General features: G+C 73.5%; 92 protein-coding genes and 1 pseudogene (1 of these 93 only partly in view). 58 read left to right on the top strand and 35 right to left on the bottom strand.

From position 1 onward, the window contains the following. Nucleotides 1–18: 18 nt before the first annotated feature. The 3 genes and pseudogenes from AVL62_RS10805 to AVL62_RS10795 all read left to right on the top strand — a co-directional run bounded on the left by AVL62_RS10805 (nt 19) and on the right by AVL62_RS10795 (nt 2677). A complete protein-coding gene (locus AVL62_RS10805) occupies nt 19–729 on the top strand; it encodes a hypothetical protein (RefSeq protein ID WP_058891625.1) in 711 nt (236 codons plus the stop codon). 160 nt (nt 730–889) lie between these two features. Continuing rightward, the gene (locus AVL62_RS10800) at nt 890–1279 is read left to right on the top strand and encodes a hypothetical protein (RefSeq protein ID WP_058891624.1); all 390 of its coding nucleotides are present in this window, start codon (nt 890–892) and stop codon (nt 1277–1279) included. A 92-nt stretch (nt 1280–1371) separates the two neighbouring features. Next, a pseudogene (locus AVL62_RS10795) lies at nt 1372–2677 on the top strand (ISL3 family transposase). Between the two features lie 106 nt (nt 2678–2783). Here the strand turns inward: AVL62_RS10795 and AVL62_RS10790 are convergent. After that, nucleotides 2784–3983: an ROK family protein gene (locus AVL62_RS10790; protein WP_235585662.1), complete on the bottom strand. Its 1200-nt coding sequence runs from the start codon at nt 3981–3983 to the stop codon at nt 2784–2786. 51 nt (nt 3984–4034) lie between these two features. Here AVL62_RS10790 and AVL62_RS10785 point away from each other — a divergent pair, with 51 nt between their 5' ends. The 7 genes from AVL62_RS10785 to AVL62_RS10755 are packed head-to-tail and all read left to right on the top strand — an operon-like array spanning nt 4035 to nt 12004. Beyond that, on the top strand, nt 4035–5573 hold the full coding sequence (locus AVL62_RS10785; RefSeq protein WP_058891622.1) for a sugar ABC transporter ATP-binding protein: 1539 nt from the start codon (nt 4035–4037) through the stop codon (nt 5571–5573). Then, nucleotides 5570–6610: an ABC transporter permease gene (locus tag AVL62_RS10780; RefSeq protein ID WP_058891621.1), complete on the top strand. Its 1041-nt coding sequence runs from the start codon at nt 5570–5572 to the stop codon at nt 6608–6610. Before AVL62_RS10785 ends, AVL62_RS10780 begins: the two co-directional genes overlap by 4 nt. Further along, a complete protein-coding gene (locus AVL62_RS10775) occupies nt 6607–7716 on the top strand; it encodes an ABC transporter permease (protein ID WP_235585661.1) in 1110 nt (369 codons plus the stop codon). Before AVL62_RS10780 ends, AVL62_RS10775 begins: the two co-directional genes overlap by 4 nt. Before the next feature lie 12 nt (nt 7717–7728). Further along, on the top strand, nt 7729–8985 hold the full coding sequence (locus tag AVL62_RS10770) for a substrate-binding domain-containing protein (protein WP_058891620.1): 1257 nt from the start codon (nt 7729–7731) through the stop codon (nt 8983–8985). Next, nucleotides 8985–9854 carry a sugar phosphate isomerase/epimerase family protein gene (locus AVL62_RS10765; protein WP_058891619.1) on the top strand — a complete coding sequence of 290 codons (870 nt, stop codon included), beginning with the start codon at nt 8985–8987 and terminating at the stop codon, nt 9852–9854. Before AVL62_RS10770 ends, AVL62_RS10765 begins: the two co-directional genes overlap by 1 nt. Beyond that, nucleotides 9851–10972 (top strand): Gfo/Idh/MocA family protein, encoded by a 1122-nt coding sequence (locus tag AVL62_RS10760; RefSeq protein WP_058891618.1) that lies wholly within the window; start codon nt 9851–9853, stop codon nt 10970–10972. Before AVL62_RS10765 ends, AVL62_RS10760 begins: the two co-directional genes overlap by 4 nt. A gap of 30 nt (nt 10973–11002) precedes the next feature. Continuing rightward, a complete protein-coding gene (locus AVL62_RS10755) occupies nt 11003–12004 on the top strand; it encodes a sugar phosphate isomerase/epimerase family protein (protein WP_058891617.1) in 1002 nt (333 codons plus the stop codon). 45 nt (nt 12005–12049) lie between these two features. On the opposite strand, the gene AVL62_RS10750 is transcribed toward AVL62_RS10755, so the two are convergent. Next, nucleotides 12050–13468 carry an APC family permease gene (locus tag AVL62_RS10750; protein WP_058891616.1) on the bottom strand — a complete coding sequence of 473 codons (1419 nt, stop codon included), beginning with the start codon at nt 13466–13468 and terminating at the stop codon, nt 12050–12052. A 207-nt stretch (nt 13469–13675) separates the two neighbouring features. On the opposite strand from AVL62_RS10750, the gene AVL62_RS10745 reads away from it, so the two are divergent. Continuing rightward, complete coding sequence (locus AVL62_RS10745) at nt 13676–14734, top strand: NAD(P)-dependent alcohol dehydrogenase (RefSeq protein ID WP_058891615.1); 1059 nt, start codon at nt 13676–13678, stop codon at nt 14732–14734. A gap of 73 nt (nt 14735–14807) precedes the next feature. Here AVL62_RS10745 and AVL62_RS10740 read toward each other — a convergent pair whose 3' ends face one another. Further along, complete coding sequence (locus tag AVL62_RS10740; protein ID WP_058891614.1) at nt 14808–16337, bottom strand: plasmid pRiA4b ORF-3 family protein; 1530 nt, start codon at nt 16335–16337, stop codon at nt 14808–14810. Between the two features lie 215 nt (nt 16338–16552). Continuing rightward, nucleotides 16553–18025, bottom strand: coding sequence for a DUF5129 domain-containing protein (locus AVL62_RS10735; protein WP_058891613.1), 1473 nt, complete (start codon nt 18023–18025; stop codon nt 16553–16555). 188 nt (nt 18026–18213) lie between these two features. Between AVL62_RS10735 and AVL62_RS10730 the strand changes: the two genes are divergently transcribed. Beyond that, nucleotides 18214–18687 (top strand): cupin domain-containing protein, encoded by a 474-nt coding sequence (locus AVL62_RS10730; protein ID WP_058891612.1) that lies wholly within the window; start codon nt 18214–18216, stop codon nt 18685–18687. A 112-nt stretch (nt 18688–18799) separates the two neighbouring features. After that, a complete protein-coding gene (locus AVL62_RS10725; RefSeq protein WP_058891611.1) occupies nt 18800–19702 on the top strand; it encodes an SDR family oxidoreductase in 903 nt (300 codons plus the stop codon). A 12-nt stretch (nt 19703–19714) separates the two neighbouring features. Here AVL62_RS10725 and AVL62_RS10720 read toward each other — a convergent pair whose 3' ends face one another. The 13 genes from AVL62_RS10720 to AVL62_RS10660 form a co-directional block, all read right to left on the bottom strand. Next, a complete protein-coding gene (locus AVL62_RS10720) occupies nt 19715–20440 on the bottom strand; it encodes a hypothetical protein (protein WP_058891610.1) in 726 nt (241 codons plus the stop codon). A gap of 88 nt (nt 20441–20528) precedes the next feature. Then, on the bottom strand, nt 20529–21422 hold the full coding sequence (locus AVL62_RS10715; RefSeq protein ID WP_058891609.1) for a hypothetical protein: 894 nt from the start codon (nt 21420–21422) through the stop codon (nt 20529–20531). A 63-nt stretch (nt 21423–21485) separates the two neighbouring features. Next, nucleotides 21486–22523 carry an FHA domain-containing protein gene (locus AVL62_RS16660; protein WP_083518874.1) on the bottom strand — a complete coding sequence of 346 codons (1038 nt, stop codon included), beginning with the start codon at nt 22521–22523 and terminating at the stop codon, nt 21486–21488. After that, a complete protein-coding gene (locus AVL62_RS10705; protein ID WP_058891608.1) occupies nt 22523–23845 on the bottom strand; it encodes a VWA domain-containing protein in 1323 nt (440 codons plus the stop codon). The genes AVL62_RS16660 and AVL62_RS10705 overlap by 1 nt, the downstream gene beginning before the upstream one ends. After that, nucleotides 23838–24998, bottom strand: coding sequence for a PP2C family protein-serine/threonine phosphatase (locus AVL62_RS10700; protein ID WP_058891607.1), 1161 nt, complete (start codon nt 24996–24998; stop codon nt 23838–23840). Before AVL62_RS10700 ends, AVL62_RS10705 begins: the two co-directional genes overlap by 8 nt. Then, the gene (locus AVL62_RS10695; protein WP_058891606.1) at nt 24995–27289 is read right to left on the bottom strand and encodes a serine/threonine-protein kinase; all 2295 of its coding nucleotides are present in this window, start codon (nt 27287–27289) and stop codon (nt 24995–24997) included. Before AVL62_RS10695 ends, AVL62_RS10700 begins: the two co-directional genes overlap by 4 nt. Next, nucleotides 27286–28422 carry a hypothetical protein gene (locus AVL62_RS10690; protein ID WP_058891605.1) on the bottom strand — a complete coding sequence of 379 codons (1137 nt, stop codon included), beginning with the start codon at nt 28420–28422 and terminating at the stop codon, nt 27286–27288. Before AVL62_RS10690 ends, AVL62_RS10695 begins: the two co-directional genes overlap by 4 nt. After that, the gene (locus AVL62_RS10685; protein WP_153011757.1) at nt 28419–29876 is read right to left on the bottom strand and encodes a hypothetical protein; all 1458 of its coding nucleotides are present in this window, start codon (nt 29874–29876) and stop codon (nt 28419–28421) included. The genes AVL62_RS10690 and AVL62_RS10685 overlap by 4 nt, the downstream gene beginning before the upstream one ends. Further along, nucleotides 29873–31093 carry a hypothetical protein gene (locus tag AVL62_RS10680; RefSeq protein ID WP_058891603.1) on the bottom strand — a complete coding sequence of 407 codons (1221 nt, stop codon included), beginning with the start codon at nt 31091–31093 and terminating at the stop codon, nt 29873–29875. The genes AVL62_RS10685 and AVL62_RS10680 overlap by 4 nt, the downstream gene beginning before the upstream one ends. Further along, nucleotides 31090–32865 carry an AAA family ATPase gene (locus AVL62_RS10675; RefSeq protein WP_058891602.1) on the bottom strand — a complete coding sequence of 592 codons (1776 nt, stop codon included), beginning with the start codon at nt 32863–32865 and terminating at the stop codon, nt 31090–31092. Before AVL62_RS10675 ends, AVL62_RS10680 begins: the two co-directional genes overlap by 4 nt. Beyond that, nucleotides 32862–33485 (bottom strand): hypothetical protein, encoded by a 624-nt coding sequence (locus AVL62_RS10670; RefSeq protein WP_201023251.1) that lies wholly within the window; start codon nt 33483–33485, stop codon nt 32862–32864. Before AVL62_RS10670 ends, AVL62_RS10675 begins: the two co-directional genes overlap by 4 nt. Before the next feature lies 1 nt (nt 33486). Next, nucleotides 33487–34740 carry a toxic anion resistance protein gene (locus AVL62_RS10665; RefSeq protein ID WP_058891601.1) on the bottom strand — a complete coding sequence of 418 codons (1254 nt, stop codon included), beginning with the start codon at nt 34738–34740 and terminating at the stop codon, nt 33487–33489. Nucleotides 34741–34860: 120 nt separating this feature from the next. Next, on the bottom strand, nt 34861–35160 hold the full coding sequence (locus AVL62_RS10660) for a DUF1905 domain-containing protein (protein ID WP_058891600.1): 300 nt from the start codon (nt 35158–35160) through the stop codon (nt 34861–34863). Between the two features lie 93 nt (nt 35161–35253). Here AVL62_RS10660 and AVL62_RS17870 point away from each other — a divergent pair, with 93 nt between their 5' ends. From AVL62_RS17870 to AVL62_RS10640, 4 genes are read left to right on the top strand one after another with little or no spacing between them, the layout of a single operon-like run. Then, a complete protein-coding gene (locus AVL62_RS17870) occupies nt 35254–35817 on the top strand; it encodes an FAD-dependent oxidoreductase (protein WP_235585660.1) in 564 nt (187 codons plus the stop codon). Beyond that, nucleotides 35709–36317, top strand: a complete 609-nt coding sequence (locus tag AVL62_RS17865) for a hypothetical protein (protein ID WP_235585659.1) — start codon at nt 35709–35711, stop codon at nt 36315–36317. Before AVL62_RS17870 ends, AVL62_RS17865 begins: the two co-directional genes overlap by 109 nt. Nucleotides 36318–36320: 3 nt before the next feature. Then, nucleotides 36321–36635 (top strand): TusE/DsrC/DsvC family sulfur relay protein, encoded by a 315-nt coding sequence (locus AVL62_RS10645; protein ID WP_058891597.1) that lies wholly within the window; start codon nt 36321–36323, stop codon nt 36633–36635. 12 nt (nt 36636–36647) lie between these two features. Then, complete coding sequence (locus AVL62_RS10640; RefSeq protein WP_235585658.1) at nt 36648–37277, top strand: DsrE/DsrF/DrsH-like family protein; 630 nt, start codon at nt 36648–36650, stop codon at nt 37275–37277. Between the two features lie 341 nt (nt 37278–37618). On the opposite strand, the gene AVL62_RS10635 is transcribed toward AVL62_RS10640, so the two are convergent. Further along, entirely contained in the window at nt 37619–39346 is a 1728-nt protein-coding gene (locus tag AVL62_RS10635) for an aminotransferase class V-fold PLP-dependent enzyme (RefSeq protein ID WP_058891596.1), read from the bottom strand. 217 nt (nt 39347–39563) lie between these two features. On the opposite strand from AVL62_RS10635, the gene AVL62_RS10630 reads away from it, so the two are divergent. From AVL62_RS10630 to coaE, 5 genes are all read left to right on the top strand, one after another. After that, the gene (locus AVL62_RS10630; RefSeq protein ID WP_235585657.1) at nt 39564–40811 is read left to right on the top strand and encodes a DUF445 domain-containing protein; all 1248 of its coding nucleotides are present in this window, start codon (nt 39564–39566) and stop codon (nt 40809–40811) included. Between the two features lie 145 nt (nt 40812–40956). Continuing rightward, nucleotides 40957–41391 (top strand): hypothetical protein, encoded by a 435-nt coding sequence (locus tag AVL62_RS10625; RefSeq protein ID WP_153011756.1) that lies wholly within the window; start codon nt 40957–40959, stop codon nt 41389–41391. 74 nt (nt 41392–41465) lie between these two features. Continuing rightward, nucleotides 41466–45725, top strand: a complete 4260-nt coding sequence (gene hrpA / locus AVL62_RS10620) for an ATP-dependent RNA helicase HrpA (protein ID WP_058891594.1) — start codon at nt 41466–41468, stop codon at nt 45723–45725. A gap of 203 nt (nt 45726–45928) precedes the next feature. Beyond that, the gene (locus AVL62_RS10615; RefSeq protein ID WP_058891593.1) at nt 45929–46603 is read left to right on the top strand and encodes a VOC family protein; all 675 of its coding nucleotides are present in this window, start codon (nt 45929–45931) and stop codon (nt 46601–46603) included. Continuing rightward, nucleotides 46600–47493 carry a dephospho-CoA kinase gene (gene coaE, locus AVL62_RS10610; RefSeq protein WP_058891592.1) on the top strand — a complete coding sequence of 298 codons (894 nt, stop codon included), beginning with the start codon at nt 46600–46602 and terminating at the stop codon, nt 47491–47493. Before AVL62_RS10615 ends, coaE begins: the two co-directional genes overlap by 4 nt. A gap of 231 nt (nt 47494–47724) precedes the next feature. Here coaE and AVL62_RS10605 read toward each other — a convergent pair whose 3' ends face one another. Further along, on the bottom strand, nt 47725–49878 hold the full coding sequence (locus AVL62_RS10605) for a S9 family peptidase (protein WP_058891591.1): 2154 nt from the start codon (nt 49876–49878) through the stop codon (nt 47725–47727). A gap of 113 nt (nt 49879–49991) precedes the next feature. On the opposite strand from AVL62_RS10605, the gene AVL62_RS10600 reads away from it, so the two are divergent. Beyond that, complete coding sequence (locus AVL62_RS10600) at nt 49992–50975, top strand: PAC2 family protein (protein ID WP_058891590.1); 984 nt, start codon at nt 49992–49994, stop codon at nt 50973–50975. Here AVL62_RS10600 and AVL62_RS10595 read toward each other — a convergent pair. Beyond that, entirely contained in the window at nt 50948–51592 is a 645-nt protein-coding gene (locus AVL62_RS10595; protein ID WP_058891589.1) for a hypothetical protein, read from the bottom strand. The genes AVL62_RS10600 and AVL62_RS10595 overlap by 28 nt on opposite strands. A 69-nt stretch (nt 51593–51661) precedes the next feature. Between AVL62_RS10595 and AVL62_RS10590 the strand changes: the two genes are divergently transcribed. The 4 genes from AVL62_RS10590 to AVL62_RS10575 all read left to right on the top strand — a co-directional run bounded on the left by AVL62_RS10590 (nt 51662) and on the right by AVL62_RS10575 (nt 56043). Then, a complete protein-coding gene (locus AVL62_RS10590; protein ID WP_058891588.1) occupies nt 51662–52378 on the top strand; it encodes an EcsC family protein in 717 nt (238 codons plus the stop codon). Nucleotides 52379–52440: 62 nt separating this feature from the next. Further along, a complete protein-coding gene (locus tag AVL62_RS10585; protein ID WP_058891587.1) occupies nt 52441–53709 on the top strand; it encodes a DUF4192 domain-containing protein in 1269 nt (422 codons plus the stop codon). A gap of 45 nt (nt 53710–53754) precedes the next feature. Next, nucleotides 53755–54162 (top strand): universal stress protein, encoded by a 408-nt coding sequence (locus AVL62_RS10580; RefSeq protein ID WP_058891586.1) that lies wholly within the window; start codon nt 53755–53757, stop codon nt 54160–54162. Between the two features lie 210 nt (nt 54163–54372). After that, nucleotides 54373–56043 (top strand): RNA polymerase sigma factor, encoded by a 1671-nt coding sequence (locus AVL62_RS10575; protein WP_058891585.1) that lies wholly within the window; start codon nt 54373–54375, stop codon nt 56041–56043. 67 nt (nt 56044–56110) lie between these two features. Here the strand turns inward: AVL62_RS10575 and zwf are convergent, their stop codons facing one another. From zwf to AVL62_RS10555, 4 genes are all read right to left on the bottom strand, one after another. Then, entirely contained in the window at nt 56111–57544 is a 1434-nt protein-coding gene (gene zwf, locus AVL62_RS10570; RefSeq protein WP_058891584.1) for a glucose-6-phosphate dehydrogenase, read from the bottom strand. Nucleotides 57545–57612: 68 nt separating this feature from the next. Next, entirely contained in the window at nt 57613–59934 is a 2322-nt protein-coding gene (locus AVL62_RS17105) for a transglutaminaseTgpA domain-containing protein (RefSeq protein WP_153011755.1), read from the bottom strand. Beyond that, nucleotides 59931–61175, bottom strand: a complete 1245-nt coding sequence (locus AVL62_RS10560) for a DUF58 domain-containing protein (RefSeq protein WP_058891582.1) — start codon at nt 61173–61175, stop codon at nt 59931–59933. The genes AVL62_RS17105 and AVL62_RS10560 overlap by 4 nt, the downstream gene beginning before the upstream one ends. Before the next feature lie 16 nt (nt 61176–61191). After that, nucleotides 61192–62169, bottom strand: a complete 978-nt coding sequence (locus AVL62_RS10555) for an AAA family ATPase (RefSeq protein ID WP_058891581.1) — start codon at nt 62167–62169, stop codon at nt 61192–61194. Nucleotides 62170–62543: 374 nt separating this feature from the next. On the opposite strand from AVL62_RS10555, the gene mraZ reads away from it, so the two are divergent. The 21 genes from mraZ (at nt 62544) to dnaE (ending at nt 87581) form a co-directional block, all read left to right on the top strand. Next, nucleotides 62544–62978 carry a division/cell wall cluster transcriptional repressor MraZ gene (gene mraZ, locus AVL62_RS10550; protein WP_083518871.1) on the top strand — a complete coding sequence of 145 codons (435 nt, stop codon included), beginning with the start codon at nt 62544–62546 and terminating at the stop codon, nt 62976–62978. Between the two features lie 171 nt (nt 62979–63149). Beyond that, the gene (rsmH, locus tag AVL62_RS10545) at nt 63150–64163 is read left to right on the top strand and encodes a 16S rRNA (cytosine(1402)-N(4))-methyltransferase RsmH (protein WP_058891580.1); all 1014 of its coding nucleotides are present in this window, start codon (nt 63150–63152) and stop codon (nt 64161–64163) included. Beyond that, the gene (locus tag AVL62_RS10540; RefSeq protein ID WP_058891579.1) at nt 64160–64612 is read left to right on the top strand and encodes a hypothetical protein; all 453 of its coding nucleotides are present in this window, start codon (nt 64160–64162) and stop codon (nt 64610–64612) included. The genes rsmH and AVL62_RS10540 overlap by 4 nt, the downstream gene beginning before the upstream one ends. A 15-nt stretch (nt 64613–64627) precedes the next feature. Continuing rightward, a complete protein-coding gene (locus AVL62_RS10535; protein ID WP_153011754.1) occupies nt 64628–66541 on the top strand; it encodes a peptidoglycan D,D-transpeptidase FtsI family protein in 1914 nt (637 codons plus the stop codon). After that, nucleotides 66538–67992: a UDP-N-acetylmuramoyl-tripeptide--D-alanyl-D-alanine ligase gene (locus tag AVL62_RS10530; RefSeq protein WP_058891577.1), complete on the top strand. Its 1455-nt coding sequence runs from the start codon at nt 66538–66540 to the stop codon at nt 67990–67992. The genes AVL62_RS10535 and AVL62_RS10530 overlap by 4 nt, the downstream gene beginning before the upstream one ends. Beyond that, the gene (mraY, locus tag AVL62_RS10525; protein ID WP_058891576.1) at nt 67992–69107 is read left to right on the top strand and encodes a phospho-N-acetylmuramoyl-pentapeptide-transferase; all 1116 of its coding nucleotides are present in this window, start codon (nt 67992–67994) and stop codon (nt 69105–69107) included. Before AVL62_RS10530 ends, mraY begins: the two co-directional genes overlap by 1 nt. Then, nucleotides 69104–70657: a UDP-N-acetylmuramoyl-L-alanine--D-glutamate ligase gene (gene murD / locus AVL62_RS10520; protein ID WP_058891575.1), complete on the top strand. Its 1554-nt coding sequence runs from the start codon at nt 69104–69106 to the stop codon at nt 70655–70657. The genes mraY and murD overlap by 4 nt, the downstream gene beginning before the upstream one ends. Then, complete coding sequence (gene ftsW / locus AVL62_RS10515) at nt 70654–71985, top strand: putative lipid II flippase FtsW (protein ID WP_083518870.1); 1332 nt, start codon at nt 70654–70656, stop codon at nt 71983–71985. Before murD ends, ftsW begins: the two co-directional genes overlap by 4 nt. Beyond that, nucleotides 71982–73097 carry an undecaprenyldiphospho-muramoylpentapeptide beta-N-acetylglucosaminyltransferase gene (murG, locus tag AVL62_RS10510; RefSeq protein ID WP_235585656.1) on the top strand — a complete coding sequence of 372 codons (1116 nt, stop codon included), beginning with the start codon at nt 71982–71984 and terminating at the stop codon, nt 73095–73097. The genes ftsW and murG overlap by 4 nt, the downstream gene beginning before the upstream one ends. Then, nucleotides 73094–74599: a UDP-N-acetylmuramate--L-alanine ligase gene (murC, locus tag AVL62_RS10505; protein WP_058891574.1), complete on the top strand. Its 1506-nt coding sequence runs from the start codon at nt 73094–73096 to the stop codon at nt 74597–74599. The genes murG and murC overlap by 4 nt, the downstream gene beginning before the upstream one ends. Next, on the top strand, nt 74596–75390 hold the full coding sequence (locus tag AVL62_RS10500; protein ID WP_083518869.1) for a cell division protein FtsQ/DivIB: 795 nt from the start codon (nt 74596–74598) through the stop codon (nt 75388–75390). Before murC ends, AVL62_RS10500 begins: the two co-directional genes overlap by 4 nt. Before the next feature lie 126 nt (nt 75391–75516). After that, on the top strand, nt 75517–76818 hold the full coding sequence (gene ftsZ / locus AVL62_RS10495; protein WP_058891572.1) for a cell division protein FtsZ: 1302 nt from the start codon (nt 75517–75519) through the stop codon (nt 76816–76818). A gap of 65 nt (nt 76819–76883) precedes the next feature. Then, nucleotides 76884–77693 (top strand): polyphenol oxidase family protein, encoded by an 810-nt coding sequence (locus AVL62_RS10490; protein ID WP_058891571.1) that lies wholly within the window; start codon nt 76884–76886, stop codon nt 77691–77693. Then, entirely contained in the window at nt 77690–78436 is a 747-nt protein-coding gene (locus AVL62_RS10485) for a YggS family pyridoxal phosphate-dependent enzyme (RefSeq protein WP_058891570.1), read from the top strand. The genes AVL62_RS10490 and AVL62_RS10485 overlap by 4 nt, the downstream gene beginning before the upstream one ends. A 64-nt stretch (nt 78437–78500) precedes the next feature. Continuing rightward, nucleotides 78501–79016 carry a cell division protein SepF gene (locus tag AVL62_RS10480; RefSeq protein WP_058891569.1) on the top strand — a complete coding sequence of 172 codons (516 nt, stop codon included), beginning with the start codon at nt 78501–78503 and terminating at the stop codon, nt 79014–79016. Nucleotides 79017–79081: 65 nt separating this feature from the next. After that, on the top strand, nt 79082–79366 hold the full coding sequence (locus AVL62_RS10475; protein ID WP_058891568.1) for a YggT family protein: 285 nt from the start codon (nt 79082–79084) through the stop codon (nt 79364–79366). A 162-nt stretch (nt 79367–79528) separates the two neighbouring features. Further along, nucleotides 79529–80491, top strand: a complete 963-nt coding sequence (locus AVL62_RS10470) for a DivIVA domain-containing protein (RefSeq protein WP_058891567.1) — start codon at nt 79529–79531, stop codon at nt 80489–80491. A gap of 173 nt (nt 80492–80664) precedes the next feature. Beyond that, nucleotides 80665–81135, top strand: coding sequence for a TraR/DksA family transcriptional regulator (locus tag AVL62_RS10465; RefSeq protein ID WP_058891566.1), 471 nt, complete (start codon nt 80665–80667; stop codon nt 81133–81135). A gap of 26 nt (nt 81136–81161) precedes the next feature. Continuing rightward, on the top strand, nt 81162–81656 hold the full coding sequence (gene lspA, locus AVL62_RS10460) for a signal peptidase II (RefSeq protein ID WP_083518868.1): 495 nt from the start codon (nt 81162–81164) through the stop codon (nt 81654–81656). A gap of 11 nt (nt 81657–81667) precedes the next feature. Continuing rightward, a complete protein-coding gene (locus tag AVL62_RS10455) occupies nt 81668–82582 on the top strand; it encodes an RluA family pseudouridine synthase (protein ID WP_419177490.1) in 915 nt (304 codons plus the stop codon). 52 nt (nt 82583–82634) lie between these two features. Continuing rightward, nucleotides 82635–87581 (top strand): DNA polymerase III subunit alpha, encoded by a 4947-nt coding sequence (gene dnaE, locus AVL62_RS16640; RefSeq protein ID WP_083518867.1) that lies wholly within the window; start codon nt 82635–82637, stop codon nt 87579–87581. A gap of 507 nt (nt 87582–88088) precedes the next feature. Here the strand turns inward: dnaE and AVL62_RS10440 are convergent. Further along, entirely contained in the window at nt 88089–90332 is a 2244-nt protein-coding gene (locus tag AVL62_RS10440; RefSeq protein WP_058891563.1) for a hypothetical protein, read from the bottom strand. 85 nt (nt 90333–90417) lie between these two features. Between AVL62_RS10440 and AVL62_RS10435 the strand changes: the two genes are divergently transcribed. The 5 genes from AVL62_RS10435 (at nt 90418) to AVL62_RS10415 (ending at nt 97409) form a co-directional block, all read left to right on the top strand. Beyond that, a complete protein-coding gene (locus AVL62_RS10435; RefSeq protein WP_058891805.1) occupies nt 90418–92544 on the top strand; it encodes a S9 family peptidase in 2127 nt (708 codons plus the stop codon). Nucleotides 92545–92651: 107 nt separating this feature from the next. Continuing rightward, on the top strand, nt 92652–94211 hold the full coding sequence (locus AVL62_RS10430; RefSeq protein ID WP_058891562.1) for an aldehyde dehydrogenase family protein: 1560 nt from the start codon (nt 92652–92654) through the stop codon (nt 94209–94211). Between the two features lie 67 nt (nt 94212–94278). Continuing rightward, a complete protein-coding gene (locus AVL62_RS10425; protein WP_058891561.1) occupies nt 94279–95649 on the top strand; it encodes an aminotransferase class III-fold pyridoxal phosphate-dependent enzyme in 1371 nt (456 codons plus the stop codon). A 4-nt stretch (nt 95650–95653) separates the two neighbouring features. After that, nucleotides 95654–96982 carry an aspartate aminotransferase family protein gene (locus tag AVL62_RS10420; protein WP_058891560.1) on the top strand — a complete coding sequence of 443 codons (1329 nt, stop codon included), beginning with the start codon at nt 95654–95656 and terminating at the stop codon, nt 96980–96982. A gap of 10 nt (nt 96983–96992) precedes the next feature. Continuing rightward, entirely contained in the window at nt 96993–97409 is a 417-nt protein-coding gene (locus tag AVL62_RS10415; protein WP_058891804.1) for an HIT family protein, read from the top strand. On the opposite strand, the gene AVL62_RS10410 is transcribed toward AVL62_RS10415, so the two are convergent. Continuing rightward, nucleotides 97406–98125, bottom strand: coding sequence for a potassium channel family protein (locus tag AVL62_RS10410; RefSeq protein ID WP_201023250.1), 720 nt, complete (start codon nt 98123–98125; stop codon nt 97406–97408). The genes AVL62_RS10415 and AVL62_RS10410 overlap by 4 nt on opposite strands. Nucleotides 98126–98222: 97 nt before the next feature. Between AVL62_RS10410 and AVL62_RS10405 the strand changes: the two genes are divergently transcribed. The 3 genes from AVL62_RS10405 to AVL62_RS10395 all read left to right on the top strand — a co-directional run bounded on the left by AVL62_RS10405 (nt 98223) and on the right by AVL62_RS10395 (nt 103287). After that, on the top strand, nt 98223–101708 hold the full coding sequence (locus AVL62_RS10405) for a TM0106 family RecB-like putative nuclease (protein ID WP_058891558.1): 3486 nt from the start codon (nt 98223–98225) through the stop codon (nt 101706–101708). After that, the gene (locus AVL62_RS10400) at nt 101705–102334 is read left to right on the top strand and encodes a class I SAM-dependent methyltransferase (protein WP_201023249.1); all 630 of its coding nucleotides are present in this window, start codon (nt 101705–101707) and stop codon (nt 102332–102334) included. Before AVL62_RS10405 ends, AVL62_RS10400 begins: the two co-directional genes overlap by 4 nt. A gap of 107 nt (nt 102335–102441) precedes the next feature. Further along, nucleotides 102442–103287 (top strand): UbiA family prenyltransferase, encoded by an 846-nt coding sequence (locus AVL62_RS10395; RefSeq protein WP_153011752.1) that lies wholly within the window; start codon nt 102442–102444, stop codon nt 103285–103287. Between the two features lie 388 nt (nt 103288–103675). On the opposite strand, the gene glnA is transcribed toward AVL62_RS10395, so the two are convergent. The 6 genes from glnA to lipB all read right to left on the bottom strand — a co-directional run bounded on the left by glnA (nt 103676) and on the right by lipB (nt 110021). Then, entirely contained in the window at nt 103676–105100 is a 1425-nt protein-coding gene (gene glnA / locus AVL62_RS10390) for a type I glutamate--ammonia ligase (protein WP_058891555.1), read from the bottom strand. Between the two features lie 158 nt (nt 105101–105258). Continuing rightward, entirely contained in the window at nt 105259–106047 is a 789-nt protein-coding gene (locus AVL62_RS10385) for a DUF4191 domain-containing protein (RefSeq protein ID WP_058891554.1), read from the bottom strand. A gap of 5 nt (nt 106048–106052) precedes the next feature. Beyond that, nucleotides 106053–107102 carry a lipoyl synthase gene (gene lipA, locus AVL62_RS10380; protein ID WP_058891553.1) on the bottom strand — a complete coding sequence of 350 codons (1050 nt, stop codon included), beginning with the start codon at nt 107100–107102 and terminating at the stop codon, nt 106053–106055. Nucleotides 107103–107211: 109 nt separating this feature from the next. After that, nucleotides 107212–108201, bottom strand: coding sequence for a hypothetical protein (locus AVL62_RS10375; RefSeq protein ID WP_058891552.1), 990 nt, complete (start codon nt 108199–108201; stop codon nt 107212–107214). Next, a complete protein-coding gene (locus AVL62_RS10370) occupies nt 108198–109226 on the bottom strand; it encodes an ABC transporter ATP-binding protein (RefSeq protein ID WP_058891551.1) in 1029 nt (342 codons plus the stop codon). The genes AVL62_RS10375 and AVL62_RS10370 overlap by 4 nt, the downstream gene beginning before the upstream one ends. Before the next feature lie 117 nt (nt 109227–109343). Further along, nucleotides 109344–110021, bottom strand: a complete 678-nt coding sequence (gene lipB / locus AVL62_RS10365; protein WP_058891550.1) for a lipoyl(octanoyl) transferase LipB — start codon at nt 110019–110021, stop codon at nt 109344–109346. Nucleotides 110022–110101: 80 nt separating this feature from the next. Here lipB and AVL62_RS10360 point away from each other — a divergent pair, with 80 nt between their 5' ends. Then, the gene (locus AVL62_RS10360) at nt 110102–111784 is read left to right on the top strand and encodes a serine/threonine-protein kinase (protein WP_058891549.1); all 1683 of its coding nucleotides are present in this window, start codon (nt 110102–110104) and stop codon (nt 111782–111784) included. Here AVL62_RS10360 and AVL62_RS10355 read toward each other — a convergent pair. Both AVL62_RS10355 and sucB read right to left on the bottom strand, forming a co-directional pair. Beyond that, nucleotides 111750–112709: a TIGR01777 family oxidoreductase gene (locus tag AVL62_RS10355; RefSeq protein ID WP_083518865.1), complete on the bottom strand. Its 960-nt coding sequence runs from the start codon at nt 112707–112709 to the stop codon at nt 111750–111752. The two genes, AVL62_RS10360 and AVL62_RS10355, sit on opposite strands and share 35 nt — an antisense overlap. Nucleotides 112710–112714: 5 nt before the next feature. Next, complete coding sequence (gene sucB / locus AVL62_RS10350; RefSeq protein WP_058891548.1) at nt 112715–114721, bottom strand: 2-oxoglutarate dehydrogenase, E2 component, dihydrolipoamide succinyltransferase; 2007 nt, start codon at nt 114719–114721, stop codon at nt 112715–112717. 187 nt (nt 114722–114908) lie between these two features. Here sucB and AVL62_RS17300 point away from each other — a divergent pair, with 187 nt between their 5' ends. Continuing rightward, nucleotides 114909–115085, top strand: a complete 177-nt coding sequence (locus AVL62_RS17300; protein ID WP_161937878.1) for a DUF5302 domain-containing protein — start codon at nt 114909–114911, stop codon at nt 115083–115085. Nucleotides 115086–115160: 75 nt separating this feature from the next. On the opposite strand, the gene AVL62_RS10345 is transcribed toward AVL62_RS17300, so the two are convergent. After that, nucleotides 115161–115343, bottom strand: the final stretch of a protein-coding gene (locus AVL62_RS10345) for a leucyl aminopeptidase (protein WP_058891547.1). It continues 1338 nt past the right edge of the window; 183 of the gene's 1521 nt are visible here — the last part of the coding sequence; the start codon falls outside the window, past its right edge; its stop codon occupies nt 115161–115163.

Raw genomic sequence — 115343 nt, 5'->3', positions numbered from 1 at the left:
ACGACAGAAGGAACCGCGATGACCACCATCACCACCACCAACCCCGTCCGTTCGGACGTCGTCGAGGAGCAGGCGCCGGCACGGACGCGGCAGAGCCGCCTGTGGGCCGTCATCGGCATCGGCGCCGCCCTGGCGGGCGTCGGCACGATCATCACCAGCAGCGCGGTCAGCGCCGTCTACGACCCCAGCCTCACCACCCCCGAGCAGATCATGGCCAAGCTCGAGACCCAGGCCGGCTGGATGTTCGCCCTCCACTCGGTCACCGTCGTCGGCGCGCTGCTGATGCTCGTCTTCGGCGCCGGCCTGCACCGCCGCCTCCGGGCGGCGCTCCCGGCAGACAGCTCGCTGCCGCTGCTCGCCTTTGCCGGCATGCTCGGCACGGCGGTCGTCTCCATCCTGGGCTCGGGCCTGGACACCGAGTTCATGCTGGCGCTCGCCGCGGGCGACGGCACCGTCGAGGCGTCCAGCGCGATCATGTACAACCACTGGATCGGCACGATCCCCTGGCTGTGGACCCTCGCCGGTGTCACCGGGGTCAGCGTCTTCCTGGCCGCACGTGCCCGCGCGGTGCCCCGCTGGCTCGGCATCGTCGGGCTGGTCATGGGCGGCCTGACGCTGCTGGCGGGCATCTCGCCCTTCGAGTACATGGCCGGCCCCGTCGCCGTCCTGTGGCTGCTCGTCACCGCCGTCGGCTTCACCGCCGGCGACAAGGCATTCCGCAACGCCTGATCGCCTGACAGAGTAAGCACCGTGCTGCTCTTCCGCTCGCCGGAGCCGGCCGTCGCCCGTGGGCAGGGGGCTGGCTTCGTGCTGGTCACCGGGGCGGTCCTCGTCGCCAGCGTGGTACTCGACCTGCGCACTGACCCGACCGGCCCGGGCTCGGCCCGGGGTGGCCTATGCGCTCCTCGGCCCGATCCTCGCGGGCTGCGCGACGGTCATCCTCGTCCGCGACCCGCGCCAGGGCTTCGGCTGGGGGCTCACCTGGCTCGGCTGCTTCGGGGCCCTCGGCGGGCTCGCCAAGTCCTGGGTCCGCTTCGCCATCAGGGATGACGAGGTGCTGGCGGGCGCCAACCTGGCCCTCTGGGTCCCCAACCGGGCCGCAGCCGTCCTGCCGGCCACCGTTGCGCTGCTCCGCGTGCTCTTCCCGACCGGACGGTTCCTGCCCGGGCGCTGGCGGGTCGCGTCGTGGGCTGCGGCGCTAGCCATGCTGCTCTCCGCACTGGTGGTCGTCGCGCCCGTTCGGGCAACGTCCCCGGCGCCAACCGGCTCTTCGCAGTAAGGGTGTAGAAGGCGCTGGCGCGTTGGTCCGGAGGTAGGTGTTGAGATCTTCCGATGATGGAGGTTCCTACGCCAGCCATCCGAGACCTCGACGTGCCCGAAGCTACCTTCACGCGCCCCGACCTGATCGCCTTCACCCGCCTGGATGACCTTAACCCGGAAGTCACCGACGAGAGGATCGAACCTCACCGTGCGGTGCTCGCTTGCCGGGTCGTCGAACCGGACGACTGGTGCAAGCGGTGCCGCTGCCAGGGTGTACCGCGGGACACGGTGACTCGGGAGCTGGAGCACGAGCTGTTTGGGTGGGGGCCCCACCACGCTGCTGCTCACCGTCCATCGGTACCGGTGCGTCGAGTGCTCGCGGGTGTGGCGTCGGGACGCCACCGCCGCAGCGTCGCCGCGGGCCAAGGTCTCCCGTTCCGGCCTGCGGTGGGGCCTGGTCGGGATCGTGGTCGGCCACCTGTCGATGGCCCGGGTCGCCGAAGGGCTCGGGGTCTCCTGGAACACCGCCAACGATGCGGTCCTGGCCGACGGGCAGCGCGTCTTCATCGCTGACCCGACCCAACTCGACGGGTCCGGGTCGTCCGTGTGCATCAGCGCATGTGGCGGCACACAAGGAAGGGTGACAAGTGCGTGACCGTGGTCATCGACCCCACGCGGTCCGTAGAGGCACCGGCCCCTTACGGCTGCTGGCGATGCTTGATGACCGGTCGAAGAAGGCGTTCAAGGACTGGCTGACCGAGCGTGATCAGGCCTGGCGCGATGGGATCGAGGTCGTCGCGATGAACGACTCTGCCGGGTTCACGACCGCCACCACCGAGGAGCTCCCGGACGCGGTGGCAGTGATGGACCCCTTCCACGCTGTCCGACTGGCCGGTGAGGCGCTGGACGAGTGCCGCCGCCGGTTTCAGCAAGAACTGCGCGGCCACCGCGGCCGCAGAGGCGACCCGCTGCAGACCGCGCGGCGGACCCTGCGCACCGGTGCCCACCTGCTCACCGAGCGCCAGCAGCAGCTACTGGACAAGCTCTTCGCCGGCGACCAGCACGTGCAGGTCGAGGTCACGTGGGGCATGCACCAGCGCCTCATCGCCGCATGCCGCGCCCTGAACCGAGCCGCCGGCCGTAGGAAGGCCGAGCCGGTCATCGACGCCCTCACCGAGGTATCCCGGCGGCGCTGGTCGAACTCCGCAAGCTCGGCCGCACCCTGTCCAAGCGCGCCGAGGACGTCCTGGTCTACTTCGACCGGACCCGCACCAGCAACGGCTCGACCGAAGCCGTCAACGGTCGACTTGAGCACCTTCGAGGCGTGGCCCTCGGCTCTCGCAATCTCGCCCACTACACCGCCCAAGCACTCCTCGAGACCGGCGGATTGACACCCCGACTACACCTTGAAGCGTGAAGAGCCGCAAATGGTTGCACAGGCAGAGGAGCGAGGTTCGGCACCGCCGTCTCGAGGTGTCGAGGATTCCAAGTTCAGAGACGAGCCGTGACGATAGTGCTGCGCCTCAGGCCACACCGAGGCTGGCCGCCTCGATCGCCTCGGGGGAGAGCACGTGCTCGGCCGCCATGGTGGCGGCACCAAGCACGCCAGCCTGCGCCCCCGCCTTTGAGGCCACGATCCGCAGGTGCTCGGTCGCCAACGGCAACGAGCGTTGGTAGACGACCTCGCGGATCCCGGCCAGCAGGTGCTCGCCGGCCTCCGCGAGGCGCCCGCCGATGACGACAGCGGAGGGGTTCATGAGGTTCACCATGGTGGCGAGCACCTCGCCGATGTCTCGCCCGGCCCGCCGCACCTCCTGCACGGCCGCGGCGTTGCCGGCGCGCACCAGCTCCACCACCCCCGCGGTCGAGTCGACGGCCACGCCTCCCGCGGCCAAGGCGGCAGCCAGCGCCGGGCCGGCCGCGATGGCCTCGAGGCACCCTTCGTTGCCGCACCGGCACATGACACCCTCGCCGCTGCTGACCCGCACGTGACCCAGGTCGCCGGCCGTGCCCTGTGCTCCCCGCTGCAGCCGTGAGCCCGAGATGATCCCGGCGCCGATACCGGTGGCCACCTTGACGAAGATCAGGTCGTCCACCGACGGGAGGTAGGCTCCCCGTTCGCCTAGGGCCATGATGTTGACGTCGTTGTCGACGAGCACGGGCACGGGATAGGTCCGCTGCAGGTGGGCGGGCACGTCGTACCGGTCCCACCCCGGCATGATCGGCGGGTTGATCGGCCGGCCGGTGGAGTGCTCGACCGGCCCCGGCAGCCCGAGCCCCACCGCTGCCAGCTCACCCACCGGCCGCCGCGCGTCCTCCAGCAGCTCACCGACCACCGACGTTACCCACCCCAGCACCGCCTCCGGGCCCTCGGCCACGTCGAGCTCGGCCCGTCGCTCACCGAGCACCGTCCCGGCCAGGTCGGTCAGCGCCGCCACGGCGTGCGTCGCACCGACGTCCACCCCGGCCACGACCCGCGCCGCCGGGTTCATCGCGATGAGCGCCGGGGGCCGCCCCCCGGTCGACCGGGCCCCGCCGACCGGCGCCACCAGACCCATCCGCAGCAGCACGTCCACCCGCGCCGCGATGGTGCTGCGCGCCATACCGGTCTCCTCGGCCAGCTGCGCACGCGTGCGCGGGCGCCCATCCCTCAGGAGCTCGAAGACATCACTGGTGCGCACCCCGGAAGTGAACCACGCCACTTCGACACGCTCAACCAACAACTTCTGCCGAACTCTCGACAAAAGCCTCGAACCCGTGCCATAGTCCAGACCGTGACGTCCAACGACGCCGTCGCACCGACGGCCAGCACCCCGACGCAGCCCGTGCTTCGCGCCACCGGGGTGACCAAGCGCTTCTTCGGCAACGCCGTCCTCGAGGACGTGACCCTCGAGCTACACCCGGGCCAGGTCCACGGCCTGGTGGGGGAGAACGGCGCCGGCAAGTCCACCCTGATGAAGGTCCTCGCCGGCGTGCACCAGCCCGACGAGGGCACCGTCGAGATCGACGGGCAGGCCCAGCACTTCTCCCACCCGATCCAGGCCCAGCAGGCCGGCCTGTCGACCGTCTTCCAGGAGTTCAACCTCCTCCCGGACCGCACGGTGGCCGAGAACATCTACCTCGGCCGCGAGCCGCGGCGCGGCCCGCTCGTCGACACCGCCGCCATGCGCCGCGACACCACCGAGCTCCTCGACGGCCTCGGCGTCACCGGCCTGGACCCGGAGCGGACCGTGCGCTCCCTGTCGGTCGCCGAGCAGCAGATCGTCGAGATCGCCAAGGCGGTGAGCTACGACTCGCGCATCATCTCCATGGACGAGCCGACCGCCGCGCTCGCCGACCACGAGGTCGAGCTGCTCTACGCCATCATCCGCAGGCTCCTCGACCGCGACGTCGCCATCCTCTACGTCTCCCACCGGCTCAAGGAGATCTTCGACCTCTGCGACACCATCACCGTCCTCAAGGACGGCCAGCAGGTCACCACCCAGCCGGCTGCCGAGCTCGACGAGGGCGCCCTCGTCCGCCTCATGGTCGGCCGCGAGATGTCCGCGTTCTTCCCCGAGCCCACCCCCGGCACCGAGGTGGGGGAGGCCGTGCTCACCCTCTCGGGCTCCGGCAACGGGTATGTCGACGGGATCGACCTCACGCTGCGCGCCGGTGAGATCGTCGGTCTGGCCGGGCTGCAGGGCTCGGGACGCACCGAGCTCGTCGAGTCGGTCTTCGGCGTCACCCCGCTCACCCGCGGCACCCTGACCCTCGAAGGCCAGACCACGACCATCGGCTCGCCCCGCCAGGCGATCCGCCGCGGCCTCGCCCTCATCACCGAGGACCGCAAGGCCAAGGGCCTCGCGCTCGGCCAGTCCGTCCTCGACAACGCCCTCGGCGTCGTCCGCTCCGTCTTCCCCGGTCGCACCGGTGAGGCCCGCACGGGTATGCCGGGGGTCCTGTCCTCCCTCGAGGTCGCCGCCCGCTCGCTGGACCAGGAGGTGCAGTTCCTCTCCGGCGGCAACCAGCAGAAGGTCGTCCTGGCCCGCTGGCTGTCGGTGAACCCGCGCGTCATGCTCATGGACGAGCCCACCCGCGGCATCGACGTCGGCGCCAAGCACGCGATCTACGAGCTCATGCGCGGCCTGGCCGCCGACGGCGTCGGCGTCCTCATGGTGTCCAGCGAGCTGCCCGAGGTCATCGGCATGTCCGACCGGATCCTCGTCATGCGGGACGGCCGCCTCGCCGGCGAGCTGCCCCGCGGCGCCACCGAGGAGGACGTCCTCGCCCTGGCGACCGGCGCCGACGAGCACGAGGAGGTCCTCGCGTGAACGCTCTCGCCCGCCTCCGGCCCACCCGCCTCACCAGCACGGGCATCGTCTACCTCGTCCTCGTGCTGGTCCTCGTCCTCGGCGCCATCATCACCGCCGCGGCGGGCCGCAACTTCTTCAGCGCCGGCAACATCTCCGCGATCCTCACCGGCACGAGCATCCTCGGCTTCATCGCCATCGGCCAGACCCTCGTCATCCTCGCCGGCAGCCTCGACCTGTCGGTGCCCTACGTCGCCAGCCTCGCCAGCCTCCTCGGCGGCGTCACCATGGCCGGCCAGACCGGCAACATCCCGCTGGCCGTCGTCACCGCGCTCGGTGTGGCCGCCCTCATCGGCCTGGTCAACGGCCTGGTCGTCGCCTACCTGCACGTCCACGGCTTCATCGCCACCCTCGGCATGGGCCTCATCCTCGCCGGCTACCTCGGCACCAACTACCAGGGCTCGGCCGGCTCGGCGCCCCGCGACTTCCGCCTCATCGGCGCCCTCAACATCGGCCCGGTGCCGCTGTCGACGCTCATCATGCTCGGCTGCGCGGTGCTGGTCATCCTGCTGCTGCGCCGCACCCGCATCGGCCACCACCTGTATGCCGTCGGCGGCAGCAAGGAGGTCGCCCGCCTCTCCGGCGTGCGCACCCAGCCGCCCATCGTGCTCGCGCACGTCCTCTGCTCGGTGCTCGCCGGGACGGCCGGCCTGCTCCTGCTGGCCCGCCTCTCGGTCGGCAGCCCCACCATCGGCTCCCAGGGCGGCTACGACCTCATGTCCATCGCCGCCGTCGTCCTCGGCGGCACCGTCCTGGCCGGCGGCAAGGGCAACATCCTCGGCACCCTCGGCGGCGTCGCCATCTTCGCCGTCATGGACAACGTCATGGGCGTCATGCAGCTCAACGCCTTCCTCCAGGACGTCGTCCGCGGCCTGGTCATCGTCGTCGCGGTCGCGGTCTACGCCCGCCGCAACGCCGACCTGCGCCCGGCCCGCTTCGACCGCTCGCGGGCGGCACGGCATACCCCCGCCCCCACCACCGCAGGAGGTGCCGCGTGACCACCGCCGACGCGACCACGACCCGCGGCGCGACGCTGCCGATGAGCGAGGGCGGCACCCTCGGGCGCCTCGGCCGCGCCCTGCGGACCCCCGGCGGTGCGGTCTTCGTCCTCGTCGCCGTCCTGCTCGTCTGCGTCGTCGTCGCGAACCCCAACTTCGGCGAGCCCGGCTCGCTCATCCGCTTCATCGGCCGCACCGCCCCGATCGCCATCGCCGCGATGGGGCAGTACTTCGTCATCGTCTCCGGCGAGTTCGACCTGTCGATGGGCTCCGTCGTGACGATGCAGGTGGTCCTGGCCGGCAACCTCATCGGCCAGGACGAGAGCCGCGTGCTGCCGGTCATGCTCCTCATGTTCATCCTCGGCGCCCTCGTCGGCGTCGTCAACGGGCTCGCGACGACGCTGCTCAAGGTCCCCAGCTTCATCGTCACCCTCGGCACGATGCTCGCGCTCTCCGGCCTGGTGCTCTACCTCACCGGCGGCGCCGCCACCGGCAACCCGGTCGACTCCTTCCGCCAGATCGGCCGCGGCGGCATCGAGGGCGTCCCGGTCCTCGAGGTCATCCCCTACCCGGCGATCATCCTGCTGGTCCTCGCCCTCGCCGCCGTCTGGCTCATGCGCCGCCCCTTCGGCCGCACCCTGGTCGCCGTCGGCGACAACCCGCAGGCCGTGCACCTGTCCGGCTCGGCCACGTGGTGGCTCAAGACCCGCGCGTTCGTCCTGTCCTCGCTGGCCGCGACGGTCGCCGGCATCATCCTCGTGGGGTATGCCGGGGTGCACCCCTCCGTCGGCCAGGGCTACGAGTTCACCGCGATCACCGCGGTGGTCGTCGGCGGCGTCGTGCTCGGCGGCGGGCGCGGCTGGGTCCTCTCCGCGGCGGCCGGCGCCTTCGCCCTCGAGCTGCTCTTCACCCTGCTCAACTTCGTCGGCGTCGCCTCCACCTGGAGGGACACAGTGCAGGGCGTCATCATCATCGTCGCCGTCGCGATCGGGGCCCGCGCCTGGCAGGGCGGACGCCGACGACGCAGCGCCGAACCGACCACCCCCGGGGCCGAGCCACGGCAGACCGGGACCGCACCCACCCCGCCCGACCCGGGCACCACCTAAAGGGAGAGATCAATGCGCAGGACGACGATCGGCCGCAGCGTCGCGGCCCTGAGCGCGCTGGCGATGCTGGCGGCATGCTCCACCGACGAGTCCCTCGACGAGCCGGCCACCGAGAGCGCCGAGGAGGGCGCCGAGGGTGCCGAGGACGAGGGCTCCGAGGACGGAGGTGAGGAGGCCGAGGGCGACAGCGACGAGTGGTTCGACCAGGCCGACTACGACGAGCAGTTCGAGCAGCGCTCGGCCACCTTCGAGGGCGACCCCGAGACGCCGTGGCTGCAGTACATCGACGGCGACATGACCGACACCTCCGAGTTCGCCTCCGACGGGGCCATGAAGGTCTGCTTCTCCAACGCCAGCATCGACAACCCGTGGCGACAGACCGGCTGGATCACCATGAACCAGCAGCTCGAGGTCCTCCAGGAGGACGGCGTCATCTCCGAGATGGAGACGCGGGACGCCCAGGCCGACGACAACACCCAGATCGCCGACATCGACTACTTCATCAGCGAGGGCAACTGCGACGCCTTCGTCATCTCGCCCAACTCCACCGCCGCGCTGACGCCGGCGGTCGAGCGGGCCTGCGACACCGGCCTGCCGGTCGTCGTCTTCGACCGCGGCGTCGAGACCGACTGCCCCACCACCTTCATCCACCCCATCGGCGGGTATGCCTGGGGCATCGACACCGCCGAGTTCCTCTCCGAGAACCTCGAGGAGGGTGACAAGGTGGTCGCGCTGCGCATCCTGCCGGGCGTGGACGTGCTCGAGCACCGCTGGGCGGCCGCCGAGCAGATCTTCGAGGAGAACGGCATCGAGGCGGTGGACTACTTCACCGGCGCCGACCCGGCCGAGATCAAGAACATCCTGGCCGACGAGCTGGCCACCGGCGAGGTGCAGGGCGTCTGGATGGACGCCGGTGACGGCGCCGTCGCCGCCATCGAGGCCTTCGAGGACGCCGGTCAGGACTACCCGGTCATGACCGGCGAGGACGAGATGAGCTTCCTGCGCAAGTGGGAGGACACCGGCCTCACCGGCCTGGCCCCCGTCTACTCCAACTTCCAGTGGCGCACCCCGCTGCTCGCGGTGGAGCAGATCTTCGCCGGCGAGGAGGTGCCCACCGAGTGGGTGCTCCCGCAGGTGCCGATCACCGAGGACGAGCGCGCCGACTTCCTCGAGGCCAACGACGGCATGCCCGACGGGCACTACGCCAAGTTCGGTGGCGAGGACCTGCCCGGCTACCCCGACGTCTGGCAGGAGCGGATCATCCCGTGATGATCGGCGTCAACACCTGGGTCTGGGCGTCGCCGCTGCGCGACACCCAGGCCCGGGGCCTGCTCGGCCACGTCGCCGACCTCGGCTTCGACGCGGTCGAGCTGCCGCTGGAGCAGCCCGGCGACCTCACCGTCGCCGCCACCCGGTCGGCGCTCGCCGACACCGGGCTGACCCCGTGCGTCGTGGGGGCGATGGCCCCCGGGCGCGACCTCGTGCAGGCCGACGCCGCCACGGTGCGGTCCACCCAGGACTACCTCAAGGCGTGCGTCGACCTCGCCGAGGGTATCGGCGCCGCCGCCGTCTGCGGGCCGTTCTACGCCGCGACGGGCAGGGTATGGCGCATGTCGCCGCAGCAGCGCCAGGACGCCTGGGCACAGTGGCGGGAGCACCTCGCGCCCGTGGTCGAGCACGCCGCCTCCGCGGGGGTGCGGATCGGCATCGAGCCGCTCAACCGCTACGAGACCTCCCTGGTCAACACCGTCGACCAGGCGCTCGAGGGCCTGGGGGAGCTGCTCGACGGGCCGCTCGGCGCCCACGTCGGGCTGGCGCTCGACACCTACCACCTCAACATCGAGGAGCGCTCCAGCGCGGACGCGGTCCGGCGCGCCGGCGACCACCTCGTGCACGTGCAGGTCTGCGGCAACGACCGCGGCGCCCCCGGCGGCGACCAGACCGACTGGCCGGCGATCCTCGACGCGCTCACCGACGTGAGCTACGCCGGGCCGCTGGTCATCGAGTCCTTCACCGCCGACAACGACACCATCGCCACCGCCGCCTCGATCTGGCGGCCGCTGGCGCCGACCCAGGACGACCTGGCCTCCGACGGCCTCGCCTTCCTGCGGTCACTGACATCAGGGGACGATCTATGAGCGACACCCTCGGAGTGGCCGTCGTCGGCTACTCCTTCATGGGGCAGGCCCACTCCAACGCCTGGCGCAACGTCAACGCCTTCTACGCCGACCTGCCGCAGGTCCGCATGCAGACCCTCGTGGGGCGGGACCGCGACCGGGTGGGCGCGGCCGCGGAGCAGCTCGGCTGGGCCGATGTCGCCACCGACTGGCGCGAGGTCCTGGAGCGCGACGACGTCGACATCGTCGACGTGTGCACCCCCGGCCACCTGCACGCGGAGGTCGCGCTCGCCGCGCTCGCCGCCGGCAAGCACGTGCTCGTCGAGAAGCCGCTCGCCAACACCGTGGCCGACTGCGAGCGGCTCGTCGAGGCGGCCCGCGCTCCCGGTGCCGGACGCTCGATGCTCGGCCACAACTACCGCCGGGTGCCCGCCCTGGCGCTCGCCCGAGACCTCATCGAGCGGGGGAGGGTCGGGCAGGTGCGCCAGGCGCGGCTGTCCTACCTGCAGGACTGGCTCGCCGACGACCAGGCCCCGATGAGCTGGCGGCTGCGCAAGGACACCGCCGGCACGGGCGTCCTCGGCGACCTCGGCTCGCACGCCGTCGACCAGCTCCGCTTCCTCCTCGGCGAGGAGGTCACCCGCGCCAGCGGACACCTGCGGACCTTCGTCACCGAGCGGCCCTCCGCCGACGGCGACCACCGCGAGGAGGTGGACGTCGACGACGCGGCCTGGGCCACGCTGCATACCTCGTCGGGGGCGGTCGCGAGCCTCGAGGTGAGCCGGATGGCCACCGGCCGCAAGAACGCGCTGCAGATCGAGGTCTACGGCTCGGCCGGGTCGCTGCGCTTCGACCTCGAGCGGCTCAACGAGCTGGTGGTGACCGGCGCCGCCGGGGGAGCGGAGACGGTGCTCGTCACCGAGCCCGAGCACCCCTACGTCGGCGCCTGGTGGCCGGCCGGGCACGTCCTCGGCTGGGACAGCACGTTCACCAGCCAGGCCGCGGACTTCCTGCGCGCCATCGCCACCGGCGACGACCTCCACCCCAGCTTCGCCGACGGCCTCGCGGTCCAGCGGGTGCTCGAGGCGATCGAGACGAGCAGCGGGCGAGGCGGCATACCCGTCGAGATCCCCGCCTGACCGCCTGACCGACGACGAAGGAGACGCACGATGGCACGCAGGTTCACCCTCTTCACCGGCCAGTGGGCCGACCTCACCCTGGAGGAGGTCGCCGGGCTGGCGGCCGGCTGGGGCTACGACGGCCTCGAGATCGCCGTGTCCGGCGAGCACCTGGACGCCTGGCGCTGGGACGACGAGGAGTATGTCGAGGGGCGCCTGGAGATCCTGCGTCGCCACGGGCTCGGGGTCTGGGCGATCTCCAACCACCTCAAGGGTCAGGCCGTCTGCGACGACCCTATCGACGAGCGGCACCGCTCCATCGTGGGTGCGAAGGTCTGGGGCGACGGCGACCCCGAGGGCGTGCGGCAGCGGGCGGCCGAGGAGCTGAAGCTCACCGCCCGGCTGGCGCAGCGGATGGGGGTGGACACCGTCGTCGGCTTCACCGGCTCCTCGATCTGGCCGTACGTCGCGATGTTCCCGCCGGTGCCCGCCGACCGGATCGAGGCGGGCTACCAGGACTTCGCCGACCGCTGGAACCCCATCCTCGACGTCTTCGACGAGTGCGGCGTCCGCTTCGCCCACGAGGTGCACCCCAGCGAGATCGCCTACGACTACTGGACCACCGTGCGCACCCTCGAGGCGATCGGGCACCGCGAGGCGTTCGGGCTCAACTGGGACCCGAGCCACATGATGTGGCAGGACATCGACCCGGTCGCCTTCATCACCGACTTCGCCGACCGGATCTACCACGTCGACTGCAAGGACACCCGGATGCGGGTCGGCGGCGGGCGCAACGGGCGGATGGGCTCGCACCTGCCGTGGGGCGACCAGCGCCGCGGGTGGGACTTCGTCTCGGCCGGCCGCGGCGACGTGCCGTGGGAGGACTGCTTCCGCGCGCTCGCCGGCGCCGGCTACGACGGGCCGATCTCGGTGGAGTGGGAGGACGCCGGGATGGACCGGCTGCACGGCGCCAAGGAGGCGCTGGACTACCTGCGCGCCCTCGACTTCCCGCCCTCCACGACCTCCTTCGACGCCGCCTTCGACCAGGGGTAGCGCGGGGGAGGGCCGCCGCTCGAGGCTCCGTCCGCCCGCGCTCCCTCAGGAGGCCTCCCGCCGGGACAACACCGTCTCCTCGGCGTCCGGGCCGCCGGGGACCGACGGGACCCGCAGCAGCAGGACCAGACCCAGCAGCCACCACAGACCGAAGAGCACCCAGGGCTCGAGCGGCAGCGAGGACGGCATGCCGGGCAGGTAGAGCGAGGCCAGCCCGGCGGCCAGCACCAGCGCCACCACACCGATGACCACGCCCCCGGACCCGGTGCCGCCGATGCGCAGCGGCCGGTCCATCTCGGGCTCGCGCCGGCGCAGCACCAGGAAGGCGACCGTGACGAGCAGGTAGCCGAGCACGATCGAGGGCGACCCGGAGTCGACCAGCCAGCCGAGCGCGTCCGCCCCCAGCCACGGCGCGGCGGCCGACAGCACCCCGATGAAGAGCAGCGCGGCCGTCGGCGTCCGGAACCGCGGGTGCAGACGACCGAACGCCGCCGGCAGCATGCCCGACCGGCCCATCGCGTAGAGCAGCCGGGATCCGCCGATGAGGAAGGCGTTCCACGAGGTGAGGATGCCGGCCAGGCCCCCCGCCACGAGGATGGTCCCGAAGGTCTGCGAGCCCCACAGCGCCGCCATCGCGTCGGCCGTCGCCAGGTCGGAGTCCACGAGCTCCTGGTGGTCCATCGCCAGCCCCGAGGCGCCCACCATGACGATGTAGAACAGGCTGGCCAGCGCCACCGAGAGCACGATGAGCTTGCCGATGAGCGGGAACGGCAGGTCGATCTCCTCGGCCGACTGCGGGATGACGTCGAAGCCGACGAAGAGGAAGGGCACCACCACGAGCACGGCGGCGAAGCCGGCGAAACCTCCGGTGACCAGCGGCTCGGCATACTCCAGCGACCCGCCGACGCCGACCCCCACGAGCATGAGCACGGCGATGATGACGAGGAAGAGCACGATGAAGGTCTGCACGAGCGACGCCGGCCGGATGCCGACGACGTTGATCACGGTGAGGACGACGGCGGCCGCCGTGCCGATGACGCCCCACCCGAGGTAGACGGGGGAGCCGGCCACCGACCACAGCTCCACCGACTCCAGCGCCGGCCAGAGGTATGTCGCGGTGCGGGGCAGCGCGACCGCCTCGAAGGCGGCGATGGTCACGTAGCCGCCGACCAGGGCCCAGGACGCCACGAACGCCCACCGCGACCCCATGGCCCGCATGACGTAGTTGTGCTCACCCCCGGCGTGCGGCATCGCGGCGACGAGCTCGGCATACGTCAGCCCCACGAGCGCCATGATGACCCCGCCGACCACGAAGGCCAGCACCGCGCCCAGGGTGCCGGCCGCGACCAGCCACTCTCCGGTGAGCACCACCCAGCCGAAGCCGATCATCGCCCCGAACCCGATCGCGAGGGCGTCCCAGCGCCCGAGCTGCCGGATGAACCCCTGCCCCGTCTGCGTGCTCATAGCCCGACGCTAGACCTCCGTGAGGGTCACCGGTGCATGATCGCGCGGACACGCCCGGAGGAGAGAGCGAACGCCCACCCGGCGCGGGAATATCTGCGGGCCGGGCCGCGCGGGAATCCGCGTCAGCGCCCACGTGGTTGGAGGGGGAGTGGGCCGCGAGCTCGTGTCGCGGCCCTGCTGTTCACCGAACCCCACAGAGGAGCATCAGTGACGACCACCACACCAGCACTCGCCGCGCCCTCCGCCGGAGCCGCCTTCGAGCGGGTGCAGATCGAGCGCCGCGACCTGCGACCGGACGACGTGCGCATCGACATCCGCTGGGCCGGCATCTGCCACACCGACATCCACATCACCCGGGAGGAGTGGGGCGGCACCCTCTACCCGCTCACCCCCGGTCACGAGATCCTCGGCACCGTCACCGAGGTCGGCGCGGACGTGACCGACCATGCCGTCGGTGACGTCGTCGGCGTCGGCTGCCTCGTCGACTCCTGCGGCGAGTGCGAGCCCTGCCGGGACGGCGAGGAGCAGTACTGCCTCAAGGGCGCCGTCCAGACCTACGGCCAGGAGGACTACCACGGCGAGATCACCAAGGGCGGCTACAGCGGGGAGGTCGTCGTCCGCGACCACTTCGTCGTCAAGGTCCCGGACTCCTACGACGAGGCCGACTACGCGGGCGTGACGCCGCTGCTGTGCGCGGGCATCACGACCTACCACCCGCTCAAGGAGGCCGGCGTCGGCCCGGGCTCGCGCGTCGGCGTCATCGGCCTGGGCGGCCTCGGGCACGTCGCGGTGAAGATCGCCGCGGCCATGGGCGCCGAGGTCACCGTGCTGAGCCGCACCGACAGCAAGAAGCAGGACGGTATGTCGTTCGGCGCCCAGGACTTCCGCGCCACCGAGGACGGCACGGCGTTCGAGGAGCTCGCCGGCAGCTTCGACCTCCTGGTCAACACCGTCGGCTCGGGCATCCCGCTGGACTCCTACATGGGTCTGCTCGACCGCGGCGGGGTCCTGGCCAATGTCGGCGCCCCGGAGGACTCGCTGCAGGTCAGCGCCTTCTCGCTGCTGGCCAACCGACGCTCCATCAGGGGCAACATGATCGGCGGCCTGCCCGAGCACCAGGAGATGCTCGACTTCTGCGCCGAGCACGGCATCACCGCCACCGTGGAGGTCATCGACGCCGGCCAGGTCGACGACTACTACGACAAGGTGGTGGCCGGGGACGTGCGCTACCGCGCCGTCATCGACACGGCGACGCTGGCGGGCTGACCCGCACCACGGCATACCCCGGGCGCCCGCACCGACACGGTGCGGGCGCCCGCGTGCGTCGTGCTGAGGTGGGTCACACGACGCCCTGCGGCCACAGCATCATCCGCGCCAGCCCGGCCACCCGCCGGCGGCTCTGCTGGTCGGGCTCTCCGCGCAGCAGCTGCAGCCCGGACGCGTCCGAGAGCGTCCGCCAGACCGGGCGGCACCACTCGAGGGCATGGTGCGGGTCGACCCCTCGCGACGTCGTCCGGAGGCCGCAGCGGGTCATGAGGTCCGCCACCGGGACCCGGTGGTCGTAGCCGGCCTCGCCGGTCGCCGCGCTCACCAGCGCGAAGAGCGCCATCGCCGCCTGCACCAGATCGTTCTTGTCGGCGCCCACCCGAGCGGCGACGTGCTGCACGAGGTCCTCGTCGTCGGTCAGGGCTGCAGCCGCCCGGGTCCGCAGCAACCGGCCCCGGTGCTTGCGCAGCAGCCCCACCCGCTGGCAGCGCGCCCGGAGGTCCGCGACGGGGGCGGTCTGGTCCTCGCGGTTGCCCTTGCCGATCCATCCGTCCTCGAAGCCGAGGTCGCGGTAGATCTGCTCCACGACCGCCGGCTTCATCCACCCCGCCTGGGTGAGGGGTATGCCGTCCTCCCCGGCCAGGTCGACCAGGTAGCGGTAGGGGCGGGCCAGGGCGGCGAGGTCGGCCGCCGTGAGGTCGCCGTACCTGCTGCCGTCCCGCGCCGTCCGGGTCAGCTCGGCCAGCTCGCTGAGCACGTCCGGTAGGGCCAGGTCCAGCATCGGCTCCAGGGCCGACGGCCACGGGACTGCGTCCTGACCCGAGGCGAGCGACTCCATCAGCTCGGCCTGCGTCATACCCGCGATCCGCAGCCGCTCGTTGACCGAGGCGACGTCCTCCTCGAAGGGGTCCCAACCGGGTGGCACCCAGGCGCGCAGGTCCGGGTCGAGGGCGGCCAGCCCGCCGGCCCGGAAGGCGTCGACCAGCTCCTGGTGTCCGGGCGGCCCGCCGCAGTTCTCGAGCGGACCGGCCATGCGCGCGGCGGTGCACACCGCGTCCTCGGCCTCGGCGTCGTCGTCGAGCGTGACGACCTTCTCCAGCTTGATGGTGCAGGTCCAGTCATCACCGAAGTCGTAGGTGTAGAACAGCCGGTCGCCCGGTTGGCGCAGCACCTGGTCGAGGCGCACCTCGTCCTCGGCCTGCATGCCCTCGTCCTCGGGCTCGATCTCGTCCAGCTCGGTGGTGAAGAACGGCCCGGTCCAGATGCGCTTGGCGGGTCCCGGCCAGAATCGGTGCAGGTGCCCGTCCAGCCAGCCGAACGCCGCCTGCAGGATCTCGTGCACCTCGTCGAGCTGCAGGTCGCCGCGCAGCTCCAGCCGGCGCCACACCGGCGGCCTGACGTCGTCGACGTCGACCCGCACGGTCAGGAGCACGTCGTCCTCGGGCGGGTCGGGCAGCACGACCGGCTCCACCCTGGGTCGGCCGAACTCGGGGGCTCCGAGGCCGCCGCTGGCGGCGGCGATCTCGGCGAGCAGCTGGTGCAGCTCGTCCGGCGTCATGCTGGCAATCGCCTGTCGGAGGTCGTCGGGCAGGTCCTGGGCCACGTGCTCTGCTCCTCGCTCGGGGGTCGAGGCGCAGGACCACCCGGTTGTCGGTCGGTGCCGAGCCTACGGAGCCTCCGGCGAACCCCACCCGCGGCACGCCCGAGTCGGAGCAGATGCGGGGCGAGGGGGGAACGAGCACGCGTGTGCATCTCCTCGTGCAGGACCACGTGACACGCGCGTGCCTCTGCGCACGCCCGCGACACGACATACCGCAGTCAGAAGCGCGAGGAGCTCCCGGCGCCGCTGAAGCCGCCGCCCCCGCTGTAACCGGAGGTCGCCCCGCTCGAGCTGGACCGCGACTGCTCCACCGCGGCGGTGCCGGAGTGCAGGCCGGTCTGGAACGCGCCGAGCGGGTACCAGCCCCAGGACGGGTAGGCCGCGGCGAGGATCGTGGCCTCGGTGCGGCGCTGGGACCGCTCGTCGCGCATCGCCTTCTTCATGGCGACCCGCTCCTCGGGAGTCTTCCCGACCTCCTCCGCGACGGCACCGGCGAGCCGGTCCAGCCGCTCGCTCAGCCCGTCGCGGGTGGTCCGCAGCTCGTCCAGGGCGTCGTCCGGGGAGACCTCCTGCGCCTCCAGCTGCCCGCGCAGCTGGTCCAGGCGGGCCAGGGCGCCGGACGCGAACTCCCGGAGCTCGGCGACCTGGGGCAGCCCGCGCGCTTCGTCCGGCACGTCCGTCTCGATGACGGACCCGACCTGCTCGAGGTCCTCGCGCAGCGGCGCCTCCTGACGGGTCCACGCCTGGGCCCAGGCCCGGTCGCGACCGAGGAAGGTGGCCGTGTCGGCGATGACGTCGTCGAGGTGGTCCAGCTCCAGCGCCTTGTCCCGGTATGCCGTGAGCCGGGTCTGCGAGGCCTTCCGGTTGTAGGCCGACTCCGGGATCGCGCGGACCTCGTTACCGAGGTCGGTGAGCTCGCGCACCCCACGGGTGAACTCGTCGTAACGACGCAGGACGCGCCCGCCGTAGCGGGAGTCCTCGGGGATGAGCCGGGCGTGCAGCTCGGTGGCGTCCATCTCACCGACGACCGAGGCCATCCGCCGGTCGCCCTCGGCGCGCATGTCGCGGCTGACCCGGGCGCGGTGGACGCCGATGCCCAGCCAGGTGCCGGCGCCGACGGCGGTGAGCAGCGACAGCAGACCGGCGAGGACGACCCCTCCGGCCGACCTCATGAAGGGCTGCTCGATGCGGGCCGCCCCCGCCTCGAGGCCGGCGAGCGTGCCGTCCGTCCAGTCGGCCGCGCGGAAGTCGTCCTTGGCGGCGTCCTGGATCTCCAGCTGCTCCTCCTGGGGGACCTCACGGTTCTCCCCGAAGTAGGTGCCCACCAGCCGTCCCTCGGGGTCGACCGCGAAGATGAACAGGTCGTCGGCCCAGGTCTGCCCGTCCGCCGAGAGCCACTCGGTGCGCTCGGCCCGCGCGTGCTCGAGCACGGCCGTGTTGAGCGCCAGGTCGTCGGTCTGCGCCGCCTCGCCCCCCAGGGTGCTGTAGACCGCGACGTCGGTCGGCTCGTGGAAGCGCAGCCCCTCCACCCCGGCCTCCAGGGCCGGCAGGTCGAGCACCTGCGCGCCGTCGTCGACCACCAGGCTGCCGGCGGCGTGCTCGGGGGTCTGCGTGGCCCAGAGGCCGACGCTCGTCCCCACCACCCCCAGCAGCGCGACGCCACCCACCACGGCGCGGTGCACGTTGGACATGTCCCCTCTTCCCTCCGGCACCCCGGCCGGCCGATCGACGGCAGCTCCTACCCTACCGACGCCGCCACGCCGGTCCCGGTTCCGACCGGTCACGCCGGCAGCCGGGCGGAGGCGATCGCCCGGGCGCGGGAGGCGGGGATGGGCCGCTAGGTTGGTCCCGGAACCCACCTGCACGAGAGGACGCCAGCATGGTCACCGACCCCGGACCCCGGCCCAACGCCTTCGACATCGAGACCGCGACGAGGGACAACACCACCTACCGCACGGTGGCGTGGACCGGGACGTACCTCCAGGTCACCCTCATGTCCATCCCGCCCGGGCAGTCGATCGGCCTCGAGGCGCACCCGGAGACCGACCAGTTCCTGCGGGTCGACGCCGGTCGTGGCCGCTGCGTCATGGGTCCCGCCGAGGACGACCTCGACTTCACCCAGGACGTCTCGGACGGGTGGTCCATCCAGGTCCCGGCCGGGTCCTGGCACGACGTCATCAACACCGGCGACGAGCCGCTGCAGCTGTATGCCGTCTACGCCCCCTCCCACCACGCGCAGGGCATCGTGCAGCAGACGTCCGAGGACGCCGAGGCGGACGAGGACGCCGGGCGGGACGTCCCCCCGGAGTGGACCGTCCAGCCGGGCAGCGGCGAGGACGACCTCAAGGCCTGAGTCGACGGGCGCCGGGCGCCGGCCGGCGCCGGCGCGATCGTGGGTGCCCGCACTCGTGCGGGCTGGACCGTTCCACGGTGCGCGGGTGCGGCGGGCGGGGGAGGATCGAGGCATGGCCCAGAAGACCGACCAGCTGACCTTCGACGACCCGACCACCCGCCACCCGCGCGTCTCCCCGCCCGAGCAGGACCAGCCCATGCCCGGGCTGGACGCCGAGCTCGACCCGCCGGCCGACCGGGGCGAGACGTCATACCGCGGCACCGGACGCCTGCAGGGCCGTCGCGCGCTCATCACCGGCGGTGACTCCGGCATCGGCGGGGCTGTGGCGATCGCCTACGCCCGCGAGGGTGCCGACGTCGCGATCAACTACCTCCCCGACGAGCAGCAGGACGCAGACCGGATCCGTGAGCTCGTCGAGGCGGAGGGCCGCACGTGCGTGCAGCTGCCCGGCGACGTCACCAACAAGGAGACCTGCCAGCGGCTCGTCGAGCAGGCGGTGGAGCAGCTCGGCGGGCTCGACGCGCTCGTCGTCAACGCCGGCAAGCAGGTCAGCACGCCCTCCATCGAGGAGATCAGCGACGAGCAGTTCGACCTCACCGTCAAGACCAACGTCTACGCGATGTTCTGGATCTGCCGGGCTGCGGTCCCGCACCTGGAGGCCGGGTCGACGATCATCCTGTCCAGCTCCGTCCAGGCCTACAGCCCCAGCGAGCACCTGCTGGACTACGCCATGACCAAGAGCGCGATGAACACCTTCGGCAAGGGCCTGGCCAAGCAGCTCGCGCCGAAGGGTGTGCGGGTCAACGTCGTGGCACCGGGCCCCATCTGGACCCCGCTGCAGGTGGTGCAGGGCCAGCCCAAGGAGGCCATCCCGGAGTTCGGCCTCGGGCAGCCCCTGGGGCGCGCGGGCCAGCCGGTCGAGCTCGCCCCGGCCTACGTCTTCCTCGCCTCGCCGGAGAGCAGCTACGTCGTGGGCGAGACGCTCAACGTCAACGGCGGTGCCGACAGCCCCTGACCGGCGCTCGGGTCAGTCCCGGCGGTAGGGGTCGGTCGGGTCCTGCCCGGGCGGCCGCGGGGGTGACCCCTGCCCGTACGGCTGGCCGTACCCCTGCCCCGGTGCCTGCGGGTAGCCGCTGTCCTGCGGCTGGCCGTAGCCCTGCTGCGGGTAGGCGGTGCCGTAGCCGTAGCCCCCGGGCGGCCCGTCCGCGGCCTTCCGGTCCCTGCTGCGGCCGACGAGCCACAGGATGAGCCCGATGCCGGTGAGCAGCAGCAGCGGGATGAGTGCCAGGATGCCCAGGCCCGCGACCGCCAGGCCGATGGTGGCCCCGATGCTGATGCTCGGGGACAGCGACGCGGCGCCGCCCTCGCAGGTGAACGTGTGCTCCCCGGTGGCGGTGGCCTGGTAGGTGCCCACCAGCTGGGCGTCGACCTGCTGGTCACCGGTGTCGAAGGTGCTGTCCTGCGTGAGCGCCGACTCGGTGCCGTCCGGCCCGGTCACCGTGCACGTCGGGGTCTGGCTGCCCTCGGCGGTCACCAGCCGCAGGTCGCCCTCCTCCATGGAGACGGTCGTCTGGCCCCCGTCGATCGGCGTCCCGCCGCCCTGGAGGTCGCTGAACATCCGGGCACCCTGCACCCCGCCCCAGACGACGCCGATCCCGACGATGACGGACAGGACGAGGCCGATGATGAACATCCACTTGCCGGCCGTCGTCAGACCGCTGCGTCGCGGTGCCGGAGGGTTCCCGTAGCTCATGGCACGACCTTATCCGCCACCCCCGGCGTCGCGCGCACCGTGGGTCGAGGGCCTACCGGACGGGTCGGGGACGACTCGCACCAGCCGGTCACGTAGGGGTGGTGTCGTCCTCGTCGTCGTCGACGAAGACCAGCTGACCGGAGGCGACCAGCTCGGCGATCTGCTCCTCCGACAGCGCGGCCAGCTCCTCGTCGCTGAGGTCGACGAACTCGGCGTCACCGTCGGCGGCCCCGGCCTCGGTCCCGGCCCCGGTCTCGGCGTCGTCGTCGCTGCCGGCAGGCCGCCCCGCCTGCTCGGGCCGGCCGTCTCCGGCCTCGTCCTCCCACCACTCGTCGGCCCCCTCGGCCGGAGGGGCGTCGTCGAGGATCTCCTCCCCGTCCTGGCCCCCGTCGGGCGCGCGGACGAGAAGGAGCAGCACGCCCCCGATGAGCACCATCGAGAGGCCCACGAAGGTGCCGAGGGTGCCGAGCGCGAGCCCGCCGAGGCGGAGCAACGCGTTGGCCGGGCCGACGTCCGGGGCCACGACGACACCCAGACCCTCGCAGTCGATCTGGTGCTCGCCGGTGTCCGCCGCGGTGAACCTGCCGACCACCTGGAAGCGGGCCAGCGCCGTGTCGATGCCGACCCGGCTGCCCTCCTCGGCCAGCGTGGTGAACGGTAGCTCCCCGCCGGGACCGGTGATGGTGCAGCTGATCTGCTCGACCGGGGTCGGGGCGATCTCGCCCGGTGCGACGAGCCCTCCGGTGACGTAGAGGGTGCGCTCCGTGCCCTCGGTCAGCGAGACCGTCGCGGTGCCGTCGAGCAGCTCGGCCGAGTTGGACTGGAGGTGCTCCAGCAGGGAGCGGGTGGCCCACCCGCCGACGAGGGTGACGACGAGGGACACGACGGCCAGCAGGCCCCCCAGGCGCAGCAGGTGACGGCCGGAGCGGCGCAGCCGGGCTCGGCTGGTGCGGGTCGTCGGCGCCGGGGGGTCGGTGGGCATGGGGACGACTCTAGGTGCACCGGTGGTCCGGACGCAGGGTGCGGCACGCCGCCGCTCCCGCGGTCAGCCCTGCCCCGCTCGCTCGGCCGCCGTGGCCTGCCGCAGCACCAGCCGGGTCCAGGCCCCGACGTAGATGCGGTCGTCCCGGTCGATCTCGACCCGCTGACCGGGCGTCAGGGCCTGCGTGGGCAGCGGCTCGCCCACGACCCCGACGTAGGTGCCGTTGCTGCTGCCCAGGTCCTCGATCCACCAGCGGGTCCCGTCGCTGGTCAGCTGGGCGTGCCGCCGCGAGACCGCGCTGTCGGCGCCCGCGTCGACCTCCGGGCGCACGCCGAGGCTCCCGGAGGGCCGACCGACCATGACGACGCTGCGTCGCACGACCACGACGTCCGGGACCCCGGCGCTGGGGCACGCCTCCGCGGTCTGCTGCACGGCATACCAGTCGGGGTCGACCCAAACCTCCACCACCCAGGTGTCCGCGAGGTCGCGCGAGGGAGGGGTATGCCGTGGCCGGGCGTGACCGACCGCGGCGGGCTCGGGGGCGGTGGTCGCCGGGGGCGGCTGCGGTCCGGGCGCAGGTTGCGGCGTCGGGCCGGGCCGGGACTCCGGCCCGGGCGCCCCGGGGCCGGCGTCGGGCTCGGGCGCCTCGCTGTTCTCGGGGTCGACGACGGGGTCGACGACGGGGTCGACGACAGGATCGGCGTCGGGGTCGGCGTCCGGCTCGGGCGCCTCGCCGTTCTCGGGGTCGACGACGGGGTCGACGACAGGATCGGCGTCCGGCTCGGGCGCCTCGCCGTTCTCGGGCTCGGCGACCGGTCCCTCCGGTTCCTCGGGCTCGGCACCCAGCGGGAGGGCGCCGGTGGTGAAGTCGTAGCCGCACGCCTCGCAGAAGAGGGCGTCCGCGACGTTGACGCCGCCGCAGTGCGGGCAGGACTGCGTCTGGGCGACCGGCTCGTCGAGGTCGAGGACCGACCCGCCGCCTCCCGGTGACGGCGCACCTGCCGCCCCGGCCGGGGCAGCGGGCGCGGCGGCGATGGGTGCGCCGCAGGTGTCGCAGTAGTCGGTGGCCTCGCTGTCGTGGCCCTCGGGGCACCTCACCATCAGCTGGGCCGCACCCGGGTCGTCTTGGTGGAGGCGGTGTCCAGCTCCATCTCGTCGAGCTTGTCGACGTTCCGGCGCAGGCGCACCCGGCCGGTCGCGGCGTCGTCGATGTCGACGACCCGCGACAGGCGCGACGTGGCGCCGTCGTCCCCGGTCTCGCGGGCCAGCTGCACGGCGCGCCCCAGCCGGGACGTGGCGGTCACGTCGTCGCCCATGGCCTTGGCCCGCAACCCCTCCTGGATCGCCGAGGCCAGCTCGGTCTGGCCGGTGTAGTGCGCGACCTCCGGGCTGATCTGGGCCGTCAGCACGTCGTCCGCCGACCAGGCCGCCTTGACCAGACCCTGCGTGCGGACCTCGCCACCCACGACGAGCTGCACCCGCGAGGCGAGCTGCTCCTGCCCGACCGCCTTGGGGGCCAGCCGCACCGCGACGTGGTAGTCGCGGGTCTCGTCGCCCCAGGCGCCGGTGTCGTAGCCGCCGGTGAGCGCGTTGACCTCGACCCGGCGACCGGAGAGGTCCTCCAGCGTGGGGCTGACCTGCTTGACGAAGAGCACCTCGGCACCCTGGGGCGCCCACACGCGCAGCTGCGCGTCGCTGACCCCCTTGCCCATCGAGGACGCCATGAGGGCGGCGAAGTCCTCGCTCAGCCCGTCCCAGGTGCGGATGAGGTCGACGCTGCCCAGCAGCGTCTCGGCGATGCGGCGGACCTCGGCCACCTGCCACGCCGCACCCAGCCCGCGGCAGTCGACCTGGAACCGGCCCCGCACCTGGTCCAGCGCCCAGCTCAGCTCCTGCGGGGTCTCGTGCTGGTTGGCGCCGTCGGTGAGCAGGATCGCGTGCCGCTTGGACAGCGAGGGCACCGTAGCGAACAGCTGGCCGGCCGCCAGCAGCCAGCGGCCCATCGCCGTCCCCCCGCCGGGGGCCAGTCGCTGCAGCGACCGCTTGGCCTCCAGCCGGGTCTGCGCCGACATCCGGGCCATCGCGGCCGAGGTGCCGGTCGGGTAGCACAGCGCCGCCTCGTGGTTGCCCGCCACGATGGCGAACCACACGCCGTCCACGATCTCGTCGAGCGCGGCGGACGCGGCGTAGGCCGCCGCCTGCACGCCCTGGACGTCCATGGACCCCGAGACGTCGACGATGATGACCTCGCCGGCGTCGCCGCCGGACCCGCCCTGGCCCCACGCGCTTCCCGCGCCGCCCGCGCCGCCCCAGGCGACCACCTCCCCGGCCCCGGAGCAGGTGACCGAGACGATCGCGTGCACGTCGGTGCCCCCGTCGGGCAGGAACTCGTTCTGGTGGACGGTCGAGGTGAACTCAGCCATGGGTCCCATCCTGCCTCGCGTCCCCGCAGCGGGCGAGGGCGACCGTGATGTTGTCGGCACCCCCCTGCTCGTTGGCCCAGTCCACCAGGCCCTGGGCCAGCGGCGCGGGGGAGCGACCGGCCCGCGCGGCGACCGAGCGGACCACGGCAGCGAGGTCCCTGGGGTCGGAGGCGTAGTTCCACAGACCGTCGCTGGCGAGCAGCAGCCAGCCGGGGGCGGCGACGTCGTGCACCGTGGTGCCGGGCCGGTGGTCGGGGGAGTCCGGCCCCAGCCACCGGGTGATGGTGTGCGCGAGCGGGCCCGCCTCGGCCTCGGCCCGGGGTATGCCGGCGCGCACCTGCTCCTCGGCCATCGAGTCGTCGCTGGTGAGCCGCTGCGGCTCCCCGTCGTCGGGCAGCCAGTAGGCGCGGCTGTCCCCGATGGAGGCGATGCTGGCGCGGCCGTCCTCGACCACGGCGCTCACGTAGGTGCACGACGGCGCGTCGCGGTGGTTCTCGCCGGCCACCTCGGCCACGGCGTCGGCGGCGGCCCGCGCCGCCCGGTCGTGCCGCTGCTCCGGGTCGCCGGACCCGCGCAGCTGCTCGAGCGCGGCCTCGGCGGCCGCGAGGCTCGCCTCGGCGGAGCGGGGGGCGCTGGACACCCCGTCGCAGACGACGAGCACGGCCCGACCCGGCTGGTCGTCGTCGGCCCACAGCGCCATGGCGTCCTCGTTGTCGCGGTGCCTGCGGCCCCGGTCGCAGACCCCGGCCACCGTTGCCGAGGGCGCGGACGTGACGTGGTGGCGCGGGTCGGGGCGGCGCTCCCCGCACTGCGTGCACCACCCCTCCGCGTCGAAGCCGCCGCCGCAGGAGGCGCAGGTGCCGTGGTCGGCCTCCGGGGCGGGGGCGGGGGCGGCGGCCGGGGGCAGCGCGCCGTCCAGCACCAGCATCGGCTCCGGCAGCGGGGGAGGGCCGTCGCTGAACGGCTCGGGCTCCTCCTCGGCACCGGGCTCGTCCTCCATACCGGGCTGGTCCTCGGCGCCGGGCTGGTCTTCGTCACGCGGCCCGGTGGTCGCGGCCTCCGGCTGCTCGGGCTGTTCGGTGGGCCGGGACCCGGGCGCGGGGATCGGTGCGGTCGGGTCGTCCGGCAGCGGGGCGGTGGTCGGGTCGCTCATGTCCAGCTCCAGGGGCGGACCGCGTTGGCGCGGTCGATGAGCCCGGCCCGCTCCTGCGGGTCGGGGGTGTAGTCGGCGAGGACGCGGTACTCCCGCTCCAGGGCGCGCTGCAGCGCGTCGCGGGTGAGCGGGACCTCACCCACCCGCCAGTCCGGCTGGGGGCCGTGCTCGGTCACCTGGTCGAGCGCCTGCTCGTAGATGACCGCGTTGAACTGCGCGCGCTGGCGTGGGTCGAGGGTGAGGCGGGTGACCGAGTGCATGGACTCGCGCAGGTCCGCGAGACCGCCGCGACGGCGCAGCAGCTCGGCCCGCAGCCACCGGGCCCGGGGGTGGGCCCGGCTGCTCGCCGGCACCGAGTCGAGGGCGGCGATGGCGCCGTCCACGTCGCCGCGGGCCAGACGCACCCGGTGCAGACCGAAGGCGGCAGGGGCGACGTAGGCCGCGTCCGTGCGCCACGCCCGCTCGTAGTCCAGCTCGGCGGCCTGGTCGTAGCCGGCCAGCTCGGTGGCCAGCGCGAGCGCCATGCGCGGGGCGATCTCACCGGGCAGGGCGTCCCGCACGGCGGCGAAGTGCCCGCCGGCCTCCTGCGCGCGCTCGCGCACGTGCTCGCCCTCGGCCTGCGAGAGCGCCCACAGCCCACGGACCCAGGACCCACGCCAGTCCCAGGGGTCCTCGGCCAGCAGACCGCGCACGGCCTCCTCCACCCAGCCGCGCTGGCCCATCCGGATGCCGGCGCGGGCCCGGGCCAGGAAGACCTCCGGGGTCTCCTCCGGGGCCCCGGCCAGCGCCTCGTAGGTCGCCTGCGGGTCGTTGGTGCTGCGCCCCGAGACCCAGTCGAGCATGGGGTCGGTGTCGTCCCGCTGCAGCTCGGGCAGCTCCCACCACGACAGGGTCTCCCCGGTGGTGACCGGGGGGTCGAAGGCCGGGCTGTGCGCCGAGAGGGTCGCCGGCCGGCCCGGCCCGCTGGCCGCCACGACCTGGCGCAGCACCCCGACGAGCTGGCTGCGCAGCTCCTCCACGGACAGGAAGCGGTCGTTGGGGTCCGGGGCGCAGCACCGCGCGACGACGCGGTAGAAGGCGTCGTGCTCGCTGAAGGCCGGGACCTGGGACAGGGGCGGGAGGGAGTGGACGTACTCGCTCTGGTAGCCGCGGAACTCGAAGGTGAGCACGCACAGGGTGCGGCCGATGGTGTAGATGTCGGAGGCGACCGAGGGGCCGACCTCGGCCACCTCGGGCGCCTGGTAGCCGACCGTGCCGTAGATGGGGGAGTCCAGGTCGTCCTGCCGGCGCACCCCGCCCAGGTCGATGAGCTTGATGCCGTCGCCCTCGTGGATGAGGTTGTCCGGCTTGAAGTCGCAGTAGAGCAGCCCGAGCTCGTGCAGGTGGGTGAAGGCGGGCAGCGCCTCGATGACGTAGGCCAGGGCCTGGTCGACGGGGAAGGGCGTGTAGCGGCCCGCCTCCGCCATCCGGTCCTGCAGCAGCTGCTTGAGAGAGCGCCCGCCGACGTGCTCCATGACGGTGTAGGCGTCCTCGTCGTGCTGGACGGTGTTGTAGATCTCGACGATGAGCGGGTGCTTGACCTGGGCCAGGAACTGCTGCTCGGCGACGGCGGCGTCCAGGGCGTCCTCGTCGCCGGTGTTGAGCAGCCCCTTGAGCACGACGAAGCGGTCTGAGACGTTCTTGTCGCGGCCCAGGTAGATCCACCCCATGCCCCCGTGGGCGAGGGCACCGACATTCTCGTACTGCCCCGCCACCAGCTCGCCCGGATCCAGCTTGGGGGTGAAGGAGTAGGGGGCGCGGCACTGCGGGCAGAAGCCCTGCTGACGCCCCTCGGCCTGCCCGGCGGCGCGGCCGACGTCGGCCCCGCAGACGGGGCAGACCCGCCGGTCCTCGGGGACGCGCGGGTCGACCATGAGCTTCTCGGTCGGGTCGGTCACCGGGACGTCCGGCACGTCGGTGAGCCCCAGGCCCAGGCGGGAGCGGCGGCCGGCCGCACCGGCGCGTCGACGCCTGACCCGGGCCGCGCTCACGGCCTGCTGCGTCTGCCCCGGCGCCGGCGTGGCGACCACCTGCACCGACCCCTGGGCCGGGTCGGCTCCCACGGAGCTCCCCGAGCTCCCCGAGGCCCGGGAGTCCCCGACGGCAGGGGAGGTGGTGCCCGCGGCGCCGCCCGGGCCCGGCCGCACCGGGGTCGCCTCGATCGGCGCCTGCCGCGGCTCGGGCGCACCGCACACGTTGCACCAGCCGTCCTCGTAGCGGCCGGTGCACCCCGGCTCCTGGCACGCGGTCACGGTCGTCCTCCCATCGCGGTGGCGAAGCTCTCCTGGGCCTGCACGAGCGCCTGCAACCGGGTGAGGTCGGTCGGCCGGGTCGCCAGCAGGGCGTCGGTCTGGTCGGCGAGGGCCTCGATGGCCGGCTCAGGCTCCCCCGAGGCCTGCGACAGCTGCAGCCGGACCCGGGCCGCGCGCTCGGTGAGGTCCTCCAGCCGGGCCAGCGCGGCGGCATACTCGCCCTGGGCGACGGTGAGGGCCCGCTCGACACGCTCCAGCCGCTCCCGGTATGCCGTCAGCTCGGCCGGGTCGCCGGGCACCGGGCCGAGGGCCGCGACGTCGGGGACGCCGAGGCGGGGCGCCGGGGTGACCGTGGCGCGGGCGCGGTGGGCCAGCGCGCGGACGGCCTCGCCGCGGGCGGAGAGCTCGGCCACCTCGCGGGTGGCCTGGGCGTGGTCGGCCTTGGCGTGCGCCCGCGCCGACGCGGCGACGATGAGGTCACGCTCCACCGTGGCGGCCTGGGACTCCAGCGGGCCCAGCAGTCCGCCGACGTCCGCGCCGCGGGCCGCCCGGTCGGTGATGTCGGTGAGCCGCTGGTCGAGCTCGCGGTGCGCCCCGGCGGCCGAGCCGGAGCGGGCGTCCGGGATGAGCGCGACCTGGTCGGCGATGCGCTCGACCTGCTGGCGCAGCGCGCGCAACCGGCCGGGCAGGTCGGGGTCCGCCCCGTCGAGGCGCAGCCTCGAGCGCAGCGAGGAGGCCAGGGAGTCCGAGAGCCGGCAGGCCTCGGGCAGGGAGACCGCCAGGGACTGCGCCCCGCGGGTGCCCGGCTGCTCGAGGCTGCCCCAGACGAGGGTGGTGATCCGACGTCGCTCGCGCTCGCCCACCCGGCCGCTGTCCCAGGTGGCCTGGATGAGCGCCAGCCGGTCCGCCACGGCCTGCCAGAGGGTCATCGAGAGGGTGACGTCGGGGGTGACCGCGGCCCGCTCGTGCGCATCGGCCACGGCCAGCGCCGCCTCGTCGAGGGCGGCCAGCTCGCTGCGCCGACGGTCCTTCCACCGCAGCATGGCGTCCAGGTAGGCCAGCAGCTCGGTGTCCGGGACGTCCGCCCCGATGCTGCCCGGCGCGGCGGGCGCGGTGGCGTGGGCCGGGCTCACGGGGTCTCCTTCCGGCGTCGGGCCAGCGACTCCGCCCCGAGGCCGGCGAAGGGCAGCAGCACGGCCAGCCCCAGGCCGGCGCCCAGCAGCCCGGCGGAGGGACCGGTGGTCGCCTCGGCCACCACGGCCTCGCGGGCCGTGACCAGGTCGGCCTCCAGGGGGTCCCGGGCCTGGTCGGCCGCCGCCACGAGGTCGAGGGCGGCCGTGCGCTGCTCCTGCTGGCTGCTGTCCCCCGTGAGGACCCGGCCCAGGTCGGCGCGGGCCTGCGCCACGGTGCCGTCCGGGTCCGCGCCGTCCTCGAGGCCGTAGTGCTGGTTCCAGTAGCCGTACTCGTCGTCCTCGGTCTGCGACGGGTCCAGCGAGCGCAGCCCCACCACGACCCTCAGGTCCTCCTCGACGACCCGCTGCAGCCCCCCGGGACGGTCGCTCGCCTCCTCGTGGGCCACCACCGCCCGACGCCACCCCGGCTGCGTGTCCTGGACCACGAGCAGCGATGTCGACAGGGCCGCCAGCACGAAGAAGGCGCTGGCGACCTTGGCGCCCGCCCGGAGCAGCACGACCGCGGCGACGACGAGGACCAGGGCGCCCGCCCACAGCAGGAGGGTGCCGAGCGCCGACCCGGGCCGCAGCTCCTCGAGCTCGCGCTCCACGTCCCAGGACGAGACGGCATACGCCATGTCCCTGCGCGTGTCCTGCCAGGCGGTGGCCGCGCGGACCGGGCTCACCGCGTCGCCGGACAGCCCCGGCTCGGCCTCGGAGAGCCGCTCGGCGGCGTAGGGGTCGATCCCCTCCCGGCCCAGCACCTCCAGCGCGGCCGTCACGCTGGGCAGCCGCCCGGCGTCGTCCGGCGGCACGGGGTCGCCGGTCGCGTAGCGCACCAGCTCGGTGTCGAGGGACGACACGGCGTCGCGCAGGTCGGCCTGCGCGGTGTCGAGGACGGTGAGCGTCCGCGTCTGCCCCTGCTCGACCCGGTCCGTGGACAGCGTGCTGCCGAGCGCCAGCAGGAGCCCGGCACCCAGCGCGAGGGTGGCGGCGAGCCCGAGCCGCGGGACCCGTGTGCCGAGCTCGGCCCGGGCCGCGTCGAGGAGCTCGCTGTCGGAGCGGCGGGCGGCCCGGCGGGGCGTCCGGGGCAGGTCGACGTGCCGACCGGAGCTCGCCGCCTCCCGGCGCAGGCGTCGCTCGGTCCGCAGCAGACGCCGCTCGGCGTCGTCGATCTCGCGCTGCCGGCGGGCCAGCTCGCGCTCGGCGCGGCGCCGCTCGGCGGCCAGCTGCTGTTCGGCACGCTCGCGCTCCTCGCGGGTACGGTCGGCCAGGTCGCGGCGCGCCTGCTCCAGCTGCTCCTGCTGGGCCCGCAGCTCCTCGACCGTGGTGTCCTCGACGTCGGGCAGGTCCTCCCCGATGATGGTCATCGGGGGGAGCTCGGGCTCGCCGCCCCTCCTGCGGTCCTCGCTCACCGGTAGTCCCGCAGCCGCTGGGTGATGCCGGTCCAGGCCAGACCCGCCGCCACGACACCCAGGAGCAGCGCGCCGGCCGCGGTGAGGGCCGCCGGTGCGCCGACGCCGGGGTCGACGCTGGCCAGGTCGTCGCTCACCCGGTCGGCCAGGGCGCTCTCGACCTGGGCGTAGGCGTCGGCGCTCGCCGCCGGGTCCTCCCCGGAGGAGACCTCGGACCACGCCTGCTCCAGCTCGGGGTCGTCGAGCCGCTCCAGCGCCTGCGTGGCCTCGGTCACCTGCTGCTCCGGGGCATCCACGTCCACCCCGCCGGCGGCGGCGACCTGGGCGGTACGGGCCTGGTAGACCTCCTGCAGCGCGGTGGTGGAGGCGCGGGTGTCCTCGACGTACTGGTCGTAGTCCAGCGGCAGGGCACCGGGGTTGACCGACAACCAGGTGAGGCCGGCGGTGATGAGCGTGGCGCCCGCGAGCGGGAGGTTGACGATCCGCCGGGTGCGCAGCGCCAGCCACACCATGATCCCGACGAGGACGACGACGCCCAGGGTGCCCACCACGGTGGTGAGCACCGAGCGTGACCCGGTGAGCAGGGCGTCGGCGCGGGCGTCCGCCACCGCGGCGACCTGCTCGGTCGCTATGCCTGCGAGACGCGAGGCGTCGGCATACACGTCCGTGGACTCCTGCGCCGCGGCCCGCTCCACCCCGGTGACGAAGGCGCTCCAGTCGCCGGCGGCCACCCCGGCGTCGTCGCCCATGCGGCTGAGGTCGGTGGCCGCCGCCCGCAGCACCTCGTCGTAGGCCTCCAGCGTCTGCTGGTCTACGCCGTCCGGGTCGGTGACCCGCTGGGCGGCGAGCAGGTCGGCGCGGGGTATGTCGACCCTCGCCTGCTCGGCGGCCGCCCACTGGTCGGCGACGACGTTGGGGGTGGCGTTGATCCCGTCGGTCGAGAAGGTCCCGGTGGCGACCACCCCGGTGAGCAGCGCGGCCGCGGCCGCCCCGGCCCGGGCCAGCCGCAGGAGCCGGGGGGTGCTGGACGTCTCGTCCCGCCGCCGCTGCTGCCGCGCGGTCAGGGCGCGCCCGGCGGGCTGACCGGTCCCGGGCTGGGTCTGCGACGGGGTCTGCGCACTCCCCGACGCAGCGGCGGCCGTCGATGTGGTGGCCGCGGGGGTCGTCGTCGGGGCCGGTCGGGCGGAGGCCGCAGACCCGCCCTGCGGGGTGCTCACGCCGGGTCCTGCCCGTGGCTCGGACCCGCGTCGCTCGGACCCGCGTCGCTCGGACCCGCGTCGGTCCGGCCCTCGTCGGTCGCCCGGTCGAGGTCCTGCACGTCGGCCGGCCCGTCGTCGGTCGGCCCCTCGCCGGTGACCGAGAGGTCGATCGCGTCCCGGTCCTCGAAGTCCTCCCGCTGCAGCGTGCGCAGCTCCTCCACCGAGACCCCCTCCGTGTCGCGCAGCCGCCACGCGTGCCGGCCGATCGCGGCCTCGAGCAGGTTGCGCGCGAACCGGCCGTTGCCGAAGCTGGGGCCCCGTGGCGTGGCCGCCAGGATCTCGGTGAACCGGGTGAGCGCCGGCCCGCTCAGGTCGTAGTCCATCTGCGCGGCGAGGTGCTGCAGGATGGCGGCCAGCTCCTCGTCGGTGTAGTCCGCGAAGTCGATGATGGTACGGAAACGGCTCTCCAGGCCCGGGTTGGTCGCGATGAAGTCGGCCATCGGGTCGGGGTAGCCCGCGACGATGACCACGAGGTCCTCGCGGTGGTCCTCCATCTCCTTGACGAGGGTGTCGATGGCCTCCTTGCCGTACTGGTCCCCGCCCAGGCTGTAGGCCTCGTCGATGAAGATGACCCCGCCGTGCGCGCTGCCCACGACCTCCGCCGTCTTGGCGGCGGTCTGGCCGAGGTAGCCGGCCACCAGCTCGCTGCGGTCCACCTCGACGAGCTGGCCCTTGCTCAGCAGGCCGAGCGCGCGGTAGATGCCTCCCACCAGCCGGGCGACGGTCGTCTTGCCGGTGCCCGGGTTGCCGACGAAGACCAGGTGCCGCGTCAGGGTGGCGACCTTGAGCCCGGCCTCCTGCCGTCGCGCGTCCATCTTGAGCACCGCGACCTGCCGGTGGATCTCGGCCTTCACCCGCTCCAGCCCGATGAGCTCGTCGAGCTCGGCGAGCAGCTCCTCCACCGAGCGCTCCGGCTCGGCCTCGGCCTCCGGCTCCTCCGGTGGCGTCTCGGCTACGGCCTGCTCGGTCTCGCCCGCCGGCACCCCACCGGGCGTCGTGGATGGTTGCCCCTGGTCCCCACCGGGCGTCGTGGATGGTTGCCCTTGGTCCCCACCGGGCGTCGTGGATGGTTGCCCCTGGTCCCCACCGGGCGTCGTGGATGGTTGCCCCTGGTCCCCACCGGGCGTCGCGGATGGTTGCCCCAGCAGCTCGCCCAACCGGGCGGACTGCTCCTGCGCGCGCCGCAGCAGCGCGCTGGACCAGGTATGCAGCTGACCCGGGTCGAGCGCGCCCGCGCCGGTGACGGGGCCGGGGCCGACGGCCGGTGCCGCGTCGGGCGGGGTGAGCCCCTCGGTCGCCGTCCCGGCCCCGTGGGCCGGCGCCACGCCGGCGGCCGCCAGCTGGGTGCGCCCCACCGAGGTGGCCTTCCCGATGCTGAGCTGGCCCGCCCCGGGCAGGGTGCAGGCCGCCGTGGCGACGTCGGCGAGCGCCCGGGCATACCCCGACGCGCGTGGGCTCCGCTCGGCGACGAGCGTCGAGAGCAGCGGGGTGGGGATCGAGGCATACCTGCGGCCCCGGGGCACCGCGCCGAAGAAGTCGCTCGCCGGCCGGTCGAACGCGCCGGCCCACAGCGTGTGCGCGCTGCTCGGCCCGGGCTGCTCGAGCACCGCGGCGGCGATGACCTGCCCCTCCGCGCGCGCCGCGCGCTCGTCCAGCCCGGCCTCCCTGCCCACCCGGGCGAGCAGCTCGACCGCGTCCCTGACCGCGCCCGTCCCCGTGCTCGTGCTCATCGTGCCCCTCCCTGCGGTGGCGTCAGCGGGCTCACCCCGTCCGCCCCGTCGTCCGTGCTGCCGGGCGCCTCGGCCGACCCGCCGGGCGCGGGCGCCGGGACGTGCTCCTCCTCGGTGATGCGCAACGAGCCGCCGGCGCCGGAGGAGCCGAACTTCTCGGCGATGAACCGACCCTGCGCGACCAGCTCCTGGGCGTCCTGGCGGTAGACCGCGTCGAAGACCCGGTCCATCGTCAGCCCGAGCAGGTCGAGCTGGTCGACGAGCACCATGAGGGAGGTCTTGGCGCCGTCGACCGGCCGGGTGTCGGCATACCGCCGGGGGAGGCGCTGGTAGGCCCCGATGGCCTCCGGCAGGTAGTCGGTCGCGGTGGCGACGACGGTGTAGCCGAGGTCGCTGCCGCTGAGCTTCTCCAGCCGCGGCAGGGTGTCGCGCACGGTGTCGATGACGCGGGCGCCGCGGGCGACGACGACCGAGGGGAGGGCGCTGGAGCCCAGGAGCTCCTCGGTCGAGCCGAGCGCCTCGTGCACGTCCTGGGCGGTCGGGGGAGCGGGCAGCTCCAGCCGGTCGTCACCGGGTGCCGGGCGCCCCAGCATCCGGTCCAGGAGGTCGGAGAAGCCCACCTCAGCGCGGCCCCGACGACAGCGACCCGCCCGGCCGGCCCCCGTCCAGGTCCAGCTGTCCGCCGGCCAGCCGGCCGTCCGTGCGACGGGCCCGGTCCAGGTAGGTGCGGGACTTCTCGACCTCGCCCTCGAGAACCCCGATGGTCTGCGACATGCCGTCCAGGGCCTGGACCCGGAACTCGTCGATCGCGTCCATGGTGGCGTAGATGTTGGTGAAGGCCGCCTGCAGCTGCTCCAGCCCCAGCGTGGAGGAGGCCGCCTGCTCCTGGATCGCCACCGAGTTGTCCCGCAGCAGCTCGCTGGTGCTCTGGATCATCTGGGAGGTGGTCTGGTTGAGCGCCGTGATCTGGTCGAGCACGAGCTTCTGGTTGTTGAGCGCCTGGGCCACCAGGACCGCGGTGCGCAGGGCCGACACCGTGGTGGTCGAGGCCCGGTCGACGCCCTTGATGAGCTCGATGTTGTTCTTCATGACGATGTCGATCGCCAGGTAGTTCTGGATCGAGACCGCGAGCTGGGTGAGCAGGTCCTGGTGCTTCTGCCGGACGTAGAAGAGCACGTCCTCGCGCATCGCCTTGGCGCGGTCCGGGTCGCTGGTGTCCAGCTCGGCGATGGTCGCCGCGACCTTGGCGTCCAGCTGCTCGGCGATGTAGACGTACTGGTTGAGCCGGCCCATCGACTCCCACAACTGCTGCTTCTCCATGTTCAGCGCCGCGTTGTCCTTGGCCAGCTCGTCCTGGCCGCTGCGCAGGGCGTGCAGGATCGCGTCGAGATGCTTCTCCGCCGACTCGTACTTCTGGAAGTACTTCGTGAGGCGGTCCGAGAAGGGCAACCGCTCGAACCACTTCTTCACCCCGGTCGCCTGCGCCGGGTCGAGGTCCTCGACGGTGTGCCGCAGCTCGGTGAGGGTCTGCGCGACCTTCGACTCCTTCGACACCCCGCCCTGCTGGATGGCCCGGACCGGGGACTTGAGCAGGCGGTTCGAGGTCTCGGCGGCGGCGCGGATGTCGGCGTCGCCCATGGTGCGCACGTCCGCGGCACGCTGGGCGAACTCCGGCGAGCGGGTCTCGGTCTCGGTCAGACCGGCGAGGTATGCCTCGACCTTGGCGTCCAGGGCCGGCATCGCCTCCGGGTCCACCTGGGGCGCCATGCGCGGGGCCGCGGTCTGGGCGACCGGCTCGGACGCGGAGGGGGCGGTGAGCACCAGGGGGTCCGCCTGGGGCTCCGGCGCGGCGAGCGGCTGCGGCTGGTCGGTCATCGTCTCTCCTCGAGGTGCCTGGTGCGGGGGCGCCCGCCCCCGCCGGGGCATGTGCAGGTCGCGCGTGCGACGTCCCCATTGTGTCCCGGGTTCCACCTTTTCACACGGGGGCCACCCTTCTCAGGAACGGAGGGTCAGCCCCACCGTGACGACGTCGCCGAGCTCGATCCCCTCCGCACGGCGCACGGCGTCCTTGAGCGGTACCCAGAAGGACCCCTGCCGGGGCCAGAGCGAGGTCGTGAACGTGGTGCCGCCCACGCGGCCCTCGACCGGCACCATCCCCCACCCGTAGGTGACCTCGCGCATCACCCGGGTGAGCCACGCGCTCTCCTCCGGCGGGGTGACGAGGAAGTGGAAGGGGGCCGGCCCACGCCACTCGACCACCTCCCCGGTGAACTCCAGGTCCGGGTCCTCGGTCATGCGGCCACGCTAGTGCGCCCGACGGACGGGGGATGTCCGCGACGAGGCTGACCGCGGTGCGCCACGATATACGACAGGGCGTAGTATGTGGTCTTGAACAGGCTCCTGATCCTGGGGGCGGGCACCGCGGGCACCATGGCCGCCAACCACCTCGCCAAGGTCCTCGACCACGACTGGTCGATCACCGTGGTCGACCGGGACGTCGACCACCACTACCAGCCCGGCTACCTCTTCGTGCCGTTCTGGATGGACCCGGACCGGGTCCTCAAGGACCGTCGGGACTTCCTGCCCGGCCGGGCGACCTTCCGGCAGGAGGCCGTCCGCCTCGTCCACCCCGGGCGGCGGCAGGTCGAGCTGGCGGGCGGTGACCTGCTGGACTACGACTGGCTCGTCATCGCCAGCGGCTCCGTGCCCCGGCCCGACCTCGTGCCCGGGATGGCCGACGGGGCGCTGTGGCGCGACACGGTGCACGAGTTCTACACCCACGAGGGCGCCGTCGCGCTGAGGGATGCGCTGCCCGCTTCGACTCCGGCCGGCTGCTCGTGCACGTGCGCAGCATCCGCCTCGCCGCCGACTTCGCCGTGGAGCGGATCGACGACGAGCGCCGGCGGCTGGTCGCCTACGACGGCCGCGAGCTGCCCTTCGACCTGCTGGTGACGGTGCCGCCGCACACCGGCCAGCAGTTCGTCGTCGACTCCGGGCTCGGCGACGACGCCGGGTTCGTCCCGGTCGACCCGCACACGCTGCGCAGCCGGGAGCACGAGCGGATCTTCGTCCTCGGCGACGCGAGCGACATACCGACCTCCAAGGCCGGCTCGGTGGCGCACTTCGCCACCGAGCTGTTCGTCGACAACTTCCTCGCCGCCGTCGCGGGACAGCCGCTGCCGAACTCCTTCGACGGGCACGCCAACTGCTTCGTCGAGTCCGGCCGCGGCCAGGCGCTGCTGCTCGACTTCAACTACGACACCCAACCCCTCAAGGGCGCCTTCCCGCTGCCCGTCGCCGGACCGATGCGGCTGCTGACCCCCTCGCGCGTCAACCACCTGGGCAAGCTGGCCTTCGAGCAGGTCTACTGGCGGGTCCTGCTGCCCGGTCACCGGCTGCCCGTCACCGCCCACCTGTCGATGGCCGGCAAGAAGCCGGCGGAGGAGCACTGACCCATGCCCACCAACACCCTGAACGGACGGTCCTTCGCCGTCGACGAGGAAGGCTTCCTCACCGACCGCGACCAGTGGAGCGAGGAGCTGGCGACCGAGCTCGCGACCCTCATCGGGATCGAGCTCGACGAGGAGCACCTGGCTCCGCTGCGCTTCATGCGCGAGGACTCGGCCCGGACCGGGGTCACGCCGACGCTGCGGCGGATGCAGACCGTCGGTGGCTTCGACATCAAGGTCCTCTTCGGGCTCTACCCCGGCAAACCGGCCAAGAAGATGGCGTGGCTGGCCGGTCTGCGCAAACCCGTCGGCTGCGTCTAGAGAGGCGATCCCGTGACCACGACCACCAGCACCCTGCCGGAGGGCTTCATCCTCCCCGACTTCGGCGACGCGCCCCGGACGACCCGGACGGTGCAGACCGGCGAGGACACCGCGGTGACCACGACGACGAGCTACGAGGGCCCGCGCAAGATGGCGTTCATCTGCTCCAAGGGCAACCTCGACATGGCCTACCCCGCGCTCATCATGGGCAACGCCGCCCTGGGCGAGGGGGTGGAGGTCCATCTCTTCTTCACCTTCTGGGGCCTGGACATCGTCAACACGAAGACCAACGACAAGCTGCGCTTCACCCTGGCCGGCAACACCGCCATGCACCTCGACGACCTCGGCCGGGTCCGGCCCGGGCTGGAGCACGCGTCGGTGCCGCAGGTCCTCGGCAACCTGCCCGGGATGACCGGCATGGCGACCCGGATGCTCAAGCGGCAGATGGCCGAGCAGGACATCCCGACGGTTCCGGAGTTCCTCGACCTCCTGCAGGCGTCAGGTGCGCACCTGTATGCCTGCAGGCTCAGCTTCGACATGGCCAAGATGCTCGAGGCCGACCTGCACCCCGGTGTCGAGGGCGTCATCAGCGCCGGCGACTTCGTCGAGATCGCCCAGGGCGCCCAGATCGTCTTCGTGTGAGCCAGCCCGGCCGGTCAGGCCAGCCCGGCCAGCCCGGCCAGCCCGGCCAGCCCGGCCGGTCGGGCCGCTCGGTGGTCGGTCCACGAGGGTCCTCCGGCACCTGCGCCACAGACGTCACAGGCTCACCACCGTGCGGGGACGATGCCGTAGGCCGGTCTTATATCCCCGGCAGATCGCCACATCTCCGCACCGTGATGCCAGTGATACCGACGTGACCCGTGGGGCTGCTCCGCCCGGCGTTGGCCCGGGGGGGCGAGCGCGGCCCGTGAGCCGGCGCGGCCCCGCAGCCCGGTTGCCGCGCGCCGACGACCGACAGACACCACCGATCCGTTCGCGGGGAGTCAGCGCAGGCATACCTCGGGCAGGTCGAACCACCGCAGCTCCGGGGCACCGCCCGCCTGGTCGTCGGCGGCCTCGGGCAACGGGTCCCCAGCGGCGCCGGCCAGGATGCGGCGCGCGTCCTCGAGGTGCTCGGCGAGCAGTTCCTCGCCGGCGGTCGGCCCGGGCCGGGGGAGGGTGACCGCGCCGTCGGCCCCGAAGGTGATGTCGGCGAGCCGCACCGGAGGCTCGACGACCCCTTCCCGGTGCCGCCACAGACCGGTCATGACGTCGAAGCGGTAGTCGCCCAGCAGGCGCCAGCCGTCGCGGGCGACCAGGCGCACCGCCTCGACGACGTAGTCCGCCGCGGTGTCGGAGATGAAGTAGTTGAAGTTGACCCGCACCCAGCCCGGCTTGATGCCCTCGCAGCCGCTGGTGATGCGCTCCTGGAAGGCGTGCGAGCGGTCGGTGTCGATGCCCAGCAGGGTGTGCCCGTAGGGCCCGGCGCAGGAGCAGCCGCCCCGCGCCTGGATCCCGAAGAGGTCGTTGAGCAGGGCGACCGCGTAGTTGTGGTGCAGGTAGGCGCGCTGCCGGCCCCGGACCACGAAGGACAGGATCGACAGCCGCTCGGCGTCGAGGTTGCCGAGCAGCTGCAGGTCGGGCTCGGCCGACCACGCGCGCACCGCCCGGGCGAGGAACTCCTCCTCCCGGGCCCGGATCGTGTCGACGCCCACCGCCTCCTTGAGCCGGAAGACGAGCCCGGCGCGGATCGCCTCGACGATGGCCGGCGTGCCTCCCTCCTCCCGGTGCTCGGGGTCGGCGAGGTAGGAGTGCTCGGCGGTGTTGACGTAGGCCACCGTGCCGCCGCCCGGCACGTCGGGCACCCGGTTGGCGAAGAGCTCGCGGCGGGCGGCCAGCACCCCCGGGGTGGACGGGCCGCCGATGAACTTGTGCGGGGAGAGGAAGACGGCGTCCTTGTAGGCGTGCGGCCGGCCGGCCGGCGCGCTCATCTCGATGTCGACGTAGGGCCCGGCTGCGGCGAAGTCCCAGAACGCCAGCGCGCCGTGCTCGTGCAGCAGCTCGGTGACCGCGTGGGTGTCGGTGATGATGCCGGTGACGTTCGACGCGGCCGAGAAGGAGCCGATGACGAGGGGCCGGTCGGCATACCGCTGCAGCGTCGCCCGCAGGTCACCGGTGTCGATGTGCCCGTCGGCGTCCATCGCCACCTGCACGACGTCGGCGATGCTCTCGCGCCACGGGATCTCGTTGCTGTGGTGCTCGAAGGGCCCGATGAGGACGACCGGGCGCTGGTCGGCGGGGATGTGCGCGGAGAGGTGGTGGGTGTCCTCGAGGACGGACGGGATCCGCAGCCCGAGGACCCCGACCATCTTGGCGATCGCCCCGGTGCAGCCCGATCCGGTGAAGAGCACCACGGTGTCCTCGTCGCCGCCGACCGCCGCGTGGATCGCGGCCCGGGCGTCCTCGCGCAGCCGGGTGGTCTGCAGCCCGGTCCCGCTGGACTCCGTGTGGGTGTTGGCGTAGCCGGGCAGCACGACGTCGCGGATGGCGTCCTCGATGAAGGTGAGCGCCCGGCCCGAGGCCGTGTAGTCGGCGTAGGTGACCCGGCGCCGGCCGTACGGCGTGCTCATGACGTGGTCCTCGCCGATGACCGACTCCCGGATGCGCCGCAGCAGCGGGTGGTCGCCGGGGCCGGCCGGCGTGGGCGGCGGTGCCGGGGTCTGCGTGGTCATGGCGACCAGGGTGCCGAACCACCCCGCCCCGCACAACGCCCCTGGACGCAGGAGAGGCATAACGGCGCGGTATGCCTGCAGGTCAGGGCCGCGGAGGCCGTCTCCCGGGCGGTCCGGTCCCGCCGCTGCCGGAAGGGTCGTGGCACCCACGGCTTAGGCTGGAGCGTCAGCAGGTCGGCCGGACGGGCGACCACCGGGCGAGGCGGCAGGAGGACGGGTGGAGAGCAGCGGCATACGCCTCGACGACGCAGCCCGTCGCGCCGGGCTGCGGCAGATGCGGATGGTGGCGACCGGGCTCCTCGTCCTCATGGCGGTGATCTACGTCCTCACCCACGACCGGACGGGCGTGTGGGCCTACGTCAACGCCGGTGCCGAGGCGGGCATGATCGGGGCGATCGCCGACTGGTTCGCCGTGGTGGCGCTCTTCCGTCACCCGCTGGGGCTGCCGATCCCGCACACCGCGCTGGTGCGTCGCCGCAAGGACGACCTGGGGGACAGCCTGGAGCAGTTCGTCAGCGACAACTTCCTCACCGCGCCGGTGCTGCGCGAGAAGATCCTGGACGCGCAGGTCGTCCGGCGGCTGGGCGAGTGGGTGCGCGAGCCCGAGCACGCGGAACGGGTCGTCACCGAGGCGGTCCCCTTCCTCGTCCGTGCCGTCGAACGGGTCGACGAGGAGGAGATCCGCATCCTCGTCGACGACGTCATCCTGCCGCGGGTCCGCCGGGAGCCGCTTTCACCGGTGGCCGGGCACCTGCTGGAGCGGGTCATCGAGGACGGCTCGCACCGTGGTCTCGTCGACCTGCTCGCCCGTGAGCTGCACGCCTGGCTGGCCCTGCACCAGGACCGGGTCGAGTCGATCGTGCGCTCGCGCGCGCCGTCCTGGGCCCCGACGTGGGTCAACGACCAGGTCACCCGGCGCGTCTACACCGAGGTGCTGCGCTGGGCCAAGGACATCAAGGACGACCCGGAGCACAACGTGCGGCACGCGCTGGACGCCTACCTCGTCGACCTCGGCCGGGACCTGCAGCAGGACCCGCGCACCCAGGAGCGCTTCGAGTCGCTCAAGGACCGGGTGCTGGAGCACCCCCAGGTGAGCGCCACCGGCGTCGCGCTCGGCGAGACGCTGCTCAGCTCGGTCCTGGTCGCGCTGGAGGACCCGGACAGCGCGCTGCGCTCGCGGATGTCCTCCGCCCTGGAGTCGCTCGGCCGCCAGCTGGTCGAGGACGGGCGGCTGCAGGCCCGGCTCGACGCCTGGACGGCCGACACCGTCGTGGACCTGGTCCAGCGCTACGGCCCCGAGATCACGTCGGTCATCTCGGGGACGATCCGTCGCTGGGACGCCCGGGAGGCCTCCGACAAGATCGAGCTGCACGTGGGCCGGGACCTGCAGTTCATCCGGCTCAACGGCACGGTCGTCGGCGCGCTCGTCGGGGTGACGATCCACGCGCTGTCCCAGCTGCTCTGAGCCCTCGCGACGGTGGGGCAGGGGCGGGCCGGTGGGCGGCGTGCGCGGGAGGCGCCGGCGTGGCCGGCCGGGGTGAGCAGGCGACGGGGCGGACCCTGTGGACAACTTCTGCGCGCGGTCCCGGGTTCGCGGCAGGCTCTGCGGCATGAGCTTCGAGGATCTTCCCCGCAACTGGCCCGCCCGGGTGCTGGACGACCCGGTGCTGACCGCCGACGTCGTCGACCTGGTCGTCAACGACGCCGACCGCAGCGCCGGTGCGATTGGCTTCCTCCTCTGCCGCGGCGGCGGCACCCTGGCCCAACCCGTGGTGGTGGGGGACCTGCACGGCGAGGACCCCGTCCGGGTCCTGGACCGGATGGTCGAGGTCGTCGCTCACCTCCCGGACACCCCGGGGTTCGTGCTTGCGATCGCCCGGGCCCGAGGTCTGGTGGGTGATGCCGACCGGCGGCTGCACCAGCACGCCCTGGACGCCTGCGCCAGGGCGGGTCTCACCCTGTGGGGCACCTACCTCGCCACGCACGCCGGGGTGACCCCGCTGCCCGTGGCCCTCGGCCTGAGCCCGCGGACCGGCGCCGCCTGAGGCCGGGCACCGGCGCCGGCCGGGCAGCACGCGCCGACGACGACGCCTGGTGCCCGCTGGTTACAGTGGGAGACGTGCCCGAGCCCGACCGACGCCCGCGACCCGACCGGTCCGGTGCCACCCAGGACGGGCGTCTCGACGGCCCCGGACAGGGGGCCCGGAGGCGGGACAGGGGAGGAGCCGGCCAGGCCGGAGCCAGGGGCGGGGACGCCGCCCGGGCGGGTGGCCGCCCGCGCGGCCGCGGCCGTGGCCGTGGCCGTGGCCGTGGCCGGAACGAGGCGGGCGGACGGGAGGCACGGCATACCCGGTCCTCGGCCGTCGTCGAGGCCCGCCGGGCGGCCGCGCCGGCACCCGGGGCCCTGCACTACCCGCCCGAGCTGCCCGTCAGCGAGCGCCGCGAGGACCTGCTGACGGCGGTCCGCGACCACCAGGTCGTCATCGTCGCCGGCGAGACCGGCTCCGGCAAGACCACCCAGCTGCCCAAGATCTGCCTCGAGCTGGGGCGCGGCGTCGAGGGGATGATCGGGCACACCCAGCCCCGGCGCATCGCCGCCCGCTCGGTCGCCGAGCGGGTGAGCGAGGAGCTCGGGGTCGATCTCGGCACCGTGGTCGGCTACCAGGTGCGCTTCACCGACGTCTCCCGCGACGACACCCTCGTCAAGGTCATGACCGACGGTATCCTGCTGTCCGAGCTGCAGCGCGACCGTGACCTGCGGCGCTACGACACGATCATCATCGACGAGGCGCACGAGCGCAGCCTCAACATCGACTTCGTCCTGGGCTACCTCAAGCAGCTGCTGCCGCGCCGCCCGGACCTCAAGGTCGTCATCACCTCGGCCACGATCGACGTCGAGCGCTTCGCCGCGTTCTTCGCCGACGCGCAGGGGGATCCGGCCCCGGTCATCGAGGTCTCCGGACGCACCTACCCCGTCGAGGTGCGCTACCGGCCCCTGGTCCGCGAGGGCCCGCCCCGCAAGGACGGGTCGGCGACCGAGGTCGAGGTCGACCAGGTCACCGGGGTGGTCGAGGCCGTCGAGGAGCTGTGGACCGAGGCCACCGGACGCGACGGGCGGGGCGAGGACGTCCTCGTCTTCTGCTCCGGCGAGCGCGAGATCCGTGACGTCTGCGACGCGCTCACCGGGCTGGACCTGCCCGGCACGGAGGTGCTGCCGCTCTACGGCCGTCTCTCCGCCGCCGAGCAGCACCGGGTGTTCTCCCGCCACGCCGGCCGCCGCATCGTCGTGTCGACCAACGTCGCCGAGACCTCGCTCACCGTCCCCGGCATCCGGTATGTCGTGGACACCGGCACCGCGCGCATCAGCCGCTACAGCCAGCGGCTCAAGGTCCAGCGCCTGCCCATCGAGCCGATCAGCCAGGCCTCGGCGAACCAGCGAGCCGGTCGCTGCGGCCGGCTCGCCGACGGCATCGCCATCCGGCTCTACGGCGAGGACGACTTCGCGGCCCGCCCGGAGTTCACCGACCCGGAGATCCTGCGCACCAACCTGGCCAGCGTCATCCTGCAGATGACCAGCCTCGGCCTGGGCGACATCGAGAAGTTCGGCTTCCTCGAGCCTCCGGACTCCCGGCAGGTCGCCGACGGCGTCCGCCTGCTCACCGAGCTGCAGGCCATCGACCCCACCGCGCCCGCGCACCTGCCCCGGCAGCGCCTCACGGCCTACGGCCGGGCGATCGTCAGGCTGCCGGTCGACCCGCGCCTGGCCCGCATGCTCATCGAGGCCGAGCGGCAGGGGTCCCTCAAGGAGGTGCTCGTCATCGTGGCGGCGCTGTCCATCCAGGACGTCCGGGAGCGGCCCGCCGACCACCAGCAGCAGGCCGACCAGGCGCACGCCCGGTTCCGGCGGGTCGGCGGGGTCACCGGCCAGGCTCGACGCGGCGGTCACCGGCAGGAGGGCGAGGCGTCGGCCAAGGACGTCGTGGACAGCGACTTCCTCGTCGTCCTGCACCTCTGGCGCTACCTGCAGCAGCAGCAGAAGGACCTCTCCGGCAGCGCCTTCCGCCGGCTGTGCAAGGCCGAGTTCCTGCACTACCTGCGGGTGCGCGAGTGGCAGGACCTGCACACGCAGCTCAACCGGGCCGCCAAGCAGCTCGGGCTCGAGGTCAACCAGCACCCGGCGGACGCCGACCAGGTGCACACCGCGCTGCTGACCGGGCTGCTGTCCAACGTCGGCATGTGGGAGCGGGAGGCCCGGGCCTACCTGGGCGCCCGCAACGCGCGCTTCGTCCTCCAGCCCGGCTCGGTGCTGCACCGCCGCAACCCGGACTGGGTGATGAGCGCCGAGCTCGTCGAGACGACCCGGCTGTGGGCGCGCACCAACGCGGTCGTCGACCCCGCCTGGGTCGAGCGCGCCGCGGCGCACCTGGTCAAGCGGTCCTACAGCGAGCCGCGCTGGTCGCGCTCGGCCGGGTCGGCGGTCGCCGACGAGCGGGTGACCCTCTACGGCATACCGCTCGTGGCCGGGCGCACCGTGCCGCTCGGCCGGATCGACCCGGAGACCGCCCGGGATCTCTTCATCCGTCAGGGTCTCGTCGAGGAGGACTGGGAGACGCGACACGAGTTCTTCCACGCCAACCGGCGGCTGGTCAAGGAGCTCGGCCAGCTCGAGGCGCGGGCCCGGCGGCGCGACATCCTCGTCGACGACGAGACGCTCGTGGAGTTTTACGATGCCCGGATCCCGGCCGAGGTCGTGTCCGGCGCCCACTTCGACACGTGGTGGAAGACCGCCCGGAAGCAGGACCCCGGGCTGCTCACCTTCACCGAGGAGCTGCTCGTCGGTGACGCGGGCGACCAGGTGAGCGCCCAGGACTTCCCGACCGGGTGGCGCCAGGGGGAGCTCACGCTGGGGCTGACCTACCAGTTCGAGCCCGGCGCGGACGCCGACGGCGTCACCGCGCACGTGCCCGTCGAGGTGCTCAACCAGGTCACCGAGGAGGGCTTCGACTGGCTCGTCCCCGGCATGCACGAGGAGCTGGTGACGGCGCTGGTCAAGGCGCTGCCCAAGGACGTGCGCCGCAACTTCGTCCCGGCGCCGGACCACGCGCGGGCCGCGCTGCGGGGTATGCGGGAGGCCGGCACGGTCGGCGTCGCGCCGGTGCGGGAGGCGCTGGCCGACGAGCTGACCCGGCGCGGTCTCGTGCGGGTGTCGCCGCAGGACATGGACTGGGACCGGGTGCCCGACCACCTGCGGATGACCTTCCGGGTGGAGCGGGCGGTTCGGCCGGCAGACGGCGGCGGCCGGTCCCGGGCAGGCGGCGGGGGGAAGAGCGGCGGCCAGGAGAAGGGCGGCGGCGCGGAGCAGGGACGGCGCGGCGGCAAGGGCAGGCGGGGCCGGGGCCGGGTCGAGGTGCTGGGGGAGGGCAAGGACCTCGCGGACCTGCAGGAGCGGCTCGCCGGGCAGGTGCGCAGCACGATGGCCGCCGCCGCCTCGGGCGTCGAGCGCACCGGGCTCACGAGCTGGCCGGCCGACCTCGACCCGTTGCCGGAGAGCTTCAGCCGCTCGGTGGGTCCGCGCATCGTGCAGGGTTTCCCGGCGCTGGTGGACACCGGAGAAGCGGTGGACGTGCGGGTGCTGGCGACCCGCTCCGAGGCCGACCGGGAGACGCTGCGGGGGGTGCGCCGCCTGCTGCTGCTGGGCACGACCCCGCCGTGGAAGCGGCTGCTGTCGCTGCTGTCCAACCAGCAGAAGCTCTCGCTGGGGCACAACCCGCACGGGTCGGTCCCGGCGCTGCTCGAGGACGCGCTGGCCGCGGCGGTCGACTCCGTGGTGGCCGAGCAACCGGGGGCGACCGTCCGCGACCCCGCGCAGTTCGAGGCCGCACTCACCGGGGTGCGGCAGCAGAGCGTGCCCCGGGTGCTGGAGATCGTGGAGTCGCTCGTGCCCATCCTCGACACCGCTCGCGAGGTGTCGTTGCGGCTGCAGCGGCTGGACGCCCCGGCCGCCGCCGACCTCGCGACCGACCTGCGCCGTCAGCTCGATGCCCTGGTGCGGCCCGGCTTCGTGACCGAGGTGGGCCGTGCTCGGCTGCCGCGGATGGTCGTGTGGCTGCGGGCGATGGCCGAGCGGCTGGACAAGGGGGTCCAGGACCTGCCCCGCGACCGCCGCCGCACGGAAGAGGTGCACGTCGTCGAGCGCGACCTCGCCGACTTCCTCGAGGCGCTGCCCCCGCACCGACGGCTGGACCCCGACGTCATGGACGTCGTCTGGTCCGTCCAGGAGCTGCGGGTCTCGCTCTTCGCCCAGCGCCTCGGCACCCCCGCCCCGGTCTCGGCCAAGCGGATCTACGCCGCGATGGACCGTGCCGAGGCCGCGACCTGACCTGACCTGTCCTGCACCGGGCGTCGCGAATGGTTGCCCTGTCCTGCACCGGGCGTCGCGAATGGTTGCCGGGTCCTGCACCGGGCGTCGCGAATGGTTGCCGGGTGCTGCACCGGGCGCCGCGAATGGTTGCCGGGTGCTGCACCGGGCGTCGCGAATGGTTGCGGGTGTCCACCGGTCCGACCCTCTGGCACAGTCGGGGTATGGCTTCTCCCCACCCGACCGACCACGACCTGTCCACCGACCCCGAGCTCGGCGACTGGCGGGTCATGCTCGACCGGTTGCACACCCGGCTGCTCACCGGTGACTTCACGACCGGGGCGCGCCTGGTCGCCCGGATCGCCGAGGTCGCGGACGAGCTGGACCACCACCCGGACGTCGACCTGCGCTACGGGCACGTCACGGTGACGACCATCAGCCACGACGTCGGCCGGCTGACCGCCCGGGACCGCAGGCTGGCGGCGGCGATCAGCCGGCTCGCGCGTGAGGAGGGGGTCGAAGCCGCCCCGCACCAGGTCAGCGCGGTGGAGATCGCGCTCGACGTCCTCGACGTGACCGCCGTCGAGCCGTTCTGGGCGGCCGTCCTCGGCTACGAGACCGACGGAGAGCACCAGCTGCGGGACGCGGCCGGACGGTTGGCTCCCATGTGGTTCCAGCAGATAGACGAGGCGCGCCCCGGGCGGGGCCGCTTCCACCTCGACGTCGACGTGCCGCACGACCTCGCCCGGCAACGGGTCGACGCAGCCCTGGCCGCGGGGGGCCGCCTCGTCACCGACGAGTTCGCCCCCTCCTGGTGGGTGCTGGCCGACGCCGAGGACAACGAGGTCTGCGTGTGCACGTGGCAGGGCCGCGAGGGCAGCGGAGAGCGGCCGGTATGACGTTGCGCGTCGGTCTCTCCGGCGGCATCGGCTCGGGCAAGTCGACGGTGTCGGCGCAGCTGGCGTCGCTCGGTGCCGTCGTGGTGGACGCGGACGCGGTCGCGCGCGAGGTCGTCGGTCCTGGCACGCCGGGGCTGGCGCAGATCGCCGAACGCTTCGGCCCGGACGTCATCGCCGCGGACGGCAGCCTCGACCGGCCCGCGCTGGGACAGGTCGTGTTCGGCGACGCGCAGGCCCGCCGTGACCTGGAGGCGATCACCCACCCCCTGATCCGTCGCCGGTCGCAGCAGCTGTTCGAGGCCGCGCCCGATGACGCGGTCGTCGCCCACGACGTGCCGCTCCTGGTCGAGCTGGGGATGGGCGCCGACTACGCCCTCACCGTGATCGTCGACGTGGCCGAGGAGGAGCGGCTGCGCCGGCTGGTCGAGCTGCGCGGCATGGACGAGCAGGCGGCCCGCTCACGGATACGGGCGCAGGCGGACGACGGGCAGCGGCGGGCCGCGGCCGACGTGCTCGTCGACAACTCCGGCACCCTCGACGACCTGCGCCGACGCGTCGACGACCTGTGGTCCGGCCGGATCGTGCCGTTCCGCGAGCACCTGGCGGACGGCATACCGGGATCGGCGCCCGGGGCGGGCAGCGCCGGTGAGGACGAGCGCCTCCGCGCCCGGGTCGAGGCCGCGCTCGGACGGCCGCTCGGCGAGGACGTCGACCCGGGCGCGCTCGACGAACCAGGGGTGCGCCACGGTCTGCGCCGCCGCGGCCTGCTCGTGCTGACCGGTGACGGGCAGGCCGCCGCCGAGGGGAGAGCCTCAGGCGCGTCCGACGAGGTCGTCATCGCCTCGGCGGACCCGGCGTCGGCGGCGCGGCTGCGCCTCGGCGTGGGCTGACGGTCCTGCCACCGGCTCGCGTCTGGTGTGTCCTGGCCGCGCGTCCGGTGTGTTCTGACCGCGCGTCTGGTGTGTCCTGACCGCGCGTCTGGTGTGTCCTGGCCGCGCGTCTGGTGTGTCCTGACCGCGCGTCTGGTGTGTCCTGGCCGCGCGTCCGGTGTGTCCTGGCCGCGCGTCCGGTGTGTCCTGACTACGCGTCTGGTGTGTTCTGGCCGCGCGTCCGGTGCAGGCCTACCGCGCGTCCGGTGCGTCCGGTGCGGGAGGGGCAGGAGGGGCGGTGAGGCCGAGGTGCCGGCCGACGGCGGCGTCGGTGTCCGTGGTGGGCGGCTCCTCACCGAGCACGTGCTCGGCCAGGAACCCGCTGACGACGGAGTACCAGACCGTGGCGTGCTGCGGGCTCATGATCCAGTGGTTCTCCTGCGGGAAGTAGAGGAACCGGTGCGGCGTCGTGCCGTCCTCGGCCTGGGGCAGCCCCGAGCGGGAGAGCAGCTCGTACCAGAGCCGCAGGCCCTCGCCGATCGGCACGCGGTAGTCCTTGTCGCCGTGGATGACGAGCATCGGGGTGACGATCTGCTCGACGAAGCGGTGCGGGCTGTGGTCCGCGCTCATCTGCGGCGTCATCTCGCGCTGCCAGTAGAACGCGGCGTCCGTCGTCGGGCCGAAGCCGTCCAGCGCCCACAACGAGGCGTGCGTGACGATCGCCCGGAACCGGTCGGTGTGCCCGGCGACCCAGTTGGCCATGTAGCCGCCGAACGAGCCGCCCATCGCCGCGGTGCGGTCGGCGTCGATGTCGCTGCGCGCCACCGTCGCGTCGGTGACCGCCATGAGGTCGGTGTAGGGCGCGTCGCCCCAGGTGCCCCAGCCGCGACGCACGAACTCCTGGCCGTAGCCGGTGGACAGCGCCGGGTCGGGCAGGAGCACGGCATACCCCTGCGCCGTCATGAGCCAGGGGTTCCACCGCCACGTCCAGGCGTTCCACGACCCGAGCGGTCCGCCGTGGATCCACAGCAGCAGCGGGTGGCCGGACGCGGACGACGGCTCGCCCTCGGGGAGCGCCAGCCAGGCGCGGACCCGGCTGCCGTCCGCCGCGGTCGTCTCGACCTCCTCGAGCCGGCCGGGGACCTGCGGACGCTCCGCCGGGCCGGGCAGCGGGGTCACCTCTCCGGTGGCGAGGTCGAGCCGGACGACCTCCGGGGGGAAGAGGTAGGAGGAGCGCACGCCGTAGGCCGTGGCACCGTCCGGGGAGACCACCAGGTCGCTCCACGCGGCGTCGTCGTGGGTGACCTGCTCCACCCGCCCGTCGGCGACGTCGATCCGGAAGACCGGACGCCGTCCCTCGCTGTCGGCCAGCACCAGCACCGAGGACCCGTCCGGGGTCCAGGCGACCGGCTGGGCCCAGCGGTCCCAGTCGTGGGCCAGCGGGGTCAGCTCCCCGGTCCCCGTGTCCATCACGTGCAGACGCGGGTGCGGCGGCCGGTCCGGGGTGGTCATCTCGCCGACCACGACGACCGCCCGGGTGCCGTCCGGGCTCACCGGCCCGGCGTGCGCCTCGGAACCCTCGAGGTCCACGAGCGTGCGCAGGCCGCCGTCCGCGACGTCGACCCGGGCGATCGTGGAGCGCAGGTCGGCGCGCCCCAGGGGCACGGTGACGTCGACGAGCGCGAAGGTCCCGTCCGGCGCCAGCCGGGGGCTGGGCTCGTGCAGCGGGGGGTGCTGGCCACCGGTGAGCAGCCGCAGGTGGCGCTCGGGGGCCCGGTCGGTCGTGCCTGGCGTCCCGGCGTCCTCCTCGGTCTCCCGCGAGGGGTCCGGGCCGTCCTCGAGGGCGAAGACCTGCGGGACCTGCGGGCCCAGGTCGTGGTCCCAGTAGCGGACGGGGTAGGAGGAGTGCAGGATCGCGTCGACCTTGGCCTTGGCGCGCCCCTCGTGCAGGCTCCGGTGCCCGGCCTCGTCAGAGGCGCCGGGCAGCAGGCCGGCGACGACGAGGGTGCGGTCGGCGTCGCGGGCGCACACCACGCCCGACACCCCGCCGGGGCGCCGCAGGACGACCCGCGCCTCACCGCCGGTCGCCGGGACCCGCCACAGCGCTGGGGAGGGCTCGCCGTCCTCGTCGTCCGGGTCGGGACGCGCCGAGGTGAAGTAGAGGTCGCCGCCGACGCCGAACGCGGCCCCGGTCTCGCCCTTGGCGCTGCGCGTGAGGCGGTATGCCGCCCGCTCACCGGCGGGGTCCAGCTCCCAGAGCGCGGAGACGAAGCCGGTGCCCGAGGAGTTGGGCGTCGACACCGTGGTCACCAGCCGGGTCCCGTCCGCGCTGAGCGCCAGCCCGGACACGCGGGGGAGGGCCACGTAGTGGGACAGGTCGTGGAAGGGGGTCGCCGGTGACGTCATACCCCGTTCCTATCATTGGCCCCTGACGTGCGCCGTCGCTCCCCCGGCGAGGGGCGGTCCGGAATCCCGCGACGGGTCGGCGCGTTGAGAGGGCAGACCTGAGAGGAGACACCGTGACGACGCACTCGCCACTGTTCCGGCTGGAGGCGGACGCCGCCCGCCAGCCCCAGCCAGCCCCGCTGCTGCTGGTGTCGCTGGAGGGCTTCCTCGACGCCGGGCAGGTGCGGTCCACGCTGGCCGAGCACCTGCTCGACACCCTCGAGCACGAGGTGGTCGCCACCTTCGACGTCGACGAGCTGGTGGACTACCGCTCGCGCCGGCCGCTCATGACCTTCGACTCCGACCACTACACCGACTACGACGACCCCTCCCTGGTGCTGTACCGGCTGGTCGACGCCGCCGGGGAGCCCTTCCTGCTGCTGCACGGCATCGAGCCGGACTACCGCTGGGAGGCCTTCGTCGACGCGGTCCGCCAGCTCGGGCTCGCCTTCGGCGTGCGCCGCATGGTCAGCGCCCACGGCATCCCCATGGCGGTCCCGCACACGCGCCCGGTGGGCACCACGCGGTTCGCGAGCGACAGCTCGGTGCTCGGGGACTACACCCCCCTCTTCGGGCAGGTGCGCATCCCCTCCAGCGCCGACTCCCTCCTGCACCTGCGGCTCGCCGAGTCCGGGCTGCTGACCATGGGCGTGGCCGTGCACGTGCCCCACTACCTCGCCGAGACGCAGTTCGGTGACGCGGTCGTGGCGGCCGCGGACGCCCTCATGGACCTCAGCGGGCTCGTGCTCCCGACGACCGACCTCGTCGCGATGGCGGGGCTGACCCGCGGGCGGATCGAGGAGGAGCTCGCCACCAACGACGAGGCCCGCGAGGTGGTCGAGGGCCTGGAGAAGCGCTACGACCACTTCATCGAGGGGCAGCGGCGCAAGAGCCTGCTGGCCGCCGAGGTGGCCAACCTGCCCAGCGCGGAGGAGATCGGGGCGCAGTTCGAAGCCTTCCTGCGCGACCCGGAGTCGGTCGACGAGGACGGCGCCGACGAGGGCGAGGGGCCCACGCCGCCGGCCGAGGGTCAGGACGGTGGCGGCGGCAGGTCGTAACGCGGACCGGTCGGGGCGTCGGTCGGCGACGTCCGCCGGCTCCCACGGTCGGCCTCCGGGCCCGCAGGCCGCTGGGCCAGGGTGTAGGCCGCGGGGTCGGGGCCGGTCTCGGTGACCTCACCGCGCCGCCGGGCCAGCACGGCCAGGGCGGCGCACGCCAGGCCCAGGGGGAGCAGCAGCAGACCCAGGGTCAGGCCCGCGCCGCCGCGCAGCCCGGTGGGGGCGGTCGCCGGCCCGTAGGGGCCCGCGTAGACCGCGTCGTCGGTGTCGCAGACCAGCGTGGCCGGGCCCGCGCCCTGGCCGGGGCCGGTGCGCGCGACCTCGTGGAAGTCCTGACCCTCCACCCGGGTGGTGAAGTCCTCGTCCGGCCTCAGCATCAGCGTGTCGTCCAGGGTGCAGGCGGTGGCCGCACGGGTCTGCGGGGAGCGCGACCAGACGGACATCCCCTCCTGCGGCACGACCACCTCCTGCCCCGGCACCACCCCCGCGAGGTCGGTGGTGGACCGGTCGGTCGAGCCGGCCACCCCCAGGCCCAGCAGCACCAGCCCGGTCAGGCCCAGCAGCACCGCCAGCGGCCAGAGCAGCCGGACGCCCCTCGCCCGCCCTCCTGACGTCATACCGCGCAACCTAACGCACCCCGTGTCAGGATGAGCGCGACCCCGTGCCCCGAGAAGAGGAGAGACGACGTGGCTGGACCTGAGTCCGACGTGGCCGTGAAGCCCGACCCCGAGCTGGAGGAGGGCGGCCCGCTGGACGCCCTGGCGAACGCGTTCATCGGCAAGCTGCTCGACTTCGGCGTCGACGGCATCGGTCCGCTGCAGTCCTCCAGCGAGGTCCTGGCCCGGGTGCGGCGCAAGCACGGCGACGACCGGGAGCGGGTGGTCGACGCCATCGTCGCCGAGCACATCCGCAAGGGCGCGGTCGGGGGTTTCGTCACCGGCGTGGGCGGCATCTTCACCATGCCGGTGGCCATCCCGGTCAACGTGCTCGAGTTCTACACCTTCGCGACCCGCATGGTCGCCGCCATCGCCGAGGAGCGCGGCTACGACGTGAGCAGCCGGTCCACCCGGGCGGCCGTCCTGCTGTCCCTGGTCGGCGCGGACGCCGACGAGCTCATGCGCAAGGCCGGGGTCACGACGGCCATGGGCATGACCGGGTCCGGCCGGCTGGCCAGGCTGGCGACCTCCCGGCTGCCCAAGGCCGCGGCCATGATGGTCAACAAGGCCGTCGGGTTCCGGCTCCTGACGGCCGTCGGCGGGCGCGCCCTGGGCCGGTTCGTCCGCTTCGTCCCGGTGGCCGGTGGCGTCATCGGCGCCGGGCTGGACGGCTACCTCATGAAGCGCATCGCCGACCACGCCCGCCGCGAGTTCGGCGACCGGGAGGCGGGCGCCCCCACCGGCTGAGAGTTATCCACAGATCGCGAGCGGGTCCGCCACGGCGGGCCCGCTCGCGGCACGCTGGAGGTATGACGAACCACGAGCCCGGGGGGCGCTCGCCGGAGCCCGACCTCCCCGCACCCGACACCACCTCGGCCTTCTCGCCCGCCCCGGGCCCTCCGATGCGGCTCAGCGGCGCCGGGCAGCTGCTGGCGGTGCTCCCGCACCTCCTCGGCTACCGGCCCGAGCGCAGCATCGTCGTCGTGGCGCTCGCGCTCGACCCTCGGGGCACGCTGGGCCAGCTGGTCTTCGCCGGCCGCCTCGACCTGCCGGAGACACCGGACCTGCGCGTCGGGCTGCAGCAGCTGCATCACGCCGTGCAGCAGGCGGCGGACGGGTCGAGGGGCCCGATCCTGCTGGCCGTGTTCGGCCACGACCTGCCCACCGGACCGGGCGGCGACGTCGACGCGGCGGCCGTGGAGGGGTTGCTGGCGGCGTCTCGGGGGCTCGCCCACGACGCCGGCTGCCACGTGCACGACCTCGTGCTCGTGCGGGACACGCCCTCCGGGGGGCAGATGTGCGCCGTCGTCGCCGACGGCGAGATCGTCCCGGAGCAGGAGCGTGCGTGGGGGCCGGCGCCGTCCGCGCCGGACGTCCCCGCCGTGGCCGACCTCGTGCTGAGCGGTCGGGGCGTGCTGCCCAGCCGGGCGGCCGTCGCCGCGTCCGTGCGCCGCCGGGACGAGGAGGCGTCCCGGGCGACGGCCATCGAGATCCGCCTCCTGCACCTCGCGCCCGGACCGGTGGACGAGGGTCGTGCGCTGCGGGACCTGGACGCCTGCCTCCACGAGGGCCGGACCCTGGACGCCCGACGACGGGCGCAGGTGGCGGTGCTGCTGCACGACCGGTGGGTGCGCGACGCCGTGCTGGCCCGGTGGCTGCCGGACCTGCCCTGGAGCGAGGACGACGCCTCCGTGCCCCGCGAGCTGGTCGAGGCGACCCGGGCCTTGCGTCCGTGGCCCACGACGTCCCACCACCTCGGTCTGGAGCGGCTGCTCACCCTGGTGTCGGAGGTGCCCCGCGACCTCGGAGGGCCGCTGCTCACCCTGGGCGCCATGGCCGCCTGGACCCGCGGTGACGGGACCGTCGCCAACGAGCTGTGCGACCTGGCGCTCGAGGTGGACCCCGGCTCGCAGCTGGCCGCGCTGCTCCGCCGGGCGCTGGAGGTCGGACTGCGTCCGCCACGTCGGGCACCGGGCCGGCAGGGCGGCCCTCGCGCCGGCGGACCCACCGGGCGACGCCCCCGGGGACGCGCCCGGGGACGCGCCCGGGGCCGCTCAGGAGGGCGCCCGGCGGCCTGAGGTGTAACCTCGCGGCACATCTCGTCACGTAGGAGGGCGTCGTTCATGTCGATCATCGTTGGCTACATCCCGACCCGCGAGGGCAGGGCGGCGCTGGTCGCCGCCCGCACCGAGGCGCTCCTGCGCAAGGTGAAGCTCGTCGTCGTCAACTCCCACCGGGGCGGCCGCGACTTCGACGCGGGGGAGGCGCGGCGCTTCGAGGAGGAGCTGGCCGCGGTCGGTCAGGAGCTGGACGGTGCCGGGATCGAGCACGAGGTCCGCGCCCTCGCGCGGGGCAACGAGCCGGCGGAGGACCTCATCGAGGTGGCGGGTGAGAGCGACGCCGACCTCATCGTCATCGGACTGCGACGGCGCACCCCCATCGGCAAGCTCATCCTGGGCTCCAACGCCCAGCGCATCCTCCTGGAGGCGCAGTGCCCGGTGCTCGCGGTGAAGGCCGGAGAGACCGACTGAGCCGGGCGGCGCGCCTGCTCGCCACCCCCCGGTCGGGCCGCCACCACCGGTGCGGCGCACACCCCGGGGAATGTGCGCCGGGGCTCCCAGGTTTTATAATGGTATGAGTCGCGTGCCGCACCCGGCACGACTCACCATTCTCGAGCCGCGTCGGGTTCCTCATGCCCGTCTGCGCTACACCTGCTGCCCCACAGAGAGTTGGTCCATCCCGTGACAGCCAGGACGACCCGCACGAGCACCCCCGAGCTGCCGCCCGCCTTCGAGCACGAGGCCCTCCGTGCCCTGCTCATGACCGGGAACGAGCAGGGCTACGTCGAGGCCGAGCAGGTGAAGACGGCCCTGGAGGCCGCCGACGTCACCTCCGCCGCGACGCAGAAGAAGGTGCTCCGGGTCTTCAGCGACCAGGCGATCGAGGTGCGCGCCGAGCCGGCACCGGCCCGCAAGCGGGCCAGCCGTTCCACCAAGGGCCGCACCACGTCCTCGACGGCTGCCGCGAAGAGCTCGGCCACGTCCACCGAGGAGTCGGCTCCCGCCACGGGCAGCACCACCACGTCCGCCAAGACCACGTCCGCCAAGACCACGACCGCCCGCAAGGCGTCCACCACCAAGACGACCGGCACCAAGACCGCGGCCACCAAGACCGCGGCCGCCAAGGCGCCGGCGGCGAAGACCACGGCGGCGAAGACCACGACCGCCCGCAAGGCCGCCTCGGCGGCCGCGGGGTCCACCGACGAGCCGGCCGCCCCGGCCAAGGGACGCGGCCGGAAGAAGAAGGACGTCGTCGACGAGATCGTCGAGGCCCCCTCGCCGGAGGACGTCGAGGCCGAGGACGCCGAGGAGGTCGAGGAGGCCCCCGAGACCCCCGAGGTCGCCAAGACCAAGACTCCGGCGACCAAGGGTGACGAGGACAGCTTCACCCTCTCGACCGCCGACGACGACGACGCCCCGGCCCAGCAGGTGGTCACCGCCGGAGCCACCGCCGACCCGGTCAAGGACTACCTCAAGCAGATCGGCAAGGTGGCGCTGCTCAACGCCGAGCAGGAGGTCGAGCTCGCCAAGCGCATCGAGGCCGGCCTGTTCGCCGAGGAGAAGCTCAACTCCGGGGAGAAGATCGAGGCCAAGCTCAAGCGCGAGCTGTGGTGGATCTCCAACGACGGCAAGAACGCCAAGAACCACCTGCTCGAGGCCAACCTGCGCCTCGTCGTCTCGCTGGCCAAGCGCTACACCGGCCGCGGCATGCTCTTCCTCGACCTCATCCAGGAGGGCAACCTGGGCCTCATCCGGGCGGTCGAGAAGTTCGACTACACCAAGGGCTACAAGTTCTCGACCTACGCGACCTGGTGGATCCGGCAGGCCATCACCCGCGCCATGGCCGACCAGGCCCGCACGATCCGCATCCCCGTGCACATGGTCGAGGTCATCAACAAGCTGGCGCGCGTCCAGCGGCAGATGCTGCAGGACCTCGGGCGCGAGCCCACCCCCGAGGAGCTGGCTGCCGAGCTGGACATGACGCCGGAGAAGGTCGTCGAGGTCCAGAAGTACGGCCGCGAGCCGATCTCCCTGCACACCCCCCTGGGCGAGGACGGCGACAGCGAGTTCGGGGACCTCATCGAGGACTCCGAGGCCGTCGTCCCCGCCGACGCGGTCTCGTTCACGCTGCTGCAGGAGCAGCTGCACTCCGTCCTCGACACGCTCTCCGAGCGCGAGGCGGGCGTGGTGTCCATGCGCTTCGGCCTCTCCGACGGCCAGCCCAAGACGCTGGACGAGATCGGCAAGGTCTACGGGGTCACCCGGGAGCGGATCCGCCAGATCGAGTCCAAGACGATGTCCAAGCTGCGTCACCCCTCGCGCTCGCAGGTGCTGCGCGACTACCTGGACTGAGCGGCCCCCGCCCCGACCACCTCGAGCCCGACCCCCGGCGACCCGCCGGGCGGTCGGGCTCGTCGCGTCAGCGCTGCCCGGACTCGCGCCACTGCCGCTCGAAGGGCAGCCGCCAGGTGAACGGGGTGATGAGCTGGTGGATCTGGTTCGGGCCCCAGGACCCCTTCTGGTAGGGCCGGACCACGGGCGGGTTGTCGATCAGCGGCTGGCTGATCTCCCAGAGCCGCTCGATGCCCGACGCCGACACGAAGAGCGTGCGGTCCCCCCGGGCGGCGTCGTAGATGAGCCGTTCGTAGGCCTCCAGCACGCCGCCGGCCCAGTCGGTGTCCTGCATGGAGAACTGCATGGACAGCTTGTCCAGCTTCATCCCCGGGCCGGGCCGCTTGCCGTAGAAGCTCAACGACATCCGGGCCCGGTCGGCGAGGTCGAAGGTCAGGTGGTCCGGTCCGTGGTCGCCGACGCCCGACCCCGGGGGGAACATCGACTGCGGCGGCTCCCGGAACGCGATCGAGATGATGCGGGCACCCTCGGCCAGCTGCTTGCCCGTCCGCAGGTAGAACGGCACGCCCGCCCAGCGCCAGTTGTCGACGAAGCACTTGAGCGCCACGAAGGTCTCGGTCTGGCTGTCCTCGCCCACCCCGAGCTCGTCCCGGTAGCCGACGTACTGGCCCCGCACGACGTCGCTGGGCTCCAGCGGCAGCATGGACCGGAAGACCTTGTTCTTCTCCCGGCTGATCGCCAGCGGCTCGAGGGAGGTCGGCGGCTCCATCGCGGTGAAGGCCAGGATCTGGAACAGGTGGGTGACGACCATGTCGCGGAAGGCGCCGGTCTGCTCGTAGAAGTCCCCGCGCTGGGACAGCCCCAGGGTCTCCGGCACGTCGATCTGGATGTGGTCGATGTGGTTGCGGTGCCAGATCGGCTCGAACAGGCCGTTGGCGAAACGGAAGGCCAGGATGTTCTGGGCCGGCTCCTTGCCGAGGAAGTGGTCGATGCGGAAGATCTGGTCCTCGTCGAAGACCTCGTGCAGCTGGGCGTTGAGCTCGACGGCCGAGGCGTGGTCGGTGCCGAAGGGCTTCTCCATGATGATCCGGCTGCGTTCCACCAGACCGGCCGACGCGATGGTGCCCACCGCCTTGAGCGCAGCCCTCGGGGGGACCGAGAGGTAGTGCAGGCGCAGCGGCTGGTCTCCCTCGAGCTGCTCCTCGGAGCGGTCGACCGCGGCGCGCAGCGCCTCGGGCCCCTGCGAACCCGGCACGTAGTCCAGGTGCTGGACGAAGTCGCGCAGGGCCGAGTCCTCGCACTCCCGCACGCTGAACTCCTGCACCGCCTCCATCGCCAGATCGCGGAAGTCGTCGACGGACAGGTCGTCGAGCGAGGTCCCCACCACCCGCAGGTCGTCGACGAGGCCGGACAGGAAGAGGTGCAGCACCCCCGGGATGAGCTTGCGACGGGCGAGGTCGCCGGTGGCTCCGAACAGGACGACGGTCAGCGGTGCGGTCATGGGTCACCACTCTCTCGTCTCCGGCTGCCGGGCGCCACCCCGCGGCCCCGGTCACCCCGGCCGGCGGGTCAGCGACGCAGGAGGCGCCGCACGCCCGCGCGCATCCCCGCCACCCCGCTGCCCGGGAGCAGGGCGGCGTTGACCCGCTGGTTCCAGGGGGAGGTATGCCGTACCTCGTCCACCACGGTCCGCACGTCCTCGCTCATCTGGTGCGCTTCGTCCTCGCCGAGGGAGCCGGGAGCGGCATACCGGGAGCGTTCGAGGGTGGCGACCGCCCGTCCCAGCGCGCGGTCGCCGGTCTCCTCCATCGTGGTGCCGCCGAGGTAGTGCCGGCGCATGCTCCGCGGGCTGCGCTCCGGCGGCGTGGCGACGCCGAGGTCGCTCAGCGACCGGGTCAGCAGCTGCCACTCGCCCTCGATGCGCTCGGACGCGGTGGTGGCCGAGCGCACCCCGGCCTCGCGGTGCCGGCGCCCAGCCCACGGCAGCACCGTCGCGAGGGCCCCGAGCAGCAGCAGCGCCAGCAGGGTGCGCAGCAGGGTCGGCAGGAGGTCGCCCAGCCGGTCGAGCAGGGTGGGGTCGCCGGGGGCGGGGGCCGCCGTGGGCTCGGGGGTGGGGGTGATCTCCTGGGGCACCTCGGAGGTGCTGGGGGCGGCGTCGCCCTCGTCGGTGGACCGGGCGTAGGCCGGCGGGGTGCCGGCGCGCACGCCCGGGGTCGGCTCGAAGCGGGTCCACCCCAGCCCGTCGATCCACAGCTCGGGCCAGGTGTGGGCGTCGGCGGCGATGATCTGCCGGGACCCGTCCTGCTGCGGGGTGCCGGGGAGGAAGCCGACGGCCATGCGCGCGGGGATGCCCTCGTGCCGCGCCATCATGACCATCGCCGTGGCGAACTGCACGCAGTAGCCCTGCCGCGTCTCGAGGAAGCCGCCGATCGGGTCGTCGGCCCCGGCCTCGGCGGCGGGCTCCAGCTCCAGGGAGTACTGGTAGTCGCCCTCGCTGCGCAGGTGCCCCTGGATGAGGACGGCCGCCTGGAGCGCGTTGTCCTCCTCGCCGACCACCTCGTCGGCGAGCGCGGAGACGGCGTCCTGCGAGACCTCGTCCACGGCCAGCAGGTCCTCGTCGAAGTCGTCCGCCGACGCCGGCTGGTCGCCGACACCGTCCGGGAGCTGGCCCCCGACGTCGATGGTGAGGTAGTCGGCGTCGTAGCGCGGGCTCTGGCCCTGCAGGACGACGGTGGCGTCCTCGGGGTCGTAGCGGTAGCCGGCGTCCTGCAGCTCCAGGGCGGTGAGCAGGGGAGGCACGGCCAGGTGGGGCGGCTCCAGCACGTTGTCGAGGACCTGGAACTCGGACTCGCCGACGGGGACGCCCTCGCCGAGCCCCGGAGGGTCGGGGATGGGTGCGCCCTGGGGGAGGAGGGCCGAGGTGAGCCGTTCGGGAGCGACCCACCGGCCGTCCTCGAAGCGCTCGGTGGCGGTGACGCGCAGCGGTTGCAGACTGATGGCGTCGGTGCGGTAGCTGAGGACCGGTGCCTGCGACTGGTTGCGCAGGTCCTGGCCCGGGTCCATGGTCTCGGTGAAGGAGACGTCCCCGGCGTCGGCGTCGATGTCGCGGGCGTCCGGGTTGCGGGCCAGCCCGTCCCCGAGGAAGGTCGGCGGCAGGTGCGGCAGGAAGGCGGCGCCCAGCACGGCCGCCACGACGGTGAGGGCGCCGACCAGCTGAGCCAGGCCGCGGTAGGTGCGTGGACCCTCGGACACGTCACCGGCGCCGCGGGACTCGCGCCGGCCCGCGGAGGGCCAGGACAGGGACAGCCGCCGCCCCTGCTGGGCGAGCATGAGGAGCCACATGACGAGCACCGCGGCGAAGTACCACGGCTCCATGGCCTGCCCGGTGTTGGAGACCGAGACCAGGAACCCCGCGACGAGGGGTATGCCGGCGCTCGCCGGGGCGCGTCCGGTCACCCCCATCGAGTCGACCGAGACCGCGGTCAGGGTGAGGACCGCGACGACGAGGAACGAGACGCCCTGGGTGGTCGGGGCGGGGGCGGCATACGTCTGCAGCACGGTGCCGGCCTGGGCCAGCAGGGCGCCGACCATCTCCAGCGTCTCGCGGGTGGGCAGCACCCCGCGCCACAGCGTGTCCCGCAGGTAGATGACGGCCAGCCCGCCCAGGCCGAGCACGAGCTGGCCCAGCGCGACCAGCGTCGGCGGCGTGTCGAGGGAGCGGAGCACCGCGCCGCCGAGGGCGACGAGGAGCACCATGGTCACACCGGGGGCGAGCCAGCTGCCCTCCCGGAGCAGGTCGGTCAGCGGCCACGCGACGGTCAGCGTGGCGAGGGCTGCGACGAACCCTTCGGCCCACAGCCCCCGGGACACCCAGTCGCGGTCGTCGTTCACGCCGACCTCCCGACCGCGGTGGCGCGCAGCGAGGTCCACGCCTCGGGTATGCCGGTGTGCGGGCCCACGGTCACCGTGCGCCACCCGGCCTCGGCGAGGACCCCGGTGGGGGCGTCCTCGGTCGACGGCCCGCCGAAGCGGGCCGGGTCCAGGACGAAGGCCAGGGCCCGCGAGCCGGGCTGGCGGATGGAGGCGAGGGTGCGCAGCTCCCGGTCGTCGTGCGCGACGACCGCGGCGACCAGGAGCACCCCGCCGGAGCTGAACGAGGAGGCGGCGGCGGAGAGGCGGTCGAGCCGCGCGTCGGGCTCGGGCTGGACCCGGGCGAGGGCGTCCATCGCCGGGCCGAGCTCGACGGGGTGCTGGGCCGTGCCGTCCCGGAGGGCGACATCGGTGAGCAGGTGGACGACGAACCCGTCGGCCACGAGGTGGCGCGCGACGGACGCCAGGGCGCTCACCGACCACTCGTAGGACGGGCGCATCCCCGAGCCGGGATGGGCCTGCGCCCGGGAGTCCAGCAGCAGCACGGCCCGGCGACGGGCCGGACGGTCCTCCTGGCGGACCATGAGCTCGCCCCGGTGCGCCGTCGCCGGCCAGTGGACGCGCCGCAGCTCGTCGCCGTCGCGGTAGGTGCGGATGCTGACGTCGTCCTCGCCGTGCAGCGCGATCATCTGGGGCTGCTCGCCCTCGCTGCCCCGCGAGCTGCCGCGCATCCGGTCCTCGCCCAGGCCGACGACCCGCGGCAGGACCAGCAGCTCGGTGCGCGAGGCCAGCTGCAGGGTGCGGAAGGTCAGCCCGAAGGGGTCGCGCTGCCGGAGCACGATGGGCCCCAGCGCGTAGGCGCCGCGGTGCCGCGAACGGACTGAGTAGTGCAGCCGGCGCTCCTCCCCGGTGACCATGCGGGGCAGGATGTAGCGCGGGCGGTCGCCCAGCTGGTAGTCGAGGTGCTCCTCGGCGAGGTAGACCGCGGAGCGGGGACCGAGGTTGCGGAAGCGCACCTCGACCTCTCCGCGCTCCTCGGGGACGAGCCGCGGCGGGTCGACCTCGCGGGTCACGGTCATGCGGGGGGCACGCCGGGGCATGAGGACCAGCACGAGGACGGGCAGGGCCACCAGGGCCAGTCCGATCCGGGTGACGTCCTCGTAGCCCAGGACGACGCCGGCGCCGACCATGAGCAGGCCGAGCACGAGGAACGCCTTGCCCCTCGTCGTCAGCGCTCCCCACGGGCCGGTGGAGTGCGTCATCGGTGGCGGCCCAGCCTCATCGGCCGGAGGGGACGGTGGTGCGCTCGACGAGGTCGCGCACGATGTCGGCGGTGCTGCGGTGGGCCAGCGAGGCCTCGCCGGTCGGGAGCACCCGGTGGGCGAGCACCGGCACCGCCATCGCCTGCACGTCCTCGGGCAGGACGTGGTCGCGGCCGGCCAGCGCGGCGTGGGCGCGGGCGGCGCGCAGGAGCTGCAGCCCCGCCCGGGGCGAGGCCCCCAGCCGGAGCATGCGGTGCGCGCGGGAGGCCGACATGAGCTCCACGACATACTGCCGCAGCGCCGTGGAGATGTGCAGCCCGCGCACGTTGTCGATCTGCTGCTCCACGTCGGCCGCCGTCGTGACGGGGTGCAGGCCCTCCAGGGGACTGACCGACCCGTGCGTCTCGAGCATCGCCATCTCCGAGCTCGCCGACGGGTAGCCCATGGAGATGCGCGCCATGAAGCGGTCCCGCTGGGCCTCGGGCAGGGGGTAGGTGCCCTCCATCTCGATGGGGTTCTGGGTGGCCATGACGAGGAAGGGCCGCGGGAGCGGGTAGGTCTGCCCGTCGACCGTGACCTGCCGCTCCTCCATCGACTCCAGCAGCGCCGACTGCGTCTTGGGCGAGGCGCGGTTGATCTCGTCCCCCACGACGACGTTGGCGAAGATGGCCCCGCGGCGGAACTCGAACTCGCGGGTGTCCTGGTTGAAGACGCTGACCCCGGTGATGTCGCTGGGCAGCAGGTCGGGGGTGAACTGCACCCGGCTCACCCGGCAGTCGATGGCCCGCGCCAACGCCTTGGCCAGCATGGTCTTGCCCACGCCCGGGACGTCCTCGACCAGGAGGTGCCCCTCGGCCAGCAGGGCGGTCACCGCGGTGGCGACCGCCTCGTCCTTGCCCTCGATGACGGTCGCGATGGCCCGGTGCACGGCCCCGGCGACGGACCGCACGGCCTCCAGGTCGACGGTGTCGGGCGCGGGCGAGATGGCAGACATGACCCCGATCTTGCCAAACGTCGTGTCGGGCCGCGCCGCCGTCCCGCACCAGGAGGCCGGCGGACCCCGTCCCTCCACTTCCCCCCACCGGCGGCGCGGGAGCGAGCCCCGGGCGGCCCCTCCCGCTGCGCGATGGGTGGCTGCACCCCCCTGACCTGCACCGATGTCACCGACCGGCGTGACGTCGGCGGGGCATCACACCGCGACGCCCGAGTCCGGCCCGTTCGGCCCCCCACCGCGCACCACCGCCTCTGACCTGCGACGTTGGCGAAAGATGTGGCACGATGAGGCCGGTTTGCTGGCCTGAGTGGGGCGAAGTGGAGTAGAGTGGGGACACTTGGAGACGCCGGCCGATCGACCGAAGGGGTGGTGACGTGCTCTTCCTCGGCACCTACACGCCCCGCCTCGACGACAAGGGCCGGATGATCCTGCCGGCGAAGTTCCGTGAGCGGCTGGCCGGAGGGCTCGTCATCACGCGGGGGCAGGAGCACTGCCTCTACGTCTTCACCCAGGCCGACTTCGAGCGCCTCGTCCAGCAGTGGCAGGACAGCCCCACCTCCTCCAAGACGGTCCGCGACTACCAGCGCTTCTTCCTGTCCGGCGCCTCGGACGAGATCCCCGACAAGCAGGGTCGCGTCACCGTGCCGCCGCTGCTGCGCTCCTACGCCGGCCTGACGGGGGAGTGCACCGTCATCGGGGCGGGCAACCGGCTGGAGGTCTGGGACTCCCGGGCCTGGGCGGCCTACACCGAGGAGCACGAGGACTCCTTCGCTGACCTGTCCGAGGAGGTGGTCCCCGGACTCATGTGACCGCGCGCGACCGCACCCTGGCCTCCCCCCGTCCGACGTCGCCCCGGCTCCTCTTCCCCGGAGCCGGGACCACACCCTCGACCCGACCCGACTTCCCCCGGGCCGGGAGGGGCGGACGGTGGGGGACCAGGGACCGGCCACCGCCGTCACCGCGACCAGGGACCGACCGTCATGGCAGCAGAGACCCCGCGTGAGACGCAGGACAGGCACGTGCCGGTCCTGCTGCAGCGGTGCGTCGAGCTGCTCGCCCCGGCCCTGCAGCACGAGGGCGCGGTCTACGTCGACGGCACCCTGGGCCTGGGTGGGCACACCGAGGCGCTGCTGCGGGCGTGCCCGGGAGCCCGGGCCGTCGGCATCGACCGCGACCCGCAGGCCCTGGCCCTCGCGAGCGAGCGGCTGGCGGGCTTCGGCGACCGCTTCCTGCCCGTCCACGCCGTGAGCGACGACCTCCCGTCCATCCTGGCCGAGGTCGGGGTCGACGGGGCCGACGCCGTCCTCTTCGACCTGGGGGTCTCCTCGCTGCAGCTGGACGAGCTGGAGCGCGGCTTCGCCTACCGCGCCGACGCCCCGCTGGACATGCGGATGGACCAGTCGGTCCCCGGCACCGCCGCCGACGTGCTCAACACCTACGACGTCCGCGACCTCACCCGGATCCTGCGCGACTACGGCGAGGAGCGCTTCGCCCGGCCGATCGCCCGCGCCGTCGTGCGCCGTCGGGAGGAGGAGCCGTTCACGACGTCCGGCCCGCTGGTGCAGCTGCTGCACGACGTCGTCCCGGCCGCGTCGCAGCGCAGCGGGGGCCACCCCGCCAAGCGCACCTTCCAGGCGCTGCGGATCGAGGTCAACGCCGAGCTGTCGACCTGGCGCGAGGGGCTCGCCGCGGCGCTGCGCGCGCTGGTGACCGGCGGCCGGATCGCGGTCCTGTCCTACCACTCCCTCGAGGACCGCATCACTAAGCAGGGGCTGGCCGCGGGGGCGACCAGCTCGGCCCCGCCCGACCTCCCGTTCGAGCTGCCCGAGCACCAGCCCTGGCTGCGCCTGCTGACCCGGGGGGCCGAGCGCGCCGACGCCCAGGAGCAGGAGTCCAACCCCCGGTCCGCCTCGGTGCGCCTGCGCGCCGCCGAACGCCTCCGCGCCACCACCGACCAGCCCGCCCGCACCCGCGAGGAGCCCTCGACGCCATGAGCCAGATGACCATCTCCAGCCGCATCGGTCGGATCACCCCGGCCCGTCCCGGAGGCAGCGTCCGTGCCCGCGCCGTGGACGCCGCACCCGTGTCCACCAGCAACGGGTTCCGGCTGCTGTGCGTCCTCCTCGTCGCGCTGACCTTCACCGCCGTGCTGCTGCTCAACACGGTCCGCGCCGAGGGGTCCTACGTCCTCAGCTCCCTGGAGGTCGAGGCCACGGCCCTGCACGACGAGAAGGTCACCCTGGCCGACGAGCTCGAGAGCAAGGGGTCCTCGGAGAGCCTGGCGCGCGCCGCGACCAAGCTCAAGATGGTCCCCTCGACCTCCACCGCCACCCTGCGCCTGTCCGACGGGTCCATCACCGGCGTGGCGTCCAAGGTGGACGGTTCGCGCACGCTTACCGTTGATCTGCCCTCGACGGGCACGGCTCTGGCGAAGGACGACTGACAAGGGGTGAGCACCGTGGCACGACCGCGCACCGGCCATCGCTCCCCGTCCGCCCCAGCCGTCGCAGCCGGCGTCGCCCACCCGGCCCGGCGCGCCCGCGCCCTCATGCTGGGGGTGCTCATCGTCCTCAGCCTCTTCGCCGCCCAGCTGGTGCGGCTGCAGGGGCTCGACGCGGCGAGCGTCTCCGCGGCCGCCCTGGGGGAGCGGCTGCAGTCCCGCACGATCCCCGCCGCCCGCGGGAGCATCACCGACGTCGACGGCGACGTCCTCGCCGTCAGCGTCGAGCGGCGCCGCATCGTGGCCGACCCCACCCTCGTCGTGGACTACACGCGCACGGAGCAGGCCCCGGACGGCTCCCGCCAGGTCGTGGGGACCGGGTATGCCGCGGCCGCCCAGGTCGTGTCCGAGATCACCGGGGCCGACCAGGCCGACGTGCTCCGCCGGCTGGTCGACCCGCTGGGCGAGCAGTACGCCGTCCTCGTCCCCGACGCCTCCCCGCAGGAGTGGCAGGAGATCAAGGCCGCCAACGTCCGCGGGGTCTCCAGCGAGGAGCTGATGCGCCGCGAGTACCCCCTGGGCGAGGCCGCCGCGCCCCTCCTGGGCTGGATCGGCTCCGGGGAGATGGCCGCCGGCGGGATCGAGCTGGTCAAGGACGAGGAGCTGACCGGCGAGCCGGGGGAGGCGCTCTTCGAGATCGGTCAGGACGGCCAGCGGATCAGCACCGGGGTCTACGAGGAGGACCCGGCCCGACCGGGCCAGGACCTCCGCCTGACCATCGACGCCGACCTGCAGTGGCGCGCCTACGACGCGGTCCGCACGCGGGTGAAGGAGGCCGGGGCGCTCTCCGGCTACGCCGCGGTCATGGACGTCGAGACCGGGCAGCTGCGAGCCCTGACGAGCTACCCCGGCTTCGACCCCTCGCAGAGCACGCAGGACGCCGCGGACATGCGCAACGCCGCCGTGGAGGACGTCTACGAGCCCGGGTCGACCTCCAAGCTCATCACCGCCGCCGCCGCCCTCGAGGAGGGCATCGTGGAGCCGGACACCCCGATCGAGGTGCCGGTGACCATGAGCCGGGCCGGGACCCGCTTCAAGGACGCCGAGCCGCACCCGATCGAGTACCTCACCTTCGGGGGTGTGCTGGCCAAGTCCTCGAACATGGGCACGATCCTCTACGGCGAGAAGCTCAGCGACCAGCAGATCTACGACTGGATGCGCCGCTTCGGCATCGGCGACCGGACCGGCCTGGGCCTGCCCGGGGAGTCCGCCGGCCTGGTGCCCGAGCCCTCGACGTGGAGCGCGACCACGCGCTACACCTTCATGTTCGGCCAGGGCCTCTCCGGCACGCTGCTGCAGCAGATGGGGGTCTTCCAGACCATCGCCAACGACGGCCTCCGGGTGCACCCGAGCATCATCGCCGGCACGGTGGACGAGGAGGGGCGCTACACCGAGGAGGAGCCGGTGGCGGCGCAGGAGGACGAGCGCGTCATCAGCGAGGAGACGGCCCAGAGCCTGACCGAGATCATGCAGCAGGTCCCGTCCACCGGGGGCACCGCACCGCTCGCGGCGGTCCCCGGCTACCACGTCGCCGGCAAGACCAGCACGGCGTCCCGGATCGACCCGGAGACCGGTCGCTACGACGGCAGCGTGACCTCCTCCTTCATGGGCTTCGCGCCGGCCGACGACCCGAAGTACGTCGTGGCCGTCGTCATCCAGCGCCCCACCCGGATCAGCGAGTTCGGTGGGGTCGTCGCCGGTCCGGTGTTCGCCGACCTCATGCGCTACGCGCTGCAGCAGGAGGGCATCGCCCCGGCGAGCACGCCACCCGCGGAGTTCGACATCGAGTTCGACCCCGAGGAGCCGGTGCCCGGCCAGAAGGGTGTCACACTGGGAGACCTCGCCATCAAGGACGAAAGGACCGATGGGTGATCCCCCTGAGCCTCGGTGAGGTCGCTCGCCTGACCGGTGGCCGGGTGCACCCAGGGTCCCCCGAGGACGCCTCCGTGCGGATCACCGGCCCGGTGGTCACCGACTCCCGCGAGGTGCTCCCCGGCGGCCTCTACGTCGCCCGGCGCGGGGAGAGCGCCGACGGGCACGACTTCGTCGCCGGTGCCGCGGAGCGCGGCGCGGTGGGGGCGCTCACCAACCGTCCGGTAGACGGCCTGCCGTGCGTGGTCGTGCAGGAGGACCCGGCTCGCCTCTCCGAGCGCCCCGACCGGCCGCCCTACGACGCCGTCACCCGGGCCTTCGCCGCCCTCGCCCGCGAGGTGCACGACCGCTGCGCCGCGCACGGCGGGCTGCGCACCGTGGCCATCACCGGTTCCTCGGGCAAGACGTCCACCAAGGACCTCATGGCCCAGGTGCTGCAGGGGCTGGGGCCGACGCTGGCTCCCGAGGCGTCCTACAACTCCGAGGTCGGGCTGCCCCTGACCGTGTGCCGGCTGACCGAGGAGACGGCCTACCTCGTGGCGGAGATGGGCGCCTCGGGTGCTGGCCACATCGCCCACCTCACCCAGGTGGCCCCGCCGCTGGTCTCGGTGGTCCTCAACGTCGGCAGCGCCCACCTCGGCGAGTTCGGGTCGCGCGAGGCCATCGGGCGGGCCAAGTCCGAGATCGTGGCCGCCCTGCCCGAGGGTGGCCTGGCCGTGCTCAACGCCGACGACGACGTCGTCCGCGCGATGGCGGACGTCGCGGCGCGGGCCGGCGCGCGCACCCTGCTCGTCGGGCTCGCCCCTGACGCCGAGGTCCGTGCCGAGCAGGTCACCCTGGACCCCCTCGGCCGCGCCTCGTTCCTGCTCAAAGCCCCCGGCGGGGTGGCCGAGCCGGTGACGCTGCAGCTCGCGGGCGAGCACCAGGTGGGCAACGCCCTCGCCGTCGCCGCGGTCGCCGCCGAGTGGGGTATGCCGTGGCGCGAGGTCGCGGCCGCCCTGGGCGCCGCCACGGCGCGCTCCCGGTGGCGGATGGAGGTCACCGAGCGCCCCGACGGCGTCACCGTCGTCAACGACGCCTACAACGCCAACCCCGAGTCGATGCGGGCCGCGCTGCGCGCCCTGGCGGCGATGCGCCGCCCCGGGGGTCGCGCCGTGGCCGCCGTCGGCGGCATGCTGGAGCTCGGCGCCGACAGCGACCTCGAGCACGAGCGCGTCGGCGCGCTGGCGGCCGACCTCGGGGTGGACGAGCTGGTCGTCGTGGGACCGGTCGCCGGACCGGCGGCGACGGCATACCTCGCCGCCGGGGGGAGCAGGGCGACCACCCTGACCGACCGGCACGAGGCGCTGGGGCACCTGCGCGGGACGCTGCGCCCCGGGGACGTCGTGCTCCTCAAGAGCAGCCGCGACTCCGGGCTCCGCCTGCTCGGCGACGAGCTGGTGGTCGGCTGATGGTCAACGTCCTGCTCGCCGGCGCGGTCGCCATGGTCTTCTCGCTCTTCGGCACCCCGCTGTTCATCCGCTTCCTCGTGCGCCGCGGCTACGGCCAGTTCATCCGCGACGACGGCCCCACCTCCCACCACACCAAGCGCGGGACACCCACCATGGGCGGCGCCGTCATCATCGGCGCCACCGTGGCCGGGTACGTCGTCTCGCACCTGCTCCTCATCCTGCTCGACGTCACCGGCATCCTCGAGGTCACCCACTCGCGGTTCAGCCTCAGCGCCCTGCTCGTGCTCTTCCTCATCACCGGTCTGGGCTTCATCGGATTCCTGGACGACTACACCAAGATCTCCAAGCAGCGCAGCCTCGGGCTCACCTCGGCGGAGAAGCTCACCGGCCAGACCGTGGTCGCCATCGTGTTCGCCCTGGCCGCGCTGCTGCTCGAGGGCGACAGCACCCGTGCCCCGGCGTCCACCGCGATCTCCTTCGTCCGGGACACCGCGGTCGACCTGGCCTTCGCCGGCCCCGTCCTCGGCGTGATCCTCTTCATCCTGTGGGCCAACGTGCTCATCGCGGGCGCGTCCAACGGCGTCAACCTCACCGACGGGCTGGACGGGCTGGCGACGGGTGCCTCGGTCATGGTGTTCGCCGCCTACTCGGTCATCGGCATCTGGCAGTACAACCAGAACTGCCAGCTGGCCCCGGGGCCCAACTGCTACGACGTCCGGGACGCGCTCGACCTGGCCGTCGTCGCCTGCTCCGTCGCCGGCGCCTGCTTCGGCTTCCTGTGGTGGAACGCCTCGCCCGCCAAGATCTTCATGGGCGACACCGGCTCGCTCGCCCTCGGGGGCGGGCTCGCCGGGCTGGCCATCACCACCCGCACGGAGCTGCTGCTGGCGGTGCTCGGCGGGCTGTTCGTCATGATCACGCTCTCGGTCATCATCCAGGTGGCCAGCTTCAAGCTCACCCGCAAACGGGTCTTCCGGATGGCGCCGCTGCAGCACCACTTCGAGCTGCTCGGCTGGGCCGAGGTGACCATCGTCATCCGCTTCTGGATCATCGCGGGCATCTGCGTCGCGGTGGGCCTGGGACTGTTCTACGGCGAGTGGGTGGCGAACCTGTGAGCACCGACCTCGACGAGCTCACCCACCGGGATGCCGACTGGAGCGGGCTGCGCGCCCTCGTCACCGGCCTGGGCGTGACCGGCTTCGCGGCGGCGGACGCGCTGCTGCAGCACGGCGCGCGGGTGACCGTGCTCGACGCCGGCAACGACACCGAGAAGCAGGACACCCAGGCCGGGATCCTCGGGATCCTCGGTGCGGACGTCCGCCGCGGCGCGGAGCACGTGACCGGCTGGCCGCAGGACGGTCAGGACGGGCCCCACGGCCAGGGGAAGGTAGTGCCGCTCGACGTCGACGTGGTGGTGACCTCACCGGGCTGGCCCCCGCACCACCCGGTCCTGGCGGCGGCGCTGGAGCGCGGCATACCCGTCTGGAGCGAGATCGAGCTGGCGTGGCGCCTGCGCCCGCGGGTGGGGGCCGCGCCCTGGCTCGTGGTGACCGGCACCAACGGCAAGACGTCCACCGTCCAGCTGCTCACCTCGATGCTGCAGGCGGCCGGCCTGCGGGCCATCGCGACCGGCAACGTCGGCACCCCGGTGCTCGACGCGGTCCAGCACCCCGACCCCTACGACATCGTGGCCGTCGAGCTGTCCAGCTTCCAGCTGCACTTCACCCACAGCATGAGCCCGCTCGCCTCCTGCGTGCTCAACCTCGCGCCGGACCACGTCGACTGGCACGGGTCGCTGGAGGCGTACGCCGCGGACAAGGCGAGGATCTACGAGCGCACCCAGGTGGCGTGCGTCTACAACGTCCAGGACCCCCGGACCGAGGAGATGGTCGAGCAGGCCGAGGTCGTGGACGGGTGCCGGGCCATCGGGTTCACCCTCGGCACGCCGGGGCTGTCGATGCTGGGGCTCGTTGACGACGTCCTCGCGGACCGGGCCTTCGTCGAGGAGCGGCGCACCTCGGCCGCCGAGCTCGGGACCCTGGCCGACCTGGCGCGGGCCTCCGGCGGCGACGGCTCGGCCGCGCCCCCGCCGCACCTCGTGGCCAACGCCCTCGCGGCGGCCGCCCTGGCGCGCGCCGCCGGCGTCACGCCGGCCGCGGTCCGCGAGGGCCTGCGCAGGTTCCGCTCGGACGCCCACCGGATGAGCGTCGTCGCCGAGCACGAGGGGGTGACCTGGGTCGACGACTCCAAGGCCACCAACCCGCACGCCGCCCTCGCCGCGCTGCGCTCCTACCCCCACCTCGTCTGGGTGGCCGGTGGCCAGCTCAAGGGCGCCGAGGTCGACGAGCTGGTCGCGGAGGTGGCCCCCCGGCTGCGGGCGGTGGTGCTGCTCGGGAGCGACCGGGAGCTCATCGCGCAGGCGCTGGCCCGACACGCGCCCGAGGTCCCGGTCCACGACGCCGGCGTCACCGACCATGGGGACATGGCTGCGCTGGACCGGGTGATGGACGACGTCGTGGCCCGGTGCGCCGCCCTGGCCCGCCCGGGCGACGTGGTCCTGCTCTCGCCCGCCGCGGCCTCGCTCGACATGTTCCCCAGCTACGGCAGCCGGGGCGACACCTTCGCCGGTGCCGTCCGCCGGCACCTGGGAGGGCCGACGTCGTGACGACGACCCTGGACCGGCCCCGCGGCTCGTCCTCCCGCGGGGGGAGCGAGGAGACCGGCTGGAGCCTGCAGTCGGTGGGTGCCTGGCTGCGCTCACCGGTCGCGCCCTACTACCTGGCCCTGGTGTCGGCCTCGGTGCTCACCGGGCTGGGCCTGGTCATGGTGCTCTCCGCCTCCAGCGTCGGGTCCTACCGCGAGAGCGGCAGCTCCTACACCGTCTTCCTCAACCAGCTGGTCTTCGGCTCGGTCGGCATCGTGCTCGCGGTCATCGGCTCACGGGTCCCGGTGGGCCTGTGGAAGAGGCTCGCGTGGCCCGGCGTGTTCCTCGCCCTGGCGCTGCAGGTCGCGGTCTTCACCCCCCTCGGGATGGACTTCCAGGGCAACCGCAACTGGATCTCCTTCGGAGGGTTCTCGCTGCAGCCCTCCGAGTTCGGCAAGGTCGCCCTCGTCGTCTTCGGCGCCGCCGTGCTCGCCGCCAAGCGGCGGGTCATCCACAAGCCCGTCCACGCCGCGGTCCCGCTCGTCTTCCCCTTCGGCATGCTGCTCGTGGGTCTGGTGCTGCAGGGTCACGACCTCGGCACGGGCATGATCATGCTCGCCATCGTCGCGGGCCTGCTCTGGGCGGCGGGGCTGCCGGCGCGGTGGTTCGTCGGGCTCGGTGCCGTGGCCTCGGTCGGCGTGGCGGTCCTCGCGGCCGGCAGCGCCAACCGGATGCAGCGCATCCAGACGTGGATCGGTGGCATCTGCGACAGCCCGCACGTCGCAGGCTGCTACCAGAAGGTCCACGCCGAGTACGCCCTCGCCGACGGCGGCTGGTGGGGTCTGGGGCTCGGGGAGTCCCGGGAGAAGTGGGGCATCCTGCCCGAGCCGCACAACGACTTCATCCTGGCCATCATCGGCGAGGAGCTCGGCCTGCCCGGCAGCCTGGCGGTGCTCGCGCTCTTCGCGGTCCTGGCCTACTCCTGCTTCCGGGTGATCACCCAGGCCGAGGACGGCTTCACCCGCCTGGCGGCAGCCGGGATCATGGTGTGGTTCCTCAGCCAGGCGCTCATCAACATCGGCTCGGTCATCGGGATGCTGCCCATCATCGGGGTCCCGCTGCCCCTGGTCTCCAGCGGCGGGTCCGCCCTCATCGCCGCGCTCATCGGCATCGGTCTGCTGCTCTCCCTCGCCCGCTCGCTCCCGGGGGCCGAGGAGACGCTGCGCGGGCGCACCGGGACGCTGCGGCGCACCCTGGCCGCCGTCCCCGGTGCCCGCGGCTCGCGGCGTCGGCCGGCCACCCCGGCAGCCCGGGGCAGGCGCGCCCGGGCGCAGGGCGGGCGGCGGTGAAGACGCCGGACCGCAGCGGGGTGCGCGTCGTGCTGGCCGGTGGGGGGACCGCCGGTCACGTCCTCCCGCTGCTGGCGACCGGTGACGCGCTGCGCCGGCGGGTGCCCGACGCGGACATCCGGGTGCTGGGGACCGCGGAGGGTCTGGAGGCACGCCTGGTGCCCGAGCGGGGCTACCCGCTCGTCGTCGTGCCCAAGGTGCCCTTCCCCCGCCGTCCCGACGCCCGCGCCCTGCGCTTCCCCGGGGCCCTGCGCCGAGCGGTCGCGACGGCGGCGGGGGCGATCCGGGACAGCGACGCCCAGGTCGTCGTGGGCTTCGGCGGCTACGTCGCCACCCCGGCCTACCTCGCGGCCCGCCGGGCCGGGGTGCCGATCGTCCTGCACGAGCAGAACGCCCGGCCCGGGCTGGCGAACCGGCTGGGGGCCCGCTTCACCGCGCGGGTGGCCACGACCTTCGCCTCCACAGAGCTCCCGCACGCGGTGCGGGTGGGGTTGCCGCTGCGCGAGGAGATCCGCACCCTGGACCGGGAGGTGCTCGCCGGGGCGGCACGTGCCGAGTTCGGTCTGGACGAGGGTCGTCCCACGCTCCTCGTCTTCGGCGGCTCGCTGGGGGCACAGCGGCTCAACGAGGCGGTGGCCGGGGCGGGCCAGGACCTGCTGGCCGCCGGGGTCCAGGTGCTGCACCTCACCGGCGCGGGCAAGGAGGTGGCGGTCCCTGCTCAGGACCCCCGCACCGGCGCCCGCTACCTCGCCCTGCCCTACACCGACCGGATGGACCTCGCCTACGCCGTCGCCGACCTCGCGCTCTGCCGGGCCGGTGCGGGCACCGTCTGCGAGCTGGCCGCCGTCGGGCTCCCGGCCGTCTACGTCCCGCTGCCCATCGGCAACGGCGAGCAGCGCCTCAACGCCCGCGAGGTCGTCGAGGCCGGCGGTGGGCTGCTCGTCGAGGACGCGCAGGTCGACCCTGGCTGGATCCGCACCGTCGCGCTCCCGCTGCTCCAGGACGGACGGCGGCTGGAGGCCATGGCCGCGGCGGCGGCCGAGCACGGGGACCGGGACGCCGCCGACCGGCTGGTCGACCTCGTCCTCGAGGCGGCAGGTGGTCAGCGGTGAGCGCGGCGCGCTTCGACTTCACCGCCCCCGTCCCGAGAGCCGAGGAGCTCGGGCCGGTGCACGTCATCGCCATCGGCGGCTCCGGCGTCTCCGGGGTGGCCCGCCTGTTCCTCTCCCTCGGGGTCCGGGTGTCCGGCTCGGACCAGCGCGACAGCCCGACGCTGCGCTCGCTGGAGGAGGCCGGGGCCCGGGTCCACGTCGGCCACGACCCGGCGCACCTCGGTGACGCCCGCACGGTGGTCGTCTCTGGGGCGGTCCGCGAGGACAACCCCGAGCTCGCCGCCGCGCGCGCCGCCGGGCTGACCGTCCTCCACCGCGCCCAGGGGATCGCCGCGTTCCTGCACGGGCGCCCCGCGGTGGCGGTCGCCGGCGCCAACGGCAAGACCACGACGAGCGCACTGACCTCGGCGGCCCTCCAGGCCGCGGGCGCGGACCCGGGTTACGTCCTGGGGGCGCCGCTGGCCAGCACCGGCGTCAGCGCCGCCCCGGGGGCGCCGGGCGCCCCGGTCGTCGTCGAGGCGGACGAGAGCGACGGCAGCTTCCTCACCTACCGACCCCAGGTCGCGGTGGTGACCAACGTCCAGCCCGACCACCTCGACCACTACGGCGACGTGGCCGCCGTCGAGGCGGCATACCGTGACTTCGTCGGCACCGTCCCCCGCGACGGCCTGCTGGTCACCACGCTGGACGACCCGGGTGCCGCGCGGCTGGCCGCGCACGCCCGTGCGTCCGGGCTGCGGGTCGTGACGTGGGGCACCGAGGGCGCCGACGTGCTCGTCGACGACGTGCGCTCGGAGGGCACGAGCGCCTCGGGCACCGTGGTGGTCGGCCCGGGCGTGCCCGGGCTCGAGGAGGGCACCACGGTGCGGCTGCACCTGCCGGCGCCGGGGGAGCACACCGTGCACAACGCGGTCGCGGCGCTGCTCGCGGCCACCGTCGGTCTGGGCCTGCCGCTGGGCGCGGTCGTCGACGGGCTGGAGCGCTTCGCCGGGGTCCACCGCCGCTTCGAGCGGGTCGGGGCCGTGGACGGGGTCGAGGTCGTCGACGACTACGCGCACAACGCCCCCAAGGTCGCGGCCCTCGTCCGGGCCGCCCGCAGCGCGGCCGCCGGGCGTCGCCTGGTCGTCGCCTTCCAGCCGCACCTGTTCTCCCGGACGCGCGACTTCGCACCCGGCTTCGTCGAGGGGCTCGCCGGGGCCGATGTCGTGGTCCTGCTGCCGGTGTATGCCGCCCGCGAACGACAGGAGGACCACCCCGGGGTGACCTCCGGCCTGCTCGCGAGCGGCCTGCGGGCGCACGCCGCTGCGCCCCGGGTGATCGAGGTGGGGTCGGTCCGGGCGGCCGCCCCCGCGCTGGTCGAGGTGGTCGGCGACGGCGTCGAGTCGTTGGTCGTCACCGTCGGGGCCGGTGACGTGACCGGCGTGGGCGGCGAGCTGCTCGACCTGCTGGGGCGCCGGGGCGCCGTGACGGCGCCGCGCACGGTCGAGGAGGCAGGATCATGAGCGCGCGCCGGCCACGACGCCGACCGGCCGCCCGCCGGGCAGGAGGCTCGGTCCGGGCGCGCCGCGTCGGCCTCGGTCGTCGGGCGATGCTGCTGTGGAGCGGCGGGGTGCTCGCCGCCGCAGCCGCGATGGTCTTCCTCTTCTACTTCTCGGTCGCCTTCGTCGTCGAGGACGTGCAGGTCGAGGGGGGCCGCGAGGACGTGGCGGCCAGCGCGCTGGAGAAGGCCCAGATCCCGCAGGGTCGCCCCCTGGCCCGGGTGTCGGAGGGACGCGTCAGCGAGCGGGTGCTCGCCGACCCCCGCATCGCCTCAGTGGAGGTGGAGCGCGACTGGCCCTCCTCGATCACCCTCGTGGTGACCGAGCGCGACCCGGCGCTGGCGCTGCGCGGGGCCGGGACCACCTGGCTCGCCGACGCCTCCGGGGTGCTCTACGAGCAGGTGGACCGGCCGAGCAAGAAGCTCCCGCTCATCGCGCTGCGCACCGACCCGACCGAGCTGGACCGGCGGACCGTGACCGGGCTGGCCGAGCTGTGGCGCACGCGCCCGGACCCGGACACCCTCGAGGGGGAGCTCGGCGCGCCCTCGGTGGACCGGGACGGCTCGGTCGAGATGGACCTGGGCCAGCTCACGCTGCGGTGGGGCACCCCGACGGACAACGAGAAGAAGTGGCACGTCGTCACCGCCCTGGTCGGTCAGGAGACCATCGACCCGCAGGGCGCGCTGGCGATGACCATCGACGTGCGGGTCCCCGGCACGCCGGTGGTCACCGGGCTTCCCGAGGCCACGGGCTGATGGACCCTCGACCTTCGACCTGAGGTCGAGGTTCATGCTGGGGGACGGGCTCTCCTCGCCCGCGTATGCTCGCGGCACGCACCGCAATCGATGCATCGCACCCGCACCCGTTCCGAAAGGTCCATCGTGTCCGCAGCGCAGAACTACCTGGCCGTCATCAAGGTCGTCGGCATCGGCGGAGGTGGCGTCAACGCCATCAACCGGATGATCGAGGTCGGCCTCAAGGGTGTCGAGTTCATCGCCATCAACACCGACGCCCAGGCCCTGCTCATGAGCGACGCGGACGTCAAGCTCGACGTGGGCCGGGAGCTCACCCGGGGGCTCGGTGCGGGCGCCGACCCGGAGGTCGGTCGCCGCGCGGCGGAGGACCACACCGAGGAGATCGAGGAGGCCCTGCGCGGGGCCGACATGGTCTTCGTCACCGCCGGGGAGGGCGGTGGCACGGGCACCGGGGGCGCCCCCGTGGTCGCCAAGATCGCCAAGAGCCTGGGTGCCCTCACCATCGGTGTGGTGACCCGGCCGTTCACCTTCGAGGGGCGGCGCCGCGCCAACCAGGCCGAGTCCGGCATCGCCACGCTGCGTGACGAGGTCGACACCCTCATCGTCATCCCCAACGACCGGCTGCTGTCGATCTCCGACCGCACGGTCTCGATGCTGGACGCCTTCCGCAGCGCCGACCAGGTGCTGCTCTCCGGTGTCCAGGGCATCACCGACCTCATCACCACGCCGGGCCTCATCAACCTCGACTTCGCCGACGTGAAGTCGGTCATGCAGGGGGCGGGGTCCGCCCTCATGGGCATCGGCTCGGCCAGGGGGGAGGACCGCGCGGTGCAGGCGGCCGAGCTGGCGATCTCCTCGCCGCTGCTCGAGGCGAGCATCGAGGGCGCCCACGGCGTCCTGCTGTCGGTCCAGGGCGGGTCGGACCTCGGCCTGTTCGAGATCAACGAGGCGGCCCGGCTGGTGCAGGAGGCCGCCCACCCGGAGGCCAACATCATCTTCGGCGCGGTCATCGACGACTCCCTCGGCGACGAGGTGCGGGTCACCGTCATCGCGGCCGGTTTCGACGGCGGTGCCCCGCAGGCCCGGGGCGAGGGCAACGACCGCGCGCTCGGCCAGGTGCACGCCGGCGGCACCAACCGCCAGCAGGCCCCGCAGGGGCAGCAGCGCCCCGCCGGAGGCCAGCAGCAGCCCCAGCAGCAGCGTCCGGCTCCCGAGCAGGGCGGTCAGCGTCCCGCGGGGCAGGGTGCCCCCGCCGACGCCGGCTCCCAGGGTGGGGGCCAGCAGGGCGGCCAGGGCGCGCCGCAGGGCGAGCCGGGAGGCGAGGACGACGACGTCGCGCAGCCGGTCCAGCGACCCGTGCAGCAGCCCCCGCGCCAGGTGACCTTCGAGGACTCCGACGACCTGGACGTGCCGGACTTCCTCAAGTGAGCTGACCGGCCCCTGCGGCGGGGCGCGCCCGGTACGGCCCGGACGCGCCCGATACCCTGCTGGGCGTGTTCACCTGGCGAGAGCGGCTCGACCCGACCGGCGACGGCTACGGGGTGGAGTGGGCCGTCACGGACCGGCACGGCGGGGCGAGCCAGGACGCCTACGCCTCCTTCAACCTCGGGGGTCACGTCGGTGACCTGCCGGAGGCGGTCGAGACCAACCGGCACCGGCTCGCCCACGAGCTGGGCCTGCGGGGGGCCGACCTGCGGCTCATGGACCAGCAGCACGGGTGCTCCGTCGCCCTGACCCCCTCCACCGGTGTCGCGGTCGGAGCAGGCGCGTCCAGGCCGCCGGCGACGGACCGCGGCGGCGAGACCCCCGCGCCGGCCGCCGACGCCCTGGTCTCCGACCGCACCGACGAGGCGCTCGTCGTCCTCGTCGCCGACTGCGTGCCGCTCCTGCTCGTCGACCGGACCGAGGGGCTCGCCGCCGCCGTCCACGCCGGCCGACCCGGGCTGCTCGCGGGCGTCGTCCCGGCCGCGCTGCGGGTGCTGGGCGAGCTGGGTGCGCGCCGGCTCGAGGCCGTGGTCGGACCGTCGGTGTGCCCGCGCTGCTACGAGGTGCCCCGGGAGCTGCGCGACGAGGCGGCCGCCCTGACGCCGTCCGCGGCCGCCGTCTCCTGGACCGGGACCCCCGCCATCGACGTCGCGTCGGGGGTGGTCCAGCAGCTCGCCGACAGCGACCTCGAGGTGAGCCTGCGGTGGCTGCCCGGCTGCACCCGCGAGCGGTCGGACCTCTACTCCTACCGCCGCGACGGCGCCACCGGCCGCTTCGCCGGGGTCGTGCGGCTGCTGCCGCCGGAGCAGGTGGCATGAGCACGAGCGGGGACCGCGCGGCCGAGCTGGCCTCCGCGCTCGAGGGGGTCCGCGGGCGCGTCGACGCCGCCTGCGCGGACGCCGGCCGGGAGGCGCGGCGACCGACCCTCGTCGTCGTGACGAAGTTCTTCCCCGGCAGCGACGTCGAGCTGCTGGCCGGCATGGGGGTCACCGACATCGGCGAGAGCCGCGAGCCGGAGGCGGGGGACAAGGTCGCCGGCCTGCCCGAGCAGGTGCGGGCCGACCTGCGCGTCCACTTCGTCGGCCAGCTCCAGACCAACAAGGCACGGCGCGTGGCCCGGTATGCCGACGTCGTCCAGTCGGTCGACCGGGCGCGGCTGGTCCGCGCGCTCGACCGCGGCCGGGCCGAGGCCGTCGACGACGGGGCCCGGGAGGGCCCGCTGGAGGTCCTCGTCCAGGTCGACCTCGGGCAGGGCGAGCAGGCGGGACGCGGCGGCGCGGCACCGGACGAGGTGGCGGCGCTGGCCGAGGACGTGGCCGCCGCGCGATGGCTGGAGCTGCGGGGCGTCATGGCGATCGCGCCGCGGGATCTCACCCCCGACGAGACCCGGCGGGCCTTCGACCGGCTCGTCGGGACGGGGGAGCAGCTGCGGCATACCCATCCGGGCGCCACCTGGGTCTCCGCCGGCATGAGCGGCGACCTCGAGGTCGCCGTCGCGGCGGGTGCGACACACCTGCGTGTCGGGAGCGCAATCCTCGGTTCGCGACCACCGCAGCGGTAGCGTCGTGCACGACCGATCCACCCACGGGAGCTACGTCCCGTCACGCACCTAGGAGCTCGCACACATGGCCGGGGCACTGCGCAAGACCATGGAGTACCTCGGACTCGCCGAGTCCGACGAGCGCTTCGACGACTACGACACCTACGCCGACGAGACGCCCGACCAGCGCTCCTCCGGTGCCAGCGTGCGTCAGCTGCGGGAGGACGACCACGGGACCGGTCAGCACGCCACGGTCGCCACGCTGCCCTCGAGCACCCCTGTGTCCCAGGTCGTCCGCGAGCCGGAGGTCGGCGAGTTGAACCGCATCACCACCATCCACCCGCGCACCTACAACGAGGCCAAGACGATCGGCGAGGCCTTCCGCGGCGGGGTGCCGGTCATCATGAACCTGTCCGACATGGACGACTCCGACGCCAAGCGGCTCGTCGACTTCGCCGCCGGCCTGGCCTTCGGTCTGCACGGGTCCATCGAGCGCGTGACGAGCAAGGTCTTCCTGCTGAGCCCGTCCTTCGTCGAGGTCGACGGAGGCGCGAGCGCCGAGCAGACGCGCGGCGTCCAGGGGCCCTTCAACCAGAGCTGACGTCCGACCGTGCCGCGGGCGGCCCGCAGCAGCCGACGCCCAGGTCGCCCACGTAGGCTGGCTCCATGATCGGCCAGATCCTCGCGCTCGTGCTCAACCTGTACTTCTTCGTGCTCATCGCCCGCCTGGTGTTCGACTGGGTGCAGGTCTTCGCCCGGGAGTGGCGACCCAAGGGCCCCGTCCTCGTCCTGGCCAACGGCGTCTACAGCCTCACCGACCCGCCCCTGCGGGCGCTGCGGCGGGTCATCCCGCCCCTGCGCCTCGGCGGGGTGGCCTTGGACCTCGGTTTCCTCGTGCTCATCATCGCGGTCGGCATCGGCCGTTCGCTGGCGCTCTCGCTGCCCTTCTGACCTGGGGCGATGCCCTGCGGCACGGCTGGTGGACTACCGGGCGACACGCCGACCGGGGCTGGTCGGTGCGTTAGAGTGCTCGCTGCAGTGCATGCCCGCACGCCATCGCCGCCGCCGTGACGCGGTGCCAGGGTGATGGCCCCTTGGACCAAGAGGTGAACCATGGCTCTGTCCCCCGAGGACGTCATCAAGAAGAGCTTCAGCGCGACGCACCTGCGGCGCGGCTACGACGAGACCCAGGTGGACGACTTCCTCGACGAGGTCGTCGTCGAGCTGCGCCGGCTCGTGTCGGAGAACGACGGCCTGCGCACCGACCTGGAGGACTGCCGCGCCAGCCGCGGTGTCGCCTCCGGCCAGGGTGCGGCGGCGCCTGCCGCCCAGGGCGAGCGCCACGAGGACGCGGAGGACACCCAGGAGCTGGAGGCGCTGCGTCGCCAGCTGGCCGAGTGCCAGGAGGCGCGGGCGGCCGCCGAGCGACGTGCCGAGGAGGCGCAGGAGCGGGTCGGCGCCGCCGAGCGTGAGCGTGACGAGGCCCGCTCGTCCCTGGAGGCGGCCTCGGCCGGGGCCGCCGTCGGCGCGTCCGCCGCGGGCGGGGACGGCGAGGACCCGAGCTCCATCATCTCCCTGGCGCAGCGGCTGCACGACCAGCACGTCGCCGAGGGGGAGAGCACCCGGGCGAGGCTCATCGAGGAGGGCGACACCTACCGGACCACGGTGGTGGCCGAGGCCGACGAGCGCAGCGCCGAGCTGCAGCGCACCGGGCAGGAGACCCACGACCGGCTGGTGGCCGAGGGGCAGGCCACGCACGACGAGCTGGTCCAGACCGGGCAGAGCCGCCACGACGAGCTCGTCCAGACCGGGCAGAGCCGCCACGACGAGCTCGTCAGCACCGGGGAGCAGACGCGTGACCGGCTGGTGGCCGAGGGCCAGGCGAGCCACGACCAGATGATCAGCGAGGCCGAGCAGCAGCGCAGCACGGTGCTCGAGGACCTGCACGGCCAGGAGAGCGCGCTGTCCGCCACCATCGGTGGGCTGCAGTCGCAGGAGCGCGACCTGCGCGAGCGGCTGCGGGCCTTCCTCTCCGACCAGATGGAGCGGTTGGACGGGTCCCGACCCACCTCCTGAGGGCCTGACGCCACCGAGCACGACGACGCCCCGACCACGACCGGTCGGGGCGTCGTCCTGCCCCGGCCGGGGGCGAGGTCGTTTCCCGTTGTCATCGCCAGGTTGCTGATCTATTCTCCCAGCACCATCGCTCGCCTGGCAGGGGGAGCGCAGCCCACGAACGAAGGACAGCCGTGGCGACGAGTGTGAAGAAGGGGGGTCCGAGCGGTGCGAGCCGCTCGGACCGCGGCACGAGCGGGTCGGGAGCGCACCTGGCGCTCAGCGTGCGGGACGACGAGAGCCCGTGGACCGCCGCCGAGCTGGACGAGCTGCGCGGTGAGCTCGTCGCGGAGATCGACCGCCTGCGCAGGGAGGTCGAGGAGGCCGAGCACGACCTGCTGGACCGCGGTCGCTCCTTCGGGGACGGTGCCGGCGACGACCAGGCGGACGCGGGTGCCGCGACCTGGGAGCGCGAGCACGAGCTGTCCGTCACCAACAACGCCCGCGACCTCATCGACCAGAACGCGCACGCGCTGGACCGGGTCGAGGCGGGCACCTACGGCGACTGCGAGTCGTGCGGGACCCCCATCGGCAAGATGAGGCTGCAGGCCTTCCCTCGTGCGACGCTATGCATGACATGCAAGCAGAAGCAGGAACGCCGCTGACCACCCGTCCCCCGAGACGCACCGCCGTGGTGCTCCTCGTCGCCCTGCTCTGGGCGGGCCTGGACCAGGCCACCAAGGCGTGGGCCGAGGCGACGCTCACCCGGGGGGAGTCGGTGCCGGTGCTGGGCGAGGTCCTGCAGCTGCACCTCACCTACAACTCCGGGGCGGCCTTCTCCCTGGGTACCGGCTGGACCGGCGTCGTCACGACGGTGGCGACCGTCGTGTCGGTGGTCATCGTCTGGCAGGCCTTCCGCACGCGCAGCCTGGTGTGGGGGATCACCCTCGGTCTGCTGCTGGGCGGTGCCGTCGGCAACCTCGTCGACCGCTACCTGCGCCCGCCCTCGGTCGGGCTGGGCCATGTCGTGGACTTCATCGCGCTGCCCAACTTCCCGGTCTTCAACATCGCCGACATGGGCGTGACCACCGCTGCCGTCCTCATCGTCCTGCTGTCCCTGCGCGGCTACCACCCCGACGGCACCCGCGAGGGTGACGAGCAGGCCGACCTCGAGGACGCGCGGTGAGCGACTTCCGGATGTTCACCGTGCCCGAGGGGCTGGAGGGGGAGCGCGTCGACGCCGCCCTCCCGCGGCTGCTGGGGCTGTCCCGGTCCAGGGCCGCGGCCCTGGCGGGTGAGGGCCACGTGGTCGTGGACGGCCGCCCGGTCGGCAAGTCCGAGCGGCTCACCGCCGGCGCCTCGCTCGAGGTCCGGATGCCCGCGGCGGTCGAGCCGGCCGAGCTGGCCGTGGTCGCCGAGCCGGTCGAGGGCATGAGCATCGTGCACGACGACCCGGAGATCGTCGTGGTCGACAAGCCCGCCTTCGTGGCGGCCCACCCCAGCGTCGGCTGGACCGGTCCGACCGTGGTGGGAGGGCTGGCGGCCGCGGGGTACCGCATCTCCACATCGGGCGCCCCGGAGCGGCAGGGAATCGTGCAGCGGCTCGACGTCGGCACGAGCGGCCTCATGGTCGTGGCCAAGTCCGAGCGGGCCTACACCGTGCTCAAGCAGGCCTTCAGGGACCGGGTGGTCGACAAGACGTACCACGCCCTGGTGCAGGGACTGCCGGACCCGCACGAGGGGACCATCGACGCCCCCATCGGGCGGCACCCGGGGCACGACTACCGGTTCGCGGTGATGACCAGCGGCCGGCCCAGCATCACCCACTACGAGCTGCTCGAGGCGCACCGGCGGGCCAGCCTGCTGCAGATCCACCTCGAGACCGGTCGGACCCACCAGATCCGGGTGCACTTCTCCGCGCTCCGGCACCCCTGCTGCGGCGACCTCACCTACGGCGCCGACCCCACGCTGGCGCGCGACCTGGGCCTGGACCGCCAGTGGCTGCACGCCACCGAGCTCGCCTTCGACCACCCCGGCAGCGGCGAGCGCGTGAGCTTCGCCTCGGCATACCCGCAGGACCTGGAGCAGGCGCTGGAGCGCATCCGCGGGTGACCCGGGACGGGGCGGCAGGAGTGTCAGCGACGCGAACTAGGATCTCGTCCTGATGTCAGCACCCACCAGCAGCAGCCCCCCGCGCGAGCAGAACTTCGTCCACCTGCACAACCACACCGAGTACTCCATGCTCGACGGTGCGGCGCGGATCACGGACATGTTCGCCAAGGCCGCCGAGCTGGGGATGCCGGCGATCGCCACGACCGACCACGGGTTCATCTTCGGTGCCTACGAGTTCTGGAAGACCGCCCAGCGCTACGACGTCAAGCCGATCATCGGGCTCGAGGCCTACGTCACCCCGGGCACGCACCGGACCGACAAGACGCGGGTGAAGTACGGCGACGGGGGGCGTGACGACGTCTCCGGAGGCGGCGCCTACACCCACATGACGCTGCTGGCGCGCAACAACAACGGCATGCACAACCTCTTCCGGATGGCTTCCCTCGCCTCAATCGAGGGCTACTACTTCAAGCCCCGCATGGACCGCGAGCTGCTGGAGACCTACGGCCAGGGCCTCATCGCGACCACCGGCTGCCCGTCGGGGGAGATCCAGACGCGGCTGCGGCTGGGGCAGTGGGACCAGGCGGTCCAGTACGCCTCGGACATGAAGGACATCTTCGGGGCGGACAACTACTTCCTCGAGCTCATGGACCACGGCATCCAGATCGAGCGGGTGGTCCGGCAGGACCTGCTCCGGCTGGCCCGGGAGCTGTCCCTGCCCCTGCTGGCGACCAACGACCTGCACTACACCCACCAGGAGGACGCCAAGGCGCACTCGGCGCTGCTGTGCGTGCAGTCCGGGTCGACCATGCAGGACCCCAACCGGTTCCAGTTCAACGGCGACGGCTACTACCTCAAGACGGCCGCCGAGATGCGCGAGGTATGGCGCGAGCTGCCCGAGGCCTGCGACAACACGCTGTTGGTCGCCGACCGGTGCGACATCTCCTTCACCGAGGGCGAGGGGCGCTACATGCCGCGCTTCCCGGTGCCCGAGGGCGAGGACGAGACCAGCTGGTTCATCAAGGAGGTCGAGACCGGGCTGCAGCGCCGCTTCCCCGAGGGCGTTCCCGACTACGCGCGCAAGCAGGCGGAGTACGAGTCCGAGGTCATCATCGGCAAGGGCTACCCGGGCTACTTCCTCGTCGTCGCGGACTTCATCAACTGGGCCAAGACGAACGGCATCAAGGTGGGCCCGGGGCGTGGCTCGGGGGCAGGGTCCATGTGCGCCTACGCCATGGGCATCACCGACCTCGACCCCATCCCGCACGGCCTGATCTTCGAGCGTTTCCTCAACCCCGAGCGCAAGTCCATGCCCGACTTCGACGTCGACTTCGACGACCGGCGCCGCTCCGAGGTCATCCGCTACGTCACCGAGAAGTACGGCGACGAGCGGGTGGCGATGATCGTCACCTACGGCACGATCAAGGCCAAGCAGGCTCTCAAGGACTCCTCCCGGGTGATGGGCTACCCCTTCGCCATGGGGGAGAGGCTCACCAAGGCGATGCCGCCGACCGTCATGGGCAAGGACATCTCGCTGGCCGGGATCCAGGACCCGCAGGACAAGAGGTATGCCGAGGCGGGCGAGTTCCGCGAGCTGCTCGCCGAGGACGACCACGCCGCCGAGGTCTTCGACACGGCGACCGGGCTGGAGGGGCTGAAGCGCCAGTGGGGCGTGCACGCCGCCGGCGTCATCATGTCCAGCGAGCCGCTGATCGACGTCATCCCGATCATGCGCCGCGACCAGGACGGCCAGATCATCACCCAGTTCGACTACCCGACGTGCGAGTCGCTCGGGCTGGTCAAGATGGACTTCCTCGGGCTGCGCAACCTCACGGTGCTGGACGACGCGATCCACAACATCCGGGACAACCGCGGGCAGGACATCGACCTGGACGCGCTGTCCAAGGACATGACCGACCGCAGGACCTACGAGCTGCTCGGCCGCGGCGACACGCTCGGTGTCTTCCAGCTCGACGGCAACGGGATGCGCCAGCTGCTGCGGCTCATGCAGCCGGACAACTTCGAGGACATCTCCGCGGCGCTCGCGCTCTACCGCCCCGGCCCGATGGGCGTCAACGCCCACACCAACTTCGCGCTGCGCAAGAACGGCAAGCAGGAGATCACCCCGCTCGACCCCGAGCTCAAGGGCAAGCTGCAGCCGGAGATGGAGGCTGCCCTCGAGCCGATCCTCGGCACGACGTACGGCCTCTGCGTCGCGGGCGACACGCCGATCATCGATGCCGACACGGGCGAGAAGGTTCGAGTCGACGACCTGGAGCGCCGTGTGCAGGAGGGCTTCTTCACCTTCGGCGTGGACGAGCGTGGCAAGGTCGTGCGGCGACGCGTGACCCACTGGTGGCAGATGCCGGACAAGCCGGTGCTCACCGTGAGCACGAACTCAGGGCAGCAGTTGCGGCTGTCCTCGGATCACCCCGTGCTGACGACGCGAGGTTGGATCCAGGCAGGTGAGCTGCGGGCGGGAGAGGACCGGATCGCTCGTCCCCGTGACGGCATGGGGTACAGCTCCCCATCCTGCGTTCGACCGGAGGAGGCCGCCCTGCTGGGATACCTGCTCTCTGACGGCTACATCACGTTGTACGAGAACAGTTTCATCAGTGCGAGTGCAGAGCTGCGCACCGAGGTGTCCCGCCTCTGCTCCACGTTGTTCGATGACGTCTTCCCCGTCGAGGAGTGCCAGGACCGCAGTGCCGCGCGCGTGAGGTTCGCCGCGTCCCCGGCCGGCACCGGGTCGGGCCGCAACCCGCGACGTGGCCACTTCACGAACATCGGCATCAACGCGTGGTTACGCAGCCTCGGATTCGCCGACAAGACGATTTCGGCTGACAAGTTCATCCCCGAGGCGATGAAGCGCAGTCAGCCTCTCGTGCGGCAGCGACTGATGGCAGCTCTCTGGGACGGTGATGGTCACGTCGGTGCCAAGTTGGCCTACTACAAGACCATCAGCGAGCGGCTGGCGCACGACGTCCTTGATGTGCTATCCAGTCTCGGCATTCCAGCACGACTGCACGAGGCCGGCGAATACACCTCGGTCCGCCGTGGTCGCCAGCGGGCGTGGACCGTCCACGTGTACGACCAGCGCTTCTGGCAGCTCGTCACGCCGCACATGGTCGAACAGCGCAAGATCGCGGCGCGGACCGACAGGAAGATCGCCTCGCGTAGCCGCGGCCTGAACCGTCAGCGCATGCTCGAACACGCCAGCGATGTGCTGCGGGACGCTCCCGACGTGTCCGCGAGGACGAAGAACGCCATGGGGTGGGGCCCCGCCTCGCCCGCTGGGCTGCACCGCCACCTCTGGCGGCAGGGTCGGGTGCCGGAGCCGAAGACCAGCCACCCGGCGGAGGGCGAGGGCGGCTTCTATCCGCTCAACGCCACCGCCCAGGCTTACCTGGACGTCATGGGTACCGACGAGGACCGATTCTACGCCTCGATGGACTGGAACAGGGTGACTGATGTCTCGGTGGGTCCGGCGGAGCCGGTCTACGACATCACCGTCGACGACGTGCACAACTTCATCGCTCACGGGATGGTGCTCTCCAACTGCATCTACCAGGAACAAGTCATGGAGATCGCGCAGAAGCTGGCGGGCTACACGCTGGGTAACGCCGACCTCCTGCGGCGCGCGATGGGCAAGAAGAAGAAGGAGGTGCTCGACGCCGAGTACATCCCCTTCTCGGACGGGATGAAGGCCAACGGCTACAGCGAGGCCTCCGTCGCCGCCCTCTGGGGTGTGCTCGTGCCGTTCTCCGACTACGCCTTCAACAAGGCGCACACCGCGGCCTACGGCGTCATCTCCTACTGGACCGGCTACCTCAAGGCCAACTACCCGGCCGAGTACATGGCCGCCCTGCTCACCAGCGTGGGCGACGACAAGGACAAGACCGCGCTCTACCTCGCCGAGTGCCGCCGGCTAGGGATCCCCGTGCTGCCGCCGGACGTCAACGAGTCGATCGGCACCTTCGCCGCGGTCGGCGACGACATCCGCTTCGGCCTGCAGGCGATCCGCAACGTCGGCGCCAACGTGGTCCAGGCCATCGTCGCCACCCGGGAGGCGAAGGGCGCCTTCACCTCCTTCGAGGACTTCCTGCGCAAGTGCCCGGCCGTCGTCTGCAACAAGCGCACCATCGAGTCGCTGTGCAAGGCCGGAGCCTTCGACGGGCTCGGTCACACCCGGCAGGGGCTGGTCACCGTCCACGAGCGGTATGTCGAGGCCCTCGCCGACGAGAAGAAGCAGGAGGCCATCGGTCAGGACAGCCTCTTCTCCGGGCTCTCCTTCGGCGGTGACGACGACGGCGAGGGGGAGCCGCTGCAGATCGTCACCCTCCCGCCCATCCCCGGCATCGAGTGGGACAAGACCGCCCGGCTGGCCTTCGAGCGGGAGATGCTGGGGCTCTACGTGTCCGACCACCCGCTCAACGGCATCGAGCACATCCTGTCCCAGCACGCCAGCGCCTCCATCCTGCAGCTCATCGGCGAGGACGGTGCCAAGGACGGTGACTTCGTCACGGTCGCCGGGCTCATCACCAACCTTCAGCTCAAGCGGACCAAGAACGGCGACCCCTACGCGCGGGCCACCGTCGAGGACATGGCCGGCTCGCTCGACGTCGTCTTCTGGCCGAAGACCTACATGACGATCTCGACCATGTTGGCCGAGGACACCGTCGTGGTGGTCAAGGGCCGGCTGAAGAAGGACGACTCCACCGAGCTCATGGCCAACGAGATGATGCTCCCGGACATCAAGACCGGGCCGCGGGGGCCGGTCGTGCTGACCATGACCCCGACCCGCATCAACGACGTGCTGGCGCACCAGCTCAAGGGGGTGCTGGCCAACCACCCGGGTGCCACCGAGGTGCACGTCCGGCTGACCCAGCCCGGTCGCACCGTCCTCATCAAGCTCGACGAGGGGCTGCGGGTCACCGCGACCCCGGAGCTCTTCGGCGACCTCAAGGCCCTCCTCGGTCCGGCCAGCGTCGGGAGCTAAGCACCCGGCCTCCCCAGAGCCCCGCCCTCCTGAGAGCCCCCGCCCCCCTGAGAGCCCCCGCCTGCGAGGCCGGGGCCCCTCAGGTGCAACCCCACCCGCCCGAGGGTCCCGGCCCTCAGGAGCAGCCCCACCCGCCCGAGGGTCCCGGCCCTCAGGAGCAGCCCCACCCGCCCCGATGTCCCCACGTGCCACAACCTGCGGAGAAGAGTCCATCTGCGGGGGGTATATTTGCGGCTGACGCGATCATCTCCGCATCCTGGGGCTCCTGGTGCATATGTGACTCGTGTGCTTGCGGCGGAGCCCGGCTGACCCCCGACGGCCGGCCGCCGCTGCTCCAGCCAGGGCCTGACCGCGATCACGGGACAGCCGGCCGCTGCACCCGCTGCCCCGGCGAGGGCCTGGCCGCGATCACGGGACAGCCGGCCGCTGCACCCGCTGCCCCCGCGAGGGTCTGGCGGCGATCACGCAGAAGCCGGCCGGTGCCGGGGATCCCGTGGCCGCGGCGCCTCAACCCGGTCCGGGGCCGGGCACGACCACCGGTGGTGAGGTCGCCCGCAGCACGACCTCCGGGCGGTCCAGGCGGCGGGCCGCCAGCTGTGCCCGCCAGCGCCCCGGCCCGGACTCGGCGTCGAAGGTCACCCGGGTCTCGCGCGTCGTCACCTCGGCCACCTGCTCACCACCGCAGGTGAGCGTGAACGTGTGCTCCAGGGGCCAACCGGCCCGCTCCGCCCCCACCCGGCGGGCCACGAACGCGCCGTCCCCGATCTCCAGGTGGCAGAAGACCCCGGGCTCGGTGCGGGGGTCGACCTCGACGGTCTCCAGGCCCGCGGTGGCGGCGTTCGCGGCATACCCGCGCAGGCTCCGCACGGACCCCGGCGCCCCGGTGCGCACCGGCTCGACCTCCACACGGTCCCGCCGCCGCCAGGGCACCCGGCGCCCGGCGCCGACCGTCACCTCCAGGCAGGCCGGAGGGTCGTCGGCGGGGGCGTCGATCGCCCGCAGCAGCGAGGCCACCCGGACCACGGTGGTCGCCGGGTTGAGCGTCGAGGTGCTGACCAGCTCGGCGACGGAGGCCACGAAGGTGCTGGTGGCCTCCTGCGGTGCCAGCTCGTGCAGCCGCCAGAGGTCGTGGACCGCCCTCGTCTGCGCGGCCGTGCGGATGTCGAAGCGCAGCGGACCGCTGGTCCAGCCGCGCCGGAAGTGGTTGGGGTCCTCGGCGGCGAAGTAGTCCGGGACGCGCTCGCGGCCGAAGGGTCCCCGCGGGGCCCGTGGCGGCGGGGAGGGTGCCCCGCCGCGCTGCTGCCACACCTCGGCCGGCCAGGTGCCGGAGGCGAACCGGTGGCGGTTGAGGTCCGGGCGCAGCCGCTCGACGACGTCGAAGGCGGCCAGACCCAGGTCACGCCCGGAGAAGGGGAGCAGGTGCGCCGCCCGGAGGAACTCCGGGGTCGCCAGCGGGTGCAGGGCCAGGCTGCGTCGGTGCGTGGAGTGGAGCACGTGGCCGAAATGGGCGCGGTTGCGGTGCAGCCGGTAGTGCGCGTCGACCTGCTGGCCGACCGGCGCGTCCGGGACCAGCGAGAAGGCCTCGACGACCGCATCCTCGCCCCCCTCGCGGGCTCCCGGCGGGAGCTCGACCCCCCGGTGGAGCACCAGCTCGTGCAGGCGCCGCAGGTCCGCCTCCAGGGACGCGGTGGTCTGCCCCATCGCCGCGAACGGTGCCCCGGTGCGGATGGCGCGGTATGCCGTCCGCATCAGCTCGCCGGCGCCGCCCCGGATCGCGACGTAGGGGACGGTCGGCCAGCGCAGCTGGCGCTCGGCCGAGGCCGCCCACTGGCTGCCGGCGTAGAAGCTCTGGTGGTGCTCGATGCTCTCGGCGAAGGACAGCATGCGGTCCTCGTAGTCGGGCTCGACGTACCACGGCCGCCCCGCGGCCCGCCGCAGCTCGTCGGAGACGACGAGGTCGCGCCACAGCCCCGCGCGGCCCGCCGCGTCCGCCCACCGGCTCGGGTCCGCCGCCACGAAGCTCGTCCGTCCCAGCACGCCCGCGTGGTCCAGCAGCGCCAGGACGACGCGGCTGTCCTTGCCGCCGGAGGCGAAGACCCGCAGGTCCGGCACGGCGTCACCGACCTGCGCCAGCAGCCCGCCCGCACGCTCGATGCCGGCGTCCAGCAGCTCGTCGTAGCCGCGCCCGCGCGGGTCGGTCGTCATCGGTCTCGGCACCGTCCCCACCCCGCGGGCGGACATGACCAACATCTCGTCCGGGCGCAGGCACCGGACCCCCTGGACCAGCGTGCGCCGGGACCACTGGTTGCGCAGCAGCACGTGGTTCGAGGCGAGGGTGGTGTGCGCGACCGGCCAGTCGACCTCGAGCGCCACGCCGTCACTGCGCAGCCGGTCCACGACGGCGTCCAGCGTGGTGCCGAGGTAGACGTCCTGCCCGGTGGCACCGGGCTGCACGCACCAGAAGAGGTGCCCGAAGCCGTGGAAGTCGCTCATCGCCACCCAGGTGCGCTCCGCGTCGTCGCTGAGCAGGCCGACCCACTCCCCGGTGACGTCCGTGAGCGCCCCGAGAGGGTGCGCCCGCGGTGCGGGTCCGTAGACCTCGCACACCTCGTCCGGCCCCAGGAGCAGCCCCTCGGCCTCGCGCAGCCGCACCCGCGCATACCGGGAGACGGGCAGCGCCGGGGCGCTCCCGCGGCCCGCCCCCCGCACGACCCAGCAGGCCCGGCGGTGGCGGACGGGGCGGGAGATCATGATGTGCCGATGGTATGCCGCCCCCGCCCGGGCGGCGGTGGACGCCCACCGTCGGCGACCCCGGCTCCGGGGTAGCGTGGGGTGGGTGACCCATCAGCCCTCCCCGCCCCGCGCCGCCCGTCTCGACGTCGTCCGTTCGCACCACGGTGAGGACGTCGTCGATCCCTACGAGTGGCTGCGGGACAAGTCCGACCCGGACGTCATCGCCCACCTCGAGGCGGAGAACGCCTACACCGAGGCGCGCACCGCCCACCTGGGCGAGCTGCAGCAGAGCATCTTCGAGGAGATCAAGGGCCGGGTGCAGCAGACCGACCTGTCGGTCCCGGTCCGGCACCGCGACTGGTGGTACTACACCCGCACCATCGAGGGCGAGCAGTACGCCGTCCACGGTCGGGTCGCGGTCGGCGAGTCGCCGGAGCGGCCCGAGCTGGACCCCGGTGCGGCGCCCGAGGGGGAGGAGGTGCTCCTCGACGGCAACGCCGAGGCGCAGGGGGAGGAGTTCTTCAGCCTGGGCGCCTTCGACGTGACCCCGGCCGGGGACCGGCTCGCCTACGCGGTGGACACCACCGGCGACGAGCGCTTCGACCTGAGGGTCAAGGACCTCACCACCGGCGAGGTGGTCGACGACGCCGTGCGGGGCATCGGCTACGGCACCGCCTGGAGCGCCGACGGGGGGCACCTGTTCTACGTCCGGGTCGACGACGCGTGGCGCCCGCACCAGGTCTGGCGCCACCGGGTCGGTGCCCCGGCGGAGGAGGACGTGCTGGTCCACCAGGAGGACGACGAGCGGTTCTGGATGGGGGTCGGCACCTCGCGCGACGACCGGCACGTCATCGTCTGGCTGGGCAGCAAGAACACCTCCGAGGTCCGGCTGGTCGACGCCGAGGACCCCACCGGCGAGCTGCGGGTGGTCGCCCCGCGGGAGGAGGGCGTGGAGTATGACGTGGAGCCGGCCGGCGAGCGCCTGTGGATCGTGCACAACCGGGACCACCGCGATTTCGAGCTCGCGGTCGCGCCGGCGACGACCACCTCGGCCCGGGACTGGTCGACGGTGGTGCCCGGCGAGGACGGCGTGCGCCTGGCCGGGGTGGAGGCCTTCGCCGGCCACCTCGTGCTGTCCCTGCGCCGGGACGGACTGACCCAGCTGCAGGTCCTGCCCCTCTCCGGGCAGGGACGCCCGGTGGGGGAGGGCTACCAGGTCCCGGTCGAGGAGCCCGTCTACACCATCGAGACCGGCACCAACCCGACCTACGAGACCGACACCCTGCAGGTGCTCGTCGAGTCCTTGGTCACCCCGCGCAGCGTGCTCGACCTGGATCTCGGCAGCGGTGAGCTCACCCTCGTCAAGCAGCAGCCCGTGCTGGGCGGCTACGACCCGGCCGACTACCAGCAGCAGCGGCTCTGGGCGACCGCCCAGGACGGCACGCAGATCCCCATCTCGCTGGTCGCCCGCCGTGACGCCGAGCCGGACGGCACCCACCCGGGCCTGCTCTACGGCTACGGCTCCTACGAGATCTCGGTGGACCCGCACTTCTCGATCTCCCGGCTGTCCTACCTCGACCGCGGCGTCGTGCACGCCGTCGCGCACGTCCGCGGCGGCGGGGAGATGGGCCGCGGGTGGTACGAGGAGGGGCGCATGGAGCACAAGGCCAACACCTTCACCGACTTCGTCGCCTGCGCCGACCACCTGGTCGAGACCGGCTGGGTGGCGCCCGACCGGCTGGCGGCGGAGGGCCGCTCGGCCGGCGGGCTGCTCATGGGTGCTGTCCTCAACCTGGCCCCCGAGCGCTTCCGCGTGGTCCACGCCGGGGTCGCCTTCGTCGACGCGCTCACCACCATCCTCGACCCCTCCCTGCCGCTGACCGTCAGCGAGTGGGAGGAGTGGGGCAACCCGGTCGACTCCGCGCAGATATACCAGCTCATGCGCTCCTACACCCCCTACGAGAACATCCGGCGGGTGGACTACCCGGCCATCCTGGCCACCACGGGGCTCAACGACACCCGGGTGTTCTACGTCGAGCCGGCCAAGTGGGTGGCGAGGCTCCGGGAGACCGTCACCAGCGACCCCCAGGAGCGCCCCATCCTGCTCAAGACCGAGATGGTCGCCGGGCACGGCGGCAAGACGGGGCGGTACGACGCCTGGCGCGAGACCGCCTTCGAGATCGCCTTCGTCCTCGACCAGCTCGGCGCGCGGGAGCTCGTGACCGGGTAGCGGCTCGGAGGATTTCCGGCATATCGCGCATATGGCCGTCAATCGTCCTGTAGATCTGGCAAGATGGCGGATGAACTCGGCAATCTGCGAGATATGAGGAGACGACGGTGTCCGAGCCCTACAAGGTGACCTACGCGACCCTGACCGCTGACAACGAGGACCTGCACACGGCCTACGAGGCCGGAGTGGAGGTCGCCCGTGGCTGGCTCGGGGCGGAGATCTCCGCCCCCGGCGACCCGGCGCCCGGTGACCCCGTCGACGTCACCAGCCCCGCCGACCCCTCCGTGCTCGTCGCGCGGGTGCGGGCCGCCTCGCCGGGTGCCGTCGACGCCGCCGTGGACGCGGCGCGAGCAGCCGGTCGCGCCTGGGCGGCCACGCCCTGGCAGGAGCGGCTCCCGGTGCTGCGCGAGGTGGCCGACCTCATCAGCGAGCGGGCCAACGAGCTGGCCGCCCTCATGACCATGGAGGTCGGCAAGAACCGTCTCGAGGCGCTGGGCGACGTGGAGGAGTCGGCCGTCTTCTTCCGCTACTACTGCGACCAGGTGGAGAGGAACGGCGGCTTCGAGGCGGCGATGGAGCAGCTCTCCGCCACCGAGACCACCCGTTCGGTCCTGCGCCCGCACGGTGTCTGGGGCGTCATCAGCCCCTTCAACTTCCCCATGGCGCTCGCCGCCGGTCCCGCGGCCGCCGCGCTCGTCGCCGGCAACGCGGTCGTCCTCAAGCCCTCGGTCCAGGGCACCCACGTCGCGTGGAAGCTCTACGAGACGATGCTCGAGGCCGGGCTGCCCGAGGGGCTCATGCAGATCCTCCCGGGCGGGGACGACGTCGGCAAGGCCGTCGTGGCGCACCCGGGCCTCGACGGGCTGACCTTCACCGGGTCCTACGCGGGCGGGATGTCCGTCATGGACGCCTTCCGGGGCGACTACCCGCGCCCGGTCATCACCGAGATGGGCGGCAAGAACCCGACCATCGTCACCGCGTCGGCCGACCTCGACGCGGCGGCCAAGGGGATCACCCGGTCCATCGCCGGGGCGTCGGGCCAGAAGTGCTCCGCCTGCTCCCGGGTGTATGTCGACGCCTCGGTCCACGACGAGCTGGTCCAGACCCTGGGCAAGGCGGTGAGCGAGGTCGTCGTCGGGGACCCGCTGGAGCGAGCCACCTTCTGCGGCCCGGTCATCGACGCCGAGGCGGTCGAGCGCTTCCGCGCCGCGGTGGAGCACGCCCGCGAGGCCGGAGGCACGGTCGTCGCCGGGGGCGAGGTGCTGCAGGGGGCCGAGGGTCACCCGGGCTACTTCGTCCAGCCCACCCTCATCTCCGGCCTGCCCGCCGACGACGAGCTGTTCACCAGCGAGCTCTTCGTGCCGCTGGCCGTCGTGGCGCCCGTGGACGGCCTGGACGAGGCGCTGGAGCGCGCCAACGACACGGTCTTCGGGCTGACCGCCGGGCTGTTCGCCGGCGAGCAGGACGAGATCGACCGCTTCCTCGCCGGCATCGAGGCGGGCGTCGTCTACGTCAACCGGCCCGCCGGGGCCACGACCGGCGCGTGGCCGGGCGTGCAGCCGTTCGGCGGCTGGAAGGGCTCGGGCAGCTCGGGCAAGGCCGGTGGCGGCCTGCACTACGTCCAGCTCTTCATGCGCGAGCAGTCCCAGACCGTCGTCACCGGCTGAGCCGGCCGCCCCCGGGCCCCGACGGCCCGGCATACCCCGACCTCACCCCGACCTGCAGGAGAGCCCCATGACCGACACCACCCTGGCCGAGCCGACCACCGACTGGGCCGACCCCTCCCGCCCCGTGCCCGACCTGCGCACCGAGCTCCCCGGCCCGCTGACCCGGGAGGTCGTCGCCGGCGACCAGGCCATCACCAGCCCCTCGCTGCCGCGCGCCTACCCCTTCGCCCCGCGGCGTGCGCGCGGCTGTCGCATCGAGGACGTCGACGGCAACCTCTTCCTCGACTTCAACGCCGGCATCGCGGTGAACTCCACCGGCCACGCCCACCCCGAGGTGGTGCGCGCGGTCCAGGAGCAGGCGGCTGACCTGCTGCACTACTCGGCCAGCGACTTCTTCCTGCCGGTCTACTCGCAGATGTGCCACGCGCTCGCCCGGACCGCGCCGATGAGCGAGCCGGTGCGGGTCTTCCTCACCAACTCCGGCGCCGAGGCCGTCGAGGGCGCCCTCAAGCTCGCCCGCTACGCGACGAAGCGGCCCTACGTCATCAGCTTCTTCGGCGCCTTCCACGGCCGCACCATGGGGGCCGTCTCGCTCACCAGCTCCAAGCCGAAGTACCACCAGGGCTTCGGTCCGCTGCTGCCCGGCGTGCTGCACGTGCCCTACGCGGACCCGGCCAAGGTGGCCGCCGGCGAGGACGCCTCCGACACCGCCACCTTCGACGCCCTGGAGACGATCTTCCGTCACGACGTGGCGCCCAGCGAGGTCGCGGCGATCTTCGTCGAGCCGATCCAGGGCGAGGGCGGCTACATCGTCCCCGGCGAGGGCTGGATGCGGCGGCTGCGCGAGCTGTGCGACGAGCACGGCATCCTGCTCGTCGCCGACGAGGTGCAGTGCGGCATGGGGCGCACCGGGACCATGTGGGCCATCGAGCAGACCGGTGTCGAGCCCGACGTCCTGCTCTCCGCCAAGGGCATCGCCTCGGGCCTGCCCCTGGGCGCGTTCATCGCCAAGGCCTCGCTCATGGAGAGCTGGGGCACCGGCACCCACGGGTCCACCTACGGCGGCAGCCCCGTCCCGTGCGCGGCCGGGCTGGCCACGCTGCGGGTCATCGAGTCCGAGGGTCTGCTGGAGCATGCCCGCACCGTTGGCGACCAGGTCCTGGCCGGGCTGCGCGAGATCCAGGCCGCCCACCCGGAGGCCGTCGTCGACGTGCGCGGCGTCGGTCTGATGATCGGCGTCGAGCTCGCCGACCCCGCCCTGTCGGCCGCCGTCCAGCAGGCCGCCTTCGAGCGCGGCCTGCTCGTGCTCGAGGCGGGCGAGAGCGTCGTGCGGATGTCGCCCCCGCTGGTGGTGACGCCGGAGGAGGCCCAGACCGGTCTGCGCATCTTCGGGGAGGCCGTCGCGGCCGCCGCGGGCGCGGCGTCGCACGGCGGCTGACCCGGTGGGCTCGCGGCACGTCTTCTCCCGGGGTGGCGGCGACCGGGTCCGGATCGACCACGGCGAGGGCGCGGTCCTCGTCGACGTCGAGGGCCGCCGCTACCTCGACGCGGCCGGCGGCGCGGTCGTCGTGGGCGTCGGCCACGGGGTGGACGAGGTCGTGCAGGCCGCCGCGGCCCAGGCGTCCCGGGTCGCCTACGTGCACGGGTCGGCGTTCTCCAGCGAGGTGCTGGAGGAGTATGCCGATGCCCTCGCCCCGCTGCTGCCGCTGGAGGACCCGCGCATCTACCCCGTCTCGGGGGGCAGCGAGGCGGTGGAGTCGGCCCTGAAGATGGTGCGCGCCTACCACCTGGCCCGCGGGGAGGACCGGGACGTCGTCATCGGCCGCCGCGGGTCCTACCACGGCAACAGCAGGGGCGCCCTGAGCGTGTCCGGGCGCGCCGGGCTGCGGGCCCCCTACCTGCCGTGGCTCACCGGTGCCGAGCACACCACCACCCCCTACGAGTACCGCTGCGCGTTCCCGGACACCCACCCGCACGGGTGCGGCGTCCGGCACGCGGAGGCGCTGGAGGAGACCATCGAGCGGGTCGGCCCCGGGCGCGTGGCGGCGTTCGTCGCCGAACCCGTCGCGGGCGCGGGGCTGGGGGCCTGCGTCCCGCCGGACGACTACTGGCCCGCGGTGACCGAGGTATGCCGTCGGCACGGCGTGCTCGTCGTCGCCGACGAGGTCATGACCGGCTTCGGGCGCACCGGCCGGTGGTTCGCCAGCGAGCACTTCGGCCTGCGCCCGGACGTGCTCACGGCCGGGAAGGGCACCGCCTCGGGCTACTGGCCGCTGGGGCTCGCGGTCGTCAGCGGGCCGGTGCACGAGGTGCTGGCCCGCGCCGGCTTCGTCCACGGCTTCACCTACTCCCACCACGTCGTCGGGGCCGCCACCGGCCTGGCCGTCCTGCGCATCCTGCAGCGGGACGGCCTGGTCGAGGCGTCGGCCCGGCAGGGGGCCCGGCTGCACGACGCCCTCCACCGCCACCTCGCCCGGGTCCCCGGCATCGGCGACGTGCGCGGGCGCGGGCTGCTGCAGGCCGTCGAGCTGGTCGCGGACGAGGGGACCCGTGCGCCGCACCCGCGCGCGCAGCGGCTGGTCGAGCGGGTCACCGAGGCCTGCCGGGAGCAAGGGGTCATCGTCTACCCCAGCACCGGCTGCGCGGACGGCACGAACGGCGACCTGCTGCTGCTCGGCCCGCCGCTCGTGGTGAGCGACGACGAGGTCGACCAGATCGCCGCCGGGGCGGCCCGCGGCATACACCAGGTGCTCGGGTCCGCCGGCGGCTAGCGTGGGCGCCATGGCCTGCCTCTTCTGCCGCATCGTTGCCGGCGAGGAGCCGGCGCAGACCGTGCTCGAGCGGGAGGAGGTCGTCGGCTTCCTCGACACCCGGCCGGTCTTCAAGGGGCACGTGCTCCTCGTGCCCCGGCGTCACGTCGACACCCTCACCGAGCTGCCCGACGACCTCGTCGTGCCGCTCTTCGGCGCCGCCCGTGACGTCGCGGGGGCGGTGCGGACCGCCCTGGGGGCCCAGGGCAGCTTCGTGGCGATGAACAACGTGGTCAGCCAGTCGGTGCCGCACCTGCACGTCCACGTGGTGCCTCGGACGAAGGGCGACGGTCTGCGCGGGTTCTTCTGGCCGCGGACGCGGTACGCCGGCCCCGAGGCGGCCGACTACGCCGCCCGGCTGCGCGCGGTGCTGGACCCTGGCAGCTAGCCCTGGTCGGGCCCGCGCAGCCCGGCCAGCTCGGCCCGGAGCGCGCGGACCTCCTCGGCGAGCTCGGCGACGTCGGCCGCCGTGGCCGGTTGGCGGTGGGGGTCCGGCTCGGAGATCCGCTCGAGGAGCCACGAGGCCAGGCTGGCCGTGACGATGCCGAGCAGCGCGATGCCGCACAGCATGAGACCGACGGCGAAGAGGCGCCCCTCGCCGGTGACGGGGGCGTAGTCGCCGTACCCCACCGTCGTCACGGTCACGAAGGACCACCACAGCGACTCCTGCCACGTCTGGATCGTCGCGTCCGGGTGGCCCCGCTCGGCGTTGAGGACCGCCAGGGAGGAGATGGTGACGACGAGGAGGGTGGCGGTGGTGACGTAGAGCGCCACGTGCCCGCGCAGCTTCTCCCCGGCCACCTGGTGCGCGAAGGAGAGCGCGGCGACGAGCCGCAGGGGTCGCAGGGCGGGCAGCGCCACCGCCGCGAGGTCCACGGGGTGCTTGCGGACGAACTGCCACCGACGGGGTGCCACGACGAGCCGGTAGGCGTAGTCCACGAGGAAGACGCCCCAGATCACGTCCTGGACCACCGTGCAGGTGCGCAGGACGCTCGAGGGCAGCCCCGGATTGACGATGGGGATGGCGAAGGCGACGAGGAAGACGAGCGCGGCGATCATCAACGGGGTCTGGGTGCGCGACTCCCAACGCTCCAGGCGGTTCATGCCCGACATGATCCCAGGCCCGGTGCCGGGGCCCGGGACGTCGACGGGGTTGTCGGTGCCGTGTGCGAGGCTGGACGCGCCGGAGGAGGTGGAGCGGATGATCGTGCTGGGACCGCAGCGGGTGGTGTGGAGCCCGTCGGACCTGCGCGCGGCGCTGGGGTGCGAGTATGCCTTCCTACGGCACGTCGACGCGGCGCTGGGGCGCCTCCCGGAGCCGGAACGACGGCACGACCCCGTGCGCGACCTGCTCTCCCGGCTGGGGGACCGGCACGAGGCCGAGCTGCTGACGGCATACCGCGACCGCGGCGGCCTCCTCGAGCTCGCGCGGCCGGTCCCGCCGCTGTCGGTGGAGTCGCTGCGGGAGGCCGCCCGGGAGACCCGTGCCGCGCTCGCCGGTGACGCGCGGGCGGTCTCCCAGGCGTGCCTCTTCGACGGGCGGATGCTCGGCTACGCCGACGTGCTCGAGCGCGCGGACGACGGCTGGCGGGTGTGCGACGCCAAGCTCGCCCGCTCGGAGTCGGCGCTCGCGCTGGTCCAGCTCGGGGCCTACGCCGACCAGCTGCGGCGCGCGGGGGTCCCGGTCTCCGCCACCGCGAGCCTGCTGCTCGGCTCAGGCGAGCGGCGCGACCTGCCGACGCACGACCTCGTGTCGGTCTTCGCCGAGGTGCGCGGACGGTTCGAACGGTTCCTGCGCGCGTACCTGGAGGGGGGTGAGGCGGTGCGCTGGGGCGAGGACCGGTATGCCGTGTGCGGGCGGTGCGAGGAGTGCCTGGCCGCCGCCGGGGCCGCGGACGACGTGCTGCTCGTCGCCGGGGTGGACGCGCGGCGACGCGCGCGCCTGCGGGAGGAGGGCATCGAGACCGTCGCCGACCTCGCCGTCGCCGCGAGCGCACCGGAGGGGATCCCGGCCGCCACCTTCGACCGGCTGCGCGACCAGGCGGGGCTGCAGGCGGGGGCTGGTGTCGTCGGCGGCGCCACCCACCGGCTGACCGCCTCGGCCGCGCGGACCCTGGCGCTGCTGCCGGCCCCGAGCGAGGGCGACCTCTTCTTCGACTTCGAGGGCGACCCGCACCACGACGAGGGCGACCGGGCCCACGCGGGACTGCAGTACCTCTGGGGCGTGCTCGACGCGTCCGGCTGCTACACCCCGACCTGGGCGCACTCCTTCGCCGCCGAGCGCGCTGCCTTCGTCGCCTTCGTCGACGACCTGCAGGAGCGCCGCCGCCGGTGGCCCGACCTGCACGTCTACCACTACGCCCCCTACGAGACCAGCGCCCTCAAGGCGATGGCGATGCGCTACCGGGTGCGCGAGGAGGAGCTCGACGACCTCCTGCGGGCCGAGGTCTTCGTCGACCTCTACGCCGTGGTGCGCGGCTCGGTCCTGGTCGCCGCGCCGTCCTACAGCATCAAGAAGCTCGAGCCGCTCTACATGGGCTCCGAGCTGCGTCCGGAGGACGGCGTGAGCTCCGGCGACGCCTCGATCCTGGCCTACCACGAGTTCCGCGTCCTGGAGGAGGACGACCCCGCGGGGGCGACCCGTCGGCTGGACGACCTGGCCGACTACAACCGCTACGACTGCGTCTCCACCCGGCGGCTGCGCGACTGGTTGCTGGAGCGGGCCGAGGAGGCCGAGGTGCGCGACCAGGTCCGGCCCCGGGTGATCGAGCCGCAGGCCCGGGAGAGCGCCGAGCAGGAGAGCGCCCTGGAGGAGGCGCTGCAGGCGCGTGCCGGAGCCGGTCCACCACCGGAGCGCTCGGCGCAGGAGCGGGCCTGGGCCATGCTGGCCACCGCGATCGGCTACCACCGGCGCGAGGCCAAGCAGTTCTGGTGGGGCCACTTCGACCGGCTCCAGCACCCCCTGGAGAGCTGGGCGCGCACCCGCGACGTCTTCGCGGTCGAGTCCGTCGAGGTGGTGGCCGACTGGACCCCGCCGGAGGGCAAGGCCCGCAGCTGGCGGCGCACCCTGCGGCTGGTGGGGGACTGGGCGCCGGGGAGCACGGCCCGGCGGGCGCAGGTGGTCTACGCCGCGCCGGGTCCGCCGCGGACCGCAGGTCCGGACGGGGCGCCCTGGGCCGCGGCGCGGGCCGACGCGATCGAGCCCGACGCCGACGACCCGCGGGTGGTCCTGCTGGTCGAGGCCCGCGCACCGGACGACGTCTTCGACGACCTGCCGGTGGCGCTGGTCCCGGAGGCGCCGCCACGCCCCGACCCCATCCCCGCCGCCATCGCCGCCGTCGCCGGCGACGCGCTGGCCCACCCGGAGCTGCCCGGGGGAGCGGCGCTCGACCTGCTGGCCCGACGTCCGCCGAGGCTGCGCGAGGGCGGACGGCTGCCGCACGGGACCGGCGCGGGCGCCCCCGGTGACATCGTCACGGCGCTCCTGGCGATGGACGACTCCTACGTCGCCGTGCAGGGGCCGCCGGGGACCGGCAAGACCTGGACCGGGTCCCGGGTCGTCCGCCGGCTCGTGGAGGAGCACGGCTGGCGGGTCGGAGTGGTGGCGCAGTCGCACCTCGTCGTCGAGAACGTCCTCGGTGCCGTCGTGCGGGCGGGCCTCGACCCGTCCCTGGTCGCGAAGTCGGCACCCAAGAGCGCCGACCCGACGTGGACCACCCTGACCGACACGGCGGCGGCGCGGGCGGCATACCTCGAGGAGCACCGGGGGACCGGGTGCGTCCTCGGTGGCACCGCCTGGACCTTCTCCCACCCCGACCTGGTCGAGCCCGGCGGCCTGGACCTGCTCGTCGTCGACGAGGCGGGGCAGTTCGCGCTCGCCCCGACCGTCGGCGCCTCGCGGGCCGCCCGCCGGCTCCTGCTGCTGGGCGACCCGCAGCAGCTGCCGCAGGTCAGCCAGGGCACGCACGCCGAGCCGGTGGACGAGTCGGCCCTGGGCTGGGTCATGGGAGAGGACGCCACGCTCCCGCCGGAGCGGGGGTACTTCCTGGAGCGCACCTACCGCATGCACCCGGCGGTCACGGCCCCGGTCTCGGCCCTGGCGTACGCCGGTCAGCTGGGCTCCGCGGACCCGCCGGCCCGGCGGCTGCTCGAGGGACTCGCTCCGGGTCTGGAGGTGGTGCGGCTCGAGCACCGGGGCAACCGCACCGAGTCGCCGGAGGAGGCGGCCGAGGTGGTGCGCCAGGTGCGGGCGCACCTCGGGGCGACCTGGACCGACCCCGGGGACGCCCGCGGGCCGCGACCGCTCCGGCAGCGTGACGTGCTCGTCGTCGCGCCGTACAACGCGCAGGTCGCGCTCGTCCGGGAGCATCTCGCCGAGGCCGGGCTGGGGCAGGTCCGGGTCGGGACGGTCGACGCGTTCCAGGGGCAGGAGGCCGTCGTCTCGATCCTGTCGATGACCGCCTCGTCCGCCGCCGACGTGCCCCGCGGCATGGGCTTCCTCCTGAGCCGCAACCGGCTCAACGTCGCGATCTCCCGGGCGCAGTGGCGAGCCGTGCTCATCCGCTCCGAGGCGCTCACCGCCCACCTGCCCTCCAGCCCGCACGCCGTGCTCCAGCTGGGGGCCTTCATCGGCCTGTGCGACGCGGGTGCCGGCCTCACCGACGTCGCGGACGAGCTGGCGGGGTGAGGGTGGAGCGCTACGGCGCCCTCACGGCCCGCACCTACGACGTGCTCTCCGGCGAGCCGGTGTATGGCGTGGGCCGCCACCTCGCGCTCCCGGCGCTCGGGCTGCGACCCGGTCAGCGGGTGCTGGACCTCGGGTGCGGGACGGGGCTCAACCTCCCCGCGCTCCTGGACGCGGTCGGCCCGACGGGCACCGTCGTGGGCCTGGACCGCAGCCCCGCGATGCTGGAGGTGGCCGGGCGTCGGCGCGCCCCGTCGCCGGGTCGGGGGCGGCTGCGGCTGGCGCAGGGGGACATGGCCGACCCGGAGGCGCTGCGGGAGGCGGCCGCCGGCGAGCCCTTCGACGCCGTCGTGGCGACCTACGCGCTGTCGCTCACCCCCGACCCAGCCCGGGTGTGGCGGGCGGTGACGGGCGTGCTCCGGCCGGGCGCAGGGGTCGCCGTCGTCGACATGGCGCGGCCCACCGGTGCCGCGGCCTGGTCCGCGCCGCTGGCCCGGCTGGCCTGCCGGCTCGGCGGCGCCGACATCGACGCCCATCCCTGGGTGGTCGTCGAGCCGGAGCTGACCCGGACCCGCTCCTGGATCCGGCGGGGCGGCCACGTCCGGGTGCTCGTCGGCACGTGGCGCTGAGCGGTGGCGGACCCGGCGGACCGGGCGGACCGGGCGGACCGGGCGGACCGGGCGGACCGGGCGGACCGGGCGGACCGGCGTCGGTGCGTCTGCGCGCGGCCGTCCGGATGAGCCGCCCCGATCAGGTCCTGCTCATCCTCGCGGTCTACGCCGTGGGCTGGGTCGCGGGGACGACCGGGGTGGGCGCGGGTGGGACGGCGCTGCGCCCAGCCGGTGCGGTCCTCACGGCTCTGGTGGTCGTCGCGGTCGCGACCAGCGTGCACGTGGTGAACGAGTTCGCCGATGTCGAGACCGACGCCCGCACCGTCCGCACCCGGTTCTCTGGCGGCAGCGGGGCCCTGGGCGAGCACGGGCTGCCGGCCGCGTTCGCGCTGCGCGTCGCCGTCGTGGCGGCGGCACTCGCTGCGGTGCTGACGGCTGTCGGCCTGGCCACCGGGATCGTGAGCGTGCTGGTGGCCGCCTTGCTCGTGCTCGGTCTGGCGGGCGGGTGGGCCTACTCCGTCGGGCCCTGGCCCTTCTCACGGCACGGGTGGGGAGAGGTGGCCAACGCGCTCCTGGGCGGCCTGCTGCTGCCGGCCACCGGGGCCGTGGCCGCCGGGGCCGCCCTCGGGCCCGCGGCGCTCACCTTCTTCCCCTTCTGCCTCCTGGTCCTCGTGAACCTGCTCGAGACGCAGTGGGCGGACCGCGACGCCGACCGAGCGGCCGGCAAGCACACGCTGGCCACCCGGCTCCCGGCCCTGACGCTGCGGCGGCTCGGGGCGGTGGCCGGCGTGACGGCATACGGGCTGAGCCTGGTCGTCCTCCCGTGGACGGTCGCGCTCGCCGGCCTCCTCGCCGCCCCGCTGTCCGTCCTCGGGGTCCGTCGCCTCGGCCGGGGCTCACCGGGCCCGTCCGTGGCCGCGATGGTCGCGTTCCTGCTCCTGCAGGGCGCCGCCTGGTGGTTCCTCCGCTGAGCCGGCGCCGCTGTGCCGGCCTGCAGGCCGTCTGACAGCCGCCACGTCATCTGCGAGCCCCTGAGGTCGACTGACAGCCTGTTCGAGGAGGCTGCCAGATGACGAACCGGCACAGGGACGACATACCGGCTGGCAGACAGGACCCACCGGACGCAACGGAGGGCAGACAGCTCGTTCCTCGCTGCCTGCCCTCCGTCGACGCGCTTCGTCAGATGTCGACCCTGATGCGACACCTTCCTCGCGCTACGGAGGGCACACAGCTCGTTCCTCGCTGCCTGCCCTCCGTCGACGCGCTTCGTCAGATGTCGACCCTGATGCGACACCTTCCTCGCGCTACGGAGGGCAGACAGCTCGTTCCTCGCTGCCTGCCCTCCGTCGACGCGCTTCGTCAGATGTCGAAGTACATCTCGAACTCGTGCGGGTGCGGCCGCAGACGGGTCGGCTGGATCTCGTTGGCGCGCTTGTAGTCCACCCAGGCCCCGAGCAGGTCCTCGGTGAAGACCTCGCCCTCGGTGAGGAAGGCGTGGTCGTCCTCCAGCGCGTTGAGCACGTCCGGCAGGTTCGTCGGGAGCTGGTCGATGTCGGCCATCTCCTCCGGCGGGAGCTCGTAGAGGTCCTTGTCCACCGGCTCCGGCGGCTCGATGCGGTTCTTGATCCCGTCCAGGCCGGCCATGAGCTGGGCGGAGAAGGCGAGGTAGGGGTTCGCCGAGGGGTCAGGCACGCGGTACTCCACCCGCTTGGCCTTGGCCGACGCCCCGGTGATGGGGATCCGGACGCAGGCCGAGCGGTTGCGCGCCGAGTAGACGAGGTTGATGGGCGCCTCGAAGCCCGGCACCAGGCGGTGGTAGGAGTTGAGCGAGGGGTTGGTGAAGGCCAGCAGCGCCGGGCCGTGGGCGAGCAGGCCGCCGATGTACCAGCGGGCGATGTCGGACAGCCCGCCGTAGCCGTTCTCGTCGTAGAACAGCGGCTCGCCGTCCTTCCACAGGCTCTGGTGCGTGTGCATCCCCGAGCCGTTGTCGCCGAAGACCGGCTTCGGCATGAAGGTCGCCGTCTTGCCCGCCGCCCAGGCGGTGTTCTTGATGACGTACTTGAACTTCATGATGTCGTCGCCGGAGTGGAGCAGGGTGTTGAACTTGTAGTTGATCTCCTGCTGCCCGGCGGTGCCGACCTCGTGGTGGGCGCGCTCGACGTCCAGGCCGACCGTCGCCAGGTTGAGCACCATGCGGTCGCGGATGTCGGCGAAGTGGTCCACCGGCGGGACCGGGAAGTAGCCGCCCTTGAACCGGGGCTTGTAGCCGCGGTTGCCGCCGTCCTCGGCGCGGCCGGTGTTCCAGGCCGCCTCCACCGAGTCGATGTGGTAGTACCCCCCGCTGGGGCCGGTCGAGAAGCGCACGTCGTCGAAGACGTAGAACTCGGCCTCGGCACCGAAGTATGCGGTGTCCGCGATCCCCGTCGAGCGCAGGTGCTCCTCGGCGCGGCGCGCGATCTGCCGCGGGTCGCGCTCGTAGGGCTCGTCGGTGAACGGGTCGACGATCGAGAAGTTCATGATGAGCGTCTTCTCGGTGCGGAACGGGTCGACGTAGGCCGTCTGCGGGTCCGGGATGAGCTTCATGTCCGACTCGTGGATGGACTTGAAGCCGCGGATCGACGAGCCGTCGAACATCTGGCCGGTGTCGAAGGCGTCCTGGTCGAAGGTCGCGGCCGGCACGTTGAAGTGCTGCATGACGCCGGGCAGGTCGCAGAACCTGATGTCGATGAACTTGACGTCCTCGTCCTTGATGTAGGCGAGCACCTCGTCGGCATTGCTGAACATGGAGTTCCTCCTGTCGCGGACCGGGCGACGACTCGGGGTTACGGGTCCGGTGACCCTTAACCTACGTGGAGGTGGTTTCCGCCGGGTCACTCGGGTGTTACGCCGGTGTTACGCACCGCGTGCTCCCTGCGACGCCGGTGGGAGCGGGCGCTCGTGCGTCAGCGGCCGCGGAGGGCGCGGCGGCTGGCCCGCGGCGGACGCGTCGGGTCCATGCCCGCCGGGATCGCCGGCTTGTTGCGGCTGCCCAGGGCCTTCATGCGCTGCTGGACGACGAGCGCCTCGTCGTTGGTCAGCGACTTCGGGTACTTCTTGATGGTCTTGACGACCTCGCGCAGCGGGGTCTGGCCCTCGGCCTTGCCGACGGAGATCGTGTGCACCGGCACCTCGTGCCCGACGACGCGCGACACCTTGCGCTCCTCGGCCTTGGCCAGGCGCTGCGCGGAGCCGCGCGGACCCTCGGAGATGAGCACGACGCCCGGGCGACCGACGGCTCGGAAGACCATGGCCGCGTTGTTGAGGTCACGCATACCGCGGACCTGGCCACCGGCCTCGGCGGCCACCGGCTCCTGGTCGTAGTACCAGCCGCGCCGCAGCTGCTGCAGCACCGCGGAAGCGGCCCCGGGCTGGCCCTCGATCTGCGCGAAGGCGGCGCGTTCGGCCTTGCGGCCCAGGACGATGACCGCGGCCAGGAGGGCCATGGGCACGCCGAGGATGAGGACGTAGACCACCTGGTCGAGCCACAGCCCGACGAGCAGGGCCACCACGAGCACCGCCAGCGCCGCGAGGGCCATCCACCACAGGGCGGCAGGGTCCGCCTTGCGGGTCATCGTGAAGACCTGGCGGATCTGGGCGATGCGCCCCGGGTTGTTCGGGTCCTTGGGCTTGCGGGTGCGTCCGAAGCGGCGCTTCTTCGGCTCGGGCGCGGCGGTGGCGGAGGACGAGGACATGGAGATCAGGATACGCGGGCGCGGGGCGTCTCCCGACGCTCCTGCGCCGCCACCAGCGAGGCCGCCTCCTGGCGGGCGGGGATGTCCGCCTCGGCCTGCTGGGCCAGGTGGGACAGGTGCTCGGGCACCTCGCGCCCCCACCGGCGCATGGCCTGCGCGTAGAGCTTGCCGGCCCGGTAGGAGCTGCGCACCAGCGGCCCGGCCATGACGCCCTTGAAGCCGATCTCCTCGGCGCGCTCGGACCAGTGGACGAACTCCTGGGGCTTGACCCACCGGTCGATGGGGTGGTGCAGCTTGGAGGGCCGGAGGTACTGCGTGATGGTGAGGATGTCGCACCCGGCGTCGTGCAGGTCCTGCATCGCCTGGTCGATCTCCTCCTCCGTCTCGCCCATCCCGAGGATGAGGTTGGACTTGGTCACCAGCTCGTCGTCCCGCGCCATCGACAGCACCCGCAGCGACTTGTCGTAGGTGAACGCGGGGCGGATCTTCTTGAAGATGCGCGGCACGGTCTCCAGGTTGTGCGCGAAGACCTCCGGACGCGCGTCGAACACCTGCTGGACCAGCTCCGGGACGGCGCCGAAGTCGGGGGGCAGGATCTCCACGCCGGTGGTGGGGTTGAGCTCGTGCACCTTGCGGATGACCTCGGCGTAGAGCCAGGCCGCGCCGTCCTTCTGGTCGTCTCGCGCGACCCCGGTGATGGTGGCGTAGCGCAGCTCCATGGTCCGGATGGACTCGGCGACCTTGCGCGGCTCCTCCCGGTCCAGCGGCAGCGGGCGCCCGGTCGAGATGTCGCAGAAGTCGCAGCGACGGGTGCAGATGTCACCGCCGATGAGGAAGGTCGCCTCGCGGTCCTCCCAGCACTCGAAGATGTTGGGGCACCCCGCCTCCTGGCAGACGGTGTGCAGCCCGCCGCTCTTCACCATGGAGTGCAGCTCCTGGTACTCCGGCCCCATCTTGGCCGTGGTCCGGATCCAGTCGGGCTTGCGCTCGATCGGCGTCTCGGCGTTGCGCGCCTCGACGCGCAGCAGTCGACGGCCCTCCGGTGCGACGGTCACAGGTGCTCCCTACGGTTCGGTTCGTTGTCACAGGTGACAACGCGTGCACCCCTCCAGGGTATGCCCCGTGCGCGCCGGTCGGTCCGGGCGGTCCACCCGCCCGAGCAGCTCAGTCGACGTCCGTGCGCAGGAACCGCCAGAGCGCGAGCCCGACGACGAGCAGCACGACGAGGATGAGCGTGGTGGCGGACTGGGCGAAGCTGAGCCGTTCCACCACCTCGCGGCACTCACCGGTCGGCCCCCAGCAGTCGGCATACACGGTCCACCGGGTGCCGTTCTCGACGAAGCCCTGGATGTTGCGGCCGAGGAGGTAGCGGGAGGCCTGCGGCAGCGAGGCCCCGAGGATCCCCTCCACCACGGCCAGGTAGCCCAGCAGCACCCCCACGACCACGGCGCTGTGCCGGACGAGGAAACCGGCGGCCGCGCCCAGCGCCCCGGCCAGGGCACCCAGCACCATGATCCGCACGACGGCCCAGGCGAGCACGACCCACTGGTCCGCGGTGCCCCCGCCGTCGATGCCGTGCCACCGGAAGACGGCGGGCACCCCGAGCAGGACGAGGCTCACGCCGACACCCGTCACGGGGAGGGCGACGATGGCGGCAGCCACCACCTTGGCGGCGAAGACGACGCCGCGGCGGGGCACGAAGGTGAGCCAGGACCCCATCGTGCGATGGGTGAACTCCGCGGCGACGTGGGTGGAGCCGACCAGCAGGGCCAGCAGGAGGAACGGGTAGGCGAGGGCGAGCAGGAGCTCGTCGTACTGACCGGCCAGGGAGGGCATCGCGCCGTACATCTGCTCCGGGGTCGGGGCCTGCATCTGGTCGCACCCGAAGTCGACCGAGGCGTCACCGCTGAGGCGGCGTTCCTCCTCCTGCGACTGCAGGCAGCTGGCCCGCTCCCGCTCGCCGTTCTCCTCCCACCACCGCAGCTGCTCCTGGAACGCCGCGTCGGCGCCGCTGCGGGCGCGCTCGAGCTGGACCGCCTGCTGGTTGACGGTGAACAGGGCGAAACCCGCGATGAGGGCGCTGGCCACCAGGGCCAGCACGACGATGCGCCGGGCCCGGAGCCGGTGCAGCTCGACCCCGACCAGCCGGATCATGCGGCCCCCTCCGCGCGCTCGGAGGTGCGCGCGGGCAGCGCGTCGTCCTCGGTGAGCTCGAGGAAGATCTGCTCCAGTCCCCTCCGGCTCGGCACCAGGCGCTCCACCCAGAGCCCCTGCCCCGCCAGCAGCCGGGTGATCTCGGCCGGGTGCGCGCCGGTGACGGTGAGCAGCCCGGCGACCTCCTCGTCCTCGGCCTGCCGGAGGGCCTCCGCCGCGTCCTGGCCACGGGGGCGGGCGAGCCACTCGGCGGCGAACCCGGCCTCGCGCAGCACGCGCACGGCGGCCCCGGGGTGGCGCACCCCGACCTCGACCGTCTCCCCGCCGGCGCCGATGAGCCCGGCCACCGAGCCCTGCGCCAGCACCCGGCCCCGTCCGATGATCGAGACCGTGTCGGCGATCTGCTCGACCTCGGAGAGGATGTGGCTGCTCACCAGGACCGTGCGCCCCTGGTCGGCGAGCCGCCGCATGGTGGTGCGGATCTCGTGGATGCCGGCCGGGTCGAGCCCGTTGGTGGGCTCGTCGAAGATGAGCAGGTCCGGCGCCTTGAGCAGGGTGGCGGCGATCGCCAGGCGCTGCTTCATCCCCAGGGAGTAGCTGCGGAAGGTGTCCTCGCCCCGGCCGCCCAGGCCGACCTCGTCCAGCACCTCGCCGACCCGGGAGGTCGGCGTGCCGATGGCCTCGGCGAGCAGGGTGAGGCTGCGGCGGCCGGTGAAGCCGGGGAAGAACTTCGGGGACTCCACGATGGCACCCACCCGGTCGACGACCGCCGGCAGCTCCCGGGGGACGGGGGTGCCGAAGATGCGCATCTCACCGGCGTCCGGCCGCACCAGGCCGAGCAGCATCCGGATGGTCGTCGTCTTGCCCGAGCCGTTCGGGCCCAGGAAGCCGTGCACGCCGCCCGTGGGGACGTCCATGTCCAGGCCGTGGACCGCGACCCTGCGCCCCCGCACGGTGCGGTAGGTCTTGCGCAGCCCGCGGATCGTCAGGGCCGGTCCCTCGTCGGTCGGGTGGGCCACGCTCACCTGCTCTCCTCGCGTCGGTGGGTGCCCGCACCGGGCACCCGCACGTGGCCAGTCAACCCTGGCTGTGTCGCGAGGTCGGCGTCTGTTGCAGGCGTGTCCCCGACCTCGGGTCGCCGGTCAGGCCCTCGGCGCGGTCTCCCGCCCGCCCAGGCCCGACGTGGCGGTCGGGGAGAGCACCCGGTCCAGGTGCCGCTCGACGACCGGCAGCACCTCCGGCACCCCCACCGGGCGGCCCAGCTCGGCCGACAGCGAGGTGACCCCGGCGTCGGCGATGCCGCACGGGATGATGGTGTCCGCCCAGCCCAGGTCGCAGTCGCAGTTGAGGGCGAAGCCGTGCATCGTCACGTCCTGGCTCACCCGGATGCCGATGGCTCCGATCTTGCGCTCGGGACGGTCCGCGTCCGCGGGCAGCCAGACGCCGGAGCGGCCCTCCACCCGGGTCGCCTCGACCCCCAGCTCGGCGCACACCCCGATCATCATGTCCTCCAGCCGGCGCACGTGCGCCACCACGTCGACGGGGGAGGGCAGCCGGACGATGGGGTAGCCCACGAGCTGCCCCGGCCCGTGCCAGGTGATCTTGCCGCCCCGGTCGACGTCGACGACGGGCGTCCCGTCCAGGGGGCGCTCGTGGGCCTCGGTGCGCCGGCCGGCCGTGTAGACCGCGGCGTGCTCGAGCAGCAGGACCGTGTCCGGCAGGTCACCGCTCACCACCCGGGCGTGGACCTCGCGCTGGTGCTCCCACGCCTGGACGTAGTCCACGAGGTCGGGGGCCAGACCGAGGTGCTCGAGACGCATACCAGCACTGTAGCCCCCGGTGGTCGCAGGCCTGTGGACAACTCCTGCACACCGACCCGGCGAGCGGGCAGGCTGTCGGTATGACGCCCCCCACGGTCCCCGGATACGACCTGCTCGACCCGCTGGGGGTCGGCGGGAGCGGGCAGGTGTGGCGGGCACGCCGCCGGGCGGACGGTCTGCCGGTGGCGGTCAAGCTCGTGCGTGCCGGCGCCGGCGACGGGGCCGCCCTGACCGGCGTCCTCGCCGAGGCGGGCCTGCTCGCGGGCCTGCGTCACCAGCACGTGCTGCACCTCTACGACGTGCTCCCGCTCGGTGACCCCGGGGACCCGACGGTGGCCGTCGTGACCCAGCTCGCGGCGGGCGGCTCCCTCGCCCAGGTGCTGCGCCGCCGCCGGCTGCTCTCGCCCGGCGAGCTGGTGACCGTGCTGCACCCGATCTCGGGCGCCCTGGGCGACCTGCACCGCGCAGGCGTCGTGCACGGCGACGTCTCACCGGGCAACCTGCTCTTCCGCAGCGACGGCATGCCGCTCCTCGGCGACCTGGGCGCGGCGCGGGTGGCGGGGGAGCAGGGGCTGCGCGGGTGGGGCACCGCCGCCCAGGAGGGGATGGTGGCCCCCGAGGTGCTGGAGGGCTTCGTGGCCACGGCCGAGTCCGACGTCTACCAGGTGGGCGCGGTGGCGTGGCTCTGCCTGGTGGGGGAGCGCCCGGGGCCGGGCTTCGACCGGCCGGCCCTCGGCGACCTCGCGCCCGCCCTGCCCCCTGCGCTGGTCGAGCTGGTGCAGGCCTGCATGGCGCCGCAGCCCGAGGACCGGCCCGCGGCCGACGACCTCCCGACCGCCCTGCTGGCGGTCGCCGACCCCGAGCCGGTGGAGGTGGCTCCCGGTGCCGACGCCGCGACCGGCCTGACCGAGCGCCTGCGGCAGGTGGCCCTCGCGGACGCCGAGGACCGGGCGGGGAGGCCGGGCACGGTCCGGCGGTGGTGGCGGCGACCCCTCGGACGCGCCCCCGTCCGGACGCCGGCCCGTCCGCGTCCGGAGGGCGGGGTCGGTCGGTCCGCGGGCCGGAGCCGCGGCGGCGGCGCGCACCGGGTGCCCGACGGCACCGGACCCGCCAGCGCGACCCGGGTGGGGATGGTGCTGGGGCTCGGGCTCGTGCTGGCCGTGGTCGGCGCCACGCTGTGGGCCGTGCTGCAGGCCGGGCCGGCGCCCTCGGGGGTGGCCGGGGCCGTGCCGACCCCACCGGCACCGGTCGCCCGGACCGCCGGTCCCCCCTCGTCGGGACCGGGGTCGGCGACGCCCTCCCCGGCCGAGGTGGTCACGGGCACCGACCCGGCGCCCGCGACGGGCGCGACGGGCGACGACGGAGCGGTCCGGGACGTCGTGCAGGGCCTCCTCGACCACCGGTCCGCCGCCTGGGAGGAGGGGGACCTCGAGCGGCTGCGCCGGGTCACCGCGCCCGGGTCCGTGGCGGACGAGCACGAGCGCGCGCTGCTCGGGGAGGCCGCCGAGCAGGGCCTGCGCTACCCCTCGGTGGACTTCGAGGTGACCCAGGCGGTGGTGGAGGAGCGCGACACCGGTCGGCTGGTCGTCGACGCCACCGTGCGCAGCCCGGACCTCGAGGTATGGCGTGGGGCCGAGCGGGTGCACGCCGCGGCGGGCGGTGTCGAGCGGGTCCGGATGGTGCTGACGGTGCACGACCGGGCCTGGCTGGTGGAGCGGTGGGAACCGCTCAGGCCCTCAGCTCCTCGACCACCCACCGGGTAGCCCGCCCCCGGTCCGGGTGCGTGAACTCGAACCCGGACCGCTCCAGCACCCGGGGCAGGGCGCGGGTCGAGGCCAGGATCTCCTGGGACATCTCGCCGAGCACCAGCCGCAGGGCCCACCCGGGGGCGGGCAGGATGGCCGGGCGGTGCAGCTCGCCGGCCAGCTCGCGGGTCACCTGCTGCTGGGTGGCCGGCGACGGGGCGCTGAGGTTGACGGGCCCGGTGACGTCGGCACGGTCCAGGAGGTGGACGAGGGCGCGCACCTCGTCGTGCAGGGTGATCCAGGGCCACCAGGCGTCGCCTCCGGCGAGCGGGCCGGCCAGCCCGAGCCGGACCAGCGGCAGCAGCCGACCGAGCGCGCCGCCGTCGGGGGACAGGACGATCCCGGTGCGCGCGTGCGCCACCGGCACCCCGGCCTCCTCCGCGGCCCCGGTCGCGGCCTCCCAGTCCTGGACCAGCCGGGCCAGGAACCCCTCTCCCGCCGGGCTGTCCTCGGTGAGCACCTCGTCGCCGCGGTCGCCGTAGAAGCCGACGGCGGAGCCGGAGACCAGGCGCGGCCGGTGCCCGTCGGCCGAGGCGACCTCCGCGAGGGCGCGGGCGATCGTCCGGGTGCCGTCGAGGCGCGAGGAGACGAGGACGGCCTTGCGCTCCTCGGTCCACCGCCGGTCACCGATGCCTGCCCCGGCGAGGTGCACGACGCCGGCGACGCCCTCGAGGGTCCCGGGGTCCAGCCGGTCCCCGGGGGACCACCGCGCCTCCCGGACCCCGTCCGGGAGGCGGGCCGCGGGTGCCGGGTCGCGGCGCACCAGGTGAAGCACCTGGTCGCCGCGACCGCGCAGCACCTCGCTCAGCCGCGACCCGATGAGCCCGCTGGCGCCGGTGATGGCGACCAGCCGCGGGCCGGACGGGGTGTCAGGGAGGCTCACGTCGGTCAGACCTCGAACTTGCCGTCCTGCAGCCGCTCCTTCATCGTCGCGAGGAAGCGCGCGGCGTCGGCCCCGTCCACGACGCGGTGGTCGTAGCTGATCGCGAGGTAGACCATGTCGCGGATGGCGATGGTCTCCATCCCGTCCTCGTCCACGACCACGACCGGGCGCTTGACGACCGCCCCGGTCCCGAGGATGCCGACGTTGGGCTGGTTGATGATCGGCGTGTCGAACAGCGCGCCGCGGGACCCGGTGTTGGTCAGCGTGAAGGTGCCGCCGGACAGCTCGTCCGGTCCGACCTTGTTGTCCCGCGTCCGCTCGGCCAGGTCCGCGATCTTGCGGGCCAGCCCGGCGATGTTGAGGTCGCCGGCGTCCTTGATCACCGGGACCAGCAGCCCGCGCGGGGTGTCCACGGCGACACCCAGGTGCTCGGCCGCGTGGTAGACGATGGAGTCGTCCTCGACGCTGGCGTTGACGATCGGGTGCTCCTTGAGCGCCTCGATCGCCGCCATGGCGAAGAACGGCATGTAGGACAGCTTGGTGCCCTCACGCTTGAGGAACTCGTCCTTGGCCCGCTTGCGCAGCCGGGAGATCTTGGTGACGTCGACCTCGACGACCGTCGTGAGCTGGGCGCTGGTCTGCAGCGACTCGACCATGCGGGTGGCGATGACCTTGCGCAGCCGCGACATCTTCTCGGTGGTGCCCCGCTTGGCGTCCCCGCCGCCGGAGGCTCCGCCACCGGTGGGCGCGGCACCCGAGGTGCTCTCGGCGGGAGCCTGCTCGGCCGGGGCCTGCTCGGACGCCGCCTGCTCGGAGGCGGCCTTCTCGCTCTGCTCCTTCTGGGCCTGGGCGGCGTCCAGCACGTCCTGCTTGCGGACGCGGCCGCCCACCCCGGTGCCGCTCAGCGAGGCCAGGTCCACGCCGTGCTGCGCGGCCAGCTTGCGCACCAGCGGGGTGACGTAGGCACTCACGTCCTGGGACGGCGCCTCGGCGGAGCCCGAGCGCTGCTGGGAGTCCGGGGTGCCGTCGCCGTCGGCGTCCTTGTGCGAGGTGGTGCCGTTCTCGGTGGAGGTGGTCCCCACGCCGGTGGCGACGCCGGAGTCGTCGGCCTCGGACGTGCCGGACTTCTCGGCCGACTCCTCGGCGGCCTGCTCGTGCTTCTCCGACTCCTCGGCGAGGTCGTCGGAGGACCCGCCCTGGTCGTCGCCGGACGCCTCGTCCTGCTCCTCGGCGTCGGTCTCCTCCTGCTCGTCCCCGGAGCCCGGGTCCGCGTCGTCGGCACCGGCGCTGTCGTCCTGCTGCTCCTGCCCGTCGTCGGAGGACCCGGAGGACTCGCCCCCGATCACGGCGAGCTCGCCGCCCACCTCGACCGTCTCGTCCTCGGCCGCGAGGATGGAGGTGAGGACACCCGCCACGGGGGAGGGGATCTCGGTGTCGACCTTGTCGGTCGAGACCTCGAGCAGCGGCTCGTCGACCTCGACCGTGTCGCCCTCGGACTTCAGCCAGCGGGTGACCGTGCCCTCGGTCACCGACTCGCCCAGCGCCGGCATGGTGACCGTCTCGCCGCCCGAGGAGCCACCACCGGAGGAGTCGCCGCCCGAGGAGTCGCTCCCGGAGGAGTCGCCCCCGGAGGAGGCCTCGGCCGACGTGTCGTCGGAGGACCCGTCGCCGTCGGAGGTCTGGTCGTCCGCCTGCTCCTGCTCGTCCGCCTCGGAGGAGTCGTCCTGCTGGGCGTCGGCGTCGGAGGAGCCGCCGTCGTCCCCGGAACCGCCGTCGTCGTCACCCACCACGCACAGGTCCGCCCCCACCTCGACGGTGTCGTCCTCCTCGGCGAGGATCTCCTGCAGCACGCCGGCGACCGGGGAGGGGATCTCGGTGTCGACCTTGTCGGTCGAGACCTCGAGCAGCGGCTCGTCGACCTCGACGGCGTCGCCGACGCTCTTCAGCCAGCGGGTGATGGTCCCCTCGGTGACGGACTCACCGAGGGCGGGCATCGATACACGTTCCGACATGTGTTGACTCTCTCCTCGTCCGGGGCCTGCAGTCTACGGGTGATGCTGCCGCTGGGTCAGGCGTGGTGCCACCCAGGAAGGCCGGTCCGTGCGCCATCCTGCCACCTGCCGGAAATGCGGTGGCGGCCGATCCTCGCGCGTGTCAGGGTGAGCCCGTCATGTCCGGCGAGAGTGAGGAGGTGGCCCGATGAGCAACGATCCGGTCACGGAGGACGTCAAGGCCAAGTTCCGCGAGGCCCTGGCCCGCAAGCAGGCTCACGGAGGCACGGACGTCTCGGACCACTCCGAGCACGGCAAGGTCGCGCAGGAGCGCGGCGCCAAGACCTCGGGTGCCCAGCAGATGTTCCGCCGCAAGAGCGGCTGACGTCCCGGAGACGGACGCGAGGGGCACCACCGCGACGCGGTGGTGCCCCTCGTGCGTGTGCGCCCGGGGTGGGGGTCAGCCCGCCAGGGAGCGGGCCAGCGCCACCAGGGGTCGGACCCCGGCACCGGTCCCGCCCTTGGGGTGGTACCCCCACGCGGACTTCTCGTTGAAGGCCGGCCCGGCGATGTCCAGGTGCGCCCACGGGATCTGCCGGGCCTCCTCGCCCTCGCCCCGGGTCCCGACGAACTCCTGCAGGAA

The organism is Serinicoccus chungangensis, assembly GCF_001483745.1.
In the GTDB taxonomy this organism is placed as follows: Bacteria; Actinomycetota; Actinomycetes; order Actinomycetales; family Dermatophilaceae; genus Ornithinicoccus; species Ornithinicoccus chungangensis_A.
This window is presented reverse-complemented; position numbering and strand designations above follow the sequence as displayed.

Coding starts and splice junctions, on each gene's coding strand:
- AVL62_RS10805 (WP_058891625.1), top strand. CDS start 19: ATGACCACCATCACCACCACCAACCCCGTCCGTTCGGACGTCGTCGAG.
- AVL62_RS10770 (WP_058891620.1), top strand. CDS start 7,729: ATGCGCAGGACGACGATCGGCCGCAGCGTCGCGGCCCTGAGCGCGCTG.
- AVL62_RS10765 (WP_058891619.1), top strand. CDS start 8,985: ATGATCGGCGTCAACACCTGGGTCTGGGCGTCGCCGCTGCGCGACACC.
- AVL62_RS10760 (WP_058891618.1), top strand. CDS start 9,851: ATGAGCGACACCCTCGGAGTGGCCGTCGTCGGCTACTCCTTCATGGGG.
- AVL62_RS10755 (WP_058891617.1), top strand. CDS start 11,003: ATGGCACGCAGGTTCACCCTCTTCACCGGCCAGTGGGCCGACCTCACC.
- AVL62_RS10750 (WP_058891616.1), bottom strand. CDS start 13,468: ATGAGCACGCAGACGGGGCAGGGGTTCATCCGGCAGCTCGGGCGCTGG.
- AVL62_RS10735 (WP_058891613.1), bottom strand. CDS start 18,025: ATGTCCAACGTGCACCGCGCCGTGGTGGGTGGCGTCGCGCTGCTGGGG.
- AVL62_RS10730 (WP_058891612.1), top strand. CDS start 18,214: ATGGTCACCGACCCCGGACCCCGGCCCAACGCCTTCGACATCGAGACC.
- AVL62_RS10725 (WP_058891611.1), top strand. CDS start 18,800: ATGGCCCAGAAGACCGACCAGCTGACCTTCGACGACCCGACCACCCGC.
- AVL62_RS10720 (WP_058891610.1), bottom strand. CDS start 20,440: ATGAGCTACGGGAACCCTCCGGCACCGCGACGCAGCGGTCTGACGACG.
- AVL62_RS10715 (WP_058891609.1), bottom strand. CDS start 21,422: ATGCCCACCGACCCCCCGGCGCCGACGACCCGCACCAGCCGAGCCCGG.
- AVL62_RS16660 (WP_083518874.1), bottom strand. CDS start 22,523: ATGGTGAGGTGCCCCGAGGGCCACGACAGCGAGGCCACCGACTACTGC.
- AVL62_RS10705 (WP_058891608.1), bottom strand. CDS start 23,845: ATGGCTGAGTTCACCTCGACCGTCCACCAGAACGAGTTCCTGCCCGAC.
- AVL62_RS10700 (WP_058891607.1), bottom strand. CDS start 24,998: ATGAGCGACCCGACCACCGCCCCGCTGCCGGACGACCCGACCGCACCG.
- AVL62_RS10675 (WP_058891602.1), bottom strand. CDS start 32,865: ATGAGCACGAGCACGGGGACGGGCGCGGTCAGGGACGCGGTCGAGCTG.
- AVL62_RS10665 (WP_058891601.1), bottom strand. CDS start 34,740: ATGACCGACCAGCCGCAGCCGCTCGCCGCGCCGGAGCCCCAGGCGGAC.
- AVL62_RS10660 (WP_058891600.1), bottom strand. CDS start 35,160: ATGACCGAGGACCCGGACCTGGAGTTCACCGGGGAGGTGGTCGAGTGG.
- AVL62_RS10645 (WP_058891597.1), top strand. CDS start 36,321: ATGCCCACCAACACCCTGAACGGACGGTCCTTCGCCGTCGACGAGGAA.
- AVL62_RS10635 (WP_058891596.1), bottom strand. CDS start 39,346: ATGACCACGCAGACCCCGGCACCGCCGCCCACGCCGGCCGGCCCCGGC.
- AVL62_RS10625 (WP_153011756.1), top strand. CDS start 40,957: ATGAGCTTCGAGGATCTTCCCCGCAACTGGCCCGCCCGGGTGCTGGAC.
- AVL62_RS10615 (WP_058891593.1), top strand. CDS start 45,929: ATGGCTTCTCCCCACCCGACCGACCACGACCTGTCCACCGACCCCGAG.
- coaE (WP_058891592.1), top strand. CDS start 46,600: ATGACGTTGCGCGTCGGTCTCTCCGGCGGCATCGGCTCGGGCAAGTCG.
- AVL62_RS10605 (WP_058891591.1), bottom strand. CDS start 49,878: ATGACGTCACCGGCGACCCCCTTCCACGACCTGTCCCACTACGTGGCC.
- AVL62_RS10595 (WP_058891589.1), bottom strand. CDS start 51,592: ATGACGTCAGGAGGGCGGGCGAGGGGCGTCCGGCTGCTCTGGCCGCTG.
- AVL62_RS10585 (WP_058891587.1), top strand. CDS start 52,441: ATGACGAACCACGAGCCCGGGGGGCGCTCGCCGGAGCCCGACCTCCCC.
- AVL62_RS10580 (WP_058891586.1), top strand. CDS start 53,755: ATGTCGATCATCGTTGGCTACATCCCGACCCGCGAGGGCAGGGCGGCG.
- zwf (WP_058891584.1), bottom strand. CDS start 57,544: ATGACCGCACCGCTGACCGTCGTCCTGTTCGGAGCCACCGGCGACCTC.
- AVL62_RS10560 (WP_058891582.1), bottom strand. CDS start 61,175: ATGACGCACTCCACCGGCCCGTGGGGAGCGCTGACGACGAGGGGCAAG.
- AVL62_RS10555 (WP_058891581.1), bottom strand. CDS start 62,169: ATGTCTGCCATCTCGCCCGCGCCCGACACCGTCGACCTGGAGGCCGTG.
- rsmH (WP_058891580.1), top strand. CDS start 63,150: ATGGCAGCAGAGACCCCGCGTGAGACGCAGGACAGGCACGTGCCGGTC.
- AVL62_RS10540 (WP_058891579.1), top strand. CDS start 64,160: ATGAGCCAGATGACCATCTCCAGCCGCATCGGTCGGATCACCCCGGCC.
- mraY (WP_058891576.1), top strand. CDS start 67,992: ATGGTCAACGTCCTGCTCGCCGGCGCGGTCGCCATGGTCTTCTCGCTC.
- AVL62_RS10500 (WP_083518869.1), top strand. CDS start 74,596: ATGAGCGCGCGCCGGCCACGACGCCGACCGGCCGCCCGCCGGGCAGGA.
- AVL62_RS10485 (WP_058891570.1), top strand. CDS start 77,690: ATGAGCACGAGCGGGGACCGCGCGGCCGAGCTGGCCTCCGCGCTCGAG.
- AVL62_RS10480 (WP_058891569.1), top strand. CDS start 78,501: ATGGCCGGGGCACTGCGCAAGACCATGGAGTACCTCGGACTCGCCGAG.
- AVL62_RS10475 (WP_058891568.1), top strand. CDS start 79,082: ATGATCGGCCAGATCCTCGCGCTCGTGCTCAACCTGTACTTCTTCGTG.
- AVL62_RS10470 (WP_058891567.1), top strand. CDS start 79,529: ATGGCTCTGTCCCCCGAGGACGTCATCAAGAAGAGCTTCAGCGCGACG.
- AVL62_RS10455 (WP_419177490.1), top strand. CDS start 81,668: ATGTTCACCGTGCCCGAGGGGCTGGAGGGGGAGCGCGTCGACGCCGCC.
- dnaE (WP_083518867.1), top strand. CDS start 82,635: ATGTCAGCACCCACCAGCAGCAGCCCCCCGCGCGAGCAGAACTTCGTC.
- AVL62_RS10440 (WP_058891563.1), bottom strand. CDS start 90,332: ATGATCTCCCGCCCCGTCCGCCACCGCCGGGCCTGCTGGGTCGTGCGG.
- AVL62_RS10425 (WP_058891561.1), top strand. CDS start 94,279: ATGACCGACACCACCCTGGCCGAGCCGACCACCGACTGGGCCGACCCC.
- AVL62_RS10415 (WP_058891804.1), top strand. CDS start 96,993: ATGGCCTGCCTCTTCTGCCGCATCGTTGCCGGCGAGGAGCCGGCGCAG.
- AVL62_RS10410 (WP_201023250.1), bottom strand. CDS start 98,125: ATGAACCGCCTGGAGCGTTGGGAGTCGCGCACCCAGACCCCGTTGATG.
- AVL62_RS10405 (WP_058891558.1), top strand. CDS start 98,223: ATGATCGTGCTGGGACCGCAGCGGGTGGTGTGGAGCCCGTCGGACCTG.
- AVL62_RS10395 (WP_153011752.1), top strand. CDS start 102,442: ATGAGCCGCCCCGATCAGGTCCTGCTCATCCTCGCGGTCTACGCCGTG.
- glnA (WP_058891555.1), bottom strand. CDS start 105,100: ATGTTCAGCAATGCCGACGAGGTGCTCGCCTACATCAAGGACGAGGAC.
- AVL62_RS10385 (WP_058891554.1), bottom strand. CDS start 106,047: ATGTCCTCGTCCTCCGCCACCGCCGCGCCCGAGCCGAAGAAGCGCCGC.
- AVL62_RS10375 (WP_058891552.1), bottom strand. CDS start 108,201: ATGATCCGGCTGGTCGGGGTCGAGCTGCACCGGCTCCGGGCCCGGCGC.
- lipB (WP_058891550.1), bottom strand. CDS start 110,021: ATGCGTCTCGAGCACCTCGGTCTGGCCCCCGACCTCGTGGACTACGTC.
- AVL62_RS10360 (WP_058891549.1), top strand. CDS start 110,102: ATGACGCCCCCCACGGTCCCCGGATACGACCTGCTCGACCCGCTGGGG.
- sucB (WP_058891548.1), bottom strand. CDS start 114,721: ATGTCGGAACGTGTATCGATGCCCGCCCTCGGTGAGTCCGTCACCGAG.
- AVL62_RS17300 (WP_161937878.1), top strand. CDS start 114,909: ATGAGCAACGATCCGGTCACGGAGGACGTCAAGGCCAAGTTCCGCGAG.